Origin of the sequence: Halobacillus sp. Cin3 (genome assembly GCF_947311855.1) — a bacterium.
Lineage (GTDB): Bacteria > Bacillota > Bacilli > Bacillales > Halobacillaceae > Halobacillus > Halobacillus kuroshimensis.
This window is the reverse complement of record NZ_CAMZMV010000002.1, coordinates 399,374-514,716: the sequence shown is the minus strand read 5'-3', so window position 1 is coordinate 514,716 and position 115,343 is coordinate 399,374. Positions and strand designations below refer to the sequence as shown.

General features: G+C 44.8%; 108 protein-coding genes and 1 riboswitch (2 of these 109 running past the window's edge). Of the genes, 91 read left to right on the top strand and 17 right to left on the bottom strand.

Features of this window, described 5'->3' with window-relative positions; translation table 11 throughout:
- From QMA39_RS10600 to QMA39_RS10560, 9 genes are all read left to right on the top strand, one after another.
- Positions 1-140 carry the 3' portion of a hypothetical protein gene (locus QMA39_RS10600; protein WP_027954832.1) on the top strand. It extends 112 nt beyond the left edge of the window, so 140 of the gene's 252 nt are visible here — the last part of the coding sequence; its start codon lies off the left edge, out of view; its stop codon occupies positions 138-140.
- A gap of 385 nt (positions 141-525) precedes the next feature.
- On the top strand, positions 526-2,232 hold the full coding sequence (locus tag QMA39_RS10595) for a phospho-sugar mutase (protein WP_281658692.1): 1,707 nt from the start codon (positions 526-528) through the stop codon (positions 2,230-2,232).
- A 709-nt stretch (positions 2,233-2,941) separates the two neighbouring features.
- Positions 2,942-3,397, top strand: coding sequence for an IDEAL domain-containing protein (locus QMA39_RS10590; RefSeq protein ID WP_027954834.1), 456 nt, complete (start codon positions 2,942-2,944; stop codon positions 3,395-3,397).
- A gap of 212 nt (positions 3,398-3,609) precedes the next feature.
- On the top strand, positions 3,610-3,747 hold the full coding sequence (locus QMA39_RS10585; protein ID WP_206933216.1) for an anti-repressor SinI family protein: 138 nt from the start codon (positions 3,610-3,612) through the stop codon (positions 3,745-3,747).
- A gap of 80 nt (positions 3,748-3,827) precedes the next feature.
- Positions 3,828-5,021 (top strand): AraC family transcriptional regulator, encoded by a 1,194-nt coding sequence (locus tag QMA39_RS10580; protein ID WP_281658691.1) that lies wholly within the window; start codon positions 3,828-3,830, stop codon positions 5,019-5,021.
- A 224-nt stretch (positions 5,022-5,245) separates the two neighbouring features.
- Positions 5,246-5,488, top strand: a complete 243-nt coding sequence (locus QMA39_RS10575) for a helix-turn-helix transcriptional regulator (RefSeq protein ID WP_281658690.1) — start codon at positions 5,246-5,248, stop codon at positions 5,486-5,488.
- Between the two features lie 21 nt (positions 5,489-5,509).
- Positions 5,510-5,659: an anti-repressor SinI family protein gene (locus tag QMA39_RS10570; RefSeq protein ID WP_206933218.1), complete on the top strand. Its 150-nt coding sequence runs from the start codon at positions 5,510-5,512 to the stop codon at positions 5,657-5,659.
- The gene (locus QMA39_RS10565) at positions 5,649-6,209 is read left to right on the top strand and encodes a hypothetical protein (RefSeq protein WP_206933219.1); all 561 of its coding nucleotides are present in this window, start codon (positions 5,649-5,651) and stop codon (positions 6,207-6,209) included. Before QMA39_RS10570 ends, QMA39_RS10565 begins: the two co-directional genes overlap by 11 nt.
- Positions 6,210-6,775: 566 nt before the next feature.
- Positions 6,776-7,867, top strand: a complete 1,092-nt coding sequence (locus QMA39_RS10560; RefSeq protein ID WP_027954838.1) for an MraY family glycosyltransferase — start codon at positions 6,776-6,778, stop codon at positions 7,865-7,867.
- A 37-nt stretch (positions 7,868-7,904) separates the two neighbouring features.
- Here QMA39_RS10560 and QMA39_RS10555 read toward each other — a convergent pair whose 3' ends face one another.
- The gene (locus QMA39_RS10555) at positions 7,905-8,921 is read right to left on the bottom strand and encodes a GNAT family N-acetyltransferase (RefSeq protein ID WP_281658689.1); all 1,017 of its coding nucleotides are present in this window, start codon (positions 8,919-8,921) and stop codon (positions 7,905-7,907) included.
- A 412-nt stretch (positions 8,922-9,333) separates the two neighbouring features.
- Here QMA39_RS10555 and QMA39_RS10550 point away from each other — a divergent pair, with 412 nt between their 5' ends.
- The 11 genes from QMA39_RS10550 (at position 9,334) to gndA (ending at position 26,127) form a co-directional block, all read left to right on the top strand.
- Positions 9,334-10,611: a nucleotide sugar dehydrogenase gene (locus QMA39_RS10550; RefSeq protein WP_281658688.1), complete on the top strand. Its 1,278-nt coding sequence runs from the start codon at positions 9,334-9,336 to the stop codon at positions 10,609-10,611.
- Positions 10,612-10,626: 15 nt separating this feature from the next.
- Positions 10,627-11,337, top strand: coding sequence for a WecB/TagA/CpsF family glycosyltransferase (locus QMA39_RS10545; RefSeq protein WP_281658687.1), 711 nt, complete (start codon positions 10,627-10,629; stop codon positions 11,335-11,337).
- Between the two features lie 639 nt (positions 11,338-11,976).
- Positions 11,977-14,190, top strand: a complete 2,214-nt coding sequence (locus QMA39_RS10540) for a cell wall-binding repeat-containing protein (RefSeq protein WP_281658686.1) — start codon at positions 11,977-11,979, stop codon at positions 14,188-14,190.
- Between the two features lie 38 nt (positions 14,191-14,228).
- Positions 14,229-15,119: a hypothetical protein gene (locus QMA39_RS10535; protein ID WP_281658685.1), complete on the top strand. Its 891-nt coding sequence runs from the start codon at positions 14,229-14,231 to the stop codon at positions 15,117-15,119.
- A 23-nt stretch (positions 15,120-15,142) separates the two neighbouring features.
- Complete coding sequence (locus tag QMA39_RS10530) at positions 15,143-17,509, top strand: cell wall-binding repeat-containing protein (protein ID WP_281658684.1); 2,367 nt, start codon at positions 15,143-15,145, stop codon at positions 17,507-17,509.
- Positions 17,510-18,037: 528 nt separating this feature from the next.
- Positions 18,038-19,564 (top strand): murein biosynthesis integral membrane protein MurJ, encoded by a 1,527-nt coding sequence (gene murJ, locus QMA39_RS10525; RefSeq protein WP_281658683.1) that lies wholly within the window; start codon positions 18,038-18,040, stop codon positions 19,562-19,564.
- Positions 19,561-20,448 carry a PIG-L family deacetylase gene (locus QMA39_RS10520; protein WP_281658682.1) on the top strand — a complete coding sequence of 296 codons (888 nt, stop codon included), beginning with the start codon at positions 19,561-19,563 and terminating at the stop codon, positions 20,446-20,448. Before murJ ends, QMA39_RS10520 begins: the two co-directional genes overlap by 4 nt.
- 25 nt (positions 20,449-20,473) lie before the next feature.
- Positions 20,474-21,916, top strand: coding sequence for an O-antigen ligase family protein (locus QMA39_RS10515; RefSeq protein WP_035531756.1), 1,443 nt, complete (start codon positions 20,474-20,476; stop codon positions 21,914-21,916).
- A gap of 15 nt (positions 21,917-21,931) precedes the next feature.
- Positions 21,932-23,023 (top strand): glycosyltransferase, encoded by a 1,092-nt coding sequence (locus QMA39_RS10510; RefSeq protein WP_281658681.1) that lies wholly within the window; start codon positions 21,932-21,934, stop codon positions 23,021-23,023.
- A gap of 208 nt (positions 23,024-23,231) precedes the next feature.
- A complete protein-coding gene (zwf, locus tag QMA39_RS10505) occupies positions 23,232-24,683 on the top strand; it encodes a glucose-6-phosphate dehydrogenase (protein WP_281658722.1) in 1,452 nt (483 codons plus the stop codon).
- A gap of 31 nt (positions 24,684-24,714) precedes the next feature.
- A complete protein-coding gene (gene gndA / locus QMA39_RS10500; RefSeq protein ID WP_281658680.1) occupies positions 24,715-26,127 on the top strand; it encodes an NADP-dependent phosphogluconate dehydrogenase in 1,413 nt (470 codons plus the stop codon).
- Between the two features lie 368 nt (positions 26,128-26,495).
- On the opposite strand, the gene QMA39_RS10495 is transcribed toward gndA, so the two are convergent.
- Positions 26,496-28,487, bottom strand: a complete 1,992-nt coding sequence (locus tag QMA39_RS10495; protein WP_281658679.1) for a tetratricopeptide repeat protein — start codon at positions 28,485-28,487, stop codon at positions 26,496-26,498.
- A 309-nt stretch (positions 28,488-28,796) separates the two neighbouring features.
- On the opposite strand from QMA39_RS10495, the gene QMA39_RS10490 reads away from it, so the two are divergent.
- From QMA39_RS10490 to QMA39_RS10365, 26 genes are all read left to right on the top strand, one after another.
- Entirely contained in the window at positions 28,797-29,561 is a 765-nt protein-coding gene (locus QMA39_RS10490; RefSeq protein WP_281658678.1) for a Wzz/FepE/Etk N-terminal domain-containing protein, read from the top strand.
- Positions 29,551-30,252: a CpsD/CapB family tyrosine-protein kinase gene (locus QMA39_RS10485; protein WP_281658677.1), complete on the top strand. Its 702-nt coding sequence runs from the start codon at positions 29,551-29,553 to the stop codon at positions 30,250-30,252. Before QMA39_RS10490 ends, QMA39_RS10485 begins: the two co-directional genes overlap by 11 nt.
- 185 nt (positions 30,253-30,437) lie before the next feature.
- Positions 30,438-31,211, top strand: a complete 774-nt coding sequence (locus QMA39_RS10480; protein ID WP_281658676.1) for a CpsB/CapC family capsule biosynthesis tyrosine phosphatase — start codon at positions 30,438-30,440, stop codon at positions 31,209-31,211.
- A gap of 237 nt (positions 31,212-31,448) precedes the next feature.
- Positions 31,449-32,777, top strand: coding sequence for a UDP-glucose/GDP-mannose dehydrogenase family protein (locus QMA39_RS10475; protein WP_281658675.1), 1,329 nt, complete (start codon positions 31,449-31,451; stop codon positions 32,775-32,777).
- A gap of 65 nt (positions 32,778-32,842) precedes the next feature.
- Positions 32,843-33,466: a sugar transferase gene (locus QMA39_RS10470; RefSeq protein ID WP_281658721.1), complete on the top strand. Its 624-nt coding sequence runs from the start codon at positions 32,843-32,845 to the stop codon at positions 33,464-33,466.
- 26 nt (positions 33,467-33,492) lie between these two features.
- Positions 33,493-34,962, top strand: coding sequence for a hypothetical protein (locus QMA39_RS10465; protein ID WP_281658674.1), 1,470 nt, complete (start codon positions 33,493-33,495; stop codon positions 34,960-34,962).
- On the top strand, positions 34,925-36,010 hold the full coding sequence (locus tag QMA39_RS10460) for a glycosyltransferase family 4 protein (protein WP_281658673.1): 1,086 nt from the start codon (positions 34,925-34,927) through the stop codon (positions 36,008-36,010). The genes QMA39_RS10465 and QMA39_RS10460 overlap by 38 nt, the downstream gene beginning before the upstream one ends.
- A complete protein-coding gene (gene pssD, locus QMA39_RS10455; RefSeq protein WP_281658672.1) occupies positions 36,003-36,473 on the top strand; it encodes a PssD/Cps14F family polysaccharide biosynthesis glycosyltransferase in 471 nt (156 codons plus the stop codon). The genes QMA39_RS10460 and pssD overlap by 8 nt, the downstream gene beginning before the upstream one ends.
- A complete protein-coding gene (gene pssE, locus QMA39_RS10450; protein WP_281658671.1) occupies positions 36,470-36,946 on the top strand; it encodes a PssE/Cps14G family polysaccharide biosynthesis glycosyltransferase in 477 nt (158 codons plus the stop codon). Before pssD ends, pssE begins: the two co-directional genes overlap by 4 nt.
- Position 36,947: 1 nt before the next feature.
- The gene (locus tag QMA39_RS10445; protein ID WP_281658670.1) at positions 36,948-38,069 is read left to right on the top strand and encodes a glycosyltransferase; all 1,122 of its coding nucleotides are present in this window, start codon (positions 36,948-36,950) and stop codon (positions 38,067-38,069) included.
- Entirely contained in the window at positions 38,056-38,586 is a 531-nt protein-coding gene (locus tag QMA39_RS10440; protein ID WP_281658669.1) for a serine acetyltransferase, read from the top strand. The genes QMA39_RS10445 and QMA39_RS10440 overlap by 14 nt, the downstream gene beginning before the upstream one ends.
- Positions 38,587-38,619: 33 nt before the next feature.
- The gene (locus QMA39_RS10435; RefSeq protein ID WP_281658668.1) at positions 38,620-39,918 is read left to right on the top strand and encodes an oligosaccharide flippase family protein; all 1,299 of its coding nucleotides are present in this window, start codon (positions 38,620-38,622) and stop codon (positions 39,916-39,918) included.
- A complete protein-coding gene (locus tag QMA39_RS10430; protein ID WP_281658667.1) occupies positions 39,919-41,055 on the top strand; it encodes a glycosyltransferase family 4 protein in 1,137 nt (378 codons plus the stop codon). It abuts the gene before it with no gap.
- Between the two features lie 71 nt (positions 41,056-41,126).
- Positions 41,127-42,011 (top strand): UTP--glucose-1-phosphate uridylyltransferase GalU, encoded by an 885-nt coding sequence (gene galU, locus QMA39_RS10425; RefSeq protein ID WP_281658666.1) that lies wholly within the window; start codon positions 41,127-41,129, stop codon positions 42,009-42,011.
- Between the two features lie 109 nt (positions 42,012-42,120).
- The gene (locus QMA39_RS10420; RefSeq protein WP_281658720.1) at positions 42,121-43,020 is read left to right on the top strand and encodes an LCP family protein; all 900 of its coding nucleotides are present in this window, start codon (positions 42,121-42,123) and stop codon (positions 43,018-43,020) included.
- A 1,398-nt stretch (positions 43,021-44,418) separates the two neighbouring features.
- Positions 44,419-45,075 carry a GntR family transcriptional regulator gene (locus QMA39_RS10415; RefSeq protein WP_281658665.1) on the top strand — a complete coding sequence of 219 codons (657 nt, stop codon included), beginning with the start codon at positions 44,419-44,421 and terminating at the stop codon, positions 45,073-45,075.
- 13 nt (positions 45,076-45,088) lie between these two features.
- Positions 45,089-46,438 (top strand): 4-aminobutyrate--2-oxoglutarate transaminase, encoded by a 1,350-nt coding sequence (gene gabT / locus QMA39_RS10410; RefSeq protein ID WP_281658664.1) that lies wholly within the window; start codon positions 45,089-45,091, stop codon positions 46,436-46,438.
- Between the two features lie 14 nt (positions 46,439-46,452).
- Positions 46,453-47,868 (top strand): NAD-dependent succinate-semialdehyde dehydrogenase, encoded by a 1,416-nt coding sequence (locus QMA39_RS10405; RefSeq protein WP_281658663.1) that lies wholly within the window; start codon positions 46,453-46,455, stop codon positions 47,866-47,868.
- Positions 47,869-47,891: 23 nt separating this feature from the next.
- On the top strand, positions 47,892-48,854 hold the full coding sequence (gene speB / locus QMA39_RS10400; RefSeq protein ID WP_281658662.1) for an agmatinase: 963 nt from the start codon (positions 47,892-47,894) through the stop codon (positions 48,852-48,854).
- Between the two features lie 30 nt (positions 48,855-48,884).
- Positions 48,885-50,273: a YjiH family protein gene (locus QMA39_RS10395; RefSeq protein ID WP_206933268.1), complete on the top strand. Its 1,389-nt coding sequence runs from the start codon at positions 48,885-48,887 to the stop codon at positions 50,271-50,273.
- A 536-nt stretch (positions 50,274-50,809) separates the two neighbouring features.
- The gene (locus tag QMA39_RS10390) at positions 50,810-51,517 is read left to right on the top strand and encodes a hypothetical protein (protein WP_281658661.1); all 708 of its coding nucleotides are present in this window, start codon (positions 50,810-50,812) and stop codon (positions 51,515-51,517) included.
- Positions 51,518-51,786: 269 nt separating this feature from the next.
- Positions 51,787-52,497 (top strand): hypothetical protein, encoded by a 711-nt coding sequence (locus tag QMA39_RS10385; RefSeq protein WP_281658660.1) that lies wholly within the window; start codon positions 51,787-51,789, stop codon positions 52,495-52,497.
- Positions 52,498-52,575: 78 nt separating this feature from the next.
- On the top strand, positions 52,576-54,465 hold the full coding sequence (locus QMA39_RS10380) for a hypothetical protein (protein ID WP_281658659.1): 1,890 nt from the start codon (positions 52,576-52,578) through the stop codon (positions 54,463-54,465).
- 509 nt (positions 54,466-54,974) lie between these two features.
- Complete coding sequence (locus tag QMA39_RS10375; protein ID WP_281658658.1) at positions 54,975-56,018, top strand: lactonase family protein; 1,044 nt, start codon at positions 54,975-54,977, stop codon at positions 56,016-56,018.
- Between the two features lie 195 nt (positions 56,019-56,213).
- Entirely contained in the window at positions 56,214-57,590 is a 1,377-nt protein-coding gene (locus QMA39_RS10370; RefSeq protein WP_281658657.1) for a hypothetical protein, read from the top strand.
- Positions 57,591-57,615: 25 nt separating this feature from the next.
- A complete protein-coding gene (locus tag QMA39_RS10365) occupies positions 57,616-58,389 on the top strand; it encodes a zinc-ribbon domain-containing protein (RefSeq protein WP_281658656.1) in 774 nt (257 codons plus the stop codon).
- 176 nt (positions 58,390-58,565) lie between these two features.
- Here QMA39_RS10365 and QMA39_RS10360 read toward each other — a convergent pair whose 3' ends face one another.
- Together QMA39_RS10360 and QMA39_RS10355 are read right to left on the bottom strand one after the other, a co-directional pair.
- Positions 58,566-58,712 (bottom strand): hypothetical protein, encoded by a 147-nt coding sequence (locus QMA39_RS10360; RefSeq protein ID WP_156896470.1) that lies wholly within the window; start codon positions 58,710-58,712, stop codon positions 58,566-58,568.
- A gap of 24 nt (positions 58,713-58,736) precedes the next feature.
- On the bottom strand, positions 58,737-59,990 hold the full coding sequence (locus tag QMA39_RS10355) for a helix-turn-helix transcriptional regulator (RefSeq protein ID WP_281658719.1): 1,254 nt from the start codon (positions 59,988-59,990) through the stop codon (positions 58,737-58,739).
- A gap of 242 nt (positions 59,991-60,232) precedes the next feature.
- Here QMA39_RS10355 and QMA39_RS10350 point away from each other — a divergent pair, with 242 nt between their 5' ends.
- The 12 genes from QMA39_RS10350 to QMA39_RS10295 all read left to right on the top strand — a co-directional run bounded on the left by QMA39_RS10350 (position 60,233) and on the right by QMA39_RS10295 (position 70,179).
- The gene (locus QMA39_RS10350; protein WP_281658655.1) at positions 60,233-60,577 is read left to right on the top strand and encodes a hypothetical protein; all 345 of its coding nucleotides are present in this window, start codon (positions 60,233-60,235) and stop codon (positions 60,575-60,577) included.
- A gap of 79 nt (positions 60,578-60,656) precedes the next feature.
- Positions 60,657-61,313, top strand: a complete 657-nt coding sequence (locus tag QMA39_RS10345; protein WP_281658654.1) for a DUF5819 family protein — start codon at positions 60,657-60,659, stop codon at positions 61,311-61,313.
- A 23-nt stretch (positions 61,314-61,336) separates the two neighbouring features.
- Positions 61,337-62,302: an HTTM domain-containing protein gene (locus QMA39_RS10340; RefSeq protein WP_281658653.1), complete on the top strand. Its 966-nt coding sequence runs from the start codon at positions 61,337-61,339 to the stop codon at positions 62,300-62,302.
- Positions 62,280-62,705 carry a DUF393 domain-containing protein gene (locus QMA39_RS10335; protein WP_027954896.1) on the top strand — a complete coding sequence of 142 codons (426 nt, stop codon included), beginning with the start codon at positions 62,280-62,282 and terminating at the stop codon, positions 62,703-62,705. The genes QMA39_RS10340 and QMA39_RS10335 overlap by 23 nt, the downstream gene beginning before the upstream one ends.
- Positions 62,705-63,901, top strand: coding sequence for a transglutaminase domain-containing protein (locus tag QMA39_RS10330; protein ID WP_281658652.1), 1,197 nt, complete (start codon positions 62,705-62,707; stop codon positions 63,899-63,901). Before QMA39_RS10335 ends, QMA39_RS10330 begins: the two co-directional genes overlap by 1 nt.
- A gap of 215 nt (positions 63,902-64,116) precedes the next feature.
- Complete coding sequence (locus tag QMA39_RS10325) at positions 64,117-65,091, top strand: cell wall-binding repeat-containing protein (RefSeq protein ID WP_281658651.1); 975 nt, start codon at positions 64,117-64,119, stop codon at positions 65,089-65,091.
- A 461-nt stretch (positions 65,092-65,552) separates the two neighbouring features.
- Entirely contained in the window at positions 65,553-66,812 is a 1,260-nt protein-coding gene (locus QMA39_RS10320; RefSeq protein ID WP_281658650.1) for a hypothetical protein, read from the top strand.
- Entirely contained in the window at positions 66,793-67,356 is a 564-nt protein-coding gene (locus QMA39_RS10315) for a signal peptidase I (protein ID WP_281658649.1), read from the top strand. Before QMA39_RS10320 ends, QMA39_RS10315 begins: the two co-directional genes overlap by 20 nt.
- 72 nt (positions 67,357-67,428) lie before the next feature.
- Complete coding sequence (locus QMA39_RS10310) at positions 67,429-68,022, top strand: CalY family protein (RefSeq protein WP_281658648.1); 594 nt, start codon at positions 67,429-67,431, stop codon at positions 68,020-68,022.
- A 60-nt stretch (positions 68,023-68,082) separates the two neighbouring features.
- Positions 68,083-68,766, top strand: coding sequence for a TasA family protein (locus tag QMA39_RS10305; protein WP_281658647.1), 684 nt, complete (start codon positions 68,083-68,085; stop codon positions 68,764-68,766).
- A 32-nt stretch (positions 68,767-68,798) separates the two neighbouring features.
- On the top strand, positions 68,799-69,419 hold the full coding sequence (locus tag QMA39_RS10300) for a class D sortase (RefSeq protein ID WP_281658646.1): 621 nt from the start codon (positions 68,799-68,801) through the stop codon (positions 69,417-69,419).
- 22 nt (positions 69,420-69,441) lie between these two features.
- A complete protein-coding gene (locus QMA39_RS10295; RefSeq protein WP_281658645.1) occupies positions 69,442-70,179 on the top strand; it encodes a hypothetical protein in 738 nt (245 codons plus the stop codon).
- Positions 70,180-70,260: 81 nt separating this feature from the next.
- Here QMA39_RS10295 and QMA39_RS10290 read toward each other — a convergent pair whose 3' ends face one another.
- Positions 70,261-70,584 carry a DUF2628 domain-containing protein gene (locus tag QMA39_RS10290; RefSeq protein ID WP_281658644.1) on the bottom strand — a complete coding sequence of 108 codons (324 nt, stop codon included), beginning with the start codon at positions 70,582-70,584 and terminating at the stop codon, positions 70,261-70,263.
- A 339-nt stretch (positions 70,585-70,923) separates the two neighbouring features.
- On the opposite strand from QMA39_RS10290, the gene QMA39_RS10285 reads away from it, so the two are divergent.
- Positions 70,924-71,097 (top strand): aldo/keto reductase, encoded by a 174-nt coding sequence (locus QMA39_RS10285; protein ID WP_281658643.1) that lies wholly within the window; start codon positions 70,924-70,926, stop codon positions 71,095-71,097.
- A gap of 54 nt (positions 71,098-71,151) precedes the next feature.
- Here QMA39_RS10285 and QMA39_RS10280 read toward each other — a convergent pair whose 3' ends face one another.
- The 4 genes from QMA39_RS10280 to QMA39_RS10265 form a co-directional block, all read right to left on the bottom strand.
- The gene (locus QMA39_RS10280) at positions 71,152-71,847 is read right to left on the bottom strand and encodes an ABC transporter permease (protein WP_281658642.1); all 696 of its coding nucleotides are present in this window, start codon (positions 71,845-71,847) and stop codon (positions 71,152-71,154) included.
- The gene (locus QMA39_RS10275) at positions 71,844-72,692 is read right to left on the bottom strand and encodes an ABC transporter ATP-binding protein (RefSeq protein ID WP_281658641.1); all 849 of its coding nucleotides are present in this window, start codon (positions 72,690-72,692) and stop codon (positions 71,844-71,846) included. The genes QMA39_RS10280 and QMA39_RS10275 overlap by 4 nt, the downstream gene beginning before the upstream one ends.
- Before the next feature lie 102 nt (positions 72,693-72,794).
- Entirely contained in the window at positions 72,795-73,790 is a 996-nt protein-coding gene (locus QMA39_RS10270) for a LytTR family transcriptional regulator DNA-binding domain-containing protein (RefSeq protein ID WP_281658640.1), read from the bottom strand.
- Positions 73,791-74,076: 286 nt separating this feature from the next.
- Entirely contained in the window at positions 74,077-74,535 is a 459-nt protein-coding gene (locus QMA39_RS10265) for an Lrp/AsnC family transcriptional regulator (protein ID WP_027954902.1), read from the bottom strand.
- Positions 74,536-74,761: 226 nt separating this feature from the next.
- Between QMA39_RS10265 and QMA39_RS10260 the strand changes: the two genes are divergently transcribed.
- From QMA39_RS10260 to QMA39_RS10230, 7 genes are all read left to right on the top strand, one after another.
- A complete protein-coding gene (locus tag QMA39_RS10260; RefSeq protein WP_281658639.1) occupies positions 74,762-75,736 on the top strand; it encodes a tripartite tricarboxylate transporter substrate binding protein in 975 nt (324 codons plus the stop codon).
- A gap of 15 nt (positions 75,737-75,751) precedes the next feature.
- Positions 75,752-76,240, top strand: coding sequence for a tripartite tricarboxylate transporter TctB family protein (locus QMA39_RS10255; RefSeq protein WP_206933284.1), 489 nt, complete (start codon positions 75,752-75,754; stop codon positions 76,238-76,240).
- A 15-nt stretch (positions 76,241-76,255) separates the two neighbouring features.
- Entirely contained in the window at positions 76,256-77,770 is a 1,515-nt protein-coding gene (locus QMA39_RS10250) for a tripartite tricarboxylate transporter permease (RefSeq protein ID WP_035531786.1), read from the top strand.
- A 2-nt stretch (positions 77,771-77,772) separates the two neighbouring features.
- Entirely contained in the window at positions 77,773-79,386 is a 1,614-nt protein-coding gene (gene ggt / locus QMA39_RS10245; protein WP_281658638.1) for a gamma-glutamyltransferase, read from the top strand.
- 24 nt (positions 79,387-79,410) lie between these two features.
- Complete coding sequence (locus QMA39_RS10240; RefSeq protein WP_027954906.1) at positions 79,411-79,974, top strand: chromate transporter; 564 nt, start codon at positions 79,411-79,413, stop codon at positions 79,972-79,974.
- Complete coding sequence (locus tag QMA39_RS10235; RefSeq protein ID WP_027954907.1) at positions 79,974-80,501, top strand: chromate transporter; 528 nt, start codon at positions 79,974-79,976, stop codon at positions 80,499-80,501. Before QMA39_RS10240 ends, QMA39_RS10235 begins: the two co-directional genes overlap by 1 nt.
- 284 nt (positions 80,502-80,785) lie before the next feature.
- The gene (locus QMA39_RS10230) at positions 80,786-80,962 is read left to right on the top strand and encodes a transposase (RefSeq protein WP_281658718.1); all 177 of its coding nucleotides are present in this window, start codon (positions 80,786-80,788) and stop codon (positions 80,960-80,962) included.
- A 126-nt stretch (positions 80,963-81,088) separates the two neighbouring features.
- Here QMA39_RS10230 and QMA39_RS10225 read toward each other — a convergent pair whose 3' ends face one another.
- The gene (locus QMA39_RS10225; protein WP_027954908.1) at positions 81,089-81,511 is read right to left on the bottom strand and encodes an organic hydroperoxide resistance protein; all 423 of its coding nucleotides are present in this window, start codon (positions 81,509-81,511) and stop codon (positions 81,089-81,091) included.
- A gap of 157 nt (positions 81,512-81,668) precedes the next feature.
- Between QMA39_RS10225 and QMA39_RS10220 the strand changes: the two genes are divergently transcribed.
- On the top strand, positions 81,669-82,115 hold the full coding sequence (locus tag QMA39_RS10220) for a MarR family transcriptional regulator (protein WP_242520300.1): 447 nt from the start codon (positions 81,669-81,671) through the stop codon (positions 82,113-82,115).
- A gap of 40 nt (positions 82,116-82,155) precedes the next feature.
- Here the strand turns inward: QMA39_RS10220 and QMA39_RS10215 are convergent, their stop codons facing one another.
- Positions 82,156-83,781, bottom strand: coding sequence for an L-lactate permease (locus QMA39_RS10215; RefSeq protein WP_281658637.1), 1,626 nt, complete (start codon positions 83,779-83,781; stop codon positions 82,156-82,158).
- Between the two features lie 27 nt (positions 83,782-83,808).
- Complete coding sequence (locus tag QMA39_RS10210) at positions 83,809-84,774, bottom strand: L-lactate dehydrogenase (protein ID WP_206933291.1); 966 nt, start codon at positions 84,772-84,774, stop codon at positions 83,809-83,811.
- Between the two features lie 721 nt (positions 84,775-85,495).
- On the opposite strand from QMA39_RS10210, the gene QMA39_RS10205 reads away from it, so the two are divergent.
- The 5 genes from QMA39_RS10205 to QMA39_RS10185 all read left to right on the top strand — a co-directional run bounded on the left by QMA39_RS10205 (position 85,496) and on the right by QMA39_RS10185 (position 91,863).
- The gene (locus tag QMA39_RS10205) at positions 85,496-86,686 is read left to right on the top strand and encodes a sugar diacid recognition domain-containing protein (protein WP_281658636.1); all 1,191 of its coding nucleotides are present in this window, start codon (positions 85,496-85,498) and stop codon (positions 86,684-86,686) included.
- A 142-nt stretch (positions 86,687-86,828) separates the two neighbouring features.
- Positions 86,829-88,535 carry an alpha-amylase family glycosyl hydrolase gene (locus tag QMA39_RS10200; protein WP_281658635.1) on the top strand — a complete coding sequence of 569 codons (1,707 nt, stop codon included), beginning with the start codon at positions 86,829-86,831 and terminating at the stop codon, positions 88,533-88,535.
- Positions 88,532-89,689: a glycerate kinase gene (locus QMA39_RS10195; RefSeq protein ID WP_281658634.1), complete on the top strand. Its 1,158-nt coding sequence runs from the start codon at positions 88,532-88,534 to the stop codon at positions 89,687-89,689. Before QMA39_RS10200 ends, QMA39_RS10195 begins: the two co-directional genes overlap by 4 nt.
- Positions 89,686-91,311: a sodium:solute symporter gene (locus tag QMA39_RS10190; RefSeq protein ID WP_281658633.1), complete on the top strand. Its 1,626-nt coding sequence runs from the start codon at positions 89,686-89,688 to the stop codon at positions 91,309-91,311. Before QMA39_RS10195 ends, QMA39_RS10190 begins: the two co-directional genes overlap by 4 nt.
- Positions 91,312-91,323: 12 nt before the next feature.
- The gene (locus QMA39_RS10185; RefSeq protein WP_027954915.1) at positions 91,324-91,863 is read left to right on the top strand and encodes a hypothetical protein; all 540 of its coding nucleotides are present in this window, start codon (positions 91,324-91,326) and stop codon (positions 91,861-91,863) included.
- A gap of 39 nt (positions 91,864-91,902) precedes the next feature.
- Here QMA39_RS10185 and QMA39_RS10180 read toward each other — a convergent pair whose 3' ends face one another.
- A complete protein-coding gene (locus tag QMA39_RS10180; protein WP_281658632.1) occupies positions 91,903-92,769 on the bottom strand; it encodes a 5'-methylthioadenosine/S-adenosylhomocysteine nucleosidase in 867 nt (288 codons plus the stop codon).
- Between the two features lie 132 nt (positions 92,770-92,901).
- Positions 92,902-93,005: riboswitch (purine riboswitch) on the bottom strand.
- A 241-nt stretch (positions 93,006-93,246) separates the two neighbouring features.
- On the opposite strand from QMA39_RS10180, the gene QMA39_RS10175 reads away from it, so the two are divergent.
- The 9 genes from QMA39_RS10175 to QMA39_RS10135 all read left to right on the top strand — a co-directional run bounded on the left by QMA39_RS10175 (position 93,247) and on the right by QMA39_RS10135 (position 101,765).
- Positions 93,247-93,855: a pyroglutamyl-peptidase I gene (locus QMA39_RS10175; protein ID WP_027954917.1), complete on the top strand. Its 609-nt coding sequence runs from the start codon at positions 93,247-93,249 to the stop codon at positions 93,853-93,855.
- 113 nt (positions 93,856-93,968) lie between these two features.
- Positions 93,969-94,580: a hypothetical protein gene (locus QMA39_RS10170; protein WP_027954918.1), complete on the top strand. Its 612-nt coding sequence runs from the start codon at positions 93,969-93,971 to the stop codon at positions 94,578-94,580.
- A gap of 133 nt (positions 94,581-94,713) precedes the next feature.
- Entirely contained in the window at positions 94,714-95,550 is an 837-nt protein-coding gene (locus QMA39_RS10165; protein ID WP_281658631.1) for a MurR/RpiR family transcriptional regulator, read from the top strand.
- 26 nt (positions 95,551-95,576) lie between these two features.
- The gene (locus QMA39_RS10160; protein WP_281658630.1) at positions 95,577-96,953 is read left to right on the top strand and encodes a YjiH family protein; all 1,377 of its coding nucleotides are present in this window, start codon (positions 95,577-95,579) and stop codon (positions 96,951-96,953) included.
- Positions 96,954-96,966: 13 nt separating this feature from the next.
- A complete protein-coding gene (locus QMA39_RS10155; RefSeq protein WP_281658629.1) occupies positions 96,967-98,091 on the top strand; it encodes an amidohydrolase in 1,125 nt (374 codons plus the stop codon).
- A complete protein-coding gene (gene menC, locus QMA39_RS10150; protein WP_281658628.1) occupies positions 98,088-99,224 on the top strand; it encodes an o-succinylbenzoate synthase in 1,137 nt (378 codons plus the stop codon). The genes QMA39_RS10155 and menC overlap by 4 nt, the downstream gene beginning before the upstream one ends.
- Before the next feature lie 15 nt (positions 99,225-99,239).
- Positions 99,240-99,935 (top strand): GNAT family N-acetyltransferase, encoded by a 696-nt coding sequence (locus QMA39_RS10145; RefSeq protein ID WP_281658627.1) that lies wholly within the window; start codon positions 99,240-99,242, stop codon positions 99,933-99,935.
- A gap of 120 nt (positions 99,936-100,055) precedes the next feature.
- Positions 100,056-101,417 carry a hypothetical protein gene (locus tag QMA39_RS10140; protein ID WP_281658626.1) on the top strand — a complete coding sequence of 454 codons (1,362 nt, stop codon included), beginning with the start codon at positions 100,056-100,058 and terminating at the stop codon, positions 101,415-101,417.
- Positions 101,418-101,609: 192 nt separating this feature from the next.
- The gene (locus tag QMA39_RS10135) at positions 101,610-101,765 is read left to right on the top strand and encodes a hypothetical protein (RefSeq protein WP_156896472.1); all 156 of its coding nucleotides are present in this window, start codon (positions 101,610-101,612) and stop codon (positions 101,763-101,765) included.
- Positions 101,766-101,821: 56 nt separating this feature from the next.
- Here the strand turns inward: QMA39_RS10135 and QMA39_RS10130 are convergent, their stop codons facing one another.
- From QMA39_RS10130 to QMA39_RS10115, 4 genes are all read right to left on the bottom strand, one after another.
- A complete protein-coding gene (locus QMA39_RS10130) occupies positions 101,822-102,193 on the bottom strand; it encodes a hypothetical protein (protein WP_281658625.1) in 372 nt (123 codons plus the stop codon).
- Positions 102,168-102,722 (bottom strand): acyl-CoA thioesterase, encoded by a 555-nt coding sequence (locus QMA39_RS10125; RefSeq protein WP_281658624.1) that lies wholly within the window; start codon positions 102,720-102,722, stop codon positions 102,168-102,170. The genes QMA39_RS10130 and QMA39_RS10125 overlap by 26 nt, the downstream gene beginning before the upstream one ends.
- A 212-nt stretch (positions 102,723-102,934) precedes the next feature.
- A complete protein-coding gene (locus tag QMA39_RS10120) occupies positions 102,935-103,825 on the bottom strand; it encodes a LysR family transcriptional regulator (protein WP_281658623.1) in 891 nt (296 codons plus the stop codon).
- 129 nt (positions 103,826-103,954) lie between these two features.
- On the bottom strand, positions 103,955-104,722 hold the full coding sequence (locus tag QMA39_RS10115) for a DeoR/GlpR family DNA-binding transcription regulator (protein WP_281658622.1): 768 nt from the start codon (positions 104,720-104,722) through the stop codon (positions 103,955-103,957).
- A 234-nt stretch (positions 104,723-104,956) separates the two neighbouring features.
- Between QMA39_RS10115 and QMA39_RS10110 the strand changes: the two genes are divergently transcribed.
- The 10 genes from QMA39_RS10110 to QMA39_RS10065 form a co-directional block, all read left to right on the top strand.
- Positions 104,957-105,994, top strand: a complete 1,038-nt coding sequence (locus QMA39_RS10110; protein WP_281658621.1) for a Gfo/Idh/MocA family oxidoreductase — start codon at positions 104,957-104,959, stop codon at positions 105,992-105,994.
- Complete coding sequence (locus tag QMA39_RS10105) at positions 105,995-107,002, top strand: Gfo/Idh/MocA family oxidoreductase (protein ID WP_281658620.1); 1,008 nt, start codon at positions 105,995-105,997, stop codon at positions 107,000-107,002. It abuts the gene before it with no gap.
- Between the two features lie 24 nt (positions 107,003-107,026).
- A complete protein-coding gene (gene iolC / locus QMA39_RS10100; protein ID WP_281658619.1) occupies positions 107,027-108,040 on the top strand; it encodes a 5-dehydro-2-deoxygluconokinase in 1,014 nt (337 codons plus the stop codon).
- The gene (locus QMA39_RS10095; protein ID WP_281658618.1) at positions 108,030-108,884 is read left to right on the top strand and encodes a class II fructose-bisphosphate aldolase; all 855 of its coding nucleotides are present in this window, start codon (positions 108,030-108,032) and stop codon (positions 108,882-108,884) included. The genes iolC and QMA39_RS10095 overlap by 11 nt, the downstream gene beginning before the upstream one ends.
- Positions 108,885-108,899: 15 nt before the next feature.
- Complete coding sequence (gene iolD, locus QMA39_RS10090) at positions 108,900-110,744, top strand: 3D-(3,5/4)-trihydroxycyclohexane-1,2-dione acylhydrolase (decyclizing) (protein ID WP_281658617.1); 1,845 nt, start codon at positions 108,900-108,902, stop codon at positions 110,742-110,744.
- Between the two features lie 4 nt (positions 110,745-110,748).
- Complete coding sequence (gene iolE, locus QMA39_RS10085; protein ID WP_281658616.1) at positions 110,749-111,648, top strand: myo-inosose-2 dehydratase; 900 nt, start codon at positions 110,749-110,751, stop codon at positions 111,646-111,648.
- 5 nt (positions 111,649-111,653) lie between these two features.
- On the top strand, positions 111,654-112,664 hold the full coding sequence (gene iolG, locus QMA39_RS10080; protein ID WP_281658615.1) for an inositol 2-dehydrogenase: 1,011 nt from the start codon (positions 111,654-111,656) through the stop codon (positions 112,662-112,664).
- A gap of 29 nt (positions 112,665-112,693) precedes the next feature.
- Complete coding sequence (gene iolB, locus QMA39_RS10075; RefSeq protein ID WP_281658614.1) at positions 112,694-113,509, top strand: 5-deoxy-glucuronate isomerase; 816 nt, start codon at positions 112,694-112,696, stop codon at positions 113,507-113,509.
- Positions 113,510-113,575: 66 nt separating this feature from the next.
- Complete coding sequence (locus tag QMA39_RS10070; protein WP_281658613.1) at positions 113,576-115,039, top strand: sugar porter family MFS transporter; 1,464 nt, start codon at positions 113,576-113,578, stop codon at positions 115,037-115,039.
- A 137-nt stretch (positions 115,040-115,176) separates the two neighbouring features.
- Positions 115,177-115,343: the start of an aldo/keto reductase gene (locus tag QMA39_RS10065; RefSeq protein WP_281658612.1), read on the top strand. The gene runs 763 nt beyond the window's last position; only the first 167 of its 930 coding nucleotides appear in the window; the start codon lies at positions 115,177-115,179; its stop codon lies off the right edge, out of view.

Below are 115,343 nucleotides of genomic sequence, written 5' to 3'. Positions count from 1 at the left end.
ATGCTCAGGAAGTGGTTCAGGATATTCAGAGGAAACTTGAGACGGCAGCGAGCGATCAGGAGAAGTGCGCGCTGTTTTACTCGGCGCTGAGGAAACGGCTGGTCGACATCTATGGCGGAAATGGAAGCACCCCCGTTTAACAACGCATCCATTGAAAGGAATGCCCCCTCATTTTAAAGGCCTCACGCATACAATCACCTCAACAATAGAAGGATCAGGCAGGGAAAATGGGAAAGTCACATAGAAAAAAGGCAGGGATTGGAAGCGGATAATTTCCATTAAAAACCTTGTCCGCTTCCCGTTCTGTCTGCAGGACTTATGATACAATACAGATAGAATCACTGGGAAATCAAGGAACTGGTTTATTTCTTTATCCGGATACATACACAATTTTTTGTCGTCTTGACAGGAACTTTTCCCGTTCATGACGAATGAAACGTTTAAGGCTTGACCAGTGAGCCGGAACTCTACATAACAGCGCGGAGCGGCCCAGCCGATCTGCTAAAAGACAAAGGAGTGTTGGACATGTGGAAAGACGAATACAAACGCTGGAAAGACTTTTCTGATCTTGATGAGAATCTGTCCGTCGAATTGGAAAAGATCGTAGAAGACGAGGCATCTTTAGAGGATGCTTTCTACAAGAACCTTGAATTCGGTACAGGCGGTATGCGCGGGAAAATCGGTCCCGGTACGAACCGGATGAATATCTATACCGTTCGTAAAGCTGCTGAAGGTCTGGCTTCCTATGTCAATGACCAGGGGATGTCCAAGCGCGGCGTTGCCATTGCATACGATTCTCGATATATGTCGAAGGAATTCGCTGTTGAAACAGCGAAGGTCCTTGGACGCCACGGCATTCCTTCCTATGTATTTACATCCTTGCGACCGACACCGGAGCTGTCTTTCGCCGTCCGTCATTTGAAGGCGGCGGCAGGCGTTGTCGTCACCGCCAGTCACAATCCTCCGGAATACAATGGCTTCAAAGCTTACAATGAAGACGGCGGGCAGCTGCCGCCGGCTCAGGCGGAAGTGATGATCGACTTCGTGAACAAGGTCGAAAATGAGCTGAACGTAGAAGCGGCGGACCAAAAGCAGCTGGAACAGGACGGTCTGCTCCGCTGGGTGGACGAGGACGTCGATACTGCTTATATGGAAGCTTTAAAAACCGTAAGTGTCCGCGACGACCTGCCGAAAGATCTTTCGGTCGTGTTCACACCGCTGCACGGAACAGCACGCCACCTTGTGGAGCAGGGCTTGAAGCAGAACGGCTTCAATTCCGTGCACATCGTAGAAGAGCAGGCCACGCCGGATCCGGAATTTTCAACGGTGGCTTCACCGAACCCGGAAGAACACCAGGCCTTTGAAATGGCGATCGATCAAGGGAAAGCAGTGGGAGCGGACATCCTGATGGCTACAGATCCGGATGCAGACCGTCTCGGCGTTGCCGTGCCGGATGAGAACGGGGAGTACAAAGTGCTGACTGGAAACCAGACAGGTGCCCTGCTTCTGGATTACATTCTCGGACAGAGCGCTTCCATTCCGGAAAACGGCCTGCTTGTAAAAACGATCGTAACGTCTGAATTCGGCCGGGTAATCGCCGATTCCTACGGGATTTCCTCTCTGGATACATTGACAGGCTTCAAATTTATCGGAGAGAAGATTCGCGAGTACGAACAGTCCGGCGAGTACAAGTTCCTCTTCGGCTACGAGGAAAGCTACGGCTATTTAGTGAAGGATTTCGCCCGTGATAAAGACGCCGTCCAGGCAGCTGTGCTTGCTGTAGAGGCAGCGGCTTACTGGAAGAGTCAGGGAAAAACACTGGTGGAAGCGCTGGATACGCTGTATCAGAAGCACGGCTATTTCCTTGAAGACTTGAAGTCAGTCACATTGGAAGGGAAATCCGGAGCGGATACGATCGAAAAAATCATGAACGATTTCCGTGAGGCGGACATTCAGGAAGCCGGCGGAAAGAAAGTCATGGCGGTGGAGGATTACTCCACAACGGTCCGCCAGCTGGTACAGGAAGGAACCACAGAGGAAATCGATCTTCCGACGTCCAATGTCGTGAAGTTCATTCTTGAGGATGACTGCTGGTTCTGCCTGCGTCCATCCGGAACAGAGCCTAAAATCAAATTCTATTACGGAGTGAAGTCCACTACACGCCGTGAAAGTGAAGAACTGCTTGCAGCCGTGAAAGCCACGGTGGACGAGCGTCTGCACGCGATCATCTAATCGAAAAAATCCGCCCCTAATTCCGGGGCGGATTTTTTTCTTTGCCCTCTCGTAGAGCTCCCCATGTTGTATGCGCATGGTCACGTTCCGCTTATCGGTGGATGCTTGCCGCGGGCACGGCCTCAGCTAACTTGGACAGGAAGACCACCTGTCCAAGTGGATCTTCGGCTCGTGCTGTTCCCGCAGGCGTCACCACCGAACGCTCTACGAGACCTTACTCAGTAATGATCGGAAAATCGTTCCCTTTATACTGCAAAATCATTTGGGGAAGAATTTTATCTTCATCATATCTCTTGGTTCATAGGATACTTTCCGAAATGGTTCCATCATTGTTCGTGCAAATCCAGACCTCCTTGCCGGGAGCCACCCATGAAGGTGGATGAGTGAAGGAGAGTCCTTTTCAATTCCGAAAGGAGCGCAGACCATTCAACTCCTGCGGAAAAACGGACGGCCGAGGCCCCACAGGGCGGTCTCCCCGAGGAGACTTGGACGTTCGTCCGCGGAAAGGGAATGGTCGGAGCTCCTGGAGGCACTAGAGGATATCGGTTATGCCTGCATACTGAAAACTTGTTCTCCTTAATCAAGGGACCGGATTTGTTCCGCCTATCTTTGCTGATGCGTTTAGAAAAGGCTTTCAATTGATTGACAAATGAGCGATAATAGAATAAAATACTGAAAATTCAGATATAACATAAAAAGGGGTGGGCCCATGTTGAACATAAAGATGTTGAAGCCATATTATGTTAAAGAAGATAAACGTTTTATACGCATCGTCTTAGCCTACCAGTACTTTTCTTTGTTTATTGACGACGAACTTTATCAGTTTATTCCAATGGAAGCAAGAGAAATAATCATCGACCGCAATCGTCAGAAGGTGCACAATGTATTCGATATTTTCGTGTTTCAGCGCGGTAAAAATATGGTGTATGTATCGGTGGCGGATTTGCTGCAGCTGCCGGAATTTCTGACACACCTTCATTCGATTGTGTCGCCGTATTATGAAGAGGGGATTGACATCAGCCAGCAATCATCAAAAGAAGTGAGAGCCATTATCCGTGAATTGGAAAAAGAAAACCTCCGGCGCCTGATTGATAAGGCCATTGATGAGGACGATCAGGAAGCTTTCCAAGTACTGACCGAGAAATGGAAAGCGATGCATTCATAGGTGCCGGGCTGATTATTTTGGCCCGGTTCTTTTTATCTGGTATACTATTCTACATAAAACCACAACGAATTTCCTAAAAAAACTGGAATATAAGTGATAAATGTTAAAAATATATGAATTTTTTTCAAATGTGGTAGCGTATAATCCATTATAATAGGCTTATACTTACAGGATTAGGAAAAAAAGAACCGGGATACGGGGAGGTTAACAAGATGAGAGCGATGCCTAAAGACCGTCTGCTGGATGACGAGTGGATCGACTTGATACAGGAAGCGAAAGCTTTAGGCCTGAGTAAGGAAGAAGTAGAAAATTTCCTGCGCGGCGGAACGGAACTGTATAAACTAGTATAACACCCTTTATTTTTAAGGGTGTCTTTTTTTATGCCTCCCTTTATAATGAGTATATAGTAGTAGTTGGAAGGAGGGTCGGCATGAAAAACTTTGAAATGATCAATCTGCTCAAAGACTGTGCCATTGCATTCAATATACCAGTCCATTTAATCGACCGAAAGAATACAGCCATCTTTCAATATCCTGACACTTTTCTTAAACCACCGGAAGAAATTCTGGAAACCCGCCATCCTTATCTTCAGGAAGCAAGGAAAATGCTCGGAACCCTGCACCTGCTGAAGGATCCTTTTAACCAGTATGCTTTATTTTATGCGTATGAAAATCCACAGAAGGAAACCGTGGTCGCCCTGCTCGGCCCATTCCTGCATGAAATATCGGACTATAAAGAGGTCCAGCTGAGTTTAATTATGAATGATCTTTCCTCTTCTCTCGCAGAGGAGTTTGCCGGATACCTGGATCATCTGCCGGTAAGGACGCCGAAGGAGCTGGCATCCATCCAGCGTGTCTTGCAGCATGTGCTGCCAGGGAAAAAGGAAAAGGAGAAGAAAAACCCAACAGAGCCTGATCTCCTGCATCATTATGAAGAATATGCGGCATCACTTGAATCCTATCCGGATACGGTGGCATCGAAGCAGGAATTCATGGAACGTTTCAAACGTGGGGAAAAACAGGCGGTGGAAGCGTACTATTCACTGATGGACAATAACCTCCCGCATATAAAAAATCATGTGCGTTCTTTTAAAAACCATCTGATCCGTCTGGTTACGGAATTGAGCCTCCTTTGTATAGAAAAAGGGGCCCAGCCGGATGAAACGGGGTCATTAAGTGATTTCCATATCAGCTTCCTGGAGACGAAAGAGACCGTCGAAGAACTGGAAGGGCTGGAATCGATCATTCTTCGTTCGTTCCTGGAAAGAATCCAGGGGGTGGGCAGGCAGTCCTTTTCTCCGTTGGTGGAGCGCGCACAGAAATATATTTTCCAAAACCTGACGAAGGATTTAACGTTAAAGGAAATTGCGGAAACATTGAACGTCAATCCGAATTATTTATCCGGTGTGTTTACAAAAGAAACCGGCGTATCGATCACCCAGTTCATCAATCAGCAGCGGATTACCGAAGCGAAAGAGCTCTTATGCATCACAGAGCATTCGCTTATGGATATCAGCATGCTGCTCGGCTATAACAGCCAGAGCTATTTTACAAGGGTTTTCAAAAGTGTAGAGGGAATCGGCCCGAAGGAATTCAGGCAGAAATACCGAATAAAGGAAAAGTAATCAGCTGATAAAGGCTCAGCTGATTTTTTATGAGGGAATGTTCTCAAAAACGGACTATTTGTAAGTAAATAGAAGATATATGCAGGAATATATGGGATATGTGTTCTTTATAATGAAAAATGGTTGTTTATTTCCAATGGGTGAGCGTTTATAATATTCTTAATAACGAACAAAAAGATAGGTTAATTATGTCAGGAGTCATCTGACGATGGAAGGTGAGGTAGGTGGAAGTGACGCCGATTGGTGAAAAAATCCGTGTCCTGCGCACCGGCAGAGGATTATCTGTCAACGAGTTTGCCAAACGTTCTGGTGTATCCAAATCGTATATCAGCAACATTGAAAGAGGGGTACAGAAGAACCCTTCCTTAATCGTGATGGGAAAACTCGCCCGGACGCTGGAGGTACCGCTGGAAGAGCTATTAACACATAAGTATGCCGGAGAAACGGGGAATGGACAGAGCCGATAGCGGACGAAAGGGGACGATCATATGGTGAAACAGGAGGAATACAGAGAATGGATGGCTCTGATGAAAGAAGCCAGACAGCTCGGTCTGAGTCCGGAGGAGGTCAGGGATTTCCTGGACAACCCCCGGGTGCCGGAGCTTCTAAGCGAGGGGACGGGAGGATATGAAGGGTAAAACCGTCTTCACGAGAGAAGCAGGATGGCGCAATGTCACAGGGGTTTCCCCGCGGGTCATGGACAAACACAGGGCCTGCGCGCTCTCTTCTATAGTGGATCAGTATTCCCAGCTTCTTATCAAGCCGGGATGGGATATCCTCGTTGTCAACGACCGGGTATGGGGGAGGAAGCAGAAGGAAACCTCTGTGTGGGAAGAAGGGTTCATGAAGGCTGTGACCGGCGATGAGTCCCCGCTTTCCTACCTGCAGGCGTCGCTCTGTTATCATCATCTGCTGGAATATACGAACGAGGCATCCGGAGTCATTCCACAGGCCGTCCTCGACGATGGGTATGCCCGTACCCTCGACCTGTTCGGTGCTTGGCCGTTTGGAAAGCAGCTCCGCAGCTTTAATCCATTGTTCTTCTATGATTCTCTTTTTCATCCGGCTGTCGTTTTTTTTACGTACCATCGTGAAGGTGGTGCGGTCATACGAAAACATGTCCACCGTTTCGCTCATGGAAGCTATGAGCTGAAGACGCTGACGCGTAAGTGGGCAGCCATTTCTTAACCGGCCTATATAAAAGGGGCCGGTTTTTTTTTTGTGTGCTGTCGAAAGATCAACGGCCTTTTCTACCATTTTCTTCTTTTCATTCTGACAAAAATAGATTATGATGTAACAAAGTATTTTGAATTTTATTGACAGATCATTACGAGAAACGTAGAAAATGCGGGACTCTCTGTTTTCAGTCCTCATCCAACAGACTGGGCCCTTACATAATGACCGTCGGAAAAAGGCGTTTGATACCGAATCGTTAAGTAAATAGAAATATATAGGAACATCACGAATGAAAAGGTGGGTCGTATGGAGAATCTTAAAGAAGTGCTGGAAAATATCATCCAGCGCACGGAGAATTCAGAACTGTTGTCATCTCAGGAAGTTATCAATCAGCTGATTCAGCAGCTGCAGGAATAGATCGTGTGGAGCATCGCTGGGGACTATGGCGGTGTTTTTCCATGTTCCGGGTTCTACATAAGCTGAGAAAAAAGGCTCACGGGAAAGATAACGGAATCTTCGCGTGCCTGTGATATACTAATACCGACAAGAGTAAACTTACCAAGTAAGCGAGGATTTCTATGAACATTACTGTTGAAATTATCGTGGCGCTGCTGCTGTCGATGGCGGTCAGCTATGCGCTTGTATTCCCTGTTATGAAGTTAGCTGTTAAATGGAAAATGATGGATTATCCGGAATTACGGAAGATCCATAAAGAAATTACCCCGCGCATGGGCGGGCTGGCAATCTTTGGAGGAGCAGCCGCCGGAATGCTGTTTATCCGCCCGGATATGCCGTATATAGGACCGATCATTATCGGAGCGTTCATCATCGTCTTGACCGGATTATTGGACGACCGCTATCAGATCCGCCCGATCTTCAAGCTTGGCGGCCAGGTGGCTGCTGCGGCTGTTTTAATCTTTTCTGGTCTGAAGGTGGACGTGCTTAGTATTCCGTTCATCGGAATGGTCTCCCTGAGTGATCCGATCAGTATCATCTTTACGTTTCTATGGATCATCGGTATCACCAACGCCATCAACCTGATTGACGGTCTGGATGGGCTGGCGGCTGGTGTGTCGACTATATCCCTGATCAGCATTGCGGTGATGGCTCTTGCCATTGAACCGCAGATTTCGATTGTGTACTTATGTATTGTTCTGATCGGAAGCAACATCGGGTTTTTGTTCCACAACTTCAATCCTGCCTCGATCTACATGGGGGATACAGGATCCCTGTTTCTAGGTTACTCCATGGCCGTCATTTCCATGGTCGGCCTGTTCAAGAATGTGACGCTGTTCAGCTTTGTCATTCCGATTATCGTCCTTGCTGTGCCGGTGTTTGATACGTTGTTCTCGATTTTACGGAGAATGATCAATAAGCAGAAGATTATGATGCCGGATAACAAACACATCCATTATCAAATTCTTGCGGCCGGATTCAGCCACAGAGCAACGGTCCTGATCATTTATGCTTTCAGTGCCTTGTTCGGCCTGCTGGCGCTCTTATTTTCGCTGACATCCTTCGGGATATCCCTGATCATCACGTTCGTCCTGTTGTTCCTGCTTCATCTTTTTGCAGAAATGACAGGCGTCGTCTACCGCGGCAAGCGGCCGATCATCGGTTTGTTTTCAAAGACGGAACGCGAAAAAAACAAAGACAAAGAGAAAGCATAAGAAAAAGCAAGGGAAGCCGCGGCTTCCCTTGCTTTCTTTAATAGGAATCGACATCTCCGGGTGTGATGAACCATTTATCCGGGTCATTCATGTCGGTATTGTCCGATTCGATTTCTTTTCCGACGAGCGGCATCGGACTGTCTTTATGGACGAATCCATTCTTCTTCATCAAATGAGCCGGCATCATCGACGGCAGGGCCCATGACTGGATGACATCAGCTTCCCTCAAGACGCTGAGCGCTTCTTCAAGGAGAGCCCGCCAGGCGTCGTCATCGAAGGCCAGCCAGTCGACGATCATCCCGTTACGGAAGCGTCCTTCTTTTTCATGTGTGATGACATATCCTTGCAGCTGTCCCTGCTTATAGAGGGCAGTCATCTTATAATGGTGGACGGGATGGTCGAAAAAGCGCCAGTTCAAATACGCGGCATCACGGACGACGAGGCCGTCCGCTGTATGTTTCGTCTTTTCAGCCAGCTTATCGAACGCTTCATCACACCGGGTGATGCGTTTCACTTCATAGCCGTGCGGTGTTTTTTTCGACTGCCGGATCTTTCCGTACACACGATCCAGCGGCTTGAGGACTTTCAGTGGGGAAAGCTTGGAAGCGAGCAGGCTGACAGGCTTCTGCACATACATCCAGCGTGGCATATCCATCAGATGGCTCGCGCCGGTGTAGCGCAGGAATAATTCCTTCGCTTTCGGGGCAGGAAAACCATAAAGGTATGTGATGCCGGCTTTGCGCCCTTCTTCGATCAAGGCGTCATTCAAGTGCTTGTAGACCCCCTTGCCGCGGGCATCGGGATCCACCATCGTGTCGACACGGACACCGACCGTTTCGACGCATCCTTTGATATAGGCACTCATCATCCATAAGCTGATGTGGCCGAGAATCTTTCCGTTTTCCTCGAAAACGAGGATGAAGGGTTCTTTATGTTTAGGGTTCTGTTTGAATTTCCATTCCCAGGCGTCAAGAGGACGCTCCTGGTGGAAGGTCTTTTGGAAAAGGGTCTGAATTTGTGATTCATCGCCTGGTTGATAACGGCGGACTGCCATAATGCTTCTTTCCTTTCCGTATAAAAAAATACTTCCCAAAGTATAACAAAGAACGCAGACGGATGGCAGAAGGTCTCTGTTACAAGTTCGTGACGTTTCATTAAATCCCGATGGCATTCAAGCGACATTTTTATCTCAAGATAGAACTCTGTCAGAAAATCAGCTATAATGGAAGGTAATGTCATGGAACGTTTGACCGCGTACGGCTGACGGGTATTAGATGATGTCGAAAGCATTGCATAAGCAGGTTCTCACCCCTCCCCATCACCGGCAGACGTCATAAAGATAGGAAGTTGTCGAATGATATAAGGAGAAGGGCTGCTGAATCATTCAAAAAAATACATGATAAAACAATAGATCTAAGGAACCGCATCTAGATAATGGATGGGCCAGAGAAAGGGAGTATTGTTGTATGAAGAAGTCACTATGTGTAGTCGGATTAGGATATATTGGTCTTCCTACGTCCGTCATGTTCGCCATTCACGGGCACAAAGTGCATGGAGTTGATGTGAATCAAAAAGCTGTCGACATGATTAATGCCAAGCAGCTTCATATAGAAGAGAACGGTCTGCAGGAACGTCTGGAGGAAGCGGTAGATGCCGGTAACTTCAAAGCAGCGGTGGAGCCGGAAGAGGCCGATGTTTTCATCATCGCCGTCCCTTCCCCGATCCGCGAAGATAAAACCGCCAACCTCGACTATGTGCGTAAAGCGACAGAGGCGATTGTCCCTTACGTACGCGAAGGCAACCTTGTGATTTTGGAATCCACCGTTCCTCCTCGTACGGTGGAGGACGTCATGCTTCCGGTTCTTAAGGACACCGGTCTTGAAATTGGAACCGAATTGTTCGTTTCCCACTCTCCGGAGCGCGTCATTCCAGGGAAGGTCTTCCAGGAGCTGGTCGAGAACGACAGGATTGTCGGTGGAATCAATGAAAGATCCTCCGAAATGACGAAGGATCTTTACCGCTCTTTCGTTAAAGCGAATATCCATTTGACGGATGCTACAACAGCGGAAATGGCCAAGGTCATTGAAAATACGTACCGCGACGTGAACATTGCGTTCGCCAATGAGCTCGCCTTGATCAGCGACCAGATCGGTGTCAACGCATGGGAAGCGATCAAACTTGCCAACTATCACCCGCGTGTGAACATCCATACACCCGGCCCGGGTGTCGGCGGTCACTGTATAGCTGTGGATCCTTGGTTCCTTGCTGAAATCCAGCCGGATCTTTCCCAAATGATCCAGCTGTCCCGGAATACGAACGATAACATGCCGGTGTACACAGCCAACCAGATCGAGAAGCTGATGAAGGACCAGTTTATTCAGGATCCGAAAGTGGCCTTGTTCGGCTTGTCCTTTAAAGCGAACATCGATGACCAGCGTGAAAGTCCGTCCTTGAAAGTAATTCTTGAGCTCGTTGAAAAAGGAATCAGCTTCAAGACGTTCGATCCGCATATTAAAGAAAACGTCGCCTCCAACCAGACACAGGATATGGATGAAGCGCTTGATGGTGCCGATATCCTTGTGATTCTGACGGATCATGATGAGTTCAAGCAGCTCGATCCTGAATATATCAAGAGTAAGATGAACAACCGCGTCGTTTACGATACGAAGAACGCCCTGAACCTCGATAACTGGACAGAAGCCGGTTTTATCGCCAAGCGTCTGGGTGACTCCAAAAACGGATAAAGATCAGGTGAAATCATGAAGGAACAGTTTTTAGGTGTAGACGTGAGCAGCCACTCCTACGAGCGGCTGAAGCAGAATGTATTGAATGATATCAATGAAAAGCGTCAGTCTTTCATTGTGGCGATCAATCCCGAAAAGATATTGAAAGCCCAGGAAGATCAGGATTTAAAGGCACTTTTGAATAAAGCGACGTATCAGATTCCCGACGGTGTCGGCGTTCTTCTGGCTTCCAAGCTGAACAAAGGCGGCATCAAGGAACGTGTGACAGGAATTGATATGCTGCTCACCCTTTGCAAGCAGGCTGCAGACAACGGGAAGTCCGTCTTTCTTTACGGCGCAAAGCCCGGCGTTGCAGAAGAAGCGAAGGATAAGCTCATCGAGCAGTATCCGAATCTCCACGTCGCTGGTGTACTGGACGGCTATGAAAAAGATGAACAGAAGGTCATCCAGACGATCAATGAGTCCGGGGCGGATATTTTATTTGTAGCGCTCGGAAGTCCACGTCAGGAGTATTGGATCGTCGATCATATGAAAGAGCTCAATGTCAGCATCTTCCAAGGGGTCGGCGGCTCCTTCGATGTCATTTCCGGCCGCGTCAAGCGCGCCCCGGCGCTTTTCCAGCGTTTCGGTGTGGAATGGCTGTACCGGCTGATTTCTGAGCCGTGGCGGATTAAACGCCAGATCCGCCTTCCATTGTTTCTGCTGAAGGTATGGAGAGATAAGTAAGAGAAAAAGCAGCGGTGCTTGTGCACCGCTGCTTTTTTATGTGAACTGATTTTGTGCAGATGGAAGCAGGGGGACGTTTGTTCTTTCCCCCATCCAGCTCCGGCATCTTACAGAGGGGCTTTTGTCATCGTTGGAAAAAAAGCTGGAGGTTCAAGTAGTCCGATACTTCTATAAGGTTTCTGTTACTTTTGAACTTAAAAAGTTAAAATTGTGCAAAGATACGCTGAGGTATGTTGTTTGCCGTCGAATCCTCTTATATAATGAACATATTATCCTCATAGAGGCTTATTTTGGAAAAATATAAAGAAACATGTAGAAAATTTTCGGGATTTCTCCCCAAATATTCAACCCTTTCGACAAATAAGCCGATATACATACTACCGGCACGTATTCATCCATTGAATAGGATGACCATGAAAGTTTGCTCAATAAGATACACTACTGCCCTATTTACTATATACCCGACCAAACAAACCAACAAACATGCCATCGTATACGATTTAAACACACTTTCTATGGAATCAGAGCCAAATCAAAAGGAGGGGCTGCTCCGCCAATATCGCTGCATGGAACAACCTATTGCTGTCTGTCCGCTTTAGATTCTAGCTATCTATGATTTTTATTATGCAGGAGGTTCATATGAAAAAAATACATATCGGCGGCTTCTTTTTGCTGTTCGCACTTTTTGTCATTTTTCCGGCTCAGGCTCAGGCTGAAAAGACGGTTATTCTTGACCCGGGTCATGGAGGAAGATTCTCTGGAACGACTGGTTATTCCGGCGTATCCACCGGTTATTATGAGAAACATTTCAACTTGGAAATGTCCAACGAAATAAAGGAAGAGCTGGAGGCTGCAGGCTACGACGTACATATGACACGCACAAATGACAGCCACTTTGCCTGGAATCTCCACGACGATCTGCAGGCGCGTCTGGATATCGCCCACGATGCGGTGAGTGGCAACAATGATAACTCGATTTTCTTATCTGTTCACTCGAACGCGCTTCCTTCAAACCCTTATATGAGAGGGTATGAAACTTATTTCTTCGATATTGATGAAGGGATTAACAAGACTTACCCGCCATCCAAGGAGCAGATCGAATATTCGCCGGAAAGTAAGCGGCTGGCGTACACCGTCCATGAAAACATCCTTGATGGTGCCCCGTTGAAAGAAGGGCGAGGCCTTGTTCCATCCGACTTATATGTCACACGGAACGCCCACATGCCGGCAGCTCTTTTAGAGTTCGGTTACATGTCCAATCCGGATGAGGAAGCCCTGATTAAAACATCGTCCTTCCAGCAGAAAGCTGCGAATGCCGTCGTTGACGGGGTGAACGCCTATTTCCAGGTCTTTGAAGTGTACGACATGGAAGGTGAGCGCTTGAAGGTGTTTGATGATCAGCAGGACGCCATTGATTATGCCAAAGACGAAGCCAATGTCTATGTTTTTGATAAGTATACACAGGAGAAAATCTACGACAATACGAAAAAACGGTATGGCGCATATCACTCCAACCAGTCTTCTGTAACGAAGCTGTTCGTGAAAAAAGAAGACGCCATCGATTATGCGGGTGACTGGAAGAATATGCGCGTTGTTGATAACGAAGAAGGCGAAGTCGTCTGGAGCAACTACTTAGACAAAAACTATGTCGTCGAGCATTCCAACAAAGGGGCCTTGTACGAATCCTACAACCTCGACGATGCTGTCGCCTATGCAGTGAAGTGGAAAAACACATCTGTGGTGGATCAAGCGCAAGAAGAGGTTGTCTGGAGCAATTATCTGGATAAAGACTTCATTGTTACCCACTCCGACAAAGGTGAACTGAAATCCTTCTACCGCGAACAGGAAGCGGTCGCCTATGCGGAGCAGTGGAAAAACACGAAGGTGATGAACGACGGGGATGTGGTCTGGTCCAATATGGATGACAGTCACAACTATTCATTTGAAACGAACGTCCTTGCCGGTAAAGACCGGATGAAGACAGCGATTGAAGTGTCCAAGCAGCTGTATCCGAATGGACTGGACGGAGAAAAAACGGTTGTCCTTGCGACAGCGTTTGAGTTCGCCGATGCCCTGTCTGCCGGCCCACTTGCTGCACAGTATGACAACGCTCCGATTCTGTTGAACCGTGACGATGAACTCAGTGGCGATGTGAAACAGGAACTGCAGCGACTGAATACGAAAAACGTCGTTATTCTGGGCGGGACGAATGCTATCTCTGAAGGCATCGAAAAAGAGCTGAAGCAGAGTTATAACGTCGACCGCATCTCAGGATCCACGCGTATCGAAACGAATCTTGAAATCAATGAAAATCTGAAAGGTGCAGAAGGAGTGTTTGTTGCATCAAGCACAAGCTTCCCCGATGCACTGGAAGCCTCCTCTGTCGCAGCAGCCAACGGCTGGTCCATCGTTTTGACAGGAGAAGATGAAATCAGTAGCGACAGCTTGAATTACTTGACCGGGAAAGAGGTCGTGATTCTCGGAGGAACCGCTGTAGTTTCTGAAGATGTTGAAAAACAGCTTGTTGAGGCGAACGGAGCGGATCGGGTGGAGCGTCTGTCCGGTGCGACCCGTTATGAAACCGTTGCGGCTACACTCAAGTACTTCCAGGATGACATGAATTCCGATACCGTCCTTGCGGCGACAGGGAAGAACTACCCGGATGCGTTAACAGCTTCGGCACTGTCCGCAAGAACGTCCGCCCCTCTTGTGCTCGTTGGGGACAAGCTGAATCCTGAGCTTGAAAAACAACTCGATCTATACGGCGGGGAAAACGTCGTCGAACAGCTTCAAGTGATCGGAGCTGTCGTGGATGAGGACAGCCAGAAACAAATCGCTGACCACTTAAACTAAATCAATCAGTACTTTTTTGAACAAAGGAGAGGGATTGGATGAAGAAACTCAGCTTTATCGCCCTGTTCTTTGTTCTTCTGCTTTCAGCCTGCTCCGGCACCGATGTTGACCAGGCTGATCAGCTGGAAGAACCAGAGAGCAGTGAAACAGAAACAACGGAAGAAGAGACTCCTTCAGAAGAAACTCCTTCAGAAGATACGGAGGAAGAAGCAGAACCTTCCGAAGAGGAACAGACGGAAGAAGCTCCTGTAGAAGAAGAGCCTTCAAAGGAAGAAGCGCCAACTGAAGAGGAACCTGAAGTTGAAGAAGAGGATCAATCAGAAGAAGCGGCTGCAGAGGAACCAACAGAAGAAGAACAGCCGGAAGAAACGAAGGATGAAGAAGATAAGGTCTCTTCCGCATCCGATGACTCTGAAGAGACCGAGGAAGCAGGCTCATCCGCTGGTTTGAAGGCGTATATGCCGAAAGGACCGATGACGAAGACGTTCACGCAGAACGAAGATTACAAAGTGAAACATGAAGTAGTGGATGTGAACGACCGCTTCGTCCAGCAGATTGTGACGTTCGGAGACATGGTGACCCTGCAGATTCTTGAATTCACAGAAGGCAGAATCGCTGTTGTCTACCAGGAGTCCAACCCGGAAGATACGTCCAGTCAGCTTGAATCATTTGAAGCGCATGAAACGATTGATGTCCTTGTTGATGCCACCGGTGGCTCCGCGAACTTCCAGATTCTTGATGAAGCTCAGACGACCGCTACGCCTTATGGAGAATTTGACAATGTGTTCGTTGTTCAACGAACGTCCGATTCCAAGGTGACATCGATGTACCACTATGCCCCTGATTACGGCCTGATCCGTGAAAAGGTCGAGGACAAAGGGGACAACGGCTATACGATGACATCAGAACTGACTGAGATTCAGGAATAAAAAACATAAAAGGACGGATGAGTGTGAAAAGACTATTAACTTGCATTTCTGCTTTTCTATTGGCCTGCCTGACCGCCCCAGCCTTTGTTAGTGCAGAAGATTCCAACACATGGGTCGTCGAGGAAAGTAAAGCTTCCTATGAAATCAATGACTCTATTACCGCTGAAGTTGAAAACAAAGAACTTGAAACGAGTCTTTCTGTAACAAAAGAGGGAAAAGAACTGCTTGAAGAAACGACACAGCTCAGCACAATCACGGATCTTATCCTTGTTGAAGAAACGCTCGTTGTCGTTTATCGTGCTGACGGGTCAGCTCAAAGTTTGTACTTTGATGCGTACGACTTGTCTAATGGAAAGAAAGTGTTCGAATCCGAAGCCTATGACCGTTCGACATTCGAACTGTCCGGCGAAGAACTTATTATACAATATCCAATCCTTGATGAAGACAGCATCGATACAGAGCCGGAAGCCCTGGCGGAAGATGCGTTCACGATTGCCGGCGGTGACGTGACGAAAGGGAAAACAGAGGAAAAAATGTCTCTGCAGAACACGGTCACATCTCAAGCCGCGGTCAATGAGAAATATAAGAACCCGAGCTATGCCGAAATCAACCGAATCTTGACCGAAGAAGCCGAGAATTTCGATATTCCCCCGGAAATAGTCAAAGCGATTGCCTATCAGGAAAGTGGCTGGCAGCAGTACTGGGATCCAGGCCGCACGCCTGTCACCCATTATCAAAATTCCTGTACGCCTTCAAAAACACGAGGAATCGCCTGGGACGGAACGAACCTGAAGCTTGGTTATGACTGTATCGGAATCGGCATCATGCAGGTGTCCGACTACCGATTCATTGAGAACGAACAGGAAAGAAAAGAAGAAGTGTACAGGCTTTCCACTGATATCCGCTACAACATTCGTGAAGGTTTGAAGATTCTTGAGTCCAAGTGGAACTATGCCAACTACGATCTTATTCCTACGGTCAATGACGGCGACCGTGATGTGATTGAAAACTGGTATTTCGCTATTTTAGCTTATAACGGAATTTCCGAGCGAAACAACCCGATCACGAACGGGTATATTGCTTACCAGGAAAAGATTTATGACCGCATGCGTAATTATGGATTATTTAACGTAACCCCATTCCCGACGCACAAGCTGAACCCTTATCAAGACGGCATCATGCGTTTTAAAGAAAGCAACGTAGAAACGACCGGACCTCTTCATACGACAAAGCATGATTTTGGTACGGGTGAAAAAGTATACGTAACCGCAGGAAGTCTGAATGTGCGCAAAGCACCAAACAGTACAGTTGTCACAAGCCTGAAACGCGGCGAGCAGGTCACAGTGACCGGCGCCCCGATCGGCTATAACAGCAACACCCAGCACTGGGCATGGTATCCAGTGAAAACGACAAGTGGGAAAACCGGCTATGTCGCCTCCAGCTACCTGTCTGCCACACAGGAGCCGGACAGCTACCGTCTTTCCGGAATCAACCGTTATGAAACAAGTACGGCCCTGTCCAACTACGGCTGGCACTGGAATGAACCGAATGTCGCTGTCATCGGACGCGGGGATCTGCCGATCGACTCCCTGACTGGAAGTGTACTGGCCGCTTATCACAACTCTCCGCTTCTTTTGACACAGACGGACCAGCTTCCTGCAACCGTGGAAAAAGAATTGGAGCGTATGGACCCGGCGAAGATTTATCTGCTTGGCAGTGAAGGAGCGGTATCCGCTTCTGTCGAAAGCCAGCTGAAGCAGGAATACGGCTCTTCGAATGTCGAGCGCTTGTCCGGAGCCAACCGCTTCGAAACCGCTTATGAAGTGGCCGACGAAGTCGCCGATAAAGTGAACGTCGATGAAATCTTCATCACAACCTCTGATGAAACATCAACGGACGCCCTTTCCATCGCCCCTTATGCCGGCGATGAGAATACACCGATCCTTTTGACACTGCCGTACAAGCTTGAAGACAACGTCATCAACTTCATCCGTGAAAACGGCGTGGAAAAAGCGACGATTGTAGGCGGAACAGGGGCTGTCCACCAGACCGTTGAGAACCAGCTGAAAGGTATCGTCGACACGGTCGAGCGTGTCAGCGGACCCGACCGCTACAGCACAAGCGTGCAGATTGCCGAGAAGTACTTCAACGACCACCGCCTGGAAGAGGTGTTCTTCGCCCAAGGTGAGGAAGTCGTCGATGCTCTTGCCGGCTCACCGCTGGCCGCTTCCTACGAAGCACCGATTCTTTTGACGAGAAAAGACAACGTACCATCAACAGTGAAAAACTACTTGAACCATCTGCCGATCAGCCCGGAGAACTACTACCTGGGCGGGAATGCTGCCATTTCCGAAGAGGCCGAGGTGGAGCTGGAAAGTATCCGCCGCTAATATAATAGAAGAAAACCGGCTGTTCCCTATGAGGAGCAGCCGGTTTTTTGCGTTGACGGTCAGGTCTGCGGCCGGATATCGGTCGGAGCGGTGGGTTTATCAGTCTTTCTGCGCGGGTATCAGTCGGAACGCGGATATATCAGTCAAACCCACATTATATCGGTCGAAACGGAAATATATCGGTCAACCGCTCCCCCTCCCAGAGTACATATCAACGAAAATCCGCCGATATCAATTATTCTGCGCATATATCAATGATTCTCTGCATATATCAATGATTCTCCGCGTATATCAATGATTCCGCTCATATATCAACGAATTCCACGATAGATCAACAAACCCTCATCCCGGCCGACCCACCTCAATCCCACCACCCCCTCAGGTCGCATGAGCTTCTGCCCATATATGGAAAAGATATGACTAGACGATTACGATTCGTTTAAGGTTATGGTAAAATCAACAAGTATGGATTATAGTGTTACATAGCGAAATTTGTTTGATTTTAGCAAACGTGAAAGAGGTATTTGTGTGAAATCTAAATTAGGTTTAGCGAGCATACTGTTTATCGGCGCCACCCTGATCCTGAAGGTTTCCGGACTGATCCGGGACATGGTCATCGCCTACTACTTCGGGGCAAGCTACGTGGCGGATGCCTACCTGGCTGCCTTCATTATTCCGAATATGCTGATTTTATTCATGCAGAACGGGATGAAGAATGCGCTCGTTCCGAGTTACATACAGGCGGCGGAGGAAAAACGCGGCCGCTCGTATTTGGGACAGGTCTTCAAAGGAACGGCCGGACTTGCTCTTATTCTTTCGATTATCGGAATGGCCATTGCACCAGTGCTGATTCCGCTCTTGTATCCGGATTTCAGTCCGGAAGCGAGTCAGATCGCCATCTGGGTGACGGTCATCTTCTTTGCGTGTATATCGTTCGTCGGCATGAACTCGGTTTTGGAAGCGTTCTTTGACGCGGAAAACAAGTTCTCCTTGTCGATTGTTTCTCAAATCATCGTCATTCTAAGCTCGATTGCCGGTGCATTCCTTTTCGCCAACCAGATCGGGGCCTACTCGCTGGCGATCGGTTATGCAGTGGGTACGGTACTATCCCTGATTTTCAAGGCGTTCATCGTCGTCCCGCAGAAATCGTTGACGCTGAAGGAGAAGTTCGACTGGCCGGAAGTGCGCCAGTTTTACTGGATCTTCCTGCCTGTCGGGCTGACGGTTATGGTCGGTCAGGTCAACCTGCTTGTCGGTTCGGTCTTTGCCAGCTACCAGGGCGAGGGCGCGGTCATGTACATCAATACGGCGAAGAACTTCGTGCACATGCCGCAGGCGATTTTCGGGGTGACGATTGCGACGATTATCTTCCCGTTATTATCTAAAGCGATTACAACGAACGATACCGGGCAGTTTAAAAAGGGTATCGAAAAAGGGCTCACGACGATGTACCTCGTGTTGATGCCGTCGATCATCGGCATGATGCTCTTGATGCCGAACTTGATCGAACTGTTGTATGAAGGTGGTGCCTTTGATAACAAGGCGACAGAAGCAACGACCCAGGTCGCGTATTTCTACTTCGGTTCCGTCCTGTTCTTCAGTCTCAACAACATCATCAACAAAGGCTTTTATACCATGAAAAAGGGCCACCTGATCCTCATGATCAGTATCGGTTCCATCTTATTGAATGTCGTCTTCAACTTCGTGTTTGCCGAATGGCTCGGCTACCTCGGCATCCCGCTCGCGGCATCTGTGATGGCGCTCTTCTATACAGGGGCATGCCTCATCGTTTTCACAAAGCTTGTCGGGGGACTCAACTTCAAGTCCATCATCGTCGACTACGCGAAAATCACCGCAGCCGCCGCGCTTATGAGCGGAGCCGTCCTGGCTGTCAAACCGCTGATTTCAGGACTGCCGAACTTGTTCATTATCATCATCGTCGCTATCATCGGCGCGGTTGTATATGTCGGAGCCGCTTTTGTTATGAAGTCAGACGCCTTTATGTTTCTACTCCATAATGTTACGAAACGGAAAAAGAAAGGAGCAACGTCATGAGTCGTAAAGAATTGTTCATGAACGCGGTGCGTCCGGTCAACGCACCGATGACGAAATTCATCCTCGGCCGTCACTATAACGCAGACCTGATGGCGCTGAAAAATGAACCGGTCCAGAAGGTGCTCGTCCTCGCGCCCCATATGGACGACGAAACGATCGGTCCGGGCGGCACCCTCCGCCAGCACGCCGATCAGGGAGCAGAGGTCCACTGTGTGTTCATCACCGATGGAGCGAGCAGTGTTTCTGAGATGAGTGCGGAGGAGCTGAATGCCAAGCGCCGCCAGGAGATTGACAAGGTCAAAGACATCCTCGGACTGACGGACGTCGCCTACCTCAATCTGCCGGACGGTGGTGTATCAAGCACCCCGGATGCGATTCAATACTTGAAGGAAAGGATCGAAACCCTGAGCCCCGACATCATCTACACGACGCCGTTCATTGATGCGCATACCGATCACAGCGCCACCGCCAAACTGCTCAGCGATACGCTGAAGCGGATGGATAACGTACGCTCGAAAATCCGCATGTATGAAATCAACTGCGCCTTCCCGCCGGATTCGATCAACTGCCTCGTCGACACGAGCGAGCAGCATGAGAGGAAAGTGGAGGCGACGGAAGTGTTCGATTCCCAGGCCATCGCTTTTGACGGCTTCCTGGAGTTGAATCGTTACAAAGGAAAACTCGCTTCTGATCCTGTAGAAACCGCGGAGGCGTTCATCGAATGGGACAAATCCAACTTCGTGAAACACGTTGATGTGCTTGATCAGATGGGCTATAAGTTCCCGGAGAAGTTCAAGCAGGTCAACCGTACCGATACACTGCTGTGGGCGATTTTCAAAAACTACGCCATGAAGAAGGATTTGTACCGCAAAACCATCAACTAATCATCATAGAAAAGAGGTGTCCCCCATGCCTATCCCATGGAGAAAACTATACTTCGTGTTCGTCGCGCTTGCGCTTTTCTTCATCGGCGCAGCTCTCGATAACACGGTGATCGACCTATTGATCATGCTGTTCTTCGCCGGCTATGCCATCGCCAAGCCGAAGAACTCGCTGCTGATATTATTTACGTATTTCCCGATCCGCCCGTTTCTGCTGGAATTCAACCCGGCATTAAAAGGGATCGGCGACATCATCATCTTTGCGCTTTTATTCCGTGTCCTACTCATGTACCGCAAGGATTTAAAAAAGCTGTTCCAGTTCTACTGGTTTGAATACGCCTTTTTCGGCTTCCTCATTGTTGGAGCGGTATCGGCGTACTTGACCGGTGTATCCCTGACAGCGATCATCTTCCAGATCCGAGGCTTCCTGCTGTTTTACCTCGTGTTCTACATAGCAAGAAGACTGCACATTACGAAGGAAGACATCAACAAGTTTATTCTCACGACGCTGATCATGACCTTCTTGATCTGTATCCACGGCATGGTTGAAAAGCTGTCCCTAAGAGGCGTCTTTCTGCCGCAGAGCTGGCAGGATATGCCGCTGTCTGCGACCAACCGGATTCGTATTTACGGAATGACAGGAAACCCGAACGTCCTGGCGTATTACCTGTCCTTCTCCATCATCATCATCATGTACTTCCGCAACCGTTTTACAGGCAAATGGCTGTGGTTGACGTACATTTCCCTTGCCTGTCTGTTTGGCGTCTGGAGTCTCACGTATTCCCGGGGAACATGGATCGCGTTTGCTCTCGCGCTTGCGATTTACGTTGTTGTAGCACGAAAGTGGAATTTCCTGAAGCCGCTGCTCATTTCGCTCGCCGCCGGTGTGGTTCTCATCGCTGTCCCGGTCAGTATCGGTACGTCGATCGTCGAGAACACCGACTTCGGAAAAGAGAAAAAAGAGAAGCAGTCGCAATATGACGACAGTGAAGGAAGCTTCAAGGACAGACTCGGCTCAACGATCGATAAAGAGACCCGTGAGCAGTCAAGCCAGTCCGGACGTATCTGGATTGTCAGCAAAGGCTTTGAAATCTATCTCGATCATCCGATCATCGGGACCGGCTTTGCCACATTCGGGGACGGAGCGACATTGAGCTACGATTCACCGATTTACGATGATTACGGCATTGAGCGTGAATTCTTCTCCGACAACCAGTACATCCAGATCATCACCCAGACAGGGGCGGTCGGTGTCATTCTATTCGCCATCTTCCTGCTGAACATGCTGTACCACATTTGGAAAAAGCGGAACGAAACGCTGCTCGGACCGGTGCTCCTCGCTGTTCTGCTTGCGGCCTATGCCGCCGGGATGGTGTACAACATTTGGGAAGGCGATTCGTTCACGATCTTCTACTTCGCCATGCTCGGCTATCTCTTGAATATGCGGCCGGAGCATGAATATGACCTCTAATAGAGGAGGGCGCTTATGAGTAAACGTGTACTCGTCATCAGCAACATGTATCCGAGCCACCGCACACCGACGTACGGCATTTTTGTGAAAAATCAAGTGGAGGCCCTGAAGGAAAGAGGGGTCTCCGTTGATACCGCCGTCAACCGTGATAACCGCGGCGGGAAAGGCAACCTGATCCGCAAGTATATGATCTGGCTCTTGAAAATACTCGCCCGCTTCATCACGAAGGGGCGGTCGTATGATGTTGTGCATGCGCATTATATCTTCCCGAGCGGCCTGCCCGGGCTGTTGTTCAAAAAGCTGTTCAAAACGAAGCTGATCGTCACCTCCCACGGCGGAGATCTCGACCAAATGGCAAAAAAGAGCGGACTGATCAAGAAGCTGACGAAAAAGATCCTTCATGAAGCCGATCACGTCATCGTTGTCGGCGAGGCTTTGAAATCGGAAGTGATTGACGGGTTTGGAGTCGCGGAAAACAACGTATCCGTCATTAATATGGGAGTCGACCGCCGCGTCTTCCAGTCGGTTGACAGCACAGAAGCGAAAAAAGAACTCGGGCTGAATCCTGATCATTTTCACATCCTGTTTGTCGGCAACCATATCAAGGCGAAAGGGCTCACCGAGCTTCTGGAAGCAGTAAAGAACATCCAGAAAAACCATAGAAACGTCGAGCTCCATCTTCTTGGAAGCGTCAAAGACGAAGGATACCTCCAGGAATTAAAAGAAAGCGTCCAACAGGAGAACTCTTCCCTCGTTCATTTTCACGGACCGAAAGACCAGAAGGCGGTCGCCACTTGGATGGCAGCCGCTGATGTGTTCACTCTGCCGTCTTACATCGAAGGCTTCGGCCTTGTCGCCCTTGAGGCGATGTCATGCCACACCCCTGTGGTCGGTTCGGATGTCGGTGGTCTTTCCTATCTGCTTGCGGATGACCACGGCGTGCTCGTCGAGCCGAAGAGTGTGTCTTCCTTGCAGACCGGTCTGCAGCGGGTGATGGAGGATGAGCTCTTACGTAAGCGGCTGATCGAGAACGGTGAACAGGCAGCCAAGGAAAGCGATACGGAGCGGCTGCTGAATGAAATCATAGATCTTTACAACCGTGCATAGCCTGCCGGTTTAGATGAACCATAAGGAAGGGAAGCGGGGAACTGCTTCCCTTTTCCTCCACCTCGTTTAAGGTGGATTACTTACATAATCCTCTGACATGTTTTATACTAAAGGCGGTGTAAATGAATCGTACAGAGAAACAGGAGGTAACAGGAAAATGGACGAACAAAGCAACCAAAGTCAGCTTGGAATCGATTCCGCTCAGCTTATGGATGATATGACTTTCGTATTATTCGGAGCCAGCGGCGATCTTGCGAAACGTAAAATCTATCCGGCTTTATACAATTTATATGTCGAAGGAAAAATGCCGTCCTCTCTATCTGTCGTAGGCTTAGGCCGCCGGCCGTATTCCCAGGAGGACTTTCGTGAAATCATCAAGGAGTCGCTGTCTACGTTCTCCCGTAGAGAAGCAGACCCATCCCATATGGAAGAGTTTCTGGAAAGCTTCCGCTACTTCATTTTTGACGCGATGGAGCCGCAGTCGTACGCCGACTTGAAGGCCTTCATAGAAGAGCGTGAAACAGAGAAATCCATTCCACAAAACCGTCTATTCTACTTATCTGTGGCGCCGAGCCTCGTCGAGCCGATTACGGCATCGCTTCAGAAGAGCGGCATCACAGAAACCGACGGCTGGAAAAAGCTGATCGTGGAGAAGCCGTTCGGCAGTGACCTGCATACCGCCCGTCACCTGAACGCTGAATTGAGAAAAGCGTTCGATGAAGAAGAAATCTTCCGCATCGACCACTATTTAGGCAAGCCGATGGTGCAGAATCTGGAATCGTTGATCCGTCCGAACCCGATTTTGAAATCCTTGTGGAACCATGACCAGATTGCCAACGTACAGATTACTGCCAGTGAAACGGTCGGTGTCGGTACACGTGCCGGTTATTATGACAAATCCGGAGCGATCCGCGATATGGTGCAGAACCATTTGTTACAATTGGTCATGATGACCGCACTTCACCACCCGGAAAAGCTGTCCGCCAAGCAGATCGAAAAGAAAAAATCGGCCATCATGGAGGCGCTGCGCCCGGTCGATGAGGGGAATATCCAGCAGGATGTCGTCCGTGGTCAGTATGAAGCAGGCGAAGTGGACGCCCAGTCCGTTGTCGGCTATCAGGAGGAAGACGGTGTCGAAGAAGGATCTAACAACGATACGTATTTCGCTGCCCGTCTGTACATCGATAACGAATACTGGAAAGGCATTCCGTTCTACATTCGTACCGGAAAACGTCTTGCCCAGAAATCGACGCGCATCATCATTGAATTCAAGAACGAAGTGGAGGATGAGCCGGATTCCGAAGGCGCAACATCCAATCTGCTTCTTATTGAAATCAATCCGAACGAAAGCATCGGTCTGCGCGTCAACCTGAAGGATGACGGCAACGAGAAATTCGAACCTGCTTACGTCAATTTCACGAAAAACCTGGATGAGCAGCCGGAAGCGTATGAGAACCTGTTGAATGACGCCATGGCAGGAAATGCCACGTACTTTGCGCACTGGAACGAAGTTGAGCTTTCCTGGCAGTGGATACAGCCGATTCTTGAGGCCTTCGAAGCCGATGAGCTTCCGCTTAACACGTACCATGCAGGATCCCAGGGACCGGAAGCAGCGGAGAAGCTGCTGAACGAAGACGGCTTCACCTGGTGGGAAATATAAATTACGGATAGAGAAGGGGACTGATTGAAACATGGAGAAACAGAACATCGGTGTCATTGGTTTAGGAGTCATGGGTGCGAACCTTGCCCTGAACATTCAAGATAACGGATATAAAGTATCTGTGTACGACTACTGGACAGACCGTGTCGATGAGCTCGTCCAAAACAAAGAAAACACCGGCAACGTCAGCGGTGCCTACAGTGCCGAGGAATTCGTGGCTTCTTTGGAATCCCCACGCAAAATCCTTATGATGGTCAAAGCCGGCGAAACGACGGACAAAGTGATCGAAAGCCTTGTTCCTCACCTTGATCAAGGCGACATGCTGATTGACGGCGGGAACACGTATTACGAAGATACCGAGCGCCGTGCCGCATACTTAGAGGAAAAAGGCATCCACTTCATCGGTACCGGCTTCTCCGGCGGGGAGGAAGGCGCGCGCCGCGGTCCTTCCATTATGCCTGGTGGGCCAATCGAAGCGTACAAAGAAGTGCAGCCGATCTTTGATGCGATCGCAGCGAACGTTGAAGGTACAGCATGTGCGGCCTACATGGGACTCGGCGGTGCCGGTCACTATGTAAAAATGGTCCACAACGGTATCGAGTACGGCGATATGCAGCTGATCTGTGAAGCCTACTTCATTATGAAAAACGTCCTCGGCCTGTCTGCTCAGGAGCTTCACGAAGTATTCAAGGAGTGGAACGAAGGCGAGCTGGACAGCTACCTGATCGAAATCACGGCCGACATCTTCACGAAAGTGGACGAAGAAACAGGCAAGCCGTTGGTTGAAGTGATCCTCGATACCGCCGGCCAAAAAGGAACCGGAAAATGGACGAGTAAGAGTGCCCTTGATTTAGGTGTACCACTTCCGATCATTACCGAGTCTGTATTCGCCCGCTTCATCTCTGCAATGAAGGAAGAGCGTGCGAAGGCAAGCAAATATCTGACCGGTCCTGAAGTGAACTTCACCGGCAACAAGGAAGAAGCGATCGAATCGATCCGCAAAGCGTTGTACATGAGTAAAATCTGCTCCTACGCGCAAGGATTCGCTCAGATGCAGTCCATGAGTGAAGAAAAGGGCTGGGACCTTCAGTACGGCGATATCGCCATGAACTTCCGCGGCGGCTGCATCATCCGTGCGCAGTTCCTGCAGAAGATCAAAGAAGCGTATGACCGTGAAGACCACCTGTCCAACCTGCTTCTGGACCCGTACTTCACAGACATCGCAACAACATATCAAAAAGAGCTTCGCGAAACGATTGCGCTTGCGATCCAGAACGGTGTTCCAGTACCGGCATTCTCCAGTGCGCTTGCTTACTACGACAGCTATCGCACAGAGAAACTCCCTGCGAACCTGCTTCAGGCGCAGCGTGACTACTTCGGTGCCCACACGTACAAGCGTGTCGACAAAGAAGGAACGTTCCATACGGATTGGATGAATATTTAATAGACGAAAACCCAGGCCATGCGCCTGGGTTTTTTATGTTGTCGAGAAACTATTAGCAGTTTACGGCCACGCATCGCTTATCGGTGGATGCTTGCCGCGGGCCCGGCCTCAGCTAACTTGGCCCGGAAGACCACCTGCCCAAGTGGATCTTCGGCTCGTGTTGTTCCCGCAGGCGTCACCACCGAACGCTCCTCGTGACCTCGCCAAATGATCGTTTGAAGAAGAAGAGGCTTCTTGATTAGTAACACTCATGTACAGGTACTAATGAAGTTCGCTGACTGGGATAGGAAGAACTTAACCTTTCCCCTGGTCTGAAAGCTCAAACATCTGAACATAAAAAGAGGAGACGGCGTCACGCCGTCTCCTTGTTATTCCGATTCTGTACTTTCAGGTTCTTCTGCTTTCTTTGCAAACACCGCACTGACCTGTTTGTTCCGTGTCATCGTTACGGACGTGCTGGCACTTGATCCTGAGACGTCCCCTTCCCAGCGGACGAAGGTGTAGCCTTCATCTGGTACGGCCGTGACAGAAATGGACTGTCCGGATTTCACCGTTTTATTGGACGCCTGTATCGTTCCTTCACCGATGACCGACATTGTCAAAGAATATCTCTCTGGCTCAGGTTCCGGTTTTGGCTCCGGCTTAGGTTCAGGTGTTGGTTCTGGCTCAGGTTCGGGCTGAGGCGCGGCTTTTCTTTCAAAGTTCGCAGCCACAACCTTGCTGCGGTTCATCTTCAACGTGATGGATGATGAGGAGGAACTGGCATCCCCACTCCAGCCGGTAAAACGCCAGCCATCCGCAGGAATTGCAGATAAGCTTACGTTCGTTCCGTCGTTGAACTGGCTGCCAGACGCACTTTTCTGGATACGCCCTTGGCCGTTAATCGCCACATTCAAGGAATAGGTTTCTACAGCTTCTGTCTGTTCTTCTTCATCTTCCTCGGGTTCCTCTTCTTCCGTTTCTTCATCCACTTGTGTAAAAACAGCACGAAGTGTTTTGTCTTCATTCATCGATACTACGATATCGGAGGTTTCTGAAGTGAGTGATCCTTCCCAGTGATCGAATTCCCAGCCGTCAGCGGCACGGGCACGAAGCGGCACTTTAGCGAGGTGTTCAAAGTCTGTTTCCAACGTGTCCCGGACGACTTCGCCTTCCCCGGTCTTAGCCAGCGTCAAGGTGTGTTTGACAGGCTCAAAGACAGCCGTCACATTCATATGGTCTTCCACTGTCAGGTTCACTGGATTCACGGCACCATCCAGATCATTTTCCCATCGGACGAATTCATACCCTTGCGCGGGGTGAGCCTCTATCGTAATGTCTTCACCTACACTATAGCTTTCCTGATCAGGATAAACCGTAACGGTTCCCTGCCCCTGGGATTTTGTTTGAATGATTTTAGATGACCCTTCAACGAAAATGTCGATTTGTTCTTCAAAATCTTCGAAGCGGACGGTCAGTACATCCTGACCTTCTTCTACTGCGGTCAACGTGGCTGTCTGATCCTGGTTCACATCCAGTTCAAACAGCTGCTTTTCAATCGACCATTCGGGTTGGATGCTCATTTCTTCTCCGTCCGCATCATACCCGGTCACCGATAAGTCGAGGGTTTCTCCAACCGCAAGCGGTTCGATTTCTTCCGGTGTTACTTCAACCTGGTCCAGCAGCTGTTCAACGACTTCCATTTCCATATCTTCTGTGTAGGATTCCCACTCCGCAGTAACCACCACTTTACCGACTTCCTCTGCAGAAAAAGTCGTCCCTGTGACACCTTCAACAGTGACCAGTTCACCAAGGCTGTTCTCTTCCTTCGTCCACTTCGCCTCAAGAGGAATGAACTTTCCTTCTTCACTCTCCCACGCTAATTGAAGATCACGCTCATAGCCTTTCTGGACACGGGGTCTTTCCGTTTGTATAGAAATCTGTGATTCCAACGTTTCCATGGCTTGTTCGACAGCATCTGCATCGTTTTCGCTGTATTTGATGCCTTTCTCTAAAGCGTTGTATGCTTTTTCTACATCCTGCAGCTGCAGCTGGATGTCGGAGGATTTTGTATACAACTTTCCTTCTTCCGGTGTTTCATAAATGCCGTCCGACAAAGTCTTTACAGCTTTTGAAGATTCCTTTACAGCGACAAAAGCATCCGCAAGTCCCAGTCTTGCATCTACAAATGCTGGGTCTTTCTCTAAAATAGATTGATATAAGTCAATGGCTTCTTCATAGTTTTCCTCTTCCAATGCTGCCTGGGCTTTCTCATATGTACTGTCTACAGAGTTTGCGCCAACGCCGTTCATAGTAAAAAAGACACCCGCACCAACAGCGAGCAATGCGATGACAGCAATGATGAGCACTTTCTTGTTCAAATGGTTCCCCGCCTTTCCTTCACACATAGGTTAAATGTCTCTTCATTATACAGGAACAGATGAAAGATTTGGTAAATGTCCCGTTAATTTGTCTAATGAAGCAGAATGATAAACAATCAAATTAAGCGATTTGAACTAATTTCGACGAAATTCTAAATAATGGATAGCGTCATGCCGATACTTTAACAAGATGTAGTACAAGAGGTTTGTTAACATTTTGAAAAAATACGCAATCCTCCCTCTTTGAAAGAATAAGAGTGTGCTATAATGTTCCTATCTGTAAATTCGACAAATATTGGAGGTTTATTAATGGAAGAGACCATTTCCTTGAAAGAAATTTTCGAGGTGATCAAAAAAAGAGTGTGGCTGATTGTCGGCTTAGCAGCTGGAGCAGCGGTCATCAGTGCCTTAATTACATTGTTTGTTCTGACACCAACGTATCAATCATCGTCCCAGTTTATTGTGAACCAGTCCAGCAATCAAGACCAGAGTGCTGCTTACGATATCAATGAGATCCGCTCGAACGTCGAACTTATTAATACATACAACGTTATCATTCAAAGTCCGAGAATTTTGGATCAGGTGGCTGATGAATTGAACCTTGATATGTCAGCAGGAACTCTATCCAGCAAGTTGTCTGTCACAAATGCCGAGCAGTCCCAGGTTGTGAACGTTACCGCAACGGATGAAAATGCTATGCTGGCGGCTGATATTGCAAATACGACCGTAGAAGTATTTAAGCAGGAGATTCCGCAGTTGATGAACGGAGTAGACAATATCAATGTCCTTTCTACAGCTGATGTGGGACCGAATCCAACGCCGGTAAGTCCAAATACGGCATTGAACATTGCGATCGCTTTAGTGGTTGGTTTAATGCTTGGTGTTGGTCTTGCTTTCCTACTTGAATATCTTGATAACTCAATCAAGTCCGAAACGGATATTGAAGATGTACTCGGCCTTCCGGTTATGGGCGTTGTTTCGACAATCACATCCGATGATACAGTGGATCTAGGGAAGGCGCGGAAGTCAAAGAACCGCGTATCTGAAATGAGGGGTGAATCTGTTGGCACGTAAGAAGAAAACAGCAGCAGCGACAAATACAAGAGCGAAGAATCTAGTTACAAAGAACAATCCGAAATCACCGATTGCCGAACAGTTCCGGACAATCCGAACGAACCTTCAGTTCACTTCTGTCGATAAAGACTTGGAAACAATGGTTGTCACGTCAGCCAACCCTTCAGAAGGGAAGTCAGTCACAACCGCAAACGTGGCAGTTGTCTTTGCCCAGCAAGGGAAAAGAGTCCTTCTCGTCGATGCGGACTTGCGGAAGCCGACGATTCACTATACATTCCGTGTACCGAATACAATCGGATTAAGTAATTATTTGATTGGTGCACAGAAAGTATCTGAAATTGCGAGTCATACGGACTTAAATAAGTTGGATGTCATTACATGTGGCCCGATTCCACCGAATCCATCTGAACTGCTTGGTTCTAACAAAATGAAGGAATTCATTGAAGAAGCTAAACAGACGTATGACATGATCATTTTTGATACACCGCCGGTTCATGCCGTAACCGATTCCCAGGTGCTTGGAAACTTTGTTGATGGAGTCCTTCTCGTTGTACGCAGTAAACAGACAGAGAAAGATTCTGCGGTGAAGGCAAAAGAACAGCTGGAACAGTCCCAGGCGAATATCCTTGGTGTGGTATTAAATGATCAGGATATTAAGTCGAGCAACTACTACTACTATTATGGACAATAAAAGGGAGGGTCTTAGACCTTCTTTTTTTATTATCCTCGCTGGTCATAACTTTAGTCACATAAATCTACAAAATTATAACAAATGTCATTGCCTTGTTCTTCATATCTATGCTTATTCTTGATATAATCGGCGTTAGTTTATAAAAAACTAGTTTGATAGGTTGGAATAAGAAAGGGGAGTATACCATGATTGATATTCACAGTCATATTCTGCCTGGTGTAGATGATGGTGCTCAAACGATTGAAGAGAGTATTCTGATGGCCGAAGCAGCGGTCGCCGATGGAATTTCAACAATTGTAGCGACGCCGCACCATAAAAATGGTGCGTACGATAATTATAAACATGATATTTTGATTCAAGTGGCTGAACTGAATCGCACATTTCAGGAACGCGGGATAGATTTAGAAGTGCTTCCCGGTCAGGAAAACCGTATCTACGGCGAAATGGTTCAGGGAATTGAAGCAGATGAAATACTAGCTATAGATGACAAGACAAAGTACATCTTGGTAGAATTTCCATCCAGTTCCGTTCCACGTTATGCTGAACAGCTATTCTTTGATCTTCAGGTAGCAGGTTACAGCCCTGTCATCGTCCATCCAGAGCGTAATAAACAGATCATAGAAAATCCAGATCTTTTGTATTCTTTTGTTAAAAAAGGGGCCTATACTCAGGTCACCGCAGGCAGTCTCTGTGGGCATTTCGGGAAGAAAATCAAAAAGTTTTCAGAACAGCTTCTGGAAGGGAACCTTACACATTTAATAGCTTCAGATGCTCATAATACAAAGACCCGCGGTTTCTGTATGAAAGAGGCCTACGAAGGGATCAATAAGAAGTTTGGAAATGATATGGTTTATTTATTAATGGAAAATGCAGAAGATTTGCTAGATGGTAAAGTGTTAGCATCTGAGCCACCTAAGCATATTAAAAAATCTAAATTTTTGGGTGTATTTAACCGCTGATATAATACAAAAAGGGCACATCGAACTATCTTGCATGTGTCTTTTTTCTTTTTTTGAATCTTAAAGAAAGCGCATTCATAACAAAGTTTTACATTTTATATAAAAGTTATGTAAAAATCTGCATCGCAGGTCTTCTTTTGAATGGAGGAAAATGGTACAATCAGATTTGTTATGTGACATAAAGTGCTTAGAATAAAGAAATATGTCTATATAAGTATTGAATGGGGGATTTTTCTTATGAAAGTATCAGTTGTTGGGACGGGTTATGTTGGATTAGTAACAGGAGTTAGTTTATCTGAAGTAGGTCATACAGTAACTTGTATAGATATAGATATCGATAAAGTGAACTTAATGCAAGATGGAATATCTCCTATATACGAACCCGGATTAAGTGATATGATGAGCAAAAACATAGCTTTAGATCGCTTGCGTTTTACAACTAACCATGAAGAAGGATTTAAAGATACGGATGTAATATACATAGCTGTAGGGACGCCTGAAAAAAAGGACGGGTCTGCAAATTTATCATTCGTGGATCAAGTGGCAAAAGAAATTGCAAATAATGTGAAACAAGACACTGTTGTTGTAGTTAAGAGCACGGTTCCTGTGGGCACAAACCATCGGGTACAACAAATTATAAATATGAATTTAAAAAGAGATGTAACTGTCAATGTAGTTTCTAATCCGGAGTTTTTAAAAGAAGGGTCTGCGATTTTTGATTCTTTTAATGGTGATCGAATTGTCATAGGAGCAGATGATTCAAGCTCTGCTGAACTAATTGAGGAAATTAATAAACCTTTTGGTGTGCCTGTTTTTAGAACTGATATTAGAAGTGCAGAAATGATAAAGTATGCTTCTAATGCATTTCTAGCTACTAAAATTAGTTTTATTAATGAAATATCTAATATTTGTGACAGAGTTGAAGCAAATGTGGAGGATGTAGCTAAAGGAATGGGTTTGGATAAACGTATTGGTAACCAATTCTTAAACGCTGGGATTGGATACGGTGGTTCATGTTTCCCCAAAGATACAAAAGCATTAATCCAAATTGCCGGAAATGTAAGTTATGATTTTGAACTTCTTAAAGGAGTAGTAAACGTAAATAAAAAACAACAAGGCCTTATTATTGATAAATTAATAGAGCGTCTTCCAGTTTTAGAAGGGCGAAAAATTGCGGTATTGGGTTTGGCTTTTAAGCCAAATACAGATGATATGAGGGAAGCAGCCTCGATAGTAGTTACAAATCGCCTTATTGAAGAAAAGGCAAATGTTGTGGCATTTGATCCAATTGCTAATGAAAAAGCTAAAGATATACTCCCACAGGAAGTTGTATATGAAGAGACTCCAGAAGAAGCTATAAGAAATAGCGATGCAGTATTAATTCTTACAGAGTGGGATGAAATAAAAAATATTAACTTATCAATTTTTGAAAATGATATGAATTATCCATTAGTTATTGATGGTAGGAATTGCTTTGAATTAAATGAAATGAAAAAGAAAAAAATAGAATATCATTCTATCGGCAGACCCACACAAACCGAAAAAATGAACTATATTAATGTATAGAAAAGGGGGGCTTTCATGTGGCTGGGATAAATCATGAGGTGGAAGAGAAAAATAATCATTCACTTATGAATAAGAATGAGAGCAAATCGTACTTCTTTACAAAAAGATCAATCGATATAGTTTTTTCTCTATTAGCGCTTTTGGTTTTATTTCCTTTTTTCTTGATTATTTGTATAATTATTAAGCTTGAGGATAGCAAAGGTCCAATATTATTTAGTCAAGTAAGGGTTGGAAAGAAAAATAAACATTTTAGAATGTACAAATTCCGATCAATGGTTTCTAATGCTGAAGAATTAAAGGAAAAACTTATGGAACAAAATGAAGCTGAAGGGCCAGTGTTTAAGATTAAAGATGACCCTAGAGTAACTAATATTGGTAGATTTATTAGAAAAACTAGTATTGATGAACTCCCTCAACTAATTAATGTTTTAAAAGGGGACATGAGTTTAGTTGGTCCACGCCCTCCTCTACCACAAGAAGTAGAACAATATAGTGCTTACGAGAAGCAAAGGTTAGATGTAACACCAGGCTTGACATGCTATTGGCAGGTAAGTGGAAGGAGTAATATTGGATTTAAAGAATGGGTAGAATTAGACCTGAAATATATAAAAAATAGAAGTATTATAGTTGATTTTAAACTCATAATGAAAACAGTTATTGTATTATTCGGTTCTAAAGATGCTTATTGAATTTGGAATGATAAGATGGTGGTTTAATGATTGCAAGACAAAATAACTTTTTTTTAGTTACATTAACATTCATATTTATATTGTTAGTGGGAATTTCTGCAGCTTATATTCCTAATTTACTATTATATATAATAGCATTTATCTTTATAACGTTTTCAACGTTAACCCTTATAAACGAACATAATATAAAAAAAATAACACCATACTTTTTAGTATTAGTGTTGTTTCAAGATACAATTGCAAAGCTGCTAAGTGACAGTGCTTCGTTCATCACATACATTGATGAACTGTTTATAGTTATCACGCTTCCAGGAGCTATAATTAGATTAATAAAAAAAGGGAAACTAAATAATCCTAGTATAGTTTTAGTTATTGGTATTATATGCTTTTTTGGTGGAGTTTCAAATATGATAAATGGTACCCCCTTTATCATTTCTGTCTCAGGTGCTTTCTTATTACTTAAAGGGTTATTGTGCTTGTTTATTTTTTCTACAATTAATTATGAATACAGAGATTTAATTAGGCTTAAAAAATTTATAAAACCATTGTTACTTTTCATTGTGATAGGCACGTTTTTAGATCTTATATTTTATGACACGTTTAGAGGCATTTTGAAAACAAATGATTCTTTTGAATTTAGAATGGGAATTATAAACATAAAATCACTATTTATACACCCTGGTGTATATGGGTGGTTTATGGTTTTTATTGGATCGTTCTATGCTGCATCATATTTTATACTAAAAAAGAAGATATACTTATTTTCATCTACATTCTTTTTTCTTTGTTCAGTTCTTTCATTTAGATTCAAGGTAATATTAAGTATTATAGTAATTCTTAGTATTATTTATTTATTGTTAGGTGTAAGGAAGGCTTTAATTTTGTTTCTGCCTACTATGATTATGTCATTAATATTATTTATTTTGTTTGGTGATGTATTATATTCAATTACTTCTTTAACAGTAGAAAGGTATTTGGATGTTAATATTTATGATTCAGCAAGAACTGCACTATATGTAGTCTCCTTTCTAATTGCTTCCAATGAATTCCCTTTTGGAGTAGGTTTTGGAAGGTATGGTGGGTTTATTGCGAGAGAGAATTATTCACCGGTCTATTATGAATATAGTTTGAGTAATGTATATGGCTTGAAACCTTCTGATCCTCGTTGGGCCACTGACACATATTGGCCCAACGTAATAGGAGAAACCGGATTTGTTTCTGCTTTTATTATGCTAATATTTTTAGTGTATTTAATAATCAAGATATTAAACAATTATAAAAGAAAACATACTAGCACAGATAAGATTTTCTTAATTTTTACAGCTTTAATCTTAGTACAAAGCTTATGTGAATCATTAGCCGAGCCGATTTATAACAGTTCTCCTCAAAACATATTCATTTTCGCAACAACAGGTATAGCTTTATCAATAATTAATAGAGATAAAGAGGGTGTTCGTCATGAAAAAAAATATTTTAGTAATCGGTTCTTCCCTTAAAGATAAGGGAGGAATCGTTACTGTAATGAATAACATATATGATTTGATTGGTGAAAAATACAATTTCAGTCATATAGAGACATACATAACTACGAATAATATTTTTAAAAAGTTTCTTTTCTTTATTAAAGGAATAATACTTATGATATATAAATTATTATTCTCTTCTATTGATTTAATACATATTCATATGTCTTATAAAGGGAGTTTTTATAGGAAGTCAATTGTAATCTTTATTGTAAAGTTTTTTAATGTACCTATAGTTGCCCATATACATGGGTCTACTTTTAAAGACTATTATGATAATGCGAGTTTTATAGAAAAGAAGTTGATTAGAAATACTTTGGATAAAGTTGATAGCTTAGTAGTGTTGTCTCAAGGATGGGCTAGTTTCTTTAGTGGTTTAATTGAAGATTCAGAGAAGATAGAGGTAGTGTACAATGGTGTAAAACCACCTAAACAAATCCCAAGTAAAAAAATAAATAAAAATCCTAAATTCTTATTTTTAGGAAGACTCGGAGAGCGAAAAGGCATTTATGTATTATTAGATTCTTTGAAGAAATACAAAGAAGCGGGATACTTTGGGCATGCATATATAGCTGGGGATGGAGAAATTGAGAAAGTGAAAAAAGTTATAAATGATTATAACTTGAATGAAATGATAACAGTTGTTGGATGGATCGATAGTTATGAAAAAGAGAAGTTATTAAATGAGTGTGATGTTTTAATTTTACCTTCATTTAATGAAGGCTTACCCATGTCATTATTAGAAGGTATGTCATATGGGATGGGCATAATAAGTACAAGAGTCGGTGGAATACCAGAACTAGTAACAGAAGATGAAAATGGGTTGTTAGTCCAAGAAGGTAACGCTGATGAGTTATTTCACGCTTTATCATTAATGCATGAAAACTATGCATGGAGACAAGAATTAGTGTCAATTAATTATAATAAAATTAAACAGTCATTTAATTTGGAAATACTCATTAGTGATATAGAAAAAATTTATGGAAAACTAATTAAAAAACGTGGTGTAGATTTTGAATAAAAACAAGAAAATAGGGTTGGTATCTTCTTCTGGAGGTCACTTAGAACAATTAAAACAATTAATTCCTATGTTACAAGAAGAAGATGTTTTTATAGTAACAGAATGGAATAAAACCACAAAAGGGCTATCTAGTGATTACAAGACTCATTTCTTGGTCCAACAAGAAAGAAAGAATATAACTTTTATACTTAATTTATTAAAAAATACAATAAGGTCATTAAGGATTTTAAGGAGAGAGCAGCCAGAGGTGATTATATCTACTGGCGCTGGTGCAACTATTCCATTTTTAGTGATAGGAAAAGTTATGGGTTCAAGAGTTATTTTTATTGAGAGCTTTGCAAAAATATCGTCACCTACTTTAACTGGAAGAATTATTTATCATATCGCTGATCAATTTTATATTCAGTGGCCGAGCATGGAAAAATTTTATCCAAAGGCTTTGTATAGGGGGAAGATATATTGATTTTTGTAACCGTAGGAACACAAAAATTCCCTTTTGATAGACTGGTTAAAGCCTTAGACCTAAATAAGAAAGAATACTTAAATGAAGAAATATACGCTCAAATAGGATCTAGTAAATATAAACCTGAAAATTTTGATTATATTGATTATCTGACATCCAATGATGCTCTGGAATATATAAAAAAAAGCGAAATAGTTATTACGCATGCGGGTACTAGCTCTATTATCCATGCTTTAAGGGAAAAGAAGAAAATAATTGTAGTTCCAAGACAGAAAAGGTATGGAGAACATGTAGATAATCATCAATTAGAAATATGTAAAGCCTTCGCATCTGAAAATTATATTGAAGAGTTGTATGATGTTCGAAATCTTACAGCAAAAATAAAAGATGTAAGAAATAAAAAGTATAACGAATATAATTTTGATAATGATGATTTACTGACTTCGATTAGAGCTTTTATTTATGGAGGGTAAAATGGTTAATAAAATAGGTTTGTTCCTTCCTTCTCTTGATGGAGGAGGGGCGGAGAAAATAATGTTGAATATATCAAGAGAGATGGCCAATACCGGTATGGATGTTGATTTAATAGTTGCCAAAAATCATGGCGCCTATATAAATCATGTTCCTCATAATGTTAACCTTATTGATTTGAAGTGTAATAGAATGCTGAAAAGTTTCTTTAAATTATTCAAATATATTAAGAAACATAGGCCTACTGCTGTTTTAACAACTTTAGAATCTGCCTCACTAATTGGAATATTAGCTAATTTATTGACGGGGAAGAAGACCAAATTATGGGTGAGGGTACCTAATTATTTATCAATACACGCTACAAATTCTGATAAAAGAATAGACAAGCTCCGACCAACATTAGCAAGAATATTATATAAACATGCCGATGGAATAATAGCTATTTCAAAAGGTGTGGCTAAGGATATTGCTAATATCACTAAAATAAATTTGGATGATATAAAAGTTGTTTACAACCCCGTTTCTTCACCTGGTTTAATTAAAAAGGGATCTGAACCAACAAATCATAAATGGCTGGAAGAAAAAAGTAAACCTGTTGTATTGGCAGTGGGGAGACTTACTAAGCAGAAAAACTTTTCATTATTAATTAGAGCTTTTAAAGTTGTTCAAGAGAGTATTGAAGCTAGATTAGTTATTATAGGAGACGGTGAAGAAAGAAGTAAATTAGAAGATTTAATTAATAATTTAGAAATATCTAATGCAGTTGATATGCCTGGTTTTAAAGATAATCCTTACTCATATATGTCGAAATCTGACTTATTTGTATTATCTTCAAAATGGGAAGGGTTTGGAAATGTTATAGTCGAATCCTTAGCATTAGGAACTCCAGTGGTTTCAACAAATTGTCCAAGTGGCCCATCGGAGATCTTAAATCATGGTGAATATGGAACTTTAGTGAATGATTACAATACGGATACTTTAGCAATGGAAATCATAAAAAACCTAAAACAAGATTTGTATTCAAAAGAAGAATTAGTTAAAAGGTCCTTATCATTTTCATCTAAAGAAATTACAGAGCAGTACATTAAGTTAATGTTAGGTGAAAAATATAATGATAAAGAATAAAGAAGATTATAAAACATATTTAAGAGAAGATAGTTATTCTAAGTTTAAAAAAAATATTAAGTGGAGATTTTTCCATAAGTATAAATATCCAGAATTATATTATCAGCGAATATTGAGAAAAATGGAGTATTTAAGTCTATCAAAACATTCCCTCATTGGTAGTATGATTTATTATTTTAATTATTTTAAGTTTAAGAAAATTTCTCAAAACTTAGGTTTTTCTATACCTTTGCATGTTTGTGATTCAGGTCTATGTCTAGTTCATTATGGAAGCGTAATAGTAAATCACAACGCTACTATTGGAAAAAACTGCAGAATTCATTCGGCAGTAAATATAGGTGACAGCGTAAATATAGGTGACGGTGTGTATATAGGTCCGGGTGCAAAGATATTTGGTGACATTAAGATAGGTGATAATGTCGTTATAGGGGCAAACTCGGTGGTAAATAAAGATATTCCTTCCAATGTTACGATTGCAGGAGTCCCAGCTAAAATTATAAAGCAAAGTACTAGTTGAAAAGGATTATCATGGGAGAAATGAATTACTAAAATGTTTGAAAAAATAAAATCAATTACAAGTCGTCCTTTTTTTAAGAACATTATAATTATGGCTACTGGAACATTTGCAGCACAAGGTTTAGCGATTGCTCTTACTCCAGTTATTACTCGTTTATATGGACCGGAAGCTTTTGGTGTTATGGGTACTTTCACTTCAATATTCAGCATATTTGCTACTATAGCGGCCCTAACTTATCCTGCAGCAATTGTTATTGCAAAAAACAAAGAAGAGATTTATGGATTGATCAAACTCTCTATTACTATTATCTTCACTCTAGCATTTTTAACCACAGTAACATTATTTTTATTTAATGATCAATTCTCTAATTTACTTAAATTGGGTGATAGTAGTCCATTTCTTTATTTAATTCCGTTAGTTATTGTAATGGCCGGAACTTTGGAAATTGTAGAGAATATATTAATTAGATACAAAGAATTTAAAGTGAAAGCTAAAATGACCTTTTACCAATCATTAGTTATTAACAGTGCTAAGGTAGGGATAGGGTTCTTTTATCCTTACGGTTCTATATTAATTATATCTTCAGCATTAAATTATGGACTTAAAGCTTTTATGATGTGGAGCGGTGTTTTAAGGGCAAAAATTAAAGTGGATATTAATCAAGTGAAATTGCAAAATACAATTAAAATTGTTTCTAAATCTTATAAAGACTTTCCGTTATATAGGGCTCCGCAGGTATTGCTAAATAGTCTTTCACATAGCTTCCCAGTACTGTTATTAGCAAGCTTATTCGGTCCAATCTCTGTAGGTTTTTTTACTGTTGGAAAAAATGTAATGAACCTACCGGCACAATTTGTTGGCAAAGCCGTTGGTGATGTATATTACCCTAGAGTGACAGACGCTTCAAAAAATAATGAAAGTATTTACAAATTAATATTGAAAGTCACATTATCCTTAGCTTTAATAGGAATTATTCCCTTTGGGATTATTATATTATTCGGGCCGTACTTATTCGAATTGGTTTTTGGGGAAGGTTGGAAAGGGGCAGGTGAATACGCTAGATGGATAGCAATATGGACCTTTTTTATGTTTGTTAATTCACCTAGTATTAAAGCTTTTCCGATTTTAAAAGCACAAGCTTTTCATCTAAAGTTCACGATATTAACTACCATATTACCAATTTTAAGTATGTATATTATGTATAGAATTTATAATACAGAATTAGTAACTGTTGCTACATTTTGCTTGGTTAATTCATTGTTAAATATAACCTTAATACTGATCACTCTAAGGAAGTCAAGGAAATTTGATGAACTTAATAAGGAGATTTAAATGAGTAATAAAATAATCCATCTATTAGATTATGCACCAGTATATTCTGGTAATTTTATCAAATCGATAATTGAGCTTAATAAGAAATTAAAAGTTAATGGTTGTGAAAACCAAGTACTCGTTTTTACGGATAATACCCTCCAAAGAGAGTGGGTGGAAGACTTGAAAAAAGAGGGTTTCTCTTTATATTTCATTTCCAAAAAATCTAACTTCGTAAAAAAATTCATAACCATTTCAAAAATTGTAAAAAAAGAAAAACCAACTATTATTCATTCTCACTTCTCTTATTTTGATACCATTACAGGCTTGTTAGCAATAACAAAAAAGTACACTAAATATGAATTTAGATCTTATTGGCATATACATTCTGACTTTCCTAAGAAAGCAAATATTAAGAATAAAATTAAACAATTAATTAAGTATAATGTATTTGCCAATAATTCAGAAATTATTGCAGTGTCTGAAAAATTAATTAAGGATGTTAAAAAAAGTAAGTTTCCAGAAAATAGATTGCATTTATTACATAATGGAATAGATGTTAGTAGAGCTAGAGGATTTAACCTAGAGAATCAAAAAGTAGAGGATGTGAAATTTAAAGATGATAAGTTAACCTTACTAACATTTGGTTCGAAGATTCATATCAAAGGTATAGATATATTACTAGAGGCGATAGACAAATTTTCCGAATTGAAGTCTTTGCAATTCCAACTCGTTATAGTAGGGAAAAAGGAGACATCAAATTATGTAAGGGAAAGATATGGGGATGATTTACCAGAATGGTTAGTAATCCAACCTCCGATTGAGAATGTTTCAGAACTTTACACCAGAAGCGATGTGTTTATATCTTCTAGTAGGGGAGAGGGCTTTTCCTATAGCGTAGGAGAGGCTATGGCAAATGATTTATATATTATTTCAAGTGATATCCCAGGTCTTAATTGGGCTAAGGAAACAAATGGGGTCACTTTCTTTGAAACATGTAATTCAAAAGCTTTATATGAAACATTAGAAAAAATTTTAAACGGTGATATAACTGAAATTTATAAAAAAGGTCAATTAAATAGAGAATTTATAGAAAAAAATTATTCATTAAGTAATTGGGTGCGTAATCTCCTGAACATTTACAGATTAAGGAGATGAATGTATTAATACTATAAATAAGTATTGGAACAAGTTTGAAATTCATTCTTCAATAAAAAGGGGTTTTATTTATGTCTAAGATTAAAAAAGCAATAATTCCAGCTGCAGGACTTGGAACAAGGTTTCTTCCAGCAACAAAAGCTATGCCAAAAGAAATGCTTCCAATTGTCGACAAACCAACGATCCAATACATAGTAGAGGAAGCAATTGAATCAGGTATAGAGGATATTATCATAGTTACCGGTAAAGGTAAGAGAGCTATAGAAGATCATTTCGATAAGAATTTTGAGTTAGAAGATAATCTCTTAAGTAAAGAAAAGTTCGAAATACTGGAAAAAGTAAATGAGACTTCAAATGTAGATATACATTACATACGTCAAAAAGAGCCAAAAGGTTTGGGACATGCAGTTTGGTGCGCTCGAAAGTTCATCGGGAATGAACCGTTTGCTGTATTGCTTGGTGATGATATTATCCGTTCAAATGAACCAGGTTTAAAGCAGCTCATTGATCAATATGAGAAGACTCGGTCCTCCATTATTGGAGTACAGAAGGTCGCGGATAATCAAACACACAGGTACGGAATTATTGATCCTGAAAATAAAGAAGACCGATTATATCAAGTGAAGAATTTCGTGGAAAAACCACCTAAAGGCGAAGAACCGTCAAACCTAGCTATTATGGGCCGTTACGTGCTTACTCCGGAGATTATGATGTTCCTAGATAAACAGGAAAAAGGCTCTGGTGGAGAAGTACAGTTAACCGATGCAATTCAAAAATTAAATGGAATTCAGCGTGTGTTTGCATACGACTTCGATGGCGCGCGTTATGATGTAGGAGAAAAGCTTGGATTTATCCAAACAACTATTGAAATAGCCTTAGAAAATCCAGAACTGAAAGATGATGTTATGGACATAATGAAGTCTTTAGTAGAATCAGGACAAAAAGTAGAATCATAAACTGTTTAGAGCAAAGCTTTCATTAGCTTTGCTCTCTTATATAGGAGGCAAGAAGTTGCGGCGAGCTGAAAAACAAAACAAAAAGTCAAAGAAATGGATAAAACTCTCGATGTTATTAGTTTTCGTCTTAATAGCTGGTGTTGGTACATATGTTTACTCCTTATATGCAGGGGCTAAGAATACGGTGAATAACAAAATGCATGAAGAAGTGACTTCCATTGATCATGAAATCACTAAGAAAAAAATCCAGGCTAAAGAACCATTGAATGTATTGTTATTGGGCGTTGATGAACGCAATGGAGATAGAGGCCGATCGGATGCGTTAATGGTTTTATCCGTAGATCCTAATAATGATCGCAGTCAATTGATCAGTATTCCCCGGGACACCAGAACAGAAATGGTTGGTGACTCCAGTCAGGCTGGTAAGCTTGATAAAATCAATCATGCTTATGCTTTTGGTGGAACAGAAATGTCTATTCAAACGGTGGAGAATCTATTGGATATCGAACTGGATTACTACGTGAAAATGAATATGGAAGGCTTATCGGATATGGTGGATGCTGTTGGAGGGATCACGGTAAACAACGAACTGCAATGGACAGACACAGGTTATTATAAGAAAGGGTATGAATATAATAAAGGCGATATTACAATGAATGGACCGGAAACGATGGGATTTGTGCGAATGAGGTATCAGGATCCCAATGGAGATTTTGGTCGAAATGAACGGCAGAGAAAAGTTATTGAAGCTTTAATTGATAAAGGAGCCAGTGTAGGCTCCGTAAACAAAATTGGAAACATGATGGACGCGCTCGGGAATAATGTCACAACAAATATGGATTTTTCCGTGATGAAAGACTTACTAGTGAATTATAGAAGTGCCAGTAATACGATAACAACCTACCAGATGAAAGGTTCAGGAACTAAAATCAGCGGTGTTTATTACTTACAGGTTTCCGAGCAAGAAATACAGGATGTCCATAATATGATTAAAGAGTATAATTCCTAAAATTAAGAATTATTTATGCCAGTGCTCACTATGAAAAAATGCATGCCCAAGTGGCCATGCATTTTTTGTTTACTTTAAAACATGAGGAACTGCGTTTACTGACTCCTTTACGTCTTATAGTAAGGATTGAAAGAGTCGAATTAAAATGGACAATATAGCCAGCTAAAAACGTACAAAATCGTCGCCTTAAATTTCGACAAGCTTCATAATTAAATTGAATCCATACGGGAGGAGATTTAGTTCATGAATCTGGAGGGAGAGCGACGGAAAGTAAAAGAATGTCTAGAACGTGGAATATCCTTGTAAGCAACGGTGGTAAAATCCCTTATAACAACGGCTCCAAGTTCCCTAATAATAACAGCTAATCATTTCTATACTAGTTAAATATATGGAGTGTAGAAGTTATGCTCAAAATTGTATATTTCATAATGATTAGATAATTATTTCAAAAAGGGTGGTCAATCACAGCTATCTCTAGAGAGACTGGCTTTGACTCAAAACTATTATGGAGTACATAAAATCTGAAGAATTACCAAGTTTGAAGAAAGTACCTAGAAAAGGTAGTAATCTAGATCTCTTCATGCGTTTCTCTAAGTAACCTTTGTAGGAGTTTATCACCGTTGCATGTATTAATGGTAATTAAAATAAGATTGAGAGAGGGGAAGGGAAAAATTTATATTTCCCCTCATTAGATCTATAATGATTACGAATAGTTGTGAAGAAGTATCAGTAGAGTACTGATGATGTTGGTATAGGGGTAAAATGTAAAAAAGGATAAACATAGACGTCTTATTATAAGGTATCTCCTTTATTCGACAAAAATAATGGCACATCCATTTGTTTTCTCAACATTTTTTGTGGGAAAAGTATTATAATATAAAATAAGAAAACGTTTTCAATAAGGGGAGCCAAATGAAAGGGGAGAGTTGCTGATGTTCATTAAAGAAGGTGACTTTTTAACAGGGTTCATGAATGGAACTTTACTGTCTATCCCGGTTTGGAGTATCTTTTTCCTCGTACTGGTAAAGTTTATACATTAAAGAAAAAGGGATCTTAGGGTCCCATCTACATAGGTATTGGGTGTAGAAAACGTCCGTGGAAGCTCACAAGGCTTCTTGCGGACGTTTTTATTCTGTTAGTGAATTTTGTGTTTATAGAATTTCGTGTGCATTCATGGGGATATTAAGATGATGATAAGGAACCTCAGAGATTTACAAAATCTCTGAGGTTCCTTTTTGACTTAGATATCCATGCATGACGGATATTGGGTTCATGCTATTTGCACATTAATCAAAAACAATATTTTCAGAATAATTGTAGAAATCAGAAATTATTTGTTGTAGACTAATTGTATATAGAAATTGTATACAATCTTTAAACACAATGGTGGTAGGCGAAATGAATAAAAAGAAAAACGAAGAAATTGCGTACGAAAAAATCAAACGGGCCATTATGCTGAAGCGCCTGGTGGCAGGACAGCGAGTAACGGAAGATTGGGTGAGTAACGAGCTCGAAATGAGCCGCACACCCATCCGTGCAGCTTTCACCAAACTCGAAAATGAGGGGTTGATTGAACTTGTTCCACATAGAGGAGCTTTTGTCTGCAGTCCCTCGGATAAAGAGCTCGAAGATGTGTTCAATCTCCGGATCGTTCTTGAAAGCTATGCGGCCGAGCTGGCTGTTCATCAAATGACCAGTGAACATTTTCAAGAAATGGACCGGCTGCTAGAGGAAGAAGTAAAGGCTTATGAGGACAAAGATTATGAGGATTTCCTTCGTATCAACGCCCTCATTCACGCGTACCCGGCACAAGTGGCGGGGAACAGATTTCTTCTTCAGGAAATCCAAAGACTGAACCAATGGTCTGACTGTTATTTGATTCTAAGAGACAACTTTTATACAACACCGATGGATGAGGTTCTCTCCGTGCCGGAGCATTTGGAGGTTGTGGAAGCGCTGAAGAAACGCGATTTAGCCGCTTCTAAGAAAGCGATTGAAGCCCATATGCTGTCCACGCTGACGGATCTCGCGGAACGAACATCCATTTTCAATTGAAGGGGGAAAAATAATGACAACACACGCGTCCATTCAAACACAGCTTCCAGGCCCTAAGGCAAGTGAGCTTTTAGAAAGGCGTCACAATATCGTACCGAATGCTGTCAGTTATGGCATCCCGACGTTTGCGGCAAAAGCAGAGGGAGCGAAGGTGACCGATGTGGATGGCAATACGTTCATTGACTTCGCCGGTGCGATTGGCACAATCAACGTCGGGCACTGCCATCCAACCGTGAAGGCAGCTCTCCATGACCAGGTTGACCAGTACATACACACAGGCTTCAATGTGATGATGTATGAACCGTATATTGAACTGGCTGAGAAGCTGGCGGCTCTTGCCCCTGGCTCACATGATAAAAAAGTGCTCCTGCAGAACAGCGGTGCAGAAGCAGTGGAGAATGCGGTGAAAATCGCAAGGAAATACACGGGAAGGCAGGCCGTCGTTACGTTTGAGAATGGCTTCCATGGCCGGACGTTGATGACGATGTCGATGACGAGCAAGGTGAAGCCTTATAAGTTCGGCTTCGGTCCTTTTGCTCCGGAAGTGTATAAGGCACCATTCCCGTATCCATACCGCAAGCCGGAAGGGATGACGGAGGACGAGTACAGCCCGTTTATGATTGAAGAATTCAAGAAATTCCTCCTCACAGAAGTCGCACCTGAATCTATCGCAGCCGTCGTCATGGAGCCGGTGCAGGGAGAAGGTGGATTCATCGTTCCTGAAAAGAGCTTTGTACAGGCGGTTAAAGGGTTGTGCGAGGAACACGGCATTCTTTTTGTTGCTGACGAGATCCAGACGGGCTTCGGCCGGACAGGAAAATATTTTGCCATCGATCACTATGACGTGACACCGGATTTGATTACCGTATCCAAATCACTAGGAGCCGGAACGCCGATCAGCGGGGTCATCGGACGACAGGAAGTGATGGATGCTGCCGGTGCTGGTGAACTCGGGGGTACATACAGCGGGAATCCATTAGGCTGCCGTGCGGCTATTGCGGCGATTGAAGTCATTGAAAATGAGGGGTTGAATGAGCGGGCCGTTCATATCGGAAATGTCGTCAAAGACAGGTTCCATCAGTTATCCGAAGACCTCGATTGTATCGGTGAAATCCGTGGCCTCGGAGCCATGGTGGCTGTAGAGATCGTAGAAGACAGGGATACGAAGGCACCGGACAAGCTGTTGACTCAGAAAATCATTTCCGAAGCCCAGCATGCAGGACTTCTTGTCTTAGGAGCAGGTTTGTACGGGAATGTCATCCGCTTCCTGATGCCGCTTGTCATTACAGAGGAAGAATTAGACGAAGGATTATCCATTTTAGAAACAGCGATCAAGAACTGCTCGACACCCCAGCATGTGTAAAAAGGAGGCTGACTATGAATATCGTAATTGACGGAGAACAGATACAGACAGACAAAACCTTCCCGGTCTATAATCCGATCAACGGAGAAATCGTTGCTTCTGTACCGGATGCCGGTGAGAAAGAAGCAAAGCAGGCGGTGGAAGCTGCTCATCGTTCCTATCAAGCTTGGAAAAAGACGACGGCGGATGAACGGGCCGCTTTTCTAACTAGATGGTTTCAATTGATAGAGGAGCACACCGATGAGCTCGCTGAAATTATGACAAAAGAGCAGGGCAAGCCGCTGAAGGAAGCTAAGGGCGAGATTGGGTACGCCAACAGCTATATCTCCTGGTATGCCGCTGAAGCAAAGCGAGTGTACGGACAGACCATCCCGGCCTCCAAGCCTGATAAGCGCATTCTCGTTCAAAAGCAGCCTGTTGGAGTGGTAGCGGCTATTACGCCGTGGAATTTTCCGGCGGCAATGATTACGCGGAAAGTCGCGCCCGCTATTGCAGCAGGGTGCTCAGTCCTTATTAAACCGGCAGAAGAAACGCCTTTAACGGCGATCCGATTAGTAGAATTGGCTATAGAAGCGGGGGCGCCTGCAGGGCTGATCAGCGTTCTGACCGGTGATGCGGAAACGATCAGTGATGTGTGGCTCTCAGATTCCAGAGTAAGGAAGCTGTCATTTACAGGATCCACGGAAGTCGGGAAGCTGCTTATGAAAAAATCTGCGGATACGATGAAGCGGGTGTCCCTGGAACTTGGGGGACAGGCTCCTTTTGTCGTTCTGGCGGATGCGGATCTTGATAGAGCGGTTGCAGGAGCGGTGGCCTCGAAGTTCAGAAATGCCGGGCAGACGTGCATCTGCTCCAATCGTTTCTTTGTTCATGAATCCATCGTTGATGCTTTTACCGACAAATTAAAAGCAGCTGTTGAAGAGCTTAAAGTCGGTGACGGCATGGATCCTGACACAGATATCGGCCCGCTCATCAACCAGAGTGCCTGCGATAAAGTGGCTCGACATATCGAAGATGCGGTCTCCCGAGGGGCAGAAATTGTAACCGGTGGAGCGGACTCAATCTCTAAAGGAAGTCTAATCATGCTGCCGACGATTTTGAAAAACGTCGATGAGTCCATGATCTGCATGAAAGAGGAAACGTTCGGTCCCGTCGTACCAATCACATCATTCAGTGATGAGGAAGAGGCTGTACAACAAGCCAACAATACCCCGTTCGGTCTGGCTGCTTACTTGTTCACGGAAAATATGAGCAAAGCGTTAACCCTCTCGGAAGCGCTGGAATACGGCATCGTCGGTGTCAATGACGGATCCCCGTCGGCTGCTCAGGCACCATTCGGAGGATTCAAGGAAAGTGGACTCGGTCGAGAAGGTGGTCCCCAGGGGATCGAGGAGTATCTGGAAACGAAATACATTTCATTAGGTCTTTAAAATCATAAAAAGGGAGTTTTTTGATGTATAAACCGATTGATTCTTCATTGTCCCCACGCTTTTGCGGATTGAGCACATTTATGAGATTGGAAGCTGTGAAGACGGAAGAAAACGTCGATTTCGCTGTGCTCGGAGTTCCTTTTGATACCGCGGTTTCAAACCGGACAGGTCAAAGAGGCGGACCGCAACATATCCGGAATTCATCCGTACTGCTGCGCCCGTACAACCCTGATCAGGACATCAATATTTTTGACTATGCCTCTGGTGTCGATTATGGCGATATCGATGTGATCCCAGGCAACATCCACCGTACATACGACAACATCGTCGAAGGACTGGAACCTCTTCTTGAGAAATCCGTCACGCCGATTATTTTAGGCGGCGATCATTCGATTTCCCTTGGAAACCTCCGTGCCTTTCATAAAAAATACGGCAAGATGGCGTTTGTTCACTTTGACAGCCACGGCGATACGTGGGACAACTATTTTGGTGAAAAGTATATGCACGGGACACCATTCCGGAGAGCGGCGGAAGAAGGGCTGCTGGATATGGATCGTTCGATACAGATTGGTTTGCGCGGACCTCTTTACGGTCCGGAAGACTATAAGGATGCCGAAGACCTCGGCTTTGAAGTCCTGCCGATGAAAAAGGTCCGCAAGATGGGCTATGAAAAAGTCATCGAACGCATCCATGAAAAAATCGGACCGGACCATCCGGTATTTGTCAGCTTTGACATCGATTTTGTGGACCCGGCTTATGCACCTGGAACAGGAACCCCTGAAGTTGCAGGGCCGACGAGCTTTGAAGCGCTGGAATGTGTGAGAGGACTGCATGGGCTTAACCTTGTCGGATTCGATTTAGTGGAAGTGCTGCCGACGTACGATGCTGGTGATATCACGGCGGGTCTTGCTTCTGCGGTTGGCTTTGAAATGATCAGTCTCGTCGCGATGAAGAAAAGAGCAGAGCAGAAGGCGTTGACCAGATAACCACGATTTCTAAACGAAGGGGGAATGCACATGCACACACCGGAAAAAGTAGAGCAATGGGAGGAAAAGCGAGCGTCGACGTTTACCAATAATGATTACATGAAATTTATCATTCCGTCCGTTTTTGGCGCCCTGCTTTTCTTAGTGCCCATCTATTACAATGGTAAAGTTACGATCGGTGTCGGAATTATGGCAGAAGCGCTTCAATCCATCTTTGAGCCATACCTGTATATATTCATGACTGTGATTCTAGCCCTGTCTGCCCTGGGGGCGGCTTACACGAAAGCCGCCAAACCCAGGTGGATCATGCAGTCGAACTTTCTACAGTCATTGTTTTATATCCATCCTTTCTGGTTGACCATCCGCACGATGGGGGCCTTATTCGCCATTTGTACGATATTCAAATGGGGCCCGAGCTGGCTGTATGCCGATATTACCGGCGGAACAGTCCTTTATTCCTTGATCCCCGTTCTGACGACATGGTTTTTGTTTGCCGGTTTACTGATGCCCTTAATGCTGGAATTCGGGTTAATGGAATTCGTCGGCTCCATCTTCCGGAAAATCATGTATCCCCTTTTCAAATTGCCGGGACGCTCCTCCATCGATGCCTTCGCTTCGTGGATGGGAAGCGGAACAGTCGGGGTCCTCATTACCACAAGACAGTATGAAGAAGGCTTTTATACCAAACGAGAAGCAGCCGTCATCTCGACCACTTTCTCCGTTGCTTCCATCGCCTTCAGCTTAGTCGTTATTACCTTCATCGGACTTGAACACATGTTTGTCCAGTTTTATTTGACCACTGTAGTGGCCGGATTGGCAGCTGCAGTGATATGTCCACGTATCCCTCCTCTATCTAGGAAGAAAGATGAATACTATGAGCCCGTTGGAAAACAGATCAGTGAAGCGGTTCCTGAGGACACCTCCAATTTCCAGTGGGGATTACAGAAAGCATTAGAAAAAGCACAGAAAGTCACCGGTTTCAAGCAAGTAGCCAGGCAGGGCGTACAAAATGTCATCGATATATGGTTCGGCCTGCTTCCCTTAGTGATGGCTCTAGGAACACTCGCCTTGATATTAGCCGAATTCACACCTGTATTTACGTACTTGTCCTATCCATTCGTCGGTCTATTGAATCTCCTCCAAATCCCATCCGCCGTAGAGACCGCACCAGCGATGCTCGTCGGATTTGCGGACATGTTCCTTCCAGCTGTCGTCGGGAGCGGAATTGAAAGTGAGCTGTCCAGATTCGTCATTGCTGCTGTATCATTGACTCAGCTGATTTACATGTCTGAAGTCGGCATCCTGCTTATTAAATCGAAAATCCCGGTCGGTATTGTCGACCTTCTTGTGATTTTCCTGCAGCGGACGTTGATTACGCTGCCAATTATAGCTGTGATGGCACACGTGTTCTTTTTTTAAGATACTTAGATGATTAATTGTAGTTGCAGAGGAAACGAATAAAAAGCGGGTCGATTTGTTGTTGATAACGAATCGGCCCGCTTTTATCTATTGATTCTAGTATATCCGTAGTAGCTACTTTAAAGGGGCAGTTGCTTCACGCATCTGTTTCGATCTGGATTGGCTATTCCTCTTTCCCTTCATCTGCAATAATCTTCAGCAGGTATTCAAAAATAAGATCACACAGCATGACGAGCGTAGACCTTGCCGAAACGCTATAACCGGCATAGGTCACTTTATGGATTGTGTCACGGTGTCCCTGTCAAAAGAAAGGTATTGATGCAACTGAGTAAGATTTCCGCCTATATCTATGAATCTCATATGATAGATCTAATCAGCAACTGGATAAACTGGAATGATTTTGTCATTTTCATCTCTTCAAAAGTGCATTCTTCCAAAAAGTTATAGTTTTAATTAAATGTATTATGTTCCAATCAATTTATTTAATGGTATAGTTATTTAGTTCTATTAAAAACAAAATAAGGGGAGAAACACCTATGAAAAGATCACTTGGTCTATTACTTATCACCCTATCCATCATCACACTATCAGCTTGTGGATCTGATTCAACAAAATCTGCAGAAGCTAAAGATACTGAAGCAGCCGAGCAAAAAGACGTAGGAGAGCATTCGAAAAGGGGAACTTCACATGACGATGCTGAAGAACCCGTGGTAGAGGATGTTAGCTTATTGGGGGCTGAAGTCGGACAAGTTTATCACACACCTGATTTCGAAAAGCTGACCGTAAATAAAAGAACCGAGCCTGAACAGCATATTGAGGTAGGGCCTTTGAAGATTAACATTGGGACTATGGTAATAACAACGATTGAAGGCGTTAAAGATGAATGGTTAAATGAAACCATGGAAAATTATTACGGTTACAACATGAATGAGCCTCTCACCTTTTTAAGTCTCGATTACACTGTAGAGAATACAACAAATCAAGATTTATTATCCTACTATCCCATTCACACAATAATTCTTTCCACAGGTGAACAAATTGAAGTACCTGATAAGGATTTCTTTGAAGACTCGCCCGAGTGGGAATACTATGGAAATGCTTTCCAAACAGATTTATCCTTAGGTATTGGCATGAAATCTGACATCGAAGATATTACTTCTATTCGAATCATTACAGATGGTGTTTACGATATGGATAATAATGAAATCAAATCGCCTGTTGAAGCTAAAATCGACTTCAAATAAAAAGTGGATAATAGTATTTTCTAGTAGAAACTAACACAATCTGTTGGTTTCTGCTTTTTTATTTGACTGAGATCATGCTAGATTCTGCTACAATCTATCTCATTCTAGTTAATTTTGCTTTCCCGCGGGGCTACGCCCGCACCTTTTCGATTTATTGAAATATTACTTATTTTTCTAAATATTTTAGTCATTTATGAGCTTTTTATATGGTAATATATAGAATGATTATTAATATTTCCCAATTAATGGGGGTAAGGGAGGGTTTTTTATTGAAAAGTGTTGAGGAGATGAGTAGGCAGGAATTGTCGGAGAACATCGTTCAGTCATTAGTCCATTTAACAGAGGCGGAAAACCATTATCATGAATTGAAAAAGTATTACAAGAGTCCTGGCTCAAAGTATTATGAATGGTCTGTCGTCATTTGTATCATGACCCTTATTTTCTCAATTTTCTTTTGGACTGTTGTAGGATACTTAGTCAATCTTCCTACACTTGCATTTGTCTTTTTCATTATCACCGCTGTTCTCTTGTTTAAAAAAGGTCTGCCCATGCTTACGCATAAATTAGAGGAAAAATTCTTTTATTCCAATCAACGCAAGTATCACGAATCCTTCAAGGATATCATGGATAGTTTACGTAACAAGATGAATGAAGCTGCAGATGCTTTTAACGAACTATGTGTGATCCCTGCCCCTTACGACCATAGACACGCATTGGAACGTTTCGATAATTACACTTCCTATTTCCGAGCTTCCAATATCGGTGAGTGTATCAACTTGTATGAAACTGAAATGCAGAACCTTGAAATGCGTAACCAATTGGCAGACATTAAGGCATCCCAAGAAATCCAACAGCAGCTAACAGGTGATTCATTAGACGAGATAAGGAGTTCAAGAAAGCAGATTTCCGCTTTGGAAGCTGCCGTGTCCTATCTTGGTAATGAAGCTTCCACAATGAGGGAGCGGTTATTTAGAAAGTAACCCTTCTACGCACCCGGACGTTCGTTATATAGCACCAATATACTTGGTTTTTACCTTAGAAAGAGGAGGATGGAGAACTTGAAAAAGTGGATGACCGCATTGCTGCTATTGTTCGTATTAACGTCTTGTAACCAAGCGACCTCGGAAGAAACGAAGAAAGAAAAAGAAGAACCTGCACAAACCGAGCAAGCATCGGAAGGCACTACTGAGAGTGAAGAAGGGGAAGCTGCTGGGGAAGAACCATTCTACAGCCTTCACATATCTGATACACAGAAGCAGATCGGTGACCAACCCATCGTTGATAAAGATACAGTGAACGTTGGGGGATTAGGGATACCCATCGTAACCCGTAATGAGGATACCTTTTTCACTTTTTTTGAAGCTCAGAATGATGATTACGTTGAGGATTCAGCCTATAAATTTTTCATTTCTGCTAATGGAGAAGGTTCTTCAAACAATGTTCTAAAGGAATTCGATGTCCGTAAAGATGCAGGAGATGACATTGCAGGTAGCGAAGGTTTAGATATCAATGCCTTTGACCAGTTCGTTACTTATCAGAATCGAGACCCTGAAAATAGTATAGATGGTCTTCAAACAAGGGTATTGAAGTTTGGTAATGATAGTAATTTGGAAGAAGCTAAAACATATAATCAGTCTTTCTCAAGAGTTACTTATACTACAAAAGGCCCCGCGCTGTGGAGTCTTGATTCAGAATCAGAACATATACAATTGGTCTTATTGTCCTCGTGGGAAGAAGTTGAAATCCCTCTAAATGGATTTTACGACTACCTTTTTAGCTCAGATCCCTCTGTTGATTCTGACGTACCTTTTTTCGATTTTGATACCAATCAAATGTTTGTCGGCCATGACGAGACGATGACTGCTTGGGAAGACCCTCTTTTTGATAAAGATTTTTTTGTAGTCTACGACATAGATGCTCAAGAACCCATCTGGAATGAAGCTGGTGAGGTTAAAACCTTCCCTGGGTTATATCATTTCAGAAAAGATGAACAGGGTAACTACGTAACGATAACACAGGACACCAACAAGGATTATGTGGGTGTAAGAGTTTTTGACCCAGAATTGAACATGATTTATGAGTCTGAAATGAAATTCGAAGTTCCAGATAGCTCCAGGCAATTTTTAGATATATCTCCCGATGGAAGTGTTATCTCTATCATGAGTGATTATGAATTCAAAGCAAAAAGGTCAACACACCTCATTGAATTCACCCTCTATGAGGCGAAAGGAACTACAAAACCTGCCGAAAAAAACGATGATGAGTCAAAAGAGTCTGATAAAGAAACTGTAGAGAAGGAAACGGAAGAAGCAGAGCCAGAACCTGAATCAGAGGAGGTAGGTGCAGAGCCGGAAGAAACTGAACAGGAACCGGAAGCAGCTGAAGAAGAAGTTGAAGCAGAGCCCGAAGCTAAGCCAGTGACAGGGTTTAACCCATTGCTTGGAGAATGGTTTTCAGAAGGAGATTTCTCAGCCGCAACCTTCAATGAAGATGGAACACTCACTTACCATAGTTCTGGAGACGAAGGTTCTGGTACGTACACATACACCGATAATTACAACATATCCTTCAGTATTAACGGCAATGAGCTGGCCGGAAAGTTAGAGTATGGCATCCTTTATATGGGCGAACCTCAAACCGATAATGTGATTGAGTATAACAAGATTATCACACCTGATTCACCACCATTAAGCCAGGTATCTCTTGAACAGTCTAAAATCCTGGGTGACTGGAATGAGTTTTATGGATTCACATTTGGCTATTCCTTCTCAGAAGACGGAAAGGTGCACGCAGGTTGGGATACAGTACATGAAGGCTCCTATAAGATCAGCGGACAAAAACTGTTGCTCACATTTCCTGATGGTACTTTAACAGGAGAATTGGTTGGGGACACCCTTGTATTTACGAATGATCATGATTCAAGACCATTAATCATGACACGTCAGTAGACTCCACCCCCGGTTCCTGCCGGGGGCTTTTTCTTTGTCTTTTTTACATGAATTGCTTTTTACCTATTGCAATCTCTTCATCAACTGCTTACGTTACTTCTGCTAGTTGAGAAGGAGGCGCGCAAACATGGTGAAAATCGGTTCAGTTCTGGTTATCATCATCCTCTTATTCATCCTTTGGTCGATGTTCCTCACGGGTCTTATGAAAATAATAATTCGGTTGTTCCATACCAACACCATCTTCCATAACAGCAAGAAAGTCTTCGCTTCGTGCAGGCTTTTCTTGCTATTATTATTTGCCTAAAATGATGTAGGGGCTTGATTTCAATTTTAAGTGCTTACGTTCTGATAGGATTAAACCATTGCTATACTTTTCAACAATCCATGAAAGGAATTAACTAGATTTTTTCAACACCCTATTTAAAAAGGTATTGATTTAGGACTGCGGGAGTTTATGAGATAATTAATTCGGAAATTCATTTATATTACCCCAGTAAAGGAGTTTTACTATGCCGGAATATATTGGTTACATCGGTACGTACACCAAACAGGAAAGTAAAGGCGTCTATCAGTTCACCCTTGATACAGATGCTAAGGAACTGAAAAACGTTCAGTTGGCTGCAGAACTGCAGAACCCTACGTACGTCACCGTGAGTGACGATCAAAAAAATCTTTATGCGGTTTCCAAAGACGGGGAAAACGGCGGTGTCACGTCCTTTTCCATCAATAAAGAAACGGGAGAACTCACAAAATTAAACGCTCAGACAGCTGCAGGCTCTCCGCCATGCCACGTGAGTGTGGATCATTTGAACAACAATGTTGTCACGGCTAATTATCATACAAAAGAAGTGGTCTCCTACCTGACCAATGAAGATGGATTGTTGAATCCTGCAGTTTCAATCGTGGAGCATGAAGGGACCGGTCCTCATGAGCGTCAGGAAAAACCCCACATGCACTATGCAGGTTTCACCCCTGATGAGAAATACGTCATTGCGATTGACCTTGGCAGCGACCGTGTCATCACTTACGCCGTAGACAATGGCGAGTTGAGTCAGGTACAGGTGTTCAACACGAAACCGGGTTCCGGTCCGCGTCACATTACTTTCCACCCCAACAAAAAGTATGCCTATGTGATGACAGAGTTAAGCTCAGAAGTGCTTGTCCTTCATTACGATGAGAAGGATGGCAGCTTCACAGAGCAGCAGGCCATTGCCGCAATCCCTAAGGACTTTGATGAAACCAATGATGGCAGTGCCATTCATATTTCTGCGGATGGACAGTTTGTTTATGCCGGCAACCGCGGGCATAATTCCATCGCTGTTTACGACGTCGATCAGGATACAGGCAGACTTACTTTTGTAGAGTGGACATCGACAGAAGGGAACTGGCCGCGTGATTTCGTGATGGACCCTTCCGAGGAGTTCTTGATCGCGACGAACCAGAAGTCCAATACAATGACGTTGTTCGAGCGGGACAAATCAACCGGCAGGCTGACTCTTGTTCAGTCGGATGTTTTTGTACCCGAGCCGGTCTGCGTGAAGTTTACAAAGTAAATAGAGACATAGGAAGGAGAGGGCGCCCCATGGAGGGATGTCCTCTTCTTTTTTCTATAGAAAAAGGGACAGTCATACACCCTGGGGCGTTTGAGTATAGTTAATTACTCCCCAATATATGGTACTAAATCAGGGGAAGGGAGGAAGGTACATAGCAGCAGGGGAAACACCTTCAAGGACGAGGGAGGTCGTCGGATGGATGTATGTAAACAGTGCGGTCACGAAATGAGCAGGGAGGAAACCTTCTGTACGGAATGTGGTGCACCCAAGGATGCTCCGCTGACCCGGTCGGAAGCAAAGGCTCCGAGAGCACCGATGCCGCGGAAAAAGAAAATCACGCTGATTTCGATAGGTGCGGTTTTGGCTGTACTGCTGACCGCTCATTTTATTTTGTCATCGATGCTTGACCCGACAACGAAGATTCGGGCCATGGATCGTGCAGTGACGAATAATGATGCGGGAGCTTTTGTAAGTGAACTGTCTCTTGATGAAAAAGCATGGCTGAATGAAAAGGATTACCTGCAGTACATGAAGGAGAACGACTGGGAGACCATCCGTGAGCAGATGCTTGACGCTGTCAGCGGCCAACAGCGGTTCGATACCATCATCCGTGATGAATACGGAAGTCCGCTTTTGTCTGTCAAAAAAACAGCCGTGCTTCCCGGGATGTACAAGACGTATGAAATCGAAGCGATTCCAACGTCAATCAGGTTCTTAACGAACATGGACGAGGCTTCCTTTACAGTCGGCAAAGAAAAAATCACGGTGGAGAATGCGGCCGAAGACGAAGGGACTGCCAAAGCCTACCCTGGTGTGTATAAGGTGGAGGGAGAGGCATCGAACGAATATGGTACGTTCAAAGAGACGTGGGAATACCAGGTGCTGGCGGAGGAGTCTGACTATTACATGGAAGTCTATTTTGAAGGCTATACGTATGATGTCGATACCAACCAGCCGGACGCGGTTCTTTTTGTGAATGGAAAGAGTACGAAGAAAACGCTGTATGAGCTTGGAGTGATCGGCCCTGTGCCGGACGGAAATAAACTGGTCCTTCATGCGGAGTGGACAAACGATAAGAAAGAGGTGGTCAAGTCCGGACAGATCCGTACGGAGGATGGCGACTACTGGGGTGAGCTGAATTTTTATTTTGAGGAAGAACTGGAGGAACCGGTCTTTGAATACGTACCGGAATCGGATGACTCCGAAGCGGCCGAGGCTCACGTGCTCGATTTCCGGGAGGTTTATGAAGAAGCCTTGAACGCGGAGGATTTCTCGATGATCGCTTCTTTTTTAGAGGAAGACAGCCAGGCGTCCGAAGAGTTCCGGGATTATTTGGACGGGATCTCAGGCAAAGGCTTCACCTATGAGTTCACGGAAAATAACATTGTAGAATCCGCTGCTTACGGTGTGGATGGGTATGTGGTGACGACAGATGAAGCGTTCATCTTTACCAATGCAGACGGGGAGAAAACGCACTACGAGCGGACAAAGGATTACACCGTTATCAAAGACGGCGACAGCTGGAAAATTGAAGAGGTAGCGATCAATGAGACCAATCGTTCAGACGGATGACTTCTAATGAAGGGAATGGGATGATATGCATTGTGCGACATGCGGAAATCCATTGAATGAAGATAGTAAGTTCTGCGGAAAATGCGGTGCCTCTGTTCTTGCGGAGCATGCATCGGCATCGACGGTCGAAGCGGCCACATTGCCTCCGCAGAAGGATTATACAGCTACAGCAAAGCAGACAGGGCGGCAGTTTTACCGCTTTGCGCTTCAAGCGCTGCAGGAACCGTTTCGGGCCAGTCAGCGGGTGGATGGCTCGCAGCGGACGAATGGTTTCATCGCTTTGCTGCTGCTCGCTTTTCTTATGCCGTTCTTTTCGTACTTAGCGGCGAGAAACGCGGCGCGCGGCCTGTGGGCCTTCGGTGAGTCCGTACCAGATGTATTCTTTGGTGTGCTCGTCCTTCAGCCTTTCCTTTATCAACTGCTCTTTTTAGCGGTGTTTATCGCGGTCAACCTTGGTGTAGGCAAATGGATGCGGGTGGAGATCACTTATATGAGCGTCATGGCGAAATACGGGTCGCTCGTCATTCTTCCTGTGACCGGTCTTCTTGCCGCCAATCTATTTATGCTGCTATCGATGAATACGGTTGGGGCTTTTTTCTTTTTTGTCAGTATTGCGTTATACGTAACGGCAAGTACGGCCCTTTTATTCTCGATTCATTCGGGTGGGGAGGCTAAAGGTCTGGATGTGTTTTACGGCGTTGTGATGACGAATGTAGCGATGGCGGTTTTCTTTTTGATCGTGATGATGAGTATGATTGACCGGATGATAGGGGAAATGGGTGTGCCGTATGGATGGTAAATGAAGAAAAAATCATGATTAAATAGAAGAAGGGATGAAGAAGAACTCAGTTATTCACTTGGAGATCCTGTTTAAGATTGTTTTGAAGAGTGAAAACCCCCCATATTCAAAGGAATATGGGGGGTGTTTGAAATGGCCACAAAGCTTTATGTAAGGAACAGCAGAAAAATCTTCATTTAATTACTCAACGGAAGTTCATCACCATTCGGGGTGGTTTCAGACACTCCAGGTTTTCCAATTTCAACAGAATCCGCCGTCATGGTTGAAGCTGGACCGGCCATGAACACAAGGACCAAACTAAAGATCAACAATAGTTTCTTCATGATTTCCCCTCCCTGTTGAAGTAGTTAGTAGACAGCGACTGGATTGCTGTCGAGCGCTAATTTATAGTACTCAGCTGCTTTTTTATACCCTCCTTTTCCTTCATAGTATTCTCCCAAAAATCGGGAATACCTTTGTATTTCCTGATTTTTCTGTTCTTTTTTTAGAGAAGGCAGGAACGTTTTTTTGACATAGATTTCCCACTCTTTTTCGGATTGAAAGAAAAAAGAATGGAAGAACCAGTATTCTTTTGTGTGGATATTGTCTTCAGGAAGCTGCTTTGCCACCTCCAGATGTTCGTTCAAGTACTTCATGCAGGTATCTTTTTCGTTCTCCTGATAGTAAATGAGGACCAGCAGCACAAGGGATTTCATATAACTGGTGCTTGTTTTTTTCTTGTAGTAAAGAGCATTTTCTAACTGGTCGAGAGAAATTTTCCTTTCCCTCTTTCTTAAATGCATCGTGGCGATATTATGATAAATGATTCCTAAATGATCTTGATCTCCAATGTCTCGTGCGAGGCTTTCCGCTTTCTCAAAGTTGGAGAGGGAGGAGGGGACATCTCCCAATCGGCTGTAGCAAATACCAAGGTGGATGTGTATCTTTAAACACTGTCTGGATTTGTAGTTGTTTTGAAACAGGAGTAAAGCGGATTGAGCATAAGAAAAGCTTAAGGTCTCATTTTGAGACACATATAAGGTCAGGGCGTAAAGGAAATATAGATCCGCTTGTTCCAATTCGCTTAAATCCACCGAGGAATACTCGGACAAAGCTTTCTCAAAATGTTCTTTTGCGACCATGGGTTGATTCTTCACCCAATAGTAGTTTCCAAGGTGTTTGTAGTAAAAGAAGCGGTTGCGGGATGTGAGAGTATCGTGGATGTCATTGATAAATAAAATGGAATCATCAATATCATCAAATGCTTGAAGGATGATGCAGGCCCTTACCCTTTTTATATGATATTCAGCTTGAAGGTTGGTGTTAGTCACGGGGGTTATGAAAGACTTCAGCTCCTGGTAAATCTTTTCGGACGCCTGCTTATCGTTGTTCAGTAAGGGCTCTTCCCATTGACGGAGGAGCTTTTTTAATTTTTCTTCATTTGCTTGTATTTCATCGTAATTCACCCCCACCCTTTCCAAGAGCAGCATAAGGGTTTCCGGTTCTACAGTGGTTTTGTTGTTTTCAATTCTTGATAAGTAGGAGGGGGAAACAATAGATTCTGAGACTTCTTCCTGACTCATGCCTTCTTTCAATCTAAAGTATTTTAATACTCTTCCCATATCCACTCTTCAACACTTCCTTCTCTCATATTGCGCAATAGGATGAAAAAATCGAGAAAAAAAGCCCTTTTCTTCCATAACATGCGAAATACATCTTTCATGGTTACCATGATACCATTTATCTAGGAAATAAGTGTAAGAGAAGAAAAGCAATTTTGAAGGGGGGGGATACCACAAAGGAGGTACCTGTACTGTATCTGGTTGGCTCATGCTTTGTACGATCATTAAAGGAGGAATAACAAATGAAAGTAAAGAAGCAATTGATGGCAGGTTGTATGGCATTAGGGTTATTTGTTGGAGGGACGACAGCCACATCCGCTTTGGCTAGCACAGATGATATCGAGTCCCAAACAACTCTGGAAGTGAAGCAGGTTTCTGAAAATGGAGCCGAGCCGGAAGCTATTCCAGCAGTGGTGGGAGCTTACGCTCTTAAAGGAGCAGCAGTAGCAGGAGGAGCTTTTGTAGCGGGCGTGACAGCCAAGGCTGGTGCTGATGCGTATGACTGGGCGAAAAATCAGATTGGTGGAAACGATGTAATTAAGGGAGAAAGCGAATATGAAGATGTGAAAGTCGTCTTTGATCAATAATACTTAGGTGAGTTATTCCATCGCAAATCTCTGCCCTTTTTATAGAGGGCAGAAGATTTGCCTTTAAAGAGGTGACACGATGATAAAGAAAATTGGAGTCAGCTTAATTCTTTGCGTGTTTGTTTTTCATTTAGTTATAACAGCCTTATATCTAACTCCTTTCAACCCCGTTAAAGCAAAGTACAGTTTCGCCGTCAATGCCTATATGGAACCTTTATTTTCTCAAAATTGGAGGCTGTTTGCTCCCAACCCGGCTTCTACCAACAACCAATTCATGGTTCGGGCTCAGTTTGCCGATGGAGGTACATCAGACTGGCTTGATCTCACAACGTTTATGATTGATAAAAATCAGGCCAACCGTTTTACTCCGTATAACCGTTTAGTTCGAATCCAGAGAGGGGCCTTCACTTCCCTGTATCAAACGGATGAGGTGACGTTGAAAATATCACAGAAAATTGAAGAGAAAAACCTGGATCGAGAGGACTATGATCATCTGCTTGAAAATGAACGGACTCAGAAAAAAGATGAATATGCCCAGGAAGCTCTGAACCGATATGCTCAATCCTATGTAAGAAGTGTCTATCCAGAGAAGGATATTGAAAAAACACAAATTATCATGCAGGAAACAAAAGCTGTTCCATTTTCTGAAAAGGATAATGAGCAGTATGAAAGAGAACAGCAGCTTCATGAATTTGAATGGGTGGATTTCGTGGAAGTTTCTCCTGTATTTGATTGAAATCTATAAAGGAGGTCCTGGTAGTGAAGCGCTTATATGGAATGTTAACGGAAAGAAAACATATGTTGATTGGAGCTGGATTGCTTAGAGTTTCCTTTGGTCTGCTCATCTTGTTTATGTATTTCATTCATTACTCTCAAAGAAGGTTCATCTGGGGGCCTAATGGAATGCAGAATCACGATCATCTCCAAGAGCAGATGGCTCTGACCAGTAACTTTTCTTTATACCAGCTCTCAGATTCTCTTCTATACTTTGACATCATTTTTCATCTCGGCATCTTGTTTGCCCTCTTATTCACCTTGGGAGTGATGACGCGTTTTACTGCTATCGTTAACCTCTTGTTTGTGTGGTCATTACAACATGCCAACGTCTTGATTCTTGACGGTGGAGATAACATTATGCGGATCATTCTGCTCTATATGCTGTTTGCGAATACTTCTGCGTATTTTTCGATAGACCGCTTGAGGGCAAATAAAGAAAGCAATGCCATAGGGTATGCTCCCGTATGGAATGCCTTACATAACCTGGCCATCCTTACCTCTATTATTCAGTTATGCTTCATGTATCTATCTTCTGGAACCCATAAAGTGATGGGGGAGATGTGGACGAACGGAACAGCGCTCTATTATATTCTCCAAGTTGGCGAATATACACATCCTTTCTTCCAAAATATGATAGCTTCTTCTGAGATTTTGCTGCTGGCAGGGGCTTACAGCGCCATTTTTGTCCAGTTGTCCTTTCCCTTTTTTCTATTAAATCGGTATACCAAATACTTTGCTATGTTCAGTGTTATCGGACTGCATATCGGAATAGCGATTGTCATGGGACTGTTTACGTTCTCAGCTTCTATGATTACTATGCAGTTTCTGATGCTCAACGACCAGGAGTATAAAAGAGTCTATAGCTGGATAAAAGGAGCAGTTCTTAGAGTACGAAACAAATTCCAAGGAGCAAAGGTGAAGCGGTATGAAACAAAACAAGTTCAGTGATCAAGCAGCCGTCATCATTTTTTACGATTCTCATTGTCCGGTATGCTCCAAAAGTATGAGATTCCTATCCAAGCTAGACCGGGGACGAAAGTTGCAGTATGAATCGATTAGAGACAACCAAGTACTGGAAAGGTATGCTATAGATAAGACAGAGGCAGAAAAACGGATGCATACGTTTACATTAAAGGATAACCAAATGGAAAAAGGGATCTTCAGTGTGCAGAGAATAGTGAAGCAGCTGCCCTTATTCTGGATAGCGGTTCCCATCATCCAAATATCCATATGGGCAGGGTTAGGGTCTCCTTTGTATGACTGGCTGGCCAGTAGAAGGACGATATTACCTGTTGGCGGATGTGAAGGGGATCGCTGCATGATTTCCAATGGAGAAAAGCAGGTGAAGTGATGAGACAGTTCGACTATTCGTTCCGATACAAGAATAAAACATCTGATCAAGTAAGTGTCTGGCTCGCTAATCCACCAGAGACACAGCGGCAAACGATCCTACAAGAAAAGAAACATCCTCCCCGCCAGGAGGATAAAGACATTATCGGAAATACAATCAGTTACTATGAATTAGCCCCGGGGGAGCAGATCCAGGCTTCCTACGTTGTTGGAATAGAAAAAACGTCAAAAAGCTCTACACCTCTTACGAAAGAAGAACGGGAGCGCTATACACGCTCAAGTCCTATGATTCCTGTTAACGAGGAAATGACTCATATGGCTTCAGCTATTACGGAACATGCCACTACAGATAAAGAAAAAGGCTGGGAACTTTTCGTCCACCTAGTGAAAAACTATTCTTATACGTTTCCGGTTAAAGCTAGAGGGGTTTCCCATTTTCTAAAAGAAAAGAAGGGAGATTGTGGCGAATATTCCTTCCTTTATGCCTCTCTTTGCCGTTCACTCGGCATTCCCTGCAGAGTGATGGTCGGGGCCTTTGCTATGGGCCGTCATCAGGCTCATGTTTGGAATGAGATTTATATTGAAGGCGAAGGATGGATGCCGGTCGATACAAGTATGGCTTACACGGTGCGGAGGCAATTGTGGCGCTTCTTTTTTTCCTCTATTCGTACATTAAGCTGGAGACGCTACTTTGGCCATTTAGAGAACCAACGGATTGTCTTTTCTATTGATACGGAGCATACCCCCTCCCCTCCCTATGTAAAGGAAGGCGGAAGTATAGAAAACGTGTATCAATCATTCCCACTAGCCGGTGAGCGGTTTGTTTGGGGGAAAAGCTCCCTGGTCGGAACCATTCCGTATTTTCAGCCTATGTATTTTTATTATCATTCAGACAAACCCTATCAACTGAAAAAGACGGAAGAGGCTTTAGGAGATTGGAACGTGAAAGAGTCCGGAAAACAAAAAGGATTTCTGCTTGCTCGAACGATCTCAGGCTATCTTGCGTTTTTCATGGCATTCCTTTACTTGTTTACTGGTTGGGAAATTGCTAGTATTTTATTCCCTTTTCCAGCTTTGATTTATTGTCTTAGTTTTTTAGTCCGAAAAGAACGGCCGCTCTTTTTTTCAGTGGCTTCGTGTTTCTTCGGAGCGGTGTCTTTGCTTGTTACGCTTGGTTTTCTTTCCGAATTTATATAACGAAAGCTCCTTCTCTCTATAAGGGAAGGAGCTTTTTTATGAGTCATTTAAAGAAGTTGAGTGACAGTCATGTGTTGGAGGGAACTATAAGATACAGCTCTCAGATGATAAGCATCTATTTAATCGCAGGCCATTTCAACCGATATATAATTATCAGATTTGTTAATAACTGACGTTCATGATTTTAATATTTATAGGGAGTTGTTTAAAAACTCATGCGGAAAACTATGATCATCCTTTTCTTTCTTATTTTTTTGCTATTTTTTATTCCTATGGCTTCAGCAGCGGATGAAAAGGACCGACTTGCCGGCTCAAATCGCTTCGAAACAGCTGTAGAAATCTCTAAAGCTGGGTGGAACAAGGCTGATACCGTGATTCTATCCACGGCTTCCAATTTTCCGGATGCATTGGCGGGCGGGCCCTTAGCAAAAGAAATCGACGCTCCCATTCTTTTGGTACAAAAAGACCGTCTGACTGACACGACCCGCGCTGAAATGGAGCGCTTGAAGGCATCCGAAGTTATCATTCTAGGAGGCGGTGGTGTCATTTCTGAATTAGTTGTAACAGAAGTAAAAGCGATGGGGCTTACTGTTGAGCGGATTGGCGGAAAAGACCGCTACGAAACAGCCGCAAAGATTGCAGAACGTATGGAGAAATCGGATACAGCATTTGTAGTCTACGGCGATAATTTTCCCGATGCTCTCTCCATTGCTCCCTATGCCGGCCAGGAAGGACACCCGATTTTGTTGACGCGTACCGCTTCCCTGCCGGAGGTTACCAGGGAAGCTCTCCGTTCTGTTGATCATTCCTTTGTGATCGGAGGTTCGTCGGTGGTCAGTGATGATGTGATGAATGAACTGCCTGATGCCACGCGCGTCTCTGGAAATAACCGTTTTCGCACATCGGCTGAAATTATCCGAAGGTTTCAAATGGACGCAGATAATGTCTACATCGCCACCGGTTACAGCTTCCCGGATGCATTAACAGGATCGGTGCTCGCCGCAAAAAACAACGGGGCGGTCATTTTAACAAAAACAGACAGTCTTCCTGTAGAAATGAGCTATCTGCTTAATCAGAAGGTATTTGAAAGAGGGATTGCCCTCGGAGGGACGAAGGTGGTTTCTGAGGAAGTCATATCTTTGGTAAAGATCATGATTGCGAGGCTGAATTTGTACAGTTGTCCAGTTTAGATTGATTAACATCCAATTATATCCAGTTACCTGGAGGTATGGATGACTTTAATAGTTTATGAAGATCATGCGTTTTTCCTAATTTGGAAGACGCATTTTTTGCTGTTTTTCTGACTTCTAAATGAATGTGAATCGATGGTGGATTTAGTCTTATTAAGGGGATAATGTAGGTAGTTTTATCGAAATGATGTATTATACCATTCTATATAAAGAACGCACAAACATGAAAAATGTCCCTTTTATATGGTAAAAGGAGTAATTTATTGAAAAAATATGATTTGATGTTCTTTATCAAGAAATTAAGCCTTTTTCAGGGATTTCCATTTAGGATGTAAGGGCTATATAATCAGGTTACAAATTCTTTATAAAGAACGAAGTGTAGCTCGAAAGAACGACGCGCTTCCAAAAAGGGGTGAAATCCTCTGCAGTCTAAAAGGGCTAAATTTAAAGAACAATGGAGAATGAAAGCATTGAAAAAAACGAAGCAGTTGACAGTAGGTGTGGCCGTCAGTTCTTTAATTGTTGGAGCAAGTTCTCATTTGGTGGGAAGTACCTTCGGAGCTTTTAACAGTAAAGATACATCTACCTCAGAAATTCAGGCATGCGAGGTGTTCCCTGCATACATAAATGAGCAGTTGCAGGAATTGAAAAAACTTGTAGATGAATATAATATCCATTTCGATGAAATTCCGAAAGTAAACAGTTATTCCGGTGACTTCAAGGATATCGATGATATTGATCAATATTCGGTCGATGAATTGCTTAATGAAAAAAAACGCATGAATAACCTTGTTGAAGATGTAGATAAAGCCATGGATGACCTTAAAAATTTAGAAAAAGAACTGGGAGATTCACGGAAAATTCTAGAAGCAGACAGTATGGCTGTATATGAGAGTTTAAAGGTGATTTCCAGCCTTCCTGAAAAAACGATATCTTCCTGCTTGCAAGGCTCTTACCCATCTGCAGGTCAGAATTTAGTAGAAGCTTTTAATGAACATGGTTTAGACGATAGACAAGTAAACGACCTCCTGAATTACTTTTCTCATAATCAATTTACACAGTCCGATACGCCGGTTATAGGGGAGTCGACACTTACACACATGGAAAGTTCCTTTCAAGATAAGATTATTAGTTCTGAGGAAAAGATAGAAACCAGCAAAAAGGAAATGAATGCAAAAAAACAAGAAGTGAAGTCCTCTTTGGAGAATGTTGAAAAGGCAATTGAAAAATTGAAGAAAGAGGAAGAGGCTAAAGAAGCTGAAGAAGCTGCCGCTAAAGCAGCTGAGGCAAAGGAAAAAGAATCTGAAGCAGCAGAAAAAGAACGTAAAGCCAATACAGAAACAGATGATCAAAAAGGGTCTTCTCAAAAAAAATCCGAGAAACCCCCTGAGGATAACCAGGAACCAACAGATACTCAATCAGAACCTAAGGATAATCAGCAAAATTCCAAGTCTTCAGAAACAGATATAACGGAAGAAGATGACAATACCGCAACTTCAGAAGGAACCTCGAATCAATCAGTAGATTCTTCCACACCTGAAGAGAAGGCAGAGAAAAATGAAAAAGAAAGTGATTCAGAAGCTTCTGTGACGAGCCAGGAGCAGGAAACTGAAGAGAAGAAAAAGGCAAGTGATGTGGATGCAGCCGTGACCAAGGAAGATGTAGAAAAGTCCAGTCAAGACAGCGAAAAAGGGGATGCACATGAAAAGGATACTAAGTAATCTGGTGACTTTTGTACTCTATGGTGTACTAATTTTCATGGTGGTTATTGTCGGAATATCTAAGGTTTCCGGCGGCGAATCGACGTTTATGGGATATCAGTTGAAAACTGTTCTTTCCGGATCAATGGAACCTACTTTTCAAACGGGGTCCATCATCGCTGTTGAACCAACAGAAGATGGCACGGCTTATAAAGAAGGAGATATCATCACTTTCTTACGTGAGGAAAATGTCCTTGTTACTCACAGGGTTATGGAAGTGAAAGGATCCGGGGAAAACGTTTCTTATATAACTAAAGGCGACAACAACGACGGGGTCGATTTAGAACCTGTCCTGGCGCCAAATGTAATGGGTAAATATACAGGATTCACCATTCCTTATATCGGCTACATGATGGATTTTGCGAATTCAAAACTTGGATCACTGCTTCTACTGGTTGTACCGGGCATTGGGTTGTTTGGTTATGGCTGCATCTCAATCTGGCGTGAGCTTTCGAAGATTGAAGAAAAGAAGGAAGAATCAGAAGAAAAATCTGCAAAAGTTTGATCAATGGTTGTACTCCTTGTACATAAGCAAGGATTCAATATATCACATATTTTTCAAAGGGAGGAAGTTTGTATGGGTTTGAAAAAGAAATTAGGGTTGGGTGTAGCATCAGCAGCTTTGGGATTGTCTTTGGTCGGAGGGGGAACATTTGCTTACTTCAGTGATTCAGCAGAGGCTAGCGGATCCTTCGCGGCTGGTACATTGGATTTAACCGCTCAACCTACAACTGTCATTTCAGTAGATAACCTTAAGCCGGGAGACACGATGGTACGTTCATTTGATTTGGTGAACGGTGGAAGCTTGGATATCGGTTCTATTGAACTGGCTACAGATTATAAAGTTACGGGTGCTGGAAATAATAATGGCGACGATTTTGGTGATCATATTGAGGTTAACTTCCTGTTCAACGCGGACAAGCTGGACACTCCAATTTACTCTACGACTCTATCGGAGTTAAAGTCTATGAGTCCTGATGTTATTGAAGGTAACATCCTTGGAGCATGGCTTGCAGAACGTGGTGGGAAACTGGCTGCTAATACTTCTGACACGCTCTACGTTCAGTATGAGTTTGTAGATAATGGAGAAGACCAAAACCACTTCCAAGGGGACTCTCTATCTCTAGAATGGACATTCAATGGTATGCAATCTGAAGGCGAAGCACGCTAATACAATAGTCGGGGGATATCCTCCCCCGGCTTTTATATTTTAAATTTAAGGAGAATACATATGAAAAATCCAAGTCTCTTCTTAAAAATCATTTCCATTTATAGTATCTTCATCTTACTCTTTGTCCTCTTTAACCCCGTGGGATCCACACAAGCTTTGGAGAACCAGTCCAGAATTAATATTTCTACTTCACAAGATCGAATGTTAAATATAAAAAACTTCAAACCCGGTGATTATGCCGTCCGGTCGTTCTCTTTAGCTAATGAAGGGACGGAGGCTGTACAGTATGCTATGACTTCTTATCTTAAACAAGGATCCGAAAAATTTTATGAGCAGCTGCAATTCATCCTGGAGATAAATGGTGAACAGACCTATGCCGGGCGTTTGTCGGATTTTCAAGACGTAACTTTAAAGAGTCTGGATGCCAATCACTTGGATGAAATGAAAGTTCGGATTGAATTTCCTTATGAATCAGGGAACGAGTTTCAAGGATTGAAATCCGATGTCGTTTTCCACTTTCATGCTGAATCTTTCTTTCCATCACCAAACAATGGAGAGGGTAGTGGATTACAGGAACCATTTATTGATAGATGGAAGGAAGGATTCCTTCCTCAAACAGGAGAGAATTCTCCTTGGGCGTATTATATAACAGGCGCAATTCTTATGATAACGGGAACTGTTTATTATATGTTGAGTCGAAAACGTAGACAGAACCATGAAGTTATGGGAGCAGAATCTTCTTAAGGTTTTGCTCTTTTTTTATAGGAGGGATTAAAGTGGCACGTGGTGCGGTGGTGCTTATCGTAATAGGTTTGAGTATTATGGTTTATCCGTGGTTGGAGGATCGTGCAGCGATTGTTAGGACAGACCGGTATGTACAACAGCTTGAAAATGGAGAATGGCCCCGGAAAGTCCAGGCTCAACAGGAATATGAGTTAGAGGATGTAAGTGAGATGTTAGAGGTTGGCTTGAAAGAGGATATTCCCGCTGGTGATGAAGATGGAGACATTATTGCACTTATTGAAATTCCTTCCATTGATTTGAAACTGCCTGTGTTCACGGGTGTCAGCGAATATATTTTAAACTACGGCGTCGGTTATGTGAATGGGGAAAGGGAGTTTGACCATAATGGTAATGCGGCTTTGGCTGCTCATCGCGGATATGCTCACGGGAAATTATTCAACCGCTTAGATGAAGTGGAAAAAGGTGATCATATCCAAGTTAAAACAGAGAACAAGGACTATATTTATGTAGTACAACGTACTTTCCTAGTGGAACCTGATCACTTAGAGGTGTTGGAACCTATTGAGGGAGAAAGTTGGATTACCTTAATCACGTGTGATCCCATTCCAAATCCTACACATAGACTGATTGTACAAGGTGAATGGGTCAAATAAAACGAGAAGGAGTGGTTGAAAATTGAAGAAGTGGAAGACAGGGCTGATCCTGGTCAGTGGAGTAACAGCGATCATTCTGCTTAATGAAACGACATCTTTTGGAGCGAATATTCTGAGTAGTGGATCTGAGCCGGCAGTAGAAGTCAACGAAGAGGTGCCTTCTGGTAAACAGCTGGTAGAAGAGTCTTTGGGAGCCATGAGTAGCGTAGAAAGCTTCCATTTTATAAGTGAAGAGTTGAAAGATTCAGGAGAAGTGGAAGTCATGATGGAAGGGTATTACTTAGCGGGTGATACGCCGAAGATTTACACGAGAACCACATCCATGCAAGGAAAAGAGCCACTTGAACTGTATGTGGAAGGGGAACACCATTATATTCAAGCGGGAAGCGAATGGATCCAGCTTCCTTCAACTAGTAATAAAACTCTTTCTTTGAATAATTTTATAACCGATCCATTTGATGAATGGAGTGATATGGAAAGTTTTGTTGTGAATATGGACAAAAATCATTATGTTTTATCCAAGGAAACAGATGTCTCCACCCATAAAAAGAAGAAGGAAGAAAATCCGAGTGACTTCAAAAGCGAATATCCTGTGGAAATGGTAATTGATAAGGATACTTATTTATTAAAGGAATACAAAGTGGAAACAAGCGATGGAACGTTTATTCATACCCTTAGTTCTGTGAATCAAGTTGAGGAAAGTATTTTTCCTCAGGTAAAGGCTGCAGGTTCATATGATAGAAACGATGTTCAAAAATAAACAGAGGCTGCTGAAGTAAGGTTGGTTTTACTTAGTTGGAAAAAGGTCTGGGTGCATACACCCAGACCTTATTTTTAGAAATTAAGCCTGCTGGACAGAAGGGGCAATGATGTCCTGCTGCTCAAGAATTTCACGGTCTCTCTGGTTCTTTGGTAGATAGCCTTTTTCAAGGAGTCCCTTGATGTAAATCTTATTATATACGAAAGAAAAAATGATACCTGGTATCCAAGCTCCAAATCCAAGAGTGAAAATACCTGCCAGTAAGGCTGTGATAAACATGATTGCAGACCATTTCAAGTCTCCTCTGATCAAGGCAGGGATGAATCCGAAAAAGAATGTCGTCCAACTGAACCCTACTTTGACTTCTTTTACAACCCCCGCATTGTTTTGTAAGCTGACTTCCATTATGTAACCCCCTAAAATCGATTAGGTGACTATTATACTATGAAAAACATTGTTTAAGACCCATTATATTGAAAAAATGTATGTGAAATGGTGTGTTTATTTTTTGACTATAAGAAGAGATGGAAGTCATGTGGGAAACTACTATGGATATGACTATTAGGGAGAACATTTCACGTAATATCTTAGTTCTTCTTTTCACCAGGTAAAGACCATTACCCGCATACAAAATCAGGGAGAGAAAACTTGAAATATAACCAATTAGTAAATACCCTATTGAAAATCTGGGAACTGATATTGGAATAGGGGCTATCAGGGGAAAACGGGGAGGGACAAAGAAACATGTCTGGGGCTGCTGTGATCTGGATTATGCAGCAGGATGAAGTGACAAGCGTAATTCCTGGGTTCCGAAATCAAAAGCAGGTTGAGGACAACCTCGCAGCAGTGGATGGGGAGCCGTACAGCGAGGAAGAACTGGACAGGTTAAGAATATCAGAAGGAAGTATACGATCATAGCGGAATCGTATATTAAGAAAGAGGAGCGGGAATCATACCGCTCCTCTTTCTTATTCAACGTCTAAATTTCTTATTATACACACCGACCGTTACTAAAAATGTAACAACAGTCCAAATCCCAATAATACCGGCCGGTACCCATGAGATACGCTGATCGAGATTTTCAATAAACAGCTGGATTTGATAGTTTGGCAGGTACTCAAGAAACGAAAGGAATTCATAACTCGCCATCAACGATTCAAAAGTAACGTTCATCCCAAACAAAAGTAAAATCGGCATAAGGACAACAGAGGCTTCAATTAATGTACGGGTCAGCAGGCCGATCAGTGTTCCAAGGGTAATGTAGAAAACAAGCAGCAGGAGAAGCATGCCGGTCATCCACACAGGTTCTTGAATGGAATAGCCGACGATCAACAAACTGACAATCAGTGTGGCAAGCGTCATGACAAAGGTAACAAGGCTTTTGCCAGCCATGATATCCAAGGTGGAAGCCGGTGACATCATTAAACTTCTCAATGTATTCTTCTCTTTCTCTTCAGCAATCATTGCAGACTGGACAAAGGTCCCAACAGCCGCAAAGCTCAGTGTAATCACTAAGGTGACGCTGGCTGTTGTGACACCTTCCGCCTGACTCATCATGAAAGCCATCATAATCGGAAGAATGATCGTGGAGGATACAAAGAGGTTCCGGTATAATTCCTTCAAATCTTTTTGGAAAATCGCATAAATCCGTTTCATTGAAAATGTCATACTAGATTCCTCCCTGTGACCTCTACGAAAATATCGCCGAGGGTTGGTGTATTCATCTCAATCGTTTCCACTTCGCTGTTCTTCATCCATTGGTAGATTTCCTCTGCGCTTGCGGGCTCGTTCGGAAGCATAATTTCCCGGCCGTCTGTCAGTCCCACCATCAGATGTCCGTCGCCGAACTGCTTTCTAAGCTTTTTCGGGCAGTCGAGCAGTTGGATACTTCCTTTATCCAGAAATGCAACGGTGTTGCAGAGCGTTTCCGCTTCATTCATATCGTGCGTCGTTAAGAAAATGGTCGTCCCCCGCTCATTTAAAGTTCGTAGACCGTGATGAATGTGCTGAGCGTTGGCCGGATCAAGAGCTCCTGTCGGCTCATCGAGGAAAAGGAGATCGGGCTGATGCAGAAGAGCACGGGCGAGCATCGTCCGTTGCTTCATCCCTTTGGACAGCTTCGATACCCGCTTATTTTTTTCCGCTGTCAGATTAACGATTTCAAGGACCTCTTCGACTTGTGTAGAAGGCTGATCGTACAATTCGCAGAAAAGAAGGAGGTTGTCACGAATCGATAAGCGCTCGTATAAACCGCTCGAATCCGACATCACACCGATCCGCTTCAAATAATGGGGATGGTGCATATCTTTGGAAGGTACGCCAAAAACACGGGCTTCGCCGGAAGTCGGGACCTGCTGGCCGGTCAGAATCTCAATGGTTGTCGTTTTTCCAGCTCCGCTTGGTCCGAGAAACCCAAAAATGTCTCCTTTTTTTACTCCGAAGGTTAAATCCCTCAAGGCCTGTTCTTTTCCGAATGTTTTTTGGACATGATTGACTTCAATAATGTGATCCATTTTCATTCCCCCGTTTCGCTTCGTTCTCCTTCAGATTACGGGAGATCAACGAAGTGCACAGCTGTTTTTGCGTAAACGGAGTCACCTGCCGGCTGAACGGAGCTATTTGAGGCCCAGCAGTTCCTTTAGTTCAGCCATTTTACCTTTGGAAAGCGGGACTTCGGTCTTTTCTGCGTTATCGAGCTGGAGGCTGTAGCTGTTTTTGGTCCACGTGATGACTTTTCGGACCTTCTGAAGGTTCACGATATACGACCGGTGGCAGCGGAAGAATCCGAACAGCTTCAATCTGGCTTCCAGATCGTTCAGCGTGAACATTCCCTGGAAGGCTTCCCCACGGATATGGACATATGACTGCCCTTGAATGCTTTCGATGTAATCGACTTCAGGCGGGTCAAATAAAATCATGTTTTCCTGCACTTTAGTCGGGATTTTATGGAAGGTGACGGATGCACCATCTGTTTCAGGCTCAGCGGACTCTTCGTGCTCTTTTTCCACTTTATGTATACCATCCTGATGGAGACGGTGGGTGTGATCGCCCATCATAATGGCGCTCTCCAGGTTACTGGTCAAGATCATCACGGTTTTACCTTCTTCTTTCAGTCGTTGTAAGATCTTGATCAAAATCTGTTTCGTTTCAAGGTCTACATTTTGATCGGGTTCCTCCATGAGAAAGAATGGAGGGTCCTGTAAAATGAGACAGCCCAGCTGTACCCGTTTTTTCTCGGAGAAGGTCAGCTTTTTCACCTGATGGTGCTGAAGGTCTGACAGGCGTGTCCGATCCAAGACTGATTCCAAGGAAACGCTGGAGTGATAAAGGTCCCTGTGGAAACGGAACAGTTCCTTCACCTTCAAGCGTTCATAAAGAGGGGCATCCAGGCTGAGCAGTCCTAAAGGGATAGGAGAAGGGCGGCCATGGAAGGAAATACAGCCTCCAGATAACGTCTCGTCTCCAGTAAGAATATCAATCAGCCAGTGTCGGAGATCTGTATGAACGTAAACAGACACGACCTGCCCTGGTTCTATACGTAAATCAAATGGGGAAAAGATTGTCGTACCACCCCGGCTTTTTTCCGCCTTCGTAATGGTAAGTCCGTCCATAAACAGCGCTCTCCTTTCTATGTAAGCTCTTTATTAGACATGATACAGCATTTGGAAAAATTTAAGTAGGAAATTTCCCGGGAAATGATAGAGCTTGTCAAAATAGTGGTTGGTCCTAAGAAGATATAGAAGAGGAAATCCAGTGACAAGGGTCACTGGATTTTTCATGTTGAATGAAATCATTAGTTCAATGAACGAAAACATATCCATGTCACTGTTTCGTATGAGGTCCGTTTGATCTGCAGGTATAGGGATTGAGGGATATGCTTCTATTCCACAGGTGGGCTTACAACTTGTACCCTTTCCTGCTTTTAAATCGTTTCAAAATAATTGAACTGTCCACACGGGTGATTCCTTCTACGGAGTAGAGTTCATCATTGATAAAGGCTTCCAGCATCTTGAAATCCTCCACAAGCACGTGCATGTGAAGGGTGCTCGGTCCGGTCATTTGGTAGATACTTGCCACACTCGGATTGTCTGCCAGATTCTGGGCCACTGCCTGTAGATTCATTGGCTCGACATCGACTTCGAAAAAGGCGGAAATGTTTTGACCGAACCGCTCAGAATTGATGACGGCTGTAAAGTTTTCAATGACGCCTTTATTGATCAGGCTGTTGATACGATCTTTGACGGCGACTCGGGAAATGCCGACTTTTTCAGCTAATTCCACATATGAAATCCGACCGTCTCTTACTAGTTCATCGACAATGATACGATCCGTTTGATCAAACTCGTTACTTTTCATAGCAAACTCCTTCCACCCTCATTATAGCAAACCACCAAGGTGGAACAAACAGGTAATCTTTTACTTTATGTAAGTGAAAATAATCTAATTAAACCTTTTTGTAAGCAATTACACGGATTTGTCTTTATTTTTGTTTGAAATTGTATTGACATAGGGACATGCTTTATCTAGTATATTATTTAATTCGAAATTATTTGAAAAATTAAAAATCCGAGGAGGAAGAGGAATGAAAAAAATGATGGGAGCACTTATTCTTGGCGGCAGCTTAGTTTTATCTGCGTGTAGTTCAGCAGGGGGTTCGACGGGAGCAGAAGGAGAAAGCTATCCGGAACAGCCGGTTCAGATTGTTGTTCCGTGGGATGCCGGGGGAGATACCGATGCAATTAACCGTGTTATTGCCGAGGAGCTGGAAAAGGAACTGGACCAGGATGTCATTGTTAAAAACATTTCAGGTGGAAGTGGTGTCATTGGAGCTCAGCAGACGCTTGATGCCAAGCCGGATGGTTATACGCTTCTTGCGATTCATGATTCCATGGCCATGTCCGAATTGATGGGGCAGGCAGATTTCGGCTATTTTGACTTCCAGCCTGTATCGCTTATGACATCGACCTATGATCTTGTCGCTACGCACCCGGAAAACCCGTGGGACAATATGGAAGACGTCGTCGCTGATGCAGAAGGAGATCCGGAAAGCATTACATATGCCGCTTCCATCGGCTCTACTTCCCAGCTTGAGCCGGCGTTGATCCAAACCGCTGCAGATATTCAATTCAACATTGTCGGGTATGAAGGAACAGCCAAACGGATGAAAGCGATTGTTGCTAATGATGTGCACTTAGGCAGTGTTTCAATTGCTGCTGGTAAGGAGTATATGGCGGATGACCGGATGAAGCTGCTTGGGTACACAGGTGAAGAGCGCAGTGCTGAATTTCCGGATGTACCAACATTGAAAGAACAAGGCATTGACGTCACCTCTGCAGTAAGCCGTGGGATTGCAGCACCGAAAGATACGCCGGAGGCTATTGTAGAGAAGTTGAGTGATGCTCTTCAAAACGTAGCTGAAAGTGAGTCATTCCAGGAAAGAATGGAAGAGCTCGGAAGTGAAGTCTCCTACAAAAATACCGAAGAATACGTTCAGTTCCTGGAAGAAAATGAAGTGGAAATGAAAGAGTCCCTTGAAACAAGCGGGCTGCTTGAATAAGAGGAGGCGTCTGACATGATGACCGTTAAAAGAGATGCCATGAACGCTGTAATCCTCTTAGCCTTTTGTGGACTGGCCTTTTACGGATCCACATTAATCCCGGAAAGAAGCCTCGGCAAAACCGAAGGAGACTTCTTTCCAAATATTATCATTGGTATCCTTGCCGTCCTGAGCCTTCTTTTGCTCGTGAAAAGTGTGTATGCGTATGTAACATCAGAAAAACAACAGCGCGCAGAACCAAAGACAAGCTTGAAAGAGCGGTGGGCGGAAGGGAAGAAAGTGTGGTACACGTTCGCTTTGTTTGGTGCCTACATCTTCATCATGCCATTAGCCGGGTACTTTCTATCTTCGGTTGCGTTTCTGTTCACGCTGTATCTGCTTCTATCATCCAACAGAAAGCGTCTCTGGCTTGTGCTGATCATTTCTATCGTTGTGACGTACGTCTTGAGCTTTATCTTCCAAAAGTTCCTGCTAGTCTTTCTGCCATCAGGAGTTCTTTTTTAAAAAGGGGTTTGAATAATGGATAGTATTTTATTAAGTTTCGAATCCATATTGAATATACAGACGATCCTCATCCTGCTTGCCGGCGTTGTTGCCGGGATCATTGTGGGAAGCATCCCGGGCTTTACCATAACAATGGGGGTAGCCTTGACGCTGCCATTCAGCTTCAGCATGGATCCGGTCAACGGAATTGCGTTAATGATGGGCGTACAGGTGGGGGGAAGCGCTGGAGGTCTGATTACATCCTGCCTGTTCGGGATTCCAGGAACTCCTTCGTCCGTCGCAACAACGTTCGACGGCTATCCGATGGTGAAAAACGGAGAAGCTGGAAAAGCGCTGGCTATTGGGTTGTGGTCATCATTCATCGGTACGATCATTTCCGGTATCATACTTATTTTCACAGCTCCGATTCTTGCGGAATGGGCGCTGGAGTTCGGTCCTTGGGAAATGTTCGCTTTGATGCTGTTTGGCATCAGTGCCATCGCCAGCTTGAGTGATGGTTCCTTAATTAAGGGATTGATTTCCGGGATGCTTGGTATATTGTTCGCCCTGGTCGGTTCCGATCCGCTGACCGCGATTCCACGTTTTACGTTCGGAATGTCTGAACTCATGTCAGGCTTCAATTTCCTTCCGGTGCTGATCGGATTGTTTGCCTTTTCCCAGCTGATGAGTGATATCAAAAGACCGCCCGCTCCTGTTCCGTTCAGTGAGGCGTCCAACGTCAGCTACCCACTGCCGAAGCTTTTAAAGGATATGTGGTCGTCCGGAACGAATGTGATAAGGTCGAGCTTTATCGGGACACTTGTCGGTATTCTCCCGGCAGCCGGCGGGAGCATTGCGAATATCTTAAGCTATGATATTGCGAAGAAGTTTTCCAGGAAGTCTCATGAATTTGGAAAAGGGACAAAGGAAGGGATCATTGCAGCGGAATCTGCCAATAACTCGTCCATTGGAGGGTCCTTCGTCCCGATGCTTGCCTTTGGGATCCCAGGTGATGCCGTAACGGCGATGATGCTTGGGGCCCTGCTCATTCACGGCATTCAGCCTGGACCGTTATTGATGGAAAACCAGCCGGTTCTTGTCTATGGAATCTTTATTTCCTTCTTCCTGGCGGCGTTCCTGATGCTGATTGTTCAGAGCCTTGGGATTAAAGTGTTTTTGAAAATCAATAACATTCCCCAGCATGTGTTAATTCCAGTAATTCTACTGCTTTGCGTGCTCGGAAGCTTTGCTGTGAACAATCGTATGTTTGATGTGTGGGTGCTGCTTGCCTTTGGTTTGATCGGCTATTGGATGAAAGCCAATCTGTTTCCTCTGGCCCCGTTCATTCTTGGCATCATCCTTGGTCCGATGATTGAAGAAAACCTGCGTCAGGCGATTTCCGTAAGTCCCGATCTGACAACCTTCTTTACCAGACCGATTTCAGCTGTGCTTCTGGTGATGGCCGCCGCGTCCTTAACGTACGGGATCATCAGCAGTATGAAACAGAACAAACCGAATGAATATGAACAAGAGAATAAGGAGAGTGCTTGATTATGATATCATTTAACCACCATGCCCAGCCCTATCCGGTCTCACGCAAGGCCGTCTATGCCAAAAATGGAATGGTCTCAACTTCCCAGCCACTGGCGGCGCAGGCGGGCCTCGACATTTTAAAGAAAGGAGGCAACGCCATTGATGCGGCGATTGCCACGGCCGCCTGTCTCACGGTTGTCGAACCGACCTCCAACGGCATTGGTGGAGATGCCTTTGCGCTGGTTTGGACGAAAGGAAAGCTGCACGGACTGAATGCGAGCGGGCGCTCGCCGCAGTCGATTTCCATTGACAAGGTGAAGGCGGATGGTCATGAGGAGATTCCGAAATACGGCTGGGTGCCTGTCACTGTCCCAGGGGCGCCGAGTGCGTGGGCGGAACTCAGTGAAACGTTTGGAAAGCTTCCATTAGAAGAGGTGCTCGCACCCGCTATACAGTATGCCGAAGAAGGCTTCCCTGTTTCACCGACCCTTGCGAAATATTGGAACAAGGCTGTCCAGACGTTTGAAAAGGAACTGGAGGATGATGTATTTTCAGAATGGTTCCATACGTTCACACCAAAAGGACGGGCTCCAAAAGCAGGGGAGATCTGGTCGTCCCACGATCATGCAGAAACGCTGCGCTCGATTGGGAAAACGAAGGCCGTCTCTTTTTATGAAGGAGAACTGGCGGAGAAAATTGCGGCTTTTTCAGAGAAGCACGGCGGATACATAACGAAGGAAGACTTGGCTCAGCACCGCTGTGAGTGGGTGGATCCGATCCACGTCAATTACCGTGGCTATGACGTGTGGGAAATCCCACCGAACGGTCAGGGGCTGATTGCGCTGCAGGCGTTGAATATTTTGAAGGGCTTTGAGTTTCCGGCGAAGGATTCGGTGGATACGTATCATAAGCAGATGGAAGCGATGAAGCTTGCTTTTGCGGATGGACAGAAACATATTACCGAACCTTCCTATATGAGGCATACAGCAGAAGATCTATTGAATGAATCCTACGGGGAGGAGCGCCGGCAGCTCATCAGAGAAGAAGCACGTCAGCCGGAAGCGGGTGAACCATCTTTGAGCGGGACGGTTTATTTAGCGGCCGCGGACGGAGATGGCAATATGGTTTCCTTCATTCAAAGCAACTATATGGGCTTCGGGTCAGGACTGGTCGTTCCCGGCACAGGCATCGCCCTGCAGAACCGCGGGCATAATTTCTCCATGGATCCTGACCATGTGAATGCTCTTGAAGGTGGAAAGCGGACGTATCATACAATCATTCCAGGATTTTTAACAAAAGGAAACAACCCCGTCGGTCCATTCGGTGTGATGGGTGGCTTCATGCAGCCGCAGGGACATGTGCAGGTCGTCATGAATACCATCGATTTCGGATTGAATCCACAGGCGGCCCTTGATGCGCCGCGCTGGCAGTGGCTGAAGGATAAGCAGGTGGAAGTGGAACAGACCTTCCCCTCCCACATCGCCCAGCAGCTCGTGGATAAAGGCCATGACATTACGGTTCAGGTCGAGCCGAACAGCTTCGGCCGGGGGCAGATGATCTGGAGAGATCCGGAGAGCGGTGTCCTCGTCGGAGGCACGGAATCGCGTACCGATGGGATAACCGCGGGGTGGTAATTGAGGAGAAGGAGTTCTGCAATCATGAGAACCTATTGGGATATATTTATCGCTTTTTTCCGAGTCGGTATGCTCGGTTATGGCGGCGGCCCCGGGTCGATTCCATTGATTCATAAAGAAGTGGTGGACAAATACAAATGGGTAACAGCAGAGGAGTTCGGAGACATCCTGGCGCTCGGCAATACGCTCCCAGGCCCTATTGCAACAAAACTCGCCGGCTATATCGGCCATCAGGTGAAGGGAATGACAGGGATGCTGATCGGGGTTCTGGCGACGATTATTCCGACCATCCTGCTGATCATCATTCTTTTGACCTCTCTGTCATCCATTAAACAATTTGACTGGGTGCAGGGGATGACGGCCGCTGTTATTCCTGTCGTGGGCGTGATGCTGGCGGTGTTGACGTGGCAGTTTTTAGATAAGGCAGGCAAAGGGATGGGGTGGCGGAACACAATCATCGCTGCTGTCGTGCTCGTCATCCTGATGGAAGTGCTCTCCATCCACCCGGGGATCATTATCGGAGCCCTGTTAGTATTTGCCCTTGTTAAAAAAGATAAGCAGAAAGCGAAGGAGGCGGGAGCTTCATGATGATTTACTGGCAGCTTTTTCTCGCCTTCTTCATTCCCGGCATCCTTGGTTACGGCGGGGGGCCGGCTTCGATTCCGCTTGTGGAAAATGAAGTGGTCCAGAATTACGAGTGGATGGATGTGCAGGAGTTCAGTGAAGTACTTGCACTCGGGAATTCACTTCCCGGACCGATTGCGACAAAAATGGCCGGTTATATCGGCTATGAAGTGGCCGGAGTGCCGGGTGCCTTTGTTGCGGTCTTTGCTACGGTGGCCCCGTCCTTGATATTAATGATCATGCTGCTCGGCCTGTTGTTCAAGTATAAGGATTCACCAAAAGTGAAGCGGATGACAATGTATGTCCGTCCGGTAATCGCCGTGCTGCTCGGCGTCATGGCGTGGAGCTTTTTCAAGGAATCGTTTGAAGGCATCGGCTGGCTGCAGACGGCCATTCTGATCGTGGCCGGCTACGTGCTGATGGAGCGGGTGAAGGTGCATCCCGCTTTCGTAATCGCCGGCGCTTTAGCCTATGGAGGGTTTTTCCTTTGAATAGAAAAAGAGAGGTCCCTTTTATGGGGCTTCTTTTCGTCTGTAGAGAAAACCTTTGTCATTCCATGTCGTTTGGGTCACGTTCCGCTTATCGGTGGGTGCTTGCCGCGGGCCCGGCCTCAGCTAACTTGGTCAGGAAAAATCACCTTCCCAAGTGGATCTTCGGCTCGTGCTGTTCCCGCAGGCATCACCACCGAACGCTTCTCGTAACACTTGAAGACCGCGTATCCCAGCCTTAAAGAAAAGCAGGATACACTGGATAACGAGCAGACGGGTCCACATTCATAAAATTACATTACATAAAAAAGCCGCCGAAACGTATCTCTCAGGCTGTCGAGCGTAGCTTCGCAGATTCAAAAGAACGGCATGGGCTGCGCTATTTCCGCTTGCTTGGAAATGAAAAAGTGAAAAAACAGGCGCTGATGACGGCTGCCTGCCAGAATATGAAAAAGACCCCCTAAGGAGCGTTGCCCCTTCCGCGGGAAAGGGAAGGGGCAACGCTCCTGGCGGTAAGAAAGAAAAAAGCTTGTAAAGAAACAGGGGTTTCTCTACAAGCTGAGAGGTCCTTTAGAAAGGAGCTCTTTTTTTTATTTTGCAGTTGTTGTCAGTTTAACTTCAATATTGTTGCGAGTCGCACGGGAGTACGGGCACACCTGGTGGGCTTTTTCAACAAGCTCTTCTGCTTCTTCCTGGGAAACGCCTTCGATTTCCACTGCAAGTTCAACAGCAAGACCGAAGCCTTCCCCTTCTTTTCCGATGCTTACGTTGGCTGTAATCGCAGATGTGATTTTTTTCTTCGCCTGAGAGGCAACGAGTTGAAGAGCGCTGTCAAAGCATGCAGAGTAACCGGCTGCAAATAGCTGCTCGGGGTTAGTCGCTCCTTCTTTTCCTGAGCCGCCAAGTTCTTTAGGCATGGATAGATCAAGGTTCAACGTACCGTCGCTGGACGTTACCGTACCTTGTCGTCCTCCCTGTGCTGTTGCTGCTGCTGTATATAAAGCTTTTTCCATCTTTCTTCACTCCTCTTTTAAATTGTGTATAATTAAGTTGTGCACAATTTAATTTATAGCAAAGAGATCATTTTGTCAACCAGCGATACTCAAAAACTGGTTTTGTTGTGACAAATGGATGGATTCGCTACACTGAAGATATAAAGGAGAGATCGATATGGCGGAAGAGCATTTGAAATTGGAAAACCAGATTTGTTTTTCCATTTATGCAGCGGCGCGTGAAATGACGAAAATGTATAAACCCCTGCTTCAAAAGTTGGATGTCACCTATCCGCAGTACTTGGTGCTGCTTGTACTATGGGAAGAGGACAGCATGACGGTGAATGAGCTTGGCAGACGTTTATATCTGGATTCCGGAACGCTCACACCGATGCTGAAGCGGATGGAAACATCGGGACTGCTTGAACGGAAACGGTCGCCGGAAGATGAGCGACGGGTGATCGTAACATTGACAGAGCAGGGTAGAAATGCGGAAAAGGATGCCAGTGACATCCCGTTTCAGGTCATTGATCACCTCGCTATGGATGAAGCAGAACTGAAACAGTTCAAGGCTTCGCTCGTGAAAACTCTTGAACATCTCCATGATCGAAATGAGAAGTCATAAGAAAATCCCCGCTTTCTTAAAGAAGAGCGGGGATTTCTTTTTATACACCGATGAGGGACAAAGCATAAGTTGTTACACAGACAACCATCAGCAGAATGAAACTGTATTTCAATGTCATCTTGAATAACGTGGACTCCTGACCAGTCTGTTTAACCGCTGCTGTCGCAATCGCAATGGACTGCGGGGAGATCAGCTTGGCCATCACGCCGCCGGCGGTATTGGCGGCGAGAAGCAGGGCCGGGTTGGCTGTGATCTGATCAGCAGTAACCGCCTGTAAGTGACCGAATAAGGCGTTATTGCTGACGACAGAGCCGGTAATGAAAACACCGATCCAGCCGAGCACAGGACTGACGAGTGGGAACAGGCTTCCCGTTTTGGATAAGGCGAGTCCGATGGTGGAGCTCAGCCCGGCAAAATTGGATAAGTTTGCAAAGCCCATGACGAAACAGATCGTCAAGATGGGGATCCACAATTCCTGGATCGTCGCTTTCAAGTTTTTCATCCCTTCTGGAAGGGTGATCGCAGAGCTGAACCATCCAGTCAGAAGAACAGCCACCAATATCGCTGTGCCGGTCGCAGAAATAAAATCAAGTTTAAAAATGGCATCAAGCGCGGTTGTTTCCGGCGCGATCGGTGGAGCTTTCTGAATCTGCTGGTGCAGGTATGGAATCGATACCAACCGGGTCGTACCAGCAAGCAGGCCTCCATCATTGAACAGGGCTTTAAATGCAGGAAGACTCCATATGGTAATGACGGCCGTTAAAATGTAGAACGGAGACCAGGCTTTAACAATTTCCTTCAGGCTGTATGTTTCGCCATTCTGAACGGCTGGAGCATCCGCTTCTCTGTGGATCGTTTTCGGCTGCCATTTTCTTAGGAACAGCGCAAGACCAGCCATACTTAAGAGGGCGGCAAGGATGTTGGCAAGTTCGGGACCGAGAAATAGAATCGTAAACAGCTGGGTACCTGTGTAAATGCCACTGACGACGAGCAGGGCAGGCAGGGTTTCTTTCACGCCTTTCCATCCATTCAGCAAAAAGACGAGCACAAACGGAATGGCAAAGGAGATAGCGGGAAGCAGGTAAGCCAGTGTCCGGGAAAGCTCCATCGTTTCAAGGTTTCCCATCTGGGCACCTACGATGACAGGAATTCCGATTGCTCCGAAAGCACCGGAAGCAGCATTGGCGATCAAGCATAACGCTGCGGCTTTCAACGGGCGGAAGCCCAGTTCTACAAGCAGGGCGGCACTGATGGCAATCGGTACACCAAATCCTGCGGCCCCTTCAAGGAAAGCGTTGAAGCTGAACCCGATCAGCAGAAGCTGCAGCCGCTGATCCTGGGAGATGTTCGCGATACTGGAGCGGATGACCGTGAACTTTCCAGTATGTACAGCAATTTTGTACAACCAGACGGCCATAATGACAATGTATCCGATCGGCCACAGACCGTTCGCTATGCCGTGCAGGGCTGCGGCAAGTGCGTTGGACCATGGCATATCAAATAAGAACACGGCGATGCCCAAGCTCATGATCAACGTGAGAAAGGCGGCAAGGATCCCTTTCATGCGAAGGCGGGTTAACGCAAAAAAGAAGAAGAAGATGGGGAGAGCGGCTAAAAGCGCGCTCACACCCAGATTACCAAAAGGATCGTACTGTTGGAACCACATGGCGGATCATCTCTTTTCAAAAGAAGTTTAGTTCGTTTGTTTCACATCGAATTGTTCGCTTAGAATATCTTTCAAAACAGTGGCACTGTGATTCAGTTTCCCTTGTTCTTCTTCATTCAGGTTGATTTCCACCACATTACGGATACCCGTGCGGTTGAGGACGGCCGGAACACCGATATACACATCGTCCACATTGTATTCACCGTTCAAATAGGCGCTGACGGTCATGATGCTGTTTTCGTTATTAAGGATTGCTTTCGTAATGCGGGTCAGACCCATGGCAATTCCATAATACGTGGCTCCTTTTTTCTCAATGATTTGATAGGCAGCATCGCGGACATTCACAAAAATTTCGTCGAGGTCTTCTTTTGTATAGTTGTCGTGACGTTCGATTAATTCAAGGACAGGGACACCGCCGATCGTGGCGTGGCTCCATACAGGGAGCTCTGTATCGCCGTGTTCGCCGATGATGCTTGCGTGCACGCTGGATGGAGAAACATCGAAGTATTCTCCAAGCAGGTAACGGAACCGGCCGGAATCCAGAATGGTCCCACTTCCAATCACTCGTTCTTTAGGGAGGCCGCTGAATTTCCATGTGGCATAGGTAAGCACATCAACAGGATTGGTGGCCACAAGGAAGATGCCGTCAAATCCGTTGGCCATCACGTCATCTACGATGGATTTGAAAATGACCAGGTTCTTTTTGACGAGGTCGAGACGGGTTTCACCAGGTTTCTGATTGGCTCCGGCACAGATACAGACGATATCAGCATCGCGGCAGTCTTCATATGTTCCATACCATGTTTTCGTAGGGTTCGGGGCAAATACTTTTCCGTGGTTCAAATCCATCGCATCGCCCATCGCTTTGTTTTCATTCAAGTCGATGATAACGAATTCCTCGGCTACGGCTTGGTTCAACATCGCAAAAGCATAGCTGCTCCCGACGGACCCAGCTCCAATTAAAGCGACACGGTTTACATTTTGTTTTGGCATATGAATTCCTCCCTAAGGATAGTGAACAAGATATTGTGAATCATTTCACATTTACATTGTGCAATACTTCCAAAGTGAATTCAATGGCTTTTGTGAAATAATTCACAATTAACTTGTCTCATTTCAAATAAAGCGTTTTCTTGTTCAAAAGTTGGACATATTTGTGTGGGGTCTTGGAGGGAAAGGGGAAGATCTTCCCCCTGCCTTCTATTATAAATGGAAGCAGGATGGAAAACTATTGAATGGATGTAAAATATGCAGATGTGATCCGTTCGATTTCGCCGCCATCCACGGCCTCAAAGATCTATTCTCTTTCATTAATGGATATTGACTTCAGCTCCTCCATTCACAAAAAAGCAGCCATTTCCAATCATGCGCTTCCTTCCTTTTTCGTATCTATTTCCTCTACGACAGCATCCAATTCACTGTGTTTGCATTTCTTTGTTTTTTCCAGATTCTGTTTGAAGGGCATCTTTATACGCCGGCAGAACTCCGCCTTCACTTCCTTACCCAGGGTTTTCAGCTGTATATTTGGTTCTACTTTTTTCTCAAGCTGGAGCAACTAATGAAAAGTGCGTTTATGGTGATTACAAAAGCTGTTGCCGGATAGATTCAGAACAATTCCTTAAGAGAAACATCCGTTCTTGCTTTTCTCCATCATTCCTCCCTGTAATCTGTGCTAGGATGGATAACAATAAGAACGACGGAGAGGGGTATGGGTATGCTGATTCCAAGAGAGGTAGCTCAATCAATTGTTCAGGAAACCGAACCAATTATGAATAAAAATATCAACTTCATGGATGAAAAGGCGAAAATCATTGCCAGTCTGGATAAAATGCGGATCGGTGATTTTCATGAGGGTGCAGCTAAAGTGCTGGAAACCGGCCAGACGTTAATCATTTCGTCGCAAGAAACGTATGAAGGAGCGAAAGCTGGGATCAACCTTCCTGTCCGCCTGCATGAACAGATCGTCGGTGTGATCGGAATCACGGGTGAACCAGAGGAGCTTAGCCAGCAGGGCGCGCTGCTTCAAAAAATGACGGAAATCCTCATTAAAGAAGCGTATCTAGATGAACAGGTAGAGCTGGAGACGCAGGCCAGAGAGACGTTTGTGAACGAATGGATCCGTAATCAGTATCAGGATGAAAAGCTGTTTGCGACAAGAGGGTGGATGTTCGGCATCAACATTTATAAACCCCGGGTGGCTGTGCTGCTGGAGCTCAGCGGCTTTCAGGATTATTGGTATGACAAGCTGGGATCACCACTCGGAGATGTCAATGATGAAGTGCAGATGCAGCGGTACCGGAGAAATGTGGAAAAGCTGATCCTCCGCCACTTCCCCGACTACAATGAACATGTCCTGATTCCAGAGGGCAGTTCCCGCTATATGATCCTGCTGTCTGTGAACGAACATAAAGATCCGCTCTATCAAAAAGAAAGAGTCAACGCACGGGTGTGGGAAATCCAGGAGGCACTCCGAAAGACGTATGAGCAGGAAAGTTCTGCTGGTGTCGGCAGCGTGTGCCGGCATCCCGGTACTATGTGGAAATCGGTGGACGAAGCCGACCGTGCGCTCCGCTATGCTTCTGATCACCATCAACCGCTTTATTTTTATGAAGATTTAGGTGTGGAGTCACTCATGTATGATGTACCGGAATCGGTTCGGCGTGATTTCATTGCAAGAAAGCTTCAGCCGGAGGATCTTGGGTCCATTCCGGATTGGGAGAACACCCTGGAGACTTTTTATCAACAAAAGGGTTCGATTAAAGCGACCTCGGAGGTGCTTCATATTCATAAGAACACCCTTCAATACCGGTTGAAAAAGATTAAGGACGTAACCGGATATGATCCCCGCGATATCAATGATTCGACATTACTGCAGATGGCTCTTGCCTTCCATAAAATCACCTGAAAGAGAAGCGGATTGAGCTTCTCTTTTGTTCTTTATACCAAAATAAAGCTGTGAAAACGTTTGTATTATTGGTCTTCGTAACATGGAAAGCATCCCGCATTTCCCTTATGATAGCGTTAACATCATTTTTGGAGGGGACAAAATGACTCAAACGGCTGTCGATCAAATTAAACAGAACCTTTATGACGTATATGGAAATGAAAAAGGCGAGCGCCTTTACCAAAAAACGCTTGATATTATAGACACCTGCAGGCAGAAGGCCCAGGCGAAGGACTGGGTGGATGAGCGCGATGTGATGCTGATTACGTACGGAGACTCCATCAAGCAGGAGGGAGAAAATCCGCTCACAACGCTGAAACAGTTTTTGCAGGAGTATGTCGGGCAGACCATCAACTCGGTTCACATTCTTCCATTTTACCCGTTCACATCGGATGACGGTTTTTCTGTCCAGGATTATCTGGAGGTCAACCCGGAGCTTGGTGACTGGGATAACGTGCACGAATTGTCCGAGGATTACGACTTAATGTTTGATGCGGTCATCAACCACATTTCAAGAAAAAGTAATTGGTTCCAAAATTACCTAAAAGGGGAAGAAGAATACCAGGATTACTTTGTGGAATCCGATCCTTCGCTTGATTATAGTTCCGTTGTCCGTCCGCGGGCTCTTCCACTCTTAACAAAAGTGGAGCACGCCGAAGGGATAAAATATGTCTGGACCACGTTCAGTGATGATCAGATCGATTTGAATTACGAGAGTGAGGCGTTATTCGCTGAAGTGCTTAAGATTCTTACCGCATACGTCCAACACGGAGCGCGTTATCTGCGACTGGATGCCATCGGCTTTTTGTGGAAGCGGCTTGGCACAACGAGCATCCACCTTGAGGAAACGCACAAAATTGTTCAAGTGATGCGCCACGTCCTGGAGGAAATCTCCCCGGGCACCATCGTGATTACGGAAACCAACGTGCCGCACAAAGACAACATCAGCTACTTCGGGAGCGGACATAATGAAGCGCACATGGTTTATCAATTCCCACTGCCTCCATTAACACTGCACTCGTTTGTTTCCGGAAACGCCCGCCATCTTTCCGAGTGGGCTGACGCTTTGGAAGACACGAGCGACCATACATCATTCTTCAATTTCCTGGCTTCCCACGACGGTGTCGGCCTCCGTCCTGTGGAAGGGATTTTAAATGAAGGGGAAGTACAGAGTCTTGCTGATCGTGCGAAGGAACAGGGAGGATTCGTTTCCTACAAAGATAATGGAGACGGTACAAAGAGTCCATATGAACTGAATATCAACTATTTAAGTGCGTTGACGAAACCGGAAGAGACGCCTCAGGATGCGGTCGACCGTTTCCTTGCTGCACAGACGATCCTTCTTTCTGTCAAAGGTGTTCCCGGCATTTACGTTCACAGTCTGCTCGGGTCACTGAATGACTTGGCAGGAGTCGAAGTGACAGGGAGGAACCGTTCCATTAATCGTGAGAAGCTGGAGGCGGACAAGCTTAAGAAAGACCTCGATACGGAAGGAACTTTACGAAACCGGGTGTTCACGACGTTTATGGACAGAATCGAACTTCGTAAACAGCAGAAGGCCTTCCACCCGAACGCCACGCAGGATGTGCTGTTCCTTGATGACCGGTTGTTTACAATCGTCCGTGGTGGTGAACTTGTTTCGGTTGTGAACGTATCTGAAGAAGCTGTGGAAGTGGATCCGGAAGAGTTTCAGGCTCCATTGCAGTCAGAAGTGTTTGTTGATGCTTTAAGCGGAGTGTCCTATACGACGGAAGAAAAAATAACGGTCCAGCCTTATGGAGCGCTGTGGCTGAAGGCGGGAGAACAATGAAAATCATTGTAGCGCCCGATTCTTTTAAAGGATCGATGAGCAGTGCAGAAGCGTGCGAAGCGGTGAAGCACGGACTTAAAGCAAGCGATTCTAGTGTGGAGGTTCAGTCCGTTCCGATGGCGGATGGTGGTGAAGGGACCGTTGAAGCTTTGATGAAGATGTTTGATGGGGAACTGATGGAAGAGACGGTTCATGATCCATTAGGAAGAACAATGACCGCCGCTTATGGTTGGATTCCGGAGGAGCGGATGGCTGTAATTGAAACAGCGGCCGCTTCCGGTCTCCCCCTTCTGAACGAAGAAGAAAAAAACCCTCTTCAAGCGTCCACCTTCGGAACTGGAGAACTGGCAAAGGCAGCGATTGAAAAAGGAGCGGAAACGATCATCCTCGGCCTTGGCGGCAGTGCAACCGTTGATGCCGGGAGTGGTTTTTTTCAGGCTCTTGGCGTTCAGTTTTTGGATGACGATGGACAAGAACTGCAGATGAACGGAAAGTCACTCGGGAAAGTTGAAAACGTCAAAACAGACGCTTTCAAGCAGAGGATGACAGGTGTGGAATGGCGGATTGCTTCGGATGTTTCCAACCCGCTGCTTGGAAAAGAAGGAGCGGTGACAATTTTCGGACCACAGAAAGGCGCGGATGAATCGTGCCTGGCCGAGCTCGAGGAGGGCATGACAAGGTATGCGGCTGTACTCGAACAGTATACCGGGAGGACCGTCCGTGACAAGGATGGAAGCGGTGCGGCTGGAGGCTTTGGTTTTTCTTTATTCAGTCTGCTTGATGATTACCATGTGGAGAGCGGTTTTGAAATGATTGCAGAACTCGGAAAGCTGGAAGAGCAGATTGCCGGTGCGGATCTCGTCATTACTGGTGAAGGGAAAGTCGATGCCCAGTCGCTGTACGGCAAAGGGCCGATTGGTCTTTCGAGACTGGCGAAAAAGCATCATGTACCGTGTGTCGCTTTTGCCGGCATGATGGAAGGGGACTTGTCCAAAGCGGAGAACGAAGGACTTCTGGCCGTGCTTCCGATTGTCGACAAACCGATGACACTAAAGGAAGCTGTCAGACAGGGACCTGAACTGTTGAAGCAGGCAGCCCGCCGGTTTATGGATGTCTATATGTTAGATCAACGAAATGGGGAGAGGACAAAATGAGCAGTTTTACAGTCATTGATTATATCATTTTTGTCGTATATGTACTTGGAACCGCTTTTATCGGAGCGGCCTTCGGAAAAAACCAGAAATCGACTAAGGATTATTTTCTTGGCGGAAGAAGCATCCCTTGGTGGGCGATCGGTCTGTCGGTCATGGCGACACAGGCCAGTGCCATCACGTTTATCGGGGCCCCGGGGTGGGGCTATGACGGAGGGCTGACGCGGATCATCACGTTCATCAACGTGCCGCTTGCCATGGCCTTCCTCATTGCGACGATCGTTCCGTTTTTCTATAAAACCGAAGTCTATACGGCCTATGAATACCTGGAACGCCGGTTTGATGTGAAAACGCGTACATTAACGGCCGGGCTGTTCCTGATTGCCCGCGGACTTGCTACAGGGGTCGTCCTGTATGCCCCGGCGCTTGTATTGTCGGTCATTACTGGTGTAGACGTCAACATCATGATCATCCTCATGGCCGTGATCGCCGTTTCCTACACGGTTCTTGGCGGTATCAGCGCCGTCATCTGGACGGACGTCATTCAGATGGTCGTTCTGTGGATCGGTGCCGGCCTCAGTGTATTCATCATCTTCCAGGATGTTCCCGGCGGATGGGGAGAAGTGATGTCGACAGCGTCCCAGACCGGTATGCTTGAGTCGATTGATTTCTCTACAGATCTGAGTGTAGAGTACAGCATCTGGGCGGGTGTGATCGGTGGTTTCTTCCTCCACGCCGCTTACTTTGGAACGGACCAGAGCCAGATCCAGCGTGTATTGACGAGTAAATCGATTCGTGAAAGTAAGCTGTCTCTTGTGCTGAGTGGTGTCTTGTTGATTCCACAGATGCTGTTGTTCCTGCTTATTGGTGTATTGCTCTACATTTTCTATCAATATGCCGGGGATCCGAACATCAACAACTTGAACGAACTGTTCCCGCGTTTTGTTGTGAATGAGCTTCCGGTCGGTATTTCCGGATTGATCATTGCCGGAGTATTTGCCGCAGCGATGTCCAGCCTGGACTCTGCGCTGAACTCCTTGTCTGCCGTATCGGTCCGTGACTTTTACAGTAAATTTATGAAGAAAAACCAATCCGAAGAGCACTATTTGAAAGCCTCCCGTTATGCGACGGTATTCTGGGGGATTTATGCAACGATCTTCGCTTTCTTTGCCGGCAACCTCGGACCGGTGATTGAAGCGGTCAACCAGATTGGTTCCTACTTCTATGGTGCCCTGCTTGGTGTGTTTATCCTTGCGATCTTTACGAAGCGTGTCAACGGAACGGGCGCCTTTGCCGGCGTTATTGCCGGAATGCTTGCTGTATGGGCAGTGACTGTTTTTGCAGAAATTTCCTGGTTGTACAACAACCTTGTCGGTGCTGTCGTTGCTGTTGCGGCCGGTTACGCCGTCAGCCTGTTATCGAAAACGCCTCCAAAGGAAAAGCTGGAAGGTCTGACGATCGACCGGACGAAGAAAAACGTCCAGGAAACCCTGCAGGATCGTGCGGAAGCTGCGGCCTCTGTGGAGGAAGTGGAAGAAGAGAAGAAAACGAAAAGATGGCCGATCTACCTTGTCCTTTATTTCTTCGTCGTCTTTGCGTTCCTGATGTATCTGCAGAATTTATAAGGAGGAAAATCCATGACTCACTATCTTCAACCTGTCATTGAAAAAGAGGAAGCCGTCCAAAAAATGTCCGGGCAGATTCATACAGGCTTATGGAAGAAGCTCAGGAAAACGAAGCAGCTGACATCCATGGAGCAGGTGTACATTCCCTTTTTCTGCTTTGATTATAAGGCGGTCACTCACTCGCTTCCTGACGGTCTGGAGGGCCGGATGGCAATCGAGCCGTTAAGCCGCATGAGTGCGATCTTACCCGTGGATCTTCCTTTGGAAGAAAGCAGCCGGAGCTTTTGGCCGGTGCAGGGAGAAGTGTCGAAGCAGGAAGCCCGTGAAGTGCTGTACTGGGAAATGTTCTCGAAGGAAAAGCGGCGCGAGAAAATCCAGGTGGAGATTGTGAGCCGTTCTATCGTCTACGTGCCGTACTGGCTCGGTTATATCAAAGACGGAAAAGGCTATGATGTGCTGGCTCTGGATGGATTGAACGGGAAAGTGGATGTTCCGATTAAAGATACGGTTTTGAGTTATGTATGTGCAGAAGATGAAGTGAATATGGGATAAAGGAAAGGCAGCTCATTGAAGAGCTGCCTTTTGCTTTTCTTATTTGTTTTGGATATATTCTTTGACCACTTCATAGACGTAGTCCTGGTTGGATGCGGCGGTTTCTGGATTGTATTCGCCGCCGTTGGTTTTATTGTTGGAAAGAATGCGGATGCCGAGGTACGGGGTATCGTACGCTTTGGCGATCTGTGCACCGGCGGCTCCTTCCATCTCTTCTACGCTTGAACCGAAGTTCTCGTGAAACCACTGAATACGGTCGACTTCATTGTTCCATACGTCCGCGGATCCGATAGTACCTTCCACGACTTTCCCTTCCTTGTGCGTTTCCTTGACCGCTTTGGCTGCTTCCAAAAGGTCTTTGTCTCCTTCAAAGTAGCGGATGTTTTCGGCATCCGGATCTTCGCCGGCACTTCCTTCAGATGCCATCAAGTCCATCGGAATCCATTCTGTCGGCGCGATACCTTCTCCTTCTTCACGGCTTCCTGTCTTCAAGGAACCGAGGTTGACCGTTCGTTCTCCAAGTACGATATCAAAAACATTCAATTCCGGATCGTGTCCGCCGGATGTGCCTTGATTGATGATGGCTGCTGGGGTGAACTTTTCAATAGCCAGGGCTGTGGCAGCGGCTGTGTTTTCCATACCTTTTCCTGTTTTCATGACGATGACAGGGTAGTCATCCACCGTTCCTTTATAAAAAACAAATGTACCGGATTGTTCCTCTTCTACGTTTTCCAGGCGTTCGGCAAAGTTCTCTGCCTCAATCGGCATCGGGCCCTGAATAAGGATGGGCTGTTGTGTTTCTTCTTCAGCACTTGCTTCCGCAGGTGCTGATTCGTTGTTGCTGCACCCAGCTAACAAAAAGATAGAGAATAGTACAAAGGTGAGTGTTCGTGCGAGATAAGACATACGTAGACGCTCCTTAGATGTTGTTATCCACGATAACGCCGCCTCTACAAAAAATGCCTGAAAGCAGAAAATGGGTTCTACCTTCAGACATCAACGTTTACATACGCAGCTGGACTGTGCCAATGGGGACACAGGTGTACACATGTAACTCGTAGTCCGGTTCTTAAAATGGGAACCAGGTAGAAACGCTCAGACCGTATTACTGAAAATATACGAGTGCGATATGAAATTGGATACGAGTTTACTATAACAGAGTGGATGTTGCTTCACAACCATAAAAACGAATGTTATATCCATTTATCTTTCAATTGTTCGTTTATAAAGGTTTCTTTCGTGTTTTTTATCTGTTTTTGATATTTTAACTGGTTTTTAATGAATGTGAACGTTTCTGTTGAGCGAGTGAAGGGAAAGGATAAACATGGTTTAATTTACCAATTTTACACCTTGAAAAGCATTCGTATGAAAGGAGATGAACATGTGCCGACACTTTTGCTGACTGGTTTTGAACCATTCCTCAGCTTCCCGATCAATCCGACGAAACAGATTGTCCACCATCTTCACGGCAGGCAGATTGGTGGTTACCACATTGAAGGGCGTATTCTGCCGGTCGATTATGATACGTCCGGGGCAGAGATCCTATCTCATATCGAAGAGACCCAGCCGGATGTGGTCCTCTCGCTTGGACTTGCAGCTGGACGGCAGAGCATTACACCGGAAAGGATAGCCATCAACTGGAACGAAAGCAGTGAAAAGGATAACCGTGGAAACAAACCGGACGGAGAACCGATTCATGAGGAAGGGGCTGATGGCTTGTTTACGACACTTCCAATCCGACAATTTGTGGAAGGTCTTCATGAGAACGGGTATCCGGCTCAAATCTCGAACACAGCAGGCACTTATGTCTGTAACCATGTGATGTATCAGACGCTCTATCATTTTAAAAAGAGGAAAGAGCACGTCCCTTCAGGATTTATTCACCTTCCTGCTTCTCATGAACTCGCCGTCCAGCACGGAAAACTTCCCAGCTGGCCGCAGCAGGATTTAACGGCAGCGATCGAATGTGTCATTGAATCCATAGACTCTTAGTTGAAGGGAGGGCCTGCTTCTTAAAGAGCAGGTCCTTTTTTATCTGGGTTGGTTTATGTATGATCGATACAGGAGATAGACCACTATTGTTACATTCAGGAGGGAATGATAGGATGCGCCGTTCTTTGTTGTTTATTGGATGGATCCTTTTTATTTTATATGCGGTTTTCCTTGCACCGGATGGGAATCAGGGGTATCTGGCTCAGCTGATCGAAATGGATGACCCTGATCCGATGCTCCTTATGGTGTTCAGCTTTTTAGGGATGTACCCGATGGCTTTTGCGGCTTTTCTGCTTGGGGAGGATGACGCCCGCGTGCCTGCATGGCCGTTTGTGATCGGTTCGTTCATGCTCGGAGCCTTTGCCTTGATGCCTTATTTTTTCTTAGCCAAAAATGGCTTGGTTCGGAGGACAAGGACTCCAGGGTGGATCGTGAAAATGCTGAGGTCAAGGGCATTCCTTTTTGTGGTAAGTCTTGGCACAGCTGCCCTGTTTGTTTATGGAATAACAGAAGGCAGCGCCGGGGATTACGAAATTGCTTTTCAAGTGTCGCAGTTTGTTCACGTGATGACGGTTGATTTCTTCGTCTTGACCGCATTGTCTGTTTACGCCATCTACTGGCGGGAGCGGAAGTATGGAAGGGAGAATCAGAGACATTGGATGGGGTGTGTGCCAATTATAGGGATGGCTGCTTACCTGATGAGAGTCCAATCCTATGGAAAATAATAGCTGTTCCTCTATGTTGAGGGACAGCTATTATTATTGAATTTTCTAATAATTATTGATGTGAAGGAAAAAGTACGGTAGATTAATAGAAACGAAGGAAAAACTTCACACATTCTGAGAAAGGAGGAGGAAGATGGAGGAACCGATCCTTCAGACCATTAAAACGTATTATCCCTCTTTGTCTCAGGGGCAGAAAAAAGTGGCCTCCTATTTGATTGAGCATAAAGAGGAGGGAGCCATCATAACGGCTTCACAGCTGGGTCGGAATGTCGGCGTCAGCGAAACGACGGTCATCCGTCTGGCCAATGTGCTTGGGTTCCGCGGGTATTCCCATATGCAGGAGGCCATCCGCTCCAACTGGCTTCAGTCCTCTCAGTCTTCTACAATGTCAGGACAGGTGAAGGAAGAAGACCGGTTTTATCAAGTGGCGGAACAGGAAAAGAAAGTGTTTGCTCATATGATGGATCAGCTGAATCCGGAGGAAATCCGGGAAGCAGCGGAGGTCATGATGAAAGCGGACCGAGTGTTCATCGGGGGCTTCGGGGGTTCCTATGCGGCTGGGTATTGGTTTTACTACGCGCTGAGACAGCTGAGAGACCGCGTGTCCCTTTTCAGCGCTGAGGGACTGCTCCCGGAGGAAATGGTAGATATCGATGAGCTGTCCGCGGTCGTCATTTTTTCTTTCCCGAGGTATCGGAAAGAAGGAAAAGAGCTGTCTGACGCTGCCAGGAAAGCCGGCGCATCCATCATCGCCTTCGCAGATAAGCCTTTGTCACCGGTTGGCCGGGAAGCGGATGTGACTATTACGACAGAAGAGCGGATGGAAACGGATTATCATTCCATTGCGGGCGCCGTCAGCGTTTCCGAAATGGTTATTCAGACGGCAGCGGACAAGTACTCGGAACAGGTAAAAGCAAGGCAGCAGAAAATTGAACTGATGTATGCAGAGCGGGGGAAGTTTTTAGAGTAGGGACCTATTAAAAAGGAGTGGGGATTATGCAGGGAGAGTTTCAGACGACGAATGTTACAGAGAAAACTTATACGAAGAAGGATTACTGGAAATTTATACTGCCGTCATTATTCGGTCTTTTATTTTTTATCGTTCCTATTAATACAGAATCAGGCATGACTGTTCCGGTAGCCTATTTTGCCAACAGCATCAACGGTGCTCTTGGTGCGTATATACCAGCATTTACAGTAGCGGTTATCACGCTGTCTGTACTTGGTTCCATCCTGGCCAGGGGAATGAAGCCTGGCTGGATCATGAATTCTGCGTATTTGAAAAATCTCTTTTATGTAAGTAACAACTGGCTCGTGACCCGGACAGCCGGGATGGTCTTTGGGTGGATGGTGCTGGTTGCTTTCGGTCCTGATTTTCTCGTATCGGATGTGACCGGCGGCCTTCTCCTCAATGATCTGCTGCCTGTATTGTTCACAACGTTTCTTTTGGCAGGATTCCTTCTGCCTCTGCTTCTCAACTTTGGCCTGCTTGAATTCGTCGGAGCTCTATTGATGAAAGTGATGCGCCCGTCTTTTACACTTCCTGGACGTTCCTCGCTGGACTGTCTGGCTTCATGGGTGGGAGATGGAACGATCGGAGTGCTGTTGACTTCTAAGCAGTACGAAGAAGGCTATTACACGAAGCGGGAGTCCGCCGTTGTAGCGACTACGTTTTCGATTGTTTCCATTACGTTTACGATTGTCGTCATCACTTATTTGAACATGGAGGCGTACTTCCTGCCTTATTACGCAACGATTATCATTGCCGGTCTGGCCGCTGCGATTATTATGCCGCGGATTCCACCGCTTTCAAGAAAATCGGATGATACGTACGAAGGCGCCGAACGAAGAACAGAGGAGCTGATTCCGTCCGGCGTATCTGTTGTCAAATGGGGGAAAGGCCAAGCCCTTGAAAAAGCACGGCACAGTGGCGGGGCGAAGGCCACGGTGAAAGAAGGCCTGCAGAACGTGCTGGATATGTGGATTGGTGTGATGCCGGTCGTCATGGCTATCGGTACGGTGGCTGTTGTGATTGCCGAATTCACCTCTTTCTTCACGATCATCGGAAAGCCTTTTGAATGGCTGCTTGTCGTGATGCAGGTGCCGGAAGCATCGGCCGCCGGTCAGACGATGGTCGTCGGGTTTGCGGATATGTTCCTTCCGGCTGTTATTGGAAGCGGCATCGAAAGTGAAATGACCCGCTTCATCATCGCTTCTGTTTCTGTCACCCAGCTTGTCTACATGTCGGAAATGGGTGGACTTCTGCTTGGGTCGAAGCTGCCGGTAAGCTTCAAAGATCTTGTTTTCATCTTTCTATTGCGTACCATCATTACACTGCCGATTGTTGTCGGTATAGCCCATCTCATTTTCTAAGGGGGAATGCATCGTGGATCAGCACCAGGATGACCTGATACAAACGTACGAAGCGCTCCACGCGCTTGCGGAACCGAGTGGAAAAGAAGAAAAAACCTCCCATTATTTACAGAGCCGGTTGAAGGATGCCGGCTATAAAGTGAATACCTTTGCCCGCCACTATGGATTTTACGTGGACTATCCGGGAGAGACAGAAGAAGTGATCGCCTTGAGAGCGGATATGGATGCGCTCGTTCAGGAGGTAGACGGGGAAGTGCGCCCGAACCACTCGTGCGGTCATGACGGCCATAGTACGATGGTGCTCCATACCGCATTAAAGCTTATGGAATCCGGTGAAAAGCCATATCATACGGTCCGGTTTATCTTCCAGCCCGCAGAAGAAACGGCCGCCGGGGCGTTGCAGATGATGGAAAGCGGGGCCCTTGCGAATGTGAAATTTTTAGGTGGTATCCATCTGCGTCCGGAACAGGAAGTTCCTGACGGCAAGGCCGCACCCGTAATTCTGCACGGGGCGATTATTACATTGAAGCTGACAATTAAAGGAGTACCCGCTCATGCTGCCCGTCCGGAACTCGCCAAAAACCCGATCGAAGCTGCGGGCCGCTTGATGGCGTCGTTAAAAGCTGTACATGTGGATACCGGTTATTCTTTGAAGCCGACAGAACTGCATGCCGGTGAAGCTGCGAACCTCATTCCGGAAACGGCGAGAATGACGTTTGATATCCGCTCCGTTTCCAACGACGGGCTGCAGCGGCTTATCGACCAGACGAAGGAGATCATCCAACAGGTCGAGCAGGAAACAGGAACAGCAATCGGGAGCGAATGGGTGGAATTCTCGCCTGCAGCTGTCCAAAACGATCAAGCTGTAGGGCTGGCTGAAAAAGCGGTCGTGAAAGCCTGCTCCAAGGATGCCCTGGCACCGCCGTGTGTTTCACCGGGAGCGGAGGACTTTCATTTTTATACCTTCCATAACAGTGGACTGTCTGCGACGATGATCGGACTTGGGTGCGGGCTTACTCCAGGACTTCACCATCCAGCGATGAACTTCAACAAAAAGGCTCTGATTACCGGCCGGGATATTTTATATGAAATGCTGCGTCAGGCCGATCAAGTAGACTGTAAGGAGGGGACTCCGTGAATATCGAAAAAGTAATTCTCCGTCAAATTAAAATGGATCTTCTGCATCCATTTACGACCAGTGTCGGGACTGAATATGATAAGGACGTCATCCTTGTGGAAGTCCAGTCTGCCAACGGTCATTCCGGCTGGGCCGAATCCGTATCCATCAATGAACCGATTTATAATGAAGAAACGATTGATACCAACTGGCCGATGCTTCGGAAGTTTCTTCTGCCCGAACTGCTGAAAGCACCGATCGGTCATCCGAGAGAAGTTTCGGAGCGCTTTCAGTCCATACGGGGCCAATTCAACGCAAAAGCTGCTGTGGAGCAGGCGGTCTGGGACTTGTACGCCAAGGAACAGGGACGTCCACTGGCCGAAGTGCTTGGTGGAACGAAGTCCTCCATTGATGTGGGCGTCAGTATCGGCATTACGGAAAGTGAAGACGCCCTGCTGGAAAAAATAGCCGGATATGTGAAAGAAGGGTATAAGCGGATCAAAGTGAAAATCAAGCCCGGCTGGGATGTGGAGCTGCTTGGTGCCGTCCGGCGCCGGTTTCCTGATCTTGAAATGATGGCGGACGCCAACTGCGCCTACACGCTCGATGACATTCCCCGTCTGAAGCAGCTGGATGATCTGAACCTGATGATGATTGAACAGCCGCTGGCTCATGACGATATCATTGATCATGCAGAACTGCAGAAGCATTTGAATACACCGATCTGTCTCGATGAGAGCCTTCATTCCTATGATGATGTTCGGAAAGCGATTGAGCTTGGCAGCTGCAGGATCGTCAATTTGAAGATCGGCCGTGTTGGAGGCCTGCAGGAAACGCTGAAGATTCATAAACTCTGTCAGGACCACCATATTCCGATGTGGTGCGGCGGCATGCTGGAAACCGGCATCGGCCGGGCGCATAACATTGCCGTCACAGCCCTGCCTCAGTTCCTTTATCCAGGAGATACAGCTCCTTCCAGTCATTATTGGGAGCGTGACATCATCCATCCGGAAGTGCGGATGGACCGCGGTGAAATGAAAGTTCCAGACCAGCCGGGAATTGGTTTTGAGCCCGATATCGACTATATTGAACAATTAACGAGCCATAAAGAAACGTTTACACCAAAGGAAATGGCTGTCCGGCAGCACGATTAGAAAGTAGGGAATAGAATGATTGCCCAAGGGATATTACAGCATCAACCAACAGGTCAGGAAAGGAAGTACAGTGTCCATGTTCTTTCTTTGGATGCCCTGGAAGAACTGCAGACGATGCAGAAGGAAGTGGAGCAGCATGTCGAGGATTCATCGACGCTGCAGCCACTGAGCGAAGAAGAATTCACGACCATTTTAACAGGCGGAGGGCTGCTGATCGGGGTTTACGTGCGAGAGACCCTGGCTGCCTTCCGGGCATTATGGTATCCAGGACACCACATAGAGAATCTCGGCCGCGATGTCGGCCTTCCGGAAGCCGAGTGGGAAAAGGTCGTCCATCAGGAGATTTCGTGCGTGCTTCCTGAATACAGAGGAAACCGCCTGCAGAAAAGCATGGGTGTTTGGATTATGGATGCTTTCCACGCAGCTAACCACGGCAGGACTCATCTCTTTTGTACGGTTCACCCTGAAAATCCCGGAAGTTTAAAGGATAAGTTTTCTCAAGGGATGGTTATTGCTGCGATCAAGGAAAAATACGCCGGCATGCTGCGCTATATTTTCTATCGTCCGGTTTCCAGTCCTGTGATGTGGGATGTGTCTACAATCGTAACCGTTCAGCAGAAGGATTACGATGAACAAAAATCCTTGATTGAGAATGGGTACGTAGGCGTACAGTGGCAGCCTTCCACGCTTGTCTTTGCAAAAAAACAATAATTATAGAAAGGTGATAACGTTTCAGGCGTTGTCACCTTTTTGAGCTTTAGGATTGAAAAAAGTTCCATTCCTCTATAGGATGAGATCATTGGATACGCTACCATAGTGAGGAGAATAACTGTGCGCCATTGGTCGAACTATTTATATCTATTCTACTCGTTTGTATTTTTACTGAATGTCCTTCATACGTTCTGGGCGGATGAAACGCTGTACATAATCATTGGTGTTCTGGGAATGGTGATGACGGCTGTCAGCTTTCCCAGGTCGGACCGCGTCTTTAAGATTTTAGGGACTGTGCTGCTGACAGCCGGCGGCTTTTTCTACTTTTCCAGCGATGCGGTCCTGTCTGATATCCCCCAATTTTTTGCCGGGAATATTAGTCTGCTTCTACTTATTTCCATGCTGCCGTGGATGAACAGTGTTGTGAAGGCGGGCAGATATAATAAGCTGCTTCAGTCATTGATTGGAGGTGGGAATCAGAGCTTAAGCGGATTGTATGCGCGCAGTGAAGTCACGATGGTTTCTCTTGCGGCTTTCTTGAACCTTTCTTCTGCTGCGGTCTCTCAGGATCTTCTTAAGGAAAAATTGAAGCAGATGAACTTGAAAATGAAGAATAACTTCATTCTGATGGTTACACTGCGGGGCTATTCGCTCGCTCTTTTATGGAGCCCGCTGGAGATTTTACTGGCCACATCCATCTTTATTACGGGGGCCGACTACCTTCAAGTGCTGCCGTGGATGCTTGCGATTTCCGTGATTGGTATTGCTCTTGACTCGTTTGCTGCCAAATTCATGTACCGGGGTGAATCGATTCCAGAAGACCGTACAGGAGCAGCACCATTGAATAAACGCAAGTTCATTCAGTTTATTGCCGCCCTGATTTTATTTCTGTGCTTCGTTGTTTTCCTGGGGAATGTTGTCCAGCTTGATTTTCTATTTTCTGTGACGATCGCTATCTTTCCGTTTGCCTTTGTATGGTCACTGCTGATCAAGCGCAGGCGCAGTTTTATGAATATTGGGTGGCCGACATGGAAGTGGAAAACAAACCGGCTTGATAATTTCATCGTCCTCCTTTTGACATTGTCGTTCTTGACTAGAACCTTGAATGCATCGCCTTACCTCCAATTCTTACAGGACCCTCTAATTGCTATGGAAGGGCAGCCGATCTTCATTATGCTGTTTATCCAGGCCGCGTTTTTAGTGATGACCCTTCTTGGTGTCCATCCCATTGCTACGATGGGAATCTTTGGAGGAGTCAGCGCGCTCTTGACCAGTGCCTTTCCACCGGTAACCTTGACGATTCTGCTTTCGGCCTGTGCAATAGCCACCGTCCCTTCGGCACCCTATGGATTGATTGTGACCTTGACGTCTGTGGCATTGAAGGTGAACCCTTACCAGATTGTTCTTCGGAACCTTCCTTACAGTATCGGACTTGGTTTTGTGGGCATCGGTGTCGCTTTATTTTCAATGTGGATCTATTAATTTTGTGAGAACCTCCAAAAAATTGGAGGTTTTTTACATGGTTTATTTCTGCAGGAATAGGGTATCTATCTTTTGTCGAAAGCTTTTAGTTGCAAAATTCGTCATTATTTAACATAATTTTTACAAAGTAACGTTTCTAGTAGTTGTTTGAGTCGACTGGTGAACAAGTACAAAGAAAGAGGGGACATTTACATGAGAGAAGATATGATCCGTGTTTTAGACCAGAGAGATATCCTTGTGAAGGAAAATGAAAAACTGCAGCAGCAGCTGGAAGAAGAGCGTCAGAAAGTTGCCATGCTTCAGGAAAAGCTGCAGCAGGAGCAGCTGCTTTCTAAAAGTGGTGCTTAATCATAAGTGTTGTAAAAAGATTCCCGGGGTTGTCCTGATACCCCGGGAATCTTTTATTATTTCATGATTGTTGAGCCGAGCAGCAGTTCGGGTTTAGCACCAAGAATGAGAAGAAAAAGCTTGGCGTCCCCGACTTCCCTGTGCTTATTGAGAAATTCCTGCACGACCTGGAAGTCCTCGTGGTCCTTCAGACGATTCACTTCCCTCTGATAGACAGATAGAATCGAACCTTTAATAAATTCAGGATAGCAGGCTTCAAGGTCTTCCTCCATCAGCAGGGCACCCATATATCCGTATTTGATCTGGAGCTGCCGTGTGAAACTGACCACATGGTTTAAAATGGCGTAAACGTCCGGATAGCGGGTGCGGATGTCCCGGATATCTTCTTTTGCCTCATAGAGCTCACCCAAGCTTGCTAATTTGATCATGTTCATCCACTCCTTTTTCCCACGGTTTCTCCAACCCGATGATTCTTGTTAATTCAGCACTATGGTCGCGGCGGAACCGCCGGCGCTTGGCTCTTTCCTCTCCCGATTGATAGAGGAACTTCTCTTCTTCGGTTTCAGGGATGACCTTAGGTACCTTCACCGCCTGTTTATGTTCATCAAGAGCTACAAACGTCAGGAAAGCTGTAGCAGCCATCCGCCGCTCACCGGTAATCATATCTTCTGCAATGACTTTACAGAAAATCTCCATCGATTTATTTCCTGTATAAGAAACAAAGGATTCCACACAAACCGAATCCTTCTGATGGATGGGGTGAAGGAAATCGATGGAATCTGTTGACGCTGTTACACACTCTTTTACCCGGGCGTGCCTTCGTGCAGAAAGGGTGGCGTTGTTATCCAGCTTTTTCATCAGCACCCCGCCGAACAGTGTATTGTAATTATTCAAATCGTTAATCATCACTTGGTCTGTATTGATCACAAGACTTTCTTTTGCTCGTTTACCTGTCATTATTTCTGACTTCCTTTCTGTAAATAAAATCATTTCGAAGCGCTTATTCGTAAAGACATGTCCCTACAAAAAGGAGAACACCATCAGTGTAAGCCTGAATAATCAGAAAGTGAAATAGCAATCCGGCATTCATACGATAGATAATATCTATGGAAATGCTTACAATTAGTCTAAAGTGGAATAAAAAAATCAGCTTTGGCGTTCAAAGCTGATTAATCTTCCATTCTGCTCATGCGGTTTTGGGTGTAGGTGAGCCACTCCTTGGCAGCAAAGGAAATGTATTGATCTTTCGGCCAGATGATAGCCAGTTCCCACGCGATGGAAGGCTCCGTCACTTTGATTTTACGTACATTGTCACTCAACAGTTGAGAAACGCTCTTAGGCAGCAAGGAGATCCCGAAATTGGAAGCGACCATTTTACCAATAAAGTCCCATTGAGAGCTCTCCGATACGATTTTCGGCAGAAAGCCGGCTTCCTGACAGGCGTTTGAAATCCGGTCATTCAACACAAAATCCTTGTTGAAAAGGATAAAGGATTCCTCTTTTAGATCAGCTAACTCAATTTCCTCGAGGTCCGCCAGCGGATGGTCCGGGTGCAGCACAACCTCCAATTCTTCGTTTAACAGGAAAAAGTAATGGAAACGTTCTTCATCCGTCGGCAGGACAGTGATCCCGACATCCAGTTCCTCCTGGAGAATCTGCTCCTCAATCTTTTTAGCACCACTCTCAACGAGCTGAAAGGTAATGTGTGGATACTGTTTATGAAAACTTCCGAGTGTCTGGATGAACTCTTCTGCATCCATGATCGGTGGCAGGCCGATACGCAGATGGCCTTTCTGCAGGCCGAGCAGATCATCCAGTTGAGTCGTCAGGTTCTGGAAAGCTTTATCAATCGTTTTCGCCTGAGTGAGGATGAGTCGTCCGGCGTCTGTCAGGACGACTTTTTTTCTCCGACGCTCAAAAAGCTCAACACCGAGGTCGTTTTCGAGGTTTTTAATCATTTTGCTGATGGTCGGCTGGGAGATATAGAGGTGTTCGGCTGCTTTTGTGAAACTCTGGAAGTGTGCGACTTCAATGAAATACTGCAGGTGGCGGATGTCCATGAATGAAATCTCCTTTGGCGGGGCTTTTTTCTCATCATAAAGGAGCAAAATTTATTCATCAATGTTGATCCTTTTTTCAGCTATGAAAAAACCACTCGTGAAGGCATGATTCGAGTGGTTTTTTGCAATTTATTCAGTTGAAAGAGTGGTTTCTATATGGTTCTCTTCGAAATAACTCAGGTACTCAGCTGGGATGTAGTTGGATATGATTGAAGCTGGGCTGTTCAACGTAGCTACTTGATGAATACCCCGCTTATTGAATTTAGTATCTTCAACCATAAGCGTCCACGTAAAGGACATGGCCTGAATTTTTTTGTAGATGTAAGTGCTGATAATATGATTGACCGTGAGGCCTGCAGTCAAATCTACACCGGTAACACTGGTAAACGCCTTGTTCACATAAATGCCTTTAAAATAATCTTCAACCCTCTCGGAACTTGTAGAAACCATTCCTTCATGATGGACAAGTTCACCTCCAATAAAAAAGATTTTTGAGTTATAGGGGATGAGTTCATTAAGAGCATTCACGTTGTTTGTAACAATGGTTAAATCCTGTCTATGACGAATTTTCTTAGCTAGTAGGTAACAGGTCGCCCCAGAGCCAATAAATATCGTATCTCCTTTTTGGATTTGAACGGATGCCTTTTCAGCGATCGCGTCTTTTATTTCAACATTATCTATAGAAGCCTTCTGGTAATCATGTGTTGATGAATCGTGTTCACTTAATACAGCCCCACCAAAGGTCTTACGAAGAAAACCCTCTTTCTCTAAAGCGGCCAGGTCTTTACGGACCGTAACATCGCTGACCCCCAGTAGTGAAGTAAGTGTGGAGGTATCCACATTTTTCTTTTCTATAAGTATCTGTCTGATTTTTTCATGTCTTTGCGACGCAAACATCGGTCTCCTCCTCTAACATATCTTATTTGTATTTAAACATAAACGAAACTAAAAATAAATATTCAAAATAAAAAATAACTAAAAATAGAATATAAAATAAATAAATATAAGTAAACGGTTGCAAAATATAACCAGTCAAGATAGAATGTAACCAAATAAAAGAATAATCAGAAAAATTACTTCTTTTTTATTTTAACATTACATGAAAGCGCTGTTATTAAAGGAGGAAGAAAAATGAAAAAAGTGAAAATTGGTATGGTGGGTCTTGGAAGACTTGGGATGGATCATGCAAGGAACATTGCTTTTCAAATTCCGAACGCAGAACTTACAGCGGTGTGCAGCATAGTTGAGGAGGAAGTCGATCATGTTCAAAAAGAATGGGGAGTTCCATTTGGTTATACCGTGTATGAAGAAATGTTGAAGAATAAGGAACTGGACGCTATTGCTGTGATTTCGCCTTCTCCAGAACACTGTGGTCAGATTGAAAAAGCTTTGGATGCAGGGTTCCATGTATTCACAGAAAAACCGTTAGGCGTAACTGTAGAAGAATGTAGGATTGCAGAACGAGCGGTTGAACGCAATGCTGATCGTGTTTTTATGGTTGGTTTTATGCGACGTTATGACCCTTCCTATGCTTATGCAAAGAAAAAAATAGAAGATGGAGCGATCGGGCAGCCGATTTTAGTCCGTGCTACCAGTATCGATCCAGAATCAACTATTGAAGGAGCTATTCGATTCGCTGCAACAAGCGGAGGGCTTTTCCTTGATATGACTGTACACGACATTGACCTTGCACGTTGGTTCCTTGATTCGGATGTTACTAATGTCTTCGCTTCAGGTGGGAGTTATTTACACAAGGAATTTGATGTGTATGGAGATGGTGACAATGTGGCGGCTTTGATGCAGTTTGAAAATGGAACGATGGGGATGTTCCATTCCGGACGAAATGCTCCTCACGGATATCATGTTGAAACAGAAATCGTTGGTACACATGGCACTCTGCGTGTTGGAACGGTACCGGAAAAGAATCAAGTGCAGATCTTTGATACCTACGGAGCTAGAAAAGAATGCGTCTCCGGGTTCCCTGAACGTTTTGAAGAAGCTTACCGGCTTGAAGTTCAGGAGTTTGTTGACTGTATTTTAGAAGACCGAAAACCCTCCGTTAGTGTTTATGATGGTACGAAAGCTACAGAGGTTGCCTATGCAGCGACAGAATCCTTCCGTGAAAACAAGTTGGTTCAGTTGGAAAATCAAGTGGAGAAGATGAAGTGAATGTCTGATCTACGAATAGGAGTTGTTGGATTGGGGCGCCTGGGCAGCCGTCATGCGGAAAACATCTTGAACATTCCTGGATGTGAGCTGACGGCCGTCTGTGCAACGACGGCAGAGAAAGTTAAGCAGTATCAGGAAAAATGGGCGGTCCCTTTTGGCTATACAGATACCCTCAGAATGTTTAAAGAAGGAGGACTGGATGCGGTAGTGATTGCATCTTCTTCCTCGGAGCACTGTCAACAGGTGCTGGATGCCTTGGAATCAGGGCTTCATGTTTTCTGTGAAAAACCGCTTGGATTAACACTGGAAGAATGTATTCAAGTCAGAGAAAAAGCAGAGGAATTCCCTGAACAGTGCCTTATGCTGGGTTTTATGCGTCGGTTTGATCCTTCTTATCAATTTATGAAGAAACAGATCCTGGGAGGGCGGATAGGGACCCCCATTCTCATTCGGTGTTACAGTCTGGACCCTGAATACCTGATTGACGGTCTGCTTCGTTTTGCAGAGACCAGTGGTGGTCTTTTTGTAGATATGGGTGTTCATGATATTGATCTGGCGCGCTGGCTTTTGGAATCGGAAGTGGAACAGGTTTATGCACTCGGAGGGTGTTACTTATACGATGAGCTGAAGGTGCACGGGGATATGGATAATGCTGCAGCACTTATGACTTTTGAAAAACGTGCGATAGGACAGTTTTATAGTGGCCGCACAGCTAGCCATGGTTATCATATTGAGACAGAAGTGGTGGGGACGAAAGGAACACTGCGTTTAAGTCCTGTTCCGGCAAAGAATCAAGTGATGCTCTTTAATGAGCAAGGAGCTGTAGAAGAGTGTGTTTATGATTTCTTAGAAAGGTTTGAGGTGGCTTTTAAGCAGGAAATGCAGGCATTCATCCAGGGAGTGCAGACAGGGGAAAAACTTTATCCTGACGCAGGAGATGGAGTAAAGGCCACGCAAGCTGCACTGAAAGCTGTGGAATCTGTGAATAGTGGAATGGTTGTTCGATAAAATTCTTAGGAAAGTGGGGATTTAATGTCCGTTATTGACTTTGATAAACAAAAAGATTTGGACATAATTCCGATTGGAAGGATCGGGGTTGATTTGAACGCTAATGAAATTAACCGCCCAATGGAGGAAGTTGAGTCATTCAAAAAAACAGTAGGAGGTTCTCCGGCAAATATTGCAGTTGGTGCTGCCAGACTTGGGTTGAACGTTGGTTTTATCAGCAAAGTCTCTAATGATGGTTTAGGTAGGTATTGTACGCATGCTCTCCGCAAGGAAGGAATCGATACCTCCCATGTTCCAACAGATGAAACAGGTGCTATGAATGGAGTAGCGTTTACAGAAATTATCAGTCCTTCTGAATGTCATAACATTCTTTATCGGAATGAGGCAGCAGATCTCAAAATCTCTCCGGAGGAAATGGATGAGGAGTACGTAAAGAGAGCAAAAGCCATATTGATTTCCGGTACTGCTTTATCTCAATCACCTTCGCGTGAAGCTGTACTTCGCTGCATTACATTTGCACGTCAGCATAACACGAAAGTTGTATTTGAACTTGATTATCGTCCATACATTTGGAAGTCCAAAGAAGAGACGGCGGAAGTTTACCAGGAAGTGGCGCGCCAGTCCCATGTGATCATTGGTACGCGTGATGAATTCCATGCCCTCTCACCTGCTTATATGGATGCTGATGATGTCAAGATTGCCGAAGACTGGCTCAGGGAAGAACCAGAGCTTGTCATTATCAAGCGTGGAGAGGAAGGATCCAAAGCTTATACAAGAGAGGGTAAACCTGCTGCCGGTCCTGTGTTTTCTGTCTCTGTAGTGAAGACGTTTGGCGCAGGGGATGCCTTTGCTGCGGGGGTGCTGTATGGATTGATCAACGAATTTAATCTTTCCACTTCTCTTGAGCTGGGAGCAGGAGCCGCAGCAATCGTCATCTCAAAGAATTCTTGTTCTGAAGCGATGCCCTACTGGAATGAACTGATGGATTTCATTGAAAAACAAAAAACTCGCAAAGGAGGAAGGATGCATGATTTGTGATTTTCGTGACGTAGTGAAGCAGTCTTCCCAAACGAATTATGCCTTAGCTGCGTTTAACGTCTTTGGTTACGAGGATGCTGCTGCAGTTGTTGAGGCGGCGGAAGAGATGAATGCTCCTATCCTGCTTGCTACTAATAAGCTGGCCATTGATCATATGCCGGTGGATTACTGGGGCATGTTGCTTAGACAGCTGGCTGTGAATGCGAAGGTGCCTGTATCCATCCATCTTGACCATGCGAAAAGTTATGAAATAACAGCAAAAGCCATCCAAAGCGGATATACCTCTGTCATGTATGATGGCTCCCACCTTCCGCTTGAGGAAAATATTAGAAATACAAAAGAAATTGCAAGAATGGCCCATGCCTTTGATGTGGCGGTGGAAGGAGAAGTAGGACAACTATCTTACCAGGATATCCCAGGGAACCAAACGGTCTATACAAATTCAGATGAAGCATTGGTGTTTGTCCAACAGACCAATGTGGACTGGCTGGCTGTCTCTGTTGGGACAGTACAACGAATGAGTGCTCAGGAAGCATCCATTCAATTCGAACTTTTGGATGAAATTGATTATAAAGTGCGCACCCCTCTTGTGATTCATGGATCCACGGGAATTAAAGATGAAGATTTGGAGCGTCTGGTCCGTACTTCCGTATCGAAAATGAACATAGGAACAGCTCTTCGGAAAGCGTTCGGTTACAGCCTACAGGAGGAAGTACAGAAGGCTCCACATGAATACGATCGGTTAAAACTATTTGAAAAACCAATAGAAATGGTGAAACAGGAGGCTCTTAGGAAACTGGAACTGCTCGGATTTAAACGTGCAGAGGACAAAGTAATTCAATAGATGGGAGGAAAAACTGTGGAAACAATACGTTTAACAATGAGTCAGGCTTTAGTGAAATTCCTCGACAACCAGTATGTCGTTCTTGATGGGAAAGAGTATAAATTTTTTGAGGGTATGATGGGGATTTTTGGTCACGGTAATGTTCTTGGACTTGGCCAGGCTTTGGAACAATACGGGGAATTCCCCTTTTATCAAGGTAAAAATGAGCAGGGCATTGCCCATACAGCAATGGCTTTTGCGAAAGAACGGCAGCGGCTTCAGACTTATGCGGTTACAGCATCAATCGGTCCTGGATCAGCCAATTTAGTGACAGCTGCAGCGACAGCTAGTGTGAATAGAATTCCTGTACTGTTTCTTCCTTCAGACAATTTTGCTTCGCGAAGACCTGACCCTGTCCTTCAGCAAGTGGAAAATAATAATGACTATACATCTTCCATTACCGATACGTTTAAGCCTGTCAGTCGTTACTGGGATCGAATTGTCCGTCCTGAACAGCTCATGACCGCATGTGAGCAGGCTATGAGGGTACTAACAGACCCAGCGGACACCGGAGCTGTTACGCTCGCCCTGCCACAGGACGTTCAGGCGGAAGCTTATGATTATCCAGTGGATTTCTTCAGAAGGCGTACTCATTTAATCGAACGGCAGCCGCTTTCCTCTGAAGCTCTGGAAAAAGCTGTGAAAATTATTGAAAAGAGTGAGCGTCCGTTTATCGTTTGTGGAGGTGGTGTTCGATACAGCGGAGCTACAGAAGCTCTATTGAACTTCGCGGAGACTTTCCGTATACCCATTGGTGAAACACAGGCCGGAAAGGGGACGATACCATGGGATCATCCTCTTAATATGGGAGGCGTCGGAGTATGCGGTACACTGGCTTCCAACCGGCTTGCTAAGGACGCGGATGTCATTCTTGCCGTAGGTACAAGGTTGAATGACTTTGCTACTTCTTCCAAACTGGCCTTTAAGAACGACAGTCGTTTTGTGTCCTTGAATGTGAATGCAACGGATGCTAGTAAAATGAACGCAGCAGCATTAAAAGGTGATGCAGAACTTGGATTGAATCAGCTGCACGATACTCTGAAAATCAGAGAGTATGTATCTTCTTATGAGGAAGAGATCAAAATTGCCTGGCAGGCATGGGAGGAGGAATTGGAACGACTATCCAGTCTTGAGAATGAAAAAGGATTAAACCAGACTCGTGCACTTATGGAAATCAACAAAATGATCGACCCTTCTTCTGTAATCGTATCTGCATCGGGCAGTCTCCCTTCAGATTTAGAAAGGATTTGGAAGCCTGGGGAACCAAATACGTATCATCTGGAGTATGGGTTCTCCTGTATGGGCTATGAAGTTCCCGGAGCTTTAGGAGCAAAAATAGCAAAACCGGACTCAGAAGTGTACGCATTTGTGGGAGATGGAGCATATTTGATGGGACACACAGAGGTTTTCACTAGCATCCAGGAAGGCTTGAAAATGAATATTCTTCTATTTGATAACCATGGTTTTCAATGTATCCACAACCTTCAGCGCTCTCACGGGGTAAGCAGCTTTGGTAATGAATTTAGAAGAAGAGAAAATCACAGCCTTACTGGGGAGTATTCTCCTGTGGATTTTGCGAAAAACGCTGAAAGCTACGGGATGAAGGCTTTTACTGTAACAAATTTGGAAGAATTACAGGCAGCCTTTGAAGAATCGAAAAAAGAGACACAATCGACTCTAATTCATATCAAAGTACTCCCTGGAACAATGACGGAAGGATATGAAGGTTTCTGGGAGGTAGGTGTTCCGGAAGTTTCTGAAAGCGCCGCTGTGCAGGAGTCCTACCAGGAGTTAAAAGTAAAATTAGATGGAATGGAGTGATGACATGCTTGTAAAACAGAAGGTGAAACTGGGGTGCGCCCCTATAAACTGGTCCAACGATGACCTTCCTGCGATTGGCGAGCGTCTTACTTTCGAGCAGTGTCTGAGTGAGATGGCACTTGCAGGCTTTGAAGGAAGTGAAATTGGACACAAGTATCCGAAGAATGTGGATGAGTTGAGCAGGGCAGTTCAACTTAGAAACCTTGAGATCTGCAACGGGTGGTTCAGCTGCTATTTTACTTCAAAGCCTATCGAGGAGACGATTAATGCTTTCAGTGAACATATAGATACGTTGGAGCAGCTAGGTGCTGAGGTTGTCGGAGTTGGTGAAGTAGGAAGTACAATCCATAACGATATCACACAGCCTTTATTTCTCAATCGTCCCCAATTAACAGACGAACAGTTTGATTATCTATGCGAAGGATTGAATCAATTAGGACAGATGGCAAAGGAGAGAGGAATGGCGCTGGCTTTCCATTACCACATAGGTACAGGTATTGAAACCATGGAAGAAATAGACAGGGTAATGGAGGGGACCGATTCGAATCTTGTCCATCTGTTATACGATACAGGACATGCCACTATAGCTGGAGTTGATCCTGTGCAACTTTTATATAAATATGGAGATCGCATCCGTCATGTCCATGTTAAAGATGTTCGGAAAACTGCCTTAGATACTGTTAAAGAAGAAGACCTCAGTTTTATTGAAGGGGTGAAACTTGGACTTTTTACTGTCCCGGGGGATGGAGATATGGTGGATATGCAGCAGGTGCTGACAAAATTGAACGTCTCGGATTACAGTGGGTGGATTGTCGTTGAGGCTGAACAGGATCCGGAAAAAGCAGATCCTTTAGAATATGCCATCAAAGCCCGGCAGTATATTCAAACTCATTTAGGAGTGTGATGTTGGTGAAGGAGAATGCATCGATACAATTTGGAATTTTAGGCGGGGGTAGGATTGGGCGTATGCATGCGGAAAACATCATGTATCGCATTCGCGATGCGCAGTTGAGTGCTGTTTACGATCCTTTCATAGAGCATTTAGAGGAATGGGCGGTAAATCATTCGCTAACGTGTTTAACTAATGAGGAAAACGATGTACTTCAAAATCCTGACATCGATGCCGTGCTCATCTGTTCTCCCACTCATACTCACGCAGATTTTGCAATAAAAGCTGCCAAGTGTGGGAAGCACATATTCTGTGAAAAGCCGGTAGACCTCGATATCAAAAGAATTCAAGAAGTTAAAGCAGTAATGGATCAATCATCAGTGGTCTTTCAGGTGGGTTTCAACCGCCGGTTCGATAAAAGCTTTGAGAAGTTGAAGAGCACTATAGTGTCTGGAGAGGTTGGAGATGTACAGATCATCAAAGTAACATCGCGGGATCCAATGCCTCCACCCCTTAATTATGTTGAAAACTCCGGAGGGTTGTTCCTTGATATGACTATCCACGACTTTGATATGGTCCGTTTCTTATCAGGCAGTGAATTTGTCAATGTACACGCGTATGGCCAGGCCGTGATTGACCCCTCTCTTTCAGAGCACGGAGATATCGATACGGCTGTCACCTCCGGCGTGTTGGAGAACGGGGCCCTTGTAGTTATTGATAACAGCAGAAAGGCTTCCTATGGTTACGATCAACGTATTGAAGTGTTTGGTTCTGAAGGGAAAGCTGTCGTAGAAAACATGCGACCGACAACAATTGAAGTAAGCACAAATGAAGGCGTTTACAAGGATAAACCTGAATACTTTTTCCTTGAACGGTATAAGGAGTCCTTCGTTACAGAAATAGAATCTTTTATCTCTGCCATAAAGAACCAATATCCATCTGCGGTTTCCGTTGATGATGGCCTGAAAGCTGCTGAGATTGCTGTGGCAGCCACTCGTTCTCTTCAACAAAAGAAAAAGCTTCTGGTATAAATCAAACATTCATGAAAGGAAGGATACGTATGGCTGAATTGATTGTGAAAAGTCACAAGCCTGATAAACAGGGGAAAAGTCTTGAAATAACCCCGGAACAGGCGGGGTGGGACCATGTTGGTTTTGAGGTCTTTGCCTTGAAGAAAGGAGAAGAGCTTGAAAAAAATACGGAAGACCGCGAAGTATGTCTTGTTCTTCTGAGCGGTAGGGCTGATGTTGCCACCAACCACCAATCGTTTGAAAATATCGGTGAGCGAATGGATGTATTCGAGTGGATTCCTCCCTATTCGGTGTATCTGCCTCCAAAAGAAAGGTACCATATACAGGCTCGAACAGATCTTGAAGTCGCCGTCTGCTCTGCCCCATCGAATGGAAACTATGAACCAAGGCTCATAAGTCCGTACGATGTAGGAAAAGAAAAGAGGGGGACCGATCATCTTACCCGCCATATTCATAACATTCTTCCAGAGGACAAGCCTGCTGACAGTTTGCTAGTAGTGGAAGTCCTTACACCTCAAGGGAGTTGGTCTGGCTTTCCACCTCATAAACATGATGAAGAGAATCTCCCGTATGAATCAAAACTTGAGGAAACCTATTACCATAAAATCCAGCCTGAAAGTGGATTTGCCTTTCAACGAGTATACACTGATGATCGAAGCTTGGATGAAAACATGATTGTGAACCATAACGATGCTGTCATGGTTCCAAAAGGGTATCATCCTGTTGCTGCACCGCCTGGTCATAATGTTTACTTTTTAAATGTGATGGCCGGCCCGGAACGTGTATGGAAATTTCAAACAGATCCGGAGCATGAATGGCTCTTAGACCACTATAAAGTTTATTAATCCTGTCTTGTTTACTGATTTGAAGCAGATACCTACGGCTTAACTCATTATGGAAGGAATGTGGTCATGGAACAAACTGATGGGAAGAACCAAGTCACTTTTCCTAAGGGAGCCAAAAAGAAAAATCCTAACCGGTTTTTAGCGCTTATCGTCATCGTCTCGACTTTTGGAGGACTGTTGTTTGGGTATGATACAGGGGTTATTAATGGAGCGCTGCCTTTTATGGCTGAGGAAGGCCAGTTAAATCTTTCTCCGCTAACCGAAGGCTTGGTAGCAAGCTCTCTACTCCTTGGAGCTGCTTTCGGGGCGGTGTTCGGAGGAAGACTTTCCGATGTATTTGGGCGGAGAAAGACCATTATGGGTCTGGCTGTTATTTTCTTTCTTGCAACACTTGGTTGTGCGTTTGCGCCTAGTACTGCTTTTATGATTGCATCCCGGTTTATTTTGGGGCTTGCAGTGGGGGGCGCTTCAGTTACTGTGCCGTCTTTTTTAGCCGAAATATCTCCTACGGAACGTAGAGGGCAGATGGTTACATGGAACGAGGTTATGATTGTAACCGGACAGATGCTGGCCTTTATTTTCAACGCGATATTAGGGACGACTCTGGGTGAGGTTGGTCATGTATGGAGGTATATGCTTATCATAGCAGCGCTGCCGGCGGTTATTCTATGGCTCGGAATGAAAGTAGTTCCTGAGAGTCCAAGATGGCTGGCCTCGAAGGGAAGGTTTCAAGATGCCCTCACAGTTTTGAATCGTGTAAGAACCCCGGAAAGGGCGGACAGCGAGATTTCAACGATGCGGGAAAACCTTGAGAGTGAGAGTCAGATGGAAAAAGGGAAAATTAAAGATTTAGCTAAACCTTGGATACGTAGAATCGTATTCATCGGGGTAGGGGTTGCTGTTGTCCAGCAAATTACCGGTGTAAACTCAATCATCTATTACGGAACAGAAATCTTAAAAGATTCCGGATTTAGTACAAAAGCAGCTCTTATTGGTAATATTGCAAACGGTGTCATTTCTGTTGCTGCCATGATTACAGGAATCTGGCTTCTCGGTCGCGTAAGACGGCGTCCTATGCTGCTGGTAGGACTGGCGGGTACAACTTCTTCGCTTCTTTTAATCGGGTTATTTTCGATCTGGCTTCAAGGAACTTCTGCCCTGCCATTCGTAATTCTGGCTTTGACTGTCATGTTCCTTGCTTTTATGCAGGGAGCAATAAGTCCTGTCACATGGCTTGTTATTGCTGAAATTTTTCCTCAGAAAATTAGAGGGCTAGGGATGGGCGTATGCATTTTCTGTTTATGGATCGCCAACTTTTTTGTCGGCTTCCTCTTCCCGATTTCTGTTGACACTTTTGGATTATCTAACACCTTCTTCGTCTTCTTCGGTCTTGGTATCCTGTCTATCCTGTTTGTAGCAAAATATCTTCCAGAAACAAAAGGGAAGACGCTTGAACAAATCGAGGAACAATTTAGGAAGCTTGGAAAAGTGGAATTTAATGACCATAAGAGAGAAAGCAAACTGGGATAAATTATTTGGTTATCAAAGGCCGGGGATGGGGGGTTCCTCTGGCCTTTGACTTATTTTGAGAAAAGGGGCAGCCTGTTTTTAATTTGGTGTTATGTGGTAAACATCGAAAAGGATGAATTTTAGAAGGAGATGAGAAAATGGATAACAGAACAAAACTCGGTAAATCAGATTTGTATGTCAATCCCATCGGCCTTGGTACAAATGCCGTCGGAGGGCACAACCTTTACCCGAATTTGGATGAGGAAGCAGGTAAGGACGTCGTCCGGACAGCACTGAACCACGGCATGAATTTTCTCGATACGGC

Excerpts from the sequence above, each read along its gene's own strand:
- QMA39_RS10595 (WP_281658692.1), top strand. The coding sequence starts at position 526 with ATGTGGAAAGACGAATACAAACGCTGGAAAGACTTTTCTGATCTTGAT.
- QMA39_RS10590 (WP_027954834.1), top strand. The coding sequence starts at position 2,942 with ATGTTGAACATAAAGATGTTGAAGCCATATTATGTTAAAGAAGATAAA.
- QMA39_RS10585 (WP_206933216.1), top strand. The coding sequence starts at position 3,610 with ATGAGAGCGATGCCTAAAGACCGTCTGCTGGATGACGAGTGGATCGAC.
- QMA39_RS10580 (WP_281658691.1), top strand. The coding sequence starts at position 3,828 with ATGAAAAACTTTGAAATGATCAATCTGCTCAAAGACTGTGCCATTGCA.
- QMA39_RS10570 (WP_206933218.1), top strand. The coding sequence starts at position 5,510 with ATGGTGAAACAGGAGGAATACAGAGAATGGATGGCTCTGATGAAAGAA.
- QMA39_RS10565 (WP_206933219.1), top strand. The coding sequence starts at position 5,649 with ATGAAGGGTAAAACCGTCTTCACGAGAGAAGCAGGATGGCGCAATGTC.
- QMA39_RS10560 (WP_027954838.1), top strand. The coding sequence starts at position 6,776 with ATGAACATTACTGTTGAAATTATCGTGGCGCTGCTGCTGTCGATGGCG.
- QMA39_RS10555 (WP_281658689.1), bottom strand. The coding sequence starts at position 8,921 with ATGGCAGTCCGCCGTTATCAACCAGGCGATGAATCACAAATTCAGACC.
- QMA39_RS10550 (WP_281658688.1), top strand. The coding sequence starts at position 9,334 with ATGAAGAAGTCACTATGTGTAGTCGGATTAGGATATATTGGTCTTCCT.
- QMA39_RS10545 (WP_281658687.1), top strand. The coding sequence starts at position 10,627 with ATGAAGGAACAGTTTTTAGGTGTAGACGTGAGCAGCCACTCCTACGAG.
- QMA39_RS10540 (WP_281658686.1), top strand. The coding sequence starts at position 11,977 with ATGAAAAAAATACATATCGGCGGCTTCTTTTTGCTGTTCGCACTTTTT.
- QMA39_RS10535 (WP_281658685.1), top strand. The coding sequence starts at position 14,229 with ATGAAGAAACTCAGCTTTATCGCCCTGTTCTTTGTTCTTCTGCTTTCA.
- QMA39_RS10520 (WP_281658682.1), top strand. The coding sequence starts at position 19,561 with ATGAGTCGTAAAGAATTGTTCATGAACGCGGTGCGTCCGGTCAACGCA.
- QMA39_RS10515 (WP_035531756.1), top strand. The coding sequence starts at position 20,474 with ATGCCTATCCCATGGAGAAAACTATACTTCGTGTTCGTCGCGCTTGCG.
- QMA39_RS10510 (WP_281658681.1), top strand. The coding sequence starts at position 21,932 with ATGAGTAAACGTGTACTCGTCATCAGCAACATGTATCCGAGCCACCGC.
- zwf (WP_281658722.1), top strand. The coding sequence starts at position 23,232 with ATGGATGATATGACTTTCGTATTATTCGGAGCCAGCGGCGATCTTGCG.
- gndA (WP_281658680.1), top strand. The coding sequence starts at position 24,715 with ATGGAGAAACAGAACATCGGTGTCATTGGTTTAGGAGTCATGGGTGCG.
- QMA39_RS10490 (WP_281658678.1), top strand. The coding sequence starts at position 28,797 with ATGGAAGAGACCATTTCCTTGAAAGAAATTTTCGAGGTGATCAAAAAA.
- QMA39_RS10480 (WP_281658676.1), top strand. The coding sequence starts at position 30,438 with ATGATTGATATTCACAGTCATATTCTGCCTGGTGTAGATGATGGTGCT.
- QMA39_RS10475 (WP_281658675.1), top strand. The coding sequence starts at position 31,449 with ATGAAAGTATCAGTTGTTGGGACGGGTTATGTTGGATTAGTAACAGGA.
- QMA39_RS10470 (WP_281658721.1), top strand. The coding sequence starts at position 32,843 with ATGAATAAGAATGAGAGCAAATCGTACTTCTTTACAAAAAGATCAATC.
- QMA39_RS10465 (WP_281658674.1), top strand. The coding sequence starts at position 33,493 with ATGATTGCAAGACAAAATAACTTTTTTTTAGTTACATTAACATTCATA.
- QMA39_RS10460 (WP_281658673.1), top strand. The coding sequence starts at position 34,925 with ATGAAAAAAAATATTTTAGTAATCGGTTCTTCCCTTAAAGATAAGGGA.
- QMA39_RS10445 (WP_281658670.1), top strand. The coding sequence starts at position 36,948 with ATGGTTAATAAAATAGGTTTGTTCCTTCCTTCTCTTGATGGAGGAGGG.
- QMA39_RS10440 (WP_281658669.1), top strand. The coding sequence starts at position 38,056 with ATGATAAAGAATAAAGAAGATTATAAAACATATTTAAGAGAAGATAGT.
- QMA39_RS10435 (WP_281658668.1), top strand. The coding sequence starts at position 38,620 with ATGTTTGAAAAAATAAAATCAATTACAAGTCGTCCTTTTTTTAAGAAC.
- QMA39_RS10430 (WP_281658667.1), top strand. The coding sequence starts at position 39,919 with ATGAGTAATAAAATAATCCATCTATTAGATTATGCACCAGTATATTCT.
- galU (WP_281658666.1), top strand. The coding sequence starts at position 41,127 with ATGTCTAAGATTAAAAAAGCAATAATTCCAGCTGCAGGACTTGGAACA.
- QMA39_RS10420 (WP_281658720.1), top strand. The coding sequence starts at position 42,121 with ATGTTATTAGTTTTCGTCTTAATAGCTGGTGTTGGTACATATGTTTAC.
- QMA39_RS10415 (WP_281658665.1), top strand. The coding sequence starts at position 44,419 with ATGAATAAAAAGAAAAACGAAGAAATTGCGTACGAAAAAATCAAACGG.
- gabT (WP_281658664.1), top strand. The coding sequence starts at position 45,089 with ATGACAACACACGCGTCCATTCAAACACAGCTTCCAGGCCCTAAGGCA.
- QMA39_RS10405 (WP_281658663.1), top strand. The coding sequence starts at position 46,453 with ATGAATATCGTAATTGACGGAGAACAGATACAGACAGACAAAACCTTC.
- speB (WP_281658662.1), top strand. The coding sequence starts at position 47,892 with ATGTATAAACCGATTGATTCTTCATTGTCCCCACGCTTTTGCGGATTG.
- QMA39_RS10395 (WP_206933268.1), top strand. The coding sequence starts at position 48,885 with ATGCACACACCGGAAAAAGTAGAGCAATGGGAGGAAAAGCGAGCGTCG.
- QMA39_RS10390 (WP_281658661.1), top strand. The coding sequence starts at position 50,810 with ATGAAAAGATCACTTGGTCTATTACTTATCACCCTATCCATCATCACA.
- QMA39_RS10375 (WP_281658658.1), top strand. The coding sequence starts at position 54,975 with ATGCCGGAATATATTGGTTACATCGGTACGTACACCAAACAGGAAAGT.
- QMA39_RS10370 (WP_281658657.1), top strand. The coding sequence starts at position 56,214 with ATGGATGTATGTAAACAGTGCGGTCACGAAATGAGCAGGGAGGAAACC.
- QMA39_RS10365 (WP_281658656.1), top strand. The coding sequence starts at position 57,616 with ATGCATTGTGCGACATGCGGAAATCCATTGAATGAAGATAGTAAGTTC.
- QMA39_RS10360 (WP_156896470.1), bottom strand. The coding sequence starts at position 58,712 with ATGAAGAAACTATTGTTGATCTTTAGTTTGGTCCTTGTGTTCATGGCC.
- QMA39_RS10355 (WP_281658719.1), bottom strand. The coding sequence starts at position 59,990 with ATGGGAAGAGTATTAAAATACTTTAGATTGAAAGAAGGCATGAGTCAG.
- QMA39_RS10350 (WP_281658655.1), top strand. The coding sequence starts at position 60,233 with ATGAAAGTAAAGAAGCAATTGATGGCAGGTTGTATGGCATTAGGGTTA.
- QMA39_RS10345 (WP_281658654.1), top strand. The coding sequence starts at position 60,657 with ATGATAAAGAAAATTGGAGTCAGCTTAATTCTTTGCGTGTTTGTTTTT.
- QMA39_RS10335 (WP_027954896.1), top strand. The coding sequence starts at position 62,280 with ATGAAACAAAACAAGTTCAGTGATCAAGCAGCCGTCATCATTTTTTAC.
- QMA39_RS10330 (WP_281658652.1), top strand. The coding sequence starts at position 62,705 with ATGAGACAGTTCGACTATTCGTTCCGATACAAGAATAAAACATCTGAT.
- QMA39_RS10325 (WP_281658651.1), top strand. The coding sequence starts at position 64,117 with ATGCGGAAAACTATGATCATCCTTTTCTTTCTTATTTTTTTGCTATTT.
- QMA39_RS10320 (WP_281658650.1), top strand. The coding sequence starts at position 65,553 with ATGAAAGCATTGAAAAAAACGAAGCAGTTGACAGTAGGTGTGGCCGTC.
- QMA39_RS10315 (WP_281658649.1), top strand. The coding sequence starts at position 66,793 with ATGAAAAGGATACTAAGTAATCTGGTGACTTTTGTACTCTATGGTGTA.
- QMA39_RS10310 (WP_281658648.1), top strand. The coding sequence starts at position 67,429 with ATGGGTTTGAAAAAGAAATTAGGGTTGGGTGTAGCATCAGCAGCTTTG.
- QMA39_RS10305 (WP_281658647.1), top strand. The coding sequence starts at position 68,083 with ATGAAAAATCCAAGTCTCTTCTTAAAAATCATTTCCATTTATAGTATC.
- QMA39_RS10290 (WP_281658644.1), bottom strand. The coding sequence starts at position 70,584 with ATGGAAGTCAGCTTACAAAACAATGCGGGGGTTGTAAAAGAAGTCAAA.
- QMA39_RS10285 (WP_281658643.1), top strand. The coding sequence starts at position 70,924 with ATGTCTGGGGCTGCTGTGATCTGGATTATGCAGCAGGATGAAGTGACA.
- QMA39_RS10280 (WP_281658642.1), bottom strand. The coding sequence starts at position 71,847 with ATGACATTTTCAATGAAACGGATTTATGCGATTTTCCAAAAAGATTTG.
- QMA39_RS10275 (WP_281658641.1), bottom strand. The coding sequence starts at position 72,692 with ATGGATCACATTATTGAAGTCAATCATGTCCAAAAAACATTCGGAAAA.
- QMA39_RS10270 (WP_281658640.1), bottom strand. The coding sequence starts at position 73,790 with ATGGACGGACTTACCATTACGAAGGCGGAAAAAAGCCGGGGTGGTACG.
- QMA39_RS10265 (WP_027954902.1), bottom strand. The coding sequence starts at position 74,535 with ATGAAAAGTAACGAGTTTGATCAAACGGATCGTATCATTGTCGATGAA.
- QMA39_RS10260 (WP_281658639.1), top strand. The coding sequence starts at position 74,762 with ATGAAAAAAATGATGGGAGCACTTATTCTTGGCGGCAGCTTAGTTTTA.
- QMA39_RS10255 (WP_206933284.1), top strand. The coding sequence starts at position 75,752 with ATGATGACCGTTAAAAGAGATGCCATGAACGCTGTAATCCTCTTAGCC.
- QMA39_RS10250 (WP_035531786.1), top strand. The coding sequence starts at position 76,256 with ATGGATAGTATTTTATTAAGTTTCGAATCCATATTGAATATACAGACG.
- ggt (WP_281658638.1), top strand. The coding sequence starts at position 77,773 with ATGATATCATTTAACCACCATGCCCAGCCCTATCCGGTCTCACGCAAG.
- QMA39_RS10240 (WP_027954906.1), top strand. The coding sequence starts at position 79,411 with ATGAGAACCTATTGGGATATATTTATCGCTTTTTTCCGAGTCGGTATG.
- QMA39_RS10235 (WP_027954907.1), top strand. The coding sequence starts at position 79,974 with ATGATTTACTGGCAGCTTTTTCTCGCCTTCTTCATTCCCGGCATCCTT.
- QMA39_RS10225 (WP_027954908.1), bottom strand. The coding sequence starts at position 81,511 with ATGGAAAAAGCTTTATATACAGCAGCAGCAACAGCACAGGGAGGACGA.
- QMA39_RS10220 (WP_242520300.1), top strand. The coding sequence starts at position 81,669 with ATGGCGGAAGAGCATTTGAAATTGGAAAACCAGATTTGTTTTTCCATT.
- QMA39_RS10215 (WP_281658637.1), bottom strand. The coding sequence starts at position 83,781 with ATGTGGTTCCAACAGTACGATCCTTTTGGTAATCTGGGTGTGAGCGCG.
- QMA39_RS10210 (WP_206933291.1), bottom strand. The coding sequence starts at position 84,774 with ATGCCAAAACAAAATGTAAACCGTGTCGCTTTAATTGGAGCTGGGTCC.
- QMA39_RS10205 (WP_281658636.1), top strand. The coding sequence starts at position 85,496 with ATGCTGATTCCAAGAGAGGTAGCTCAATCAATTGTTCAGGAAACCGAA.
- QMA39_RS10200 (WP_281658635.1), top strand. The coding sequence starts at position 86,829 with ATGACTCAAACGGCTGTCGATCAAATTAAACAGAACCTTTATGACGTA.
- QMA39_RS10195 (WP_281658634.1), top strand. The coding sequence starts at position 88,532 with ATGAAAATCATTGTAGCGCCCGATTCTTTTAAAGGATCGATGAGCAGT.
- QMA39_RS10190 (WP_281658633.1), top strand. The coding sequence starts at position 89,686 with ATGAGCAGTTTTACAGTCATTGATTATATCATTTTTGTCGTATATGTA.
- QMA39_RS10185 (WP_027954915.1), top strand. The coding sequence starts at position 91,324 with ATGACTCACTATCTTCAACCTGTCATTGAAAAAGAGGAAGCCGTCCAA.
- QMA39_RS10180 (WP_281658632.1), bottom strand. The coding sequence starts at position 92,769 with ATGTCTTATCTCGCACGAACACTCACCTTTGTACTATTCTCTATCTTT.
- QMA39_RS10170 (WP_027954918.1), top strand. The coding sequence starts at position 93,969 with ATGCGCCGTTCTTTGTTGTTTATTGGATGGATCCTTTTTATTTTATAT.
- QMA39_RS10165 (WP_281658631.1), top strand. The coding sequence starts at position 94,714 with ATGGAGGAACCGATCCTTCAGACCATTAAAACGTATTATCCCTCTTTG.
- QMA39_RS10160 (WP_281658630.1), top strand. The coding sequence starts at position 95,577 with ATGCAGGGAGAGTTTCAGACGACGAATGTTACAGAGAAAACTTATACG.
- QMA39_RS10145 (WP_281658627.1), top strand. The coding sequence starts at position 99,240 with ATGATTGCCCAAGGGATATTACAGCATCAACCAACAGGTCAGGAAAGG.
- QMA39_RS10135 (WP_156896472.1), top strand. The coding sequence starts at position 101,610 with ATGAGAGAAGATATGATCCGTGTTTTAGACCAGAGAGATATCCTTGTG.
- QMA39_RS10130 (WP_281658625.1), bottom strand. The coding sequence starts at position 102,193 with ATGATCAAATTAGCAAGCTTGGGTGAGCTCTATGAGGCAAAAGAAGAT.
- QMA39_RS10125 (WP_281658624.1), bottom strand. The coding sequence starts at position 102,722 with ATGACAGGTAAACGAGCAAAAGAAAGTCTTGTGATCAATACAGACCAA.
- QMA39_RS10120 (WP_281658623.1), bottom strand. The coding sequence starts at position 103,825 with ATGGACATCCGCCACCTGCAGTATTTCATTGAAGTCGCACACTTCCAG.
- QMA39_RS10115 (WP_281658622.1), bottom strand. The coding sequence starts at position 104,722 with ATGTTTGCGTCGCAAAGACATGAAAAAATCAGACAGATACTTATAGAA.
- QMA39_RS10110 (WP_281658621.1), top strand. The coding sequence starts at position 104,957 with ATGAAAAAAGTGAAAATTGGTATGGTGGGTCTTGGAAGACTTGGGATG.
- QMA39_RS10105 (WP_281658620.1), top strand. The coding sequence starts at position 105,995 with ATGTCTGATCTACGAATAGGAGTTGTTGGATTGGGGCGCCTGGGCAGC.
- iolC (WP_281658619.1), top strand. The coding sequence starts at position 107,027 with ATGTCCGTTATTGACTTTGATAAACAAAAAGATTTGGACATAATTCCG.
- QMA39_RS10095 (WP_281658618.1), top strand. The coding sequence starts at position 108,030 with ATGATTTGTGATTTTCGTGACGTAGTGAAGCAGTCTTCCCAAACGAAT.
- iolE (WP_281658616.1), top strand. The coding sequence starts at position 110,749 with ATGCTTGTAAAACAGAAGGTGAAACTGGGGTGCGCCCCTATAAACTGG.
- iolB (WP_281658614.1), top strand. The coding sequence starts at position 112,694 with ATGGCTGAATTGATTGTGAAAAGTCACAAGCCTGATAAACAGGGGAAA.
- QMA39_RS10070 (WP_281658613.1), top strand. The coding sequence starts at position 113,576 with ATGGAACAAACTGATGGGAAGAACCAAGTCACTTTTCCTAAGGGAGCC.